Raw genomic sequence first — 86,186 nt, 5'->3', positions numbered from 1 at the left:
CTGCTTCTGCTTCTGCTTCTGCTTCTGCTTCTGCTTCTGCTTCTGCTTCTGCTTCTGCTTCTGCTTCTGCTTCTGCTGGGAAAGTATAATTGCATTCGATTAGTCGTTGACGAGCTATGTCCCGTTCTTCATCAGTAAATAAATCTTTATACTCACTATCTAAAATAAGAGCTTCCATTGACAAATCCAAACGCCCTTCTTCCCATAATCTACTCAAGCCGGATTGGTCCTTACCTCTGAGTAAATTCTTTGCTACAACCACACCATTTTGACGTGAGAGCATTTGGTAAAATCCTGTAGGATTGTACTTAGTCTCTCGTTTAGTTTTCAGACATGTATCAAGTAAGGCTTTATGAAATTTAAAGCTAAGGTCCATTATGACAGCCCCTTGGTATATAAGAGTGAATGTATATATTCCGGCAAATAGTCCCAATTACCTACAACATTCGTACGAGTTAATCCGACACAAAACGACAAAACCTCCTGATCAGTGTTCAAGAGGCATAGTAGTAATTTTGAAAAAGACTGTTTATAAAAATGGAATCTAACATCCAGCTACCTTTAGTGTTGTTTTAGATATTCGCAGAGTAATGCTTCATCGATTACTACGCACTTTCTTCCCAAATATAGTTGGTCTATTAATTTCAAACTGATGAATCAGTTCTTCTCCAAAAATGCTTATTGATTGTTCCCAGGGATGCCCTAAGTATCCCCACTTAAAATCTATATTCAAAAAGAAGTAATAGTCACCATCTGGGAAAAACCCTATCCTTCCACTTGCATTACCCTTCTCTAAATGCGGATTGTAGAGGTAGGATTCGTGTTGCCAATCAAGTGCGTAGATATATTCATCAGCCCCAGTCACCGCTCTAAGGCATTTAATACAATTCTCCTCAAGATCATCAATATTGTCATCCGTATATTCAGTAATATCAAAAGTAACAAAAGGAATCGGTAAACGATAGGAAGGCCAATCATTGCTATGGATACTTGGTTTGAATTTGAAATCCCTATAAAATTTATCCCAAACCATTCGATATTGCTCATCCGACAATGAAATCCAATTGTCCATTTTACATCTCCTTTGGATTAAGTCTTGATCCATTCATCTATTCCTGCTAGAACGTCTTTCAAGGTCCAATTAATTTCAGTCGAAGTTGATCTTCAAAATTATACATTGTTTTCTGAATGGAAAAAAGTCTCAGCATTTGGTAAAATACCACAAAAGAACGCATGTTCCTACGAGGTGATCTGATGAAATTGTCCTACTCTCCTACCCCGCTTGAAACCTGGATAAGTCACTTTTACAAACAGCTAGGGATTAATACACCTGAGGAACTAGACGAACAACGCATAGCGCGTTCTTTAAACATCCATCTTTTATATAAAGAAATCCCATCAATGGCATATGAACTCGGCCGTTTCAAGAGTATCACCATAGACAAAAGGCTCCCCTCTTCAATTCAAAGGGAGCATTTTTATCATGAGCTATGCCATATCCTTCGTCATGCTGGCCGACAAATTATTATGCCTGCGGCATTTCGTGAGCTACAGGAATGGGATGCAACCAATTTCACGAGGTATGCTGCATTGCCCATACATATGCTTTCTAGTATTGAATTTAGTCATCCAGGTATCATTGACTATCTATCTTCGCAGTTTGGTGTAACTCCTGAATTATGCGAAATCCGATTGTACAGGATTCGTGAAAGAATTCTAAACTCTGCTGTGTAAATTAATAAACGAAGAAACTATATACTATATTCAACAAGACATTTTACCTTCTTTCGACATAATGTGACTGCTTTTGCAATGGTTCTATATTACCATTTACATATGTTTACATTATCGTTTGAAAGGATTGTTTCTGAATGACAATATTTCAGGCAGTAACTCCTTTTATTAAAGGAAACAATAGTAACTTGCTTCCCCCTCAAATAGCAGCTTACGAAGCAGTCCACTCCCACTACCAAGAGTTCTCTGATCATAAATATCGAGAAGTTCTCGTAGTAATGCCAACCGGCTCAGGAAAAACAGGTCTCATGTCATTACTCCCGTTTCAAATAAGCAAAGGAAGAGTCCTAATAATTGCTCCTGGTAAAATCGTTAGAAAAACGATATTTCAAGAGTTTGATTCAATTAGTAATCCTGAAAAAACTTTTTGGTATAAACGGAAGGTGATTTTTGACAGAAAATTATTCCCAAAAAGTTACCTATATAGAGGATTTAACCCTAAGAATGACGGAGAAAAAGAGCAAACCCTTCAAAAACTAAAGATGTCTGACATCGTTATTACAAACGTTCAAAAGATTACAGGTAGTAGTGAAAATGTGTCCTTAATCAATCTTTTGGATAGGGATTTCTTTGACATGATAATAATCGATGAAGCTCACCATTCGGCAGCCCCTATGTGGCAAGAGACTTTATCCCATTTCAATGCAACTAAGATTGTAAAACTAACGGCCACACCTTTTAGAGGAGATGGTTTAGATATTACCGAAAATCCTCGAAATCCGATCTTTGAATATTCACTAGGAGAGGCTATTCTAGATGGACTAGTAAAGGATGTTGTAAAGGAAGAAGAAGTACCGGGCACTGTCGAATTCGTAGACAATGAATCCGGACAAACGTATAGTCTGAAGCAGGCACGTGCTATTTTAGGTGACGATTGGGTTAACAGAAGTGTAGCAATGTCTGAAAGTTGCTCTAAAGCAGTTATAAAATTAACTAAAGAAATTTTACTTGAGAAGAGGAATAGCTACCCTGCTCATCAAGTATTAGCAGTTGCCTGCCACGATCAGCACGCGAAAGATCTAACAAAGTGGTTCAATGAAGAAGGCCTAACTGCTACATATGTTAGTAGTCATTTATCTGATAAAGAAAATGAAATACGAATTAATGATTATTGTAATGGGGCATATGATGTCATAATTAATATTCAAATGCTCGGTGAGGGTTTTGACAACCCGAATACTTCCATAATATCGATATTCAGACCTTTTAAAACACTATCTCCATATGCCCAAGTTATTGGTCGAGGTTTAAGGAAAATAAGAGAGGAAAATACAACTGAACTTGAGAATTACTGTAATGTAGTTTATCATCAGGAACTCGACTTACAACGACTATGGCATTACTACAAAACTCAAAAGCGATACGCCGAATTAAAACGTGAGCAGTATGAACAAATAGAACTATTTGATTTCAGTGAATTGGGTATGATCGAAAAAACACCTGACAGATTTGTTCCAGATCGTACCGAGGAACCAGAACCTAAATTAGAACTACAAGTCGTTGGAAGTGTTAGCACATACCACTCTGGAGGTACTGGGAACCAAGATTCATTTTCTCAAAGCGGCTATAGTTCATACCAAGAAGCACGTGCCAGAATTATTAAAGATGAAGAAGAGAAATTGTTAAATGAATTAGATAAGTATCAAAAGTTATTTGATAATAAGTTGATTGATGAAGAAGAATATAACATCCTGAAAGAAAAAGCTGAATCGACTCGTCAAAATAAGTGGAATAAATTTAATGATGACTATAAAATGTACATTTTTTCAGAAAAGCTTCGTGACGAGTTTAAAATTTGGTTTAACAACGAACTTGAGAAATTCTTCAGAGCATCTAAATTACAAAAGGTTGGTTTTGAGCTTTTTCTCGACAGTGGTCAATTTCAGGAAAAAGTAAACAATGTAGGATATATTGTGAAAAATCTTTATAAATCGTTATACGATCAAACTAGAAAGCATAATAGTTTATACACCCCGAACGACTTTCGAATAGCTAAAGATTCTACAATTCAAAAATTCAATTTTTACTTAGAGCAATACGGCGTTGATGAGGAGGAACTATAGTGATAACCAAAGTAAGAAACGATTTTATTTATGTTGGGAACCATTATCTTGACATTTTCAGTTCAAATATTCAACAAGGAGGAGCTATCGAATCAATGTGTGTCTCTGAAGATGCTGATAATAGAACAAGATATGTTGAGATTGTAACCACATATTCAGATGACATACGCACGATAGAGAATTTGACCTACATAAATGAGATGCTAGATAAGTGGGTAATTAGTATCAATAATTCAAATGCTGAAACAGTATTCGATCGTGAGAACTTTTATTCATTGTATACAAGAATTTAAAAGCCCGGATGGGCTTTTATTTCCCCCTTCAACACGAACGTATATTCTTGTTTAATAATCCCTAATGAGGTGACCTTTCTTGACTCGACTCGCTATTTATGCTCGTACAAGTTCAGACGATCAAGCTGAAAGAGGTACCATCGAGAATCAACTAGAGTTTGCCCGCAAATATGCCGATCTCCACCAGCTTGAGGTAGTCAAATGGTACAAAGATGATGGAGTAACCGGTACCTTGCCCTTAGATGCACGCCCTGCTGGCCGTGAACTCTTACAAGATGCTAAAAACGGAGAGATTGATCTTCTTCTCATCTACCGCTTAGACCGTCTTGGACGATCGGCCAGAATCATCCTGAATTCCGTTCACGAGCTGGAAAGTGACGGTGTGAAAATCCGATCAATGACAGAGCCGTTTGATACAGGTGACCCATCCGGACGCTTCCTACTAACCATTCTAGCTGGTGTGGCAGACTTAGAGCGTGAGACTATCATAGAACGTCTCTGGTACGGCGCAAACCGGGCTGCACGCGCTGGCAAATGGCTCGGTGGTATCATCCCATATGGATATCGTGTCAATAGTGAAAGCTATCTAGAAGTATGCGACGATTTACTCCCTAACACGGATATGACCGAATCCGGTGTAGTACGATTGATTTTTCACATGCTTGCGAATAAGGGCCACTCTTGCATTAAAGTGGCGGATTACTTGAATGCTCTTGGGGTCCCTCCCTCTTACGTAAAGGATGATCGGAAAATAACTCGAGGGAAACGAAAAGAGAATACAGCGGGAATATGGCGCCCTGCTCGGATTCGAGGAATTATTACGAATCCAACCTACAAAGGCATACACGAATATGGCAAACGGAGTACTAGACAGCGTGAAGTAATCGAGCGTGAAGTCCCTGCCATCGTGGATGTAGAAACCTGGGAGAAAGCACAACAAGTGCTTAGAGACAACCAATTAGAAGCTGTACGCAATACCAAAAATAGTTATCTACTCCGCAGTTTGATGAAATGCCAATGTTGTGGATTAACATATGTAGGTATTCACTACTACCGTAGCAACCGTACGTTGAAAGGCTACTATGTATGTACGGGAAAACAGTCATACAAAGGTCCGATGCAGGGAAAGTGTAAGTCAAAAAATTTACCCCAGGATTGGATCGAGGATCTCGTATGGCAAGATTGTCTGGCCTTTATTAACCAACCTGGAGAAGCACTACAAGAGATTGCTGCTGCGATGGAAGTTAAGGAATCTGAAAAGAGTGATCTAGAATCGGAAGCCACCCTAATCCAGAATAGTATTGACGACAAAGATGTCGAGCGTCAGAGCATCCTAGACCTCTTCCGAAAAAACATTATTACCTTTACTGATTTAGAGAAGCAAATCCAAAAGATTAACTATGAGAAGGATGTTCTTGAGCAGCGTTTAAAAGAAATCCGAAGCTCTCTAAAAGTTGACCGTGATTTTTCGACCAAGATCACGAATGCATTTCAATTGCTAACCACACTTAGAAACAAGCTAGATGACAATCCTTCATTTGAAACGAGGCGTGAAATTGTTAAGGCATTGGTTGAGCGCATTCAAGTTCATTCCTTTCAAGACGAATACAGGAAACGGCCGCGCGCTACAATCACCGTGAAGTACAGTTTTTCCAAGGATATTATCTACAGGGACAGGGATTGCACGATCCAATGAGCAGAAAGCGAGAGGGAAACGTAAACACTTGCTTCGCTCGCCCAATCGTAACGATCCCTGCCTCGATCGGCTGACGCAATACCTCGAGCACATGACGCGAAAACTCTGGCATCTCGTCCAAAAAGAGAATTCCGCCGTGGGACAAGCTGCACTCCCCTGGTCGCGGGATTTGAGGGCCACCGCCGATCAGTGCCGTCGCTGTTATCGTGTGGTGTGGAGAGCGGAATGGGCGTTCCTCGATGAGTCCGCCCGCTCTTGTTAAGTGTCCGGCAATGCTGTATATTTTCGTCACTTCATAGGACTCTTCTGTTGTCATCTGTGGCATGATGCCCGGTAAGCATGTGGCCAGCAGCGTTTTTCCAGAGCCTGGAGGACCGACTAAGATAACGTTGTGAAAGCCGGCGGCAGCAATTTCTAACCCGCGTTTTACAAAATGCTGTCCGTATACATCCGCGAAATCTGCGGTGTTGCTTTGTTTGTCGGATCGGTGCAGGTTTACCGCGCTAGGTTCATCCTCATTGTGAGGCACTAGTCCGTTTGTCCAATATTGAACCGCTTCTTTCACGGAAGTGGCTGGCAACACAAGTAAGTCCACGAGTCTAGCTTCGGCAGCGTTTTGCTCAGGAAGGATCACATGAGTAAAGCCCCCAGCTTTTGCTTCCAGCAGGATTGGTAGCACGCCGGTAACTGGTCGTAGGCTGCCATCCAATGCGAGTTCACCTAAGATGAGTACTCTTTCTGATCGCGGGGAAAGTTGCTTGGATGCGAGGAGAATGCCAAAAGCAATTGCGAGGTCAAAGCCTGAGCCTTCCTTGCGTTGATCTGCGGGAGCCAGGTTTACCGTGATGCGTTGCATGGGGTAATCAAAGCCTGCATTGCGCAGGGCTGCACGGACACGGTCTCTCGCTTCTTTTACTGCAGAACCACCGAGACCGACCAAATCGAACTGAGGCAGTCCGTTTGCGATATCTGTTTCTACGGTAACGACCATGCCATCTATACCAAATACCGTGCCAGAGTAGCTGGATGCGTACATATCTCTTCCCCCTTTTTTCATAGGGTAGGATAAGATAGTGGGGGTGGGCAAGTTTTGTTGGGGGAGGTTAGCGTGAAGAAATTTAGATGAAAGAAACGATACTTCAAAAAATTACTTGCACGTGCTGCTAATTATCGTTTAGAACTTACAGAAGACTCCTGGTTTGACATGTGGCATACGCACCTAGATTGGTCTGGTATTGGAAATCAGGGGATAAAGTCAAGAAAACAGCATATATCTGCCCTTTTTAAACTGCATCACAATTTTCTTAGTCAGCTTCAAATGTTCTCAAAGCCATATCAAATTTGGATAACGATTCATGAAAAAGATTCAGGTCAGGATGCAGTCTATATTCATACACCAAATGAAAATCGAGATAATTTCCCATTCAATTTCGTTCAAATAGCGTGGAACTGTGCGGTTCCTAAAATACTCGAAGGAATGTTTCATATAGACGAGTATAAAATAGGATCTTATCTTTCCGTAGACAATGATGAAAAAATTTATTTTCTTTGTCTGAAGACCGCGATACACTAAATGCGTTTAACTTCTTTAATAGAGAAAAAATGCAATAATGTTGATTCCTAAAATGATCTTATTTTAATTCATTAAGGCATTACGACACGATCTTCCTGTTAATCCTGATGAATGGGAAAACCAAACACTAGACGGTTTTCTGGAGGCAATTGAATCATGGATGGAAGATACTATGGATGAAAAGGTATATCCAGACATCATAGCCCTTTGCTTCTAAAAATGTCACGGTCTCAGTGACATCAATGTTCCTTCCCTCATACCAGCCGGCGTCGGCTAAAATCGTTTGTGCTTGCTCAGACAAAACGAACACGAAAGACCCTCCTATTCACACTTTTTTTGACCATTACCCTATCGTATCCATAGTAGAATAGGTAGAATAAGGAAGGAAGAAGAAAAAAATCGTAGGAAGTGTTTTTATGATCCTTTCCATATTCAGAGATCATTTAGCAGTACGACATAACAATGAAGAGGACATCGTAATCGAATGGGAAGACATACATACTGTCTACTATTATCAAATCGATTGTATTGAGTCCGTACTCGGATATCTGGCTTTTGACCTCACTTACGGGGAGACGATAGAAATCAACGACAACGTAGAGTACTGGGAGCAAATCCTAGATGATCTTGAGAAATATTTGCCGAACCAAACCATGAACTGGAGATCTGCTCTTCACAATTGGACCATTAATGACAACGAACTGCTTATTTATCAACAGGAGTGAGGGTTTCTTCATGCGAATCTTTGAGAAAATTTCCTTTTACAGTGATCTAGAACTGATCCCCTTCTCGCAAAAATTAAAACAACTTATGTCCCTACCACCATTTGACTCTATTACGAAAGATCGCTGACGAGGTACATTACCATTCTGGAAATCATCACGAGAAGTACATAACTGGTCGAACCAATGAAAGTAAGGACAGCCAGTAATAATACGGGCTGACCTTTTTCAGTTAGTTAGACTCTGAAAATATAGCCCTAGACAGAAAAGTAGATTTATACTTATCTCGGGTAATTAAATTCCCTTGAAAATTAATCTCTCTGTATAGGCAGGTTAAAAGAAAGACACTGGGGAAAGACACTGCTTTGCTAACCGGGTACTGTGGCTCGCTTTACCAGAACTACCCTAATCAAAAAACTGATAAAAAAGAGGAAGATTGATCGTGTATACACAAAACCGAATGGAAGCTATCGGACGACTCCTATGAACACATGTAACGAGCGTTCTGCGTGTCGATGGAGAGTCAGAGTCGCCTATATCATGGCCGTTTTTGCTGCCATGGCTCTGGGTTTAGGGTCCAGAGCGTTCGCCGATATGTTGCCTATCTTTGTAGCTGAGCATTTTGGCGATGCATTATGGGCGTGCATGATCTACTTTGGCTTTCGCACTTGTTTTGCACATAAAAAGATTTCTTTCTCGATGTGGTGCAGCCTAGTGTTTTGCTTTGCGATCGAAGGTAGCCAATTGTATCAGGCCGATTGGATCCATTCCATCCGGGAGACAGCCCTTGGGGCGTTGGTTTTAGGAAAAGGCTTTTTGACGGCGGACCTACTGCGCTATACAGCGGGAATTGTCGTCTCTTCCCTGCTCGACCTAGCTTGGCCTTGGCGTATTCGTTCCGATCTCCAAAAGAATAAAGTAGGAAAAAGTTTAAGCCCTAGATAATAGCTGTTCATTCCGCTAACGGACAGAATTGCTCAAAATTATCCGGATTTAATGAAGGGGACTTATTGTTTTGAAATCAAAATGTGTTACATTCTATGAGTTTGGTAGCCCTAAAGACGTATTAAAAATTGAATATACAAAAATAGAACCACCTAAAGATAATGAAGTCCTTGTTCGTATGCTAGCACGCCCTATAAACCCTTCTGACTTAATACCGATAAGAGGGTCTTATTCTCATCGTATTTCTTTACCCAATATCCCCGGTTATGAAGGGGTAGGTATTGTAGAAAATGTAGGACGTTTAGCTCCTCCAAATCTAATCGGTAAACGCGTTTTGCCTTTGCGTGGGGAAGGTACATGGCAAGAATTTGTTAGGACATCTGCTGAATTTGCAGTTCCTATACCTGATTTTATTGATGATTATACAGCTTCGCAGATGTATATAAATCCAATTACGGCTTTAGTGGTTTGTACAGAGGTTTTAAAATTAAGTCCGAACGATGTTTTATTGGTCAATGCGTGTGGTTCTTCTATAGGACATATTTTAGCTCAGTTATCGAGAATTTTTAACTTTCGATTGATTGCAGTTACTAGAAATAACCAATACACAGATGATTTACTTAAATTGGGTGCTTGGTATGTAATCGATACATCTAAAGACCCACTATATGAAACCGTTATGGAATTAACTAATGGAATTGGTGCTGATGCTGCTATTGATTCTGTTGGAGGTTCATCTGGAACCAATTTAGCTTTTTGTGTACACCCAAATGGGAACTTTTTAACGATTGGACTTTTATCAGGAATACAAGTTAACTGGACAGAAATTATAAATAAGGCAAAAGTAAATGCTAATATGTTTCATTTACGGAACTGGAACGCACAAGTATCAACGGATAAATGGCAAGAAACATTTAGTAATTTGCTAACGTTGTTAAGCGATAAAAGATTGAGTTTGATGATGGTGGATTCTATCTACGACTTGTCAGACGTAGAAAAGGCTATTCATGTTGTCGAATATGCTAAAAAAACCAAAGGGAAAGTCTTTTTGACAAGCTAATAGGTGCATCGGATTTATACAAAATAATACAGACTACTCGGAGGCTTACCTTCCAAGAATCATACCTTAGCTCGCTTATTCTTAAACCGTTTTACAAAACCAACACCAGCGTCCAAAAACATGAGCACAATACCAATATTAATCGCATGATCCGCAATGTTCAGGATGCCATTGCCGGAGGATGACACTAAAAAATCGGTAACTCGTCCAAATAAAATCCGATCGATCGCATTCCCTACTGCACCTCCTACCAGAAAACCAAGACCCAATTCCATTAAGAAACGTTTCTCTTCTGTCTTCTTCCGATAATAAAAAACGGCTATTACAAAAAGCACAGCCGCTACAGCGAACAAACGAGCATAACCCTGGAACAAACTGAATGCCATCCCTGCATTTTCGTAATGCTCAAGCAAAATGCCCCATACATACATGGTCTCTCCAACAGGGAGGTATAGACGGATCAAGTATTTAGATAGCTGGTCTACGATGCTCACCAAAATGGAGATGAGATAAAAAACCATAAGCTGCCCTTCTTCCTTGCGAGGATTCACCTTTACCTACCCCTACTTTACCGTGAAGCTCTCTTTTTTACCATCTCGTAACTCTCTGGACAACATCATGAAAAAAAAAGCCCATAGAATCAATTGGACATGATCCGATGGGCTTCTTGCTCTTGTAGTATTTATTTTACAGTTACTTTGATTCTGACTTTTTCACCGTTGTACTCAGCGGTGATTGTCGCGGTGCCTTTAGCTTTTCCAGTCACACGCCCACTACTGTTAACTGTCGCTACAGATGATTTCGATGTGCTCCAATCAGCCTTGATTCCTGCGAGGGATTTGTTGTTGTAAAGAAGCCCGATCGTTTCTGCATCACCCTTTCGTAAAGTCAGGCTGGTCTCTTCCGCTTCCAACGAATCAGAACTAGAGCCTTTGGAATCTACATTAATTTCAATCTCTACTTCTTCACCTTTATATTTGGCTGTAATCGTTGCTGTTCCTTTTGCTTTCGCTGTAACGGCTCCACTGTTACTAACTGTTGCAACAGACGATTTGGAAGTGCTCCAGCTGGCTTTTGACCCTGTAAGGCTGCTTCCATCATAAGTCAGTTTTATCGTTTCTTTATCACCTTTACTCATGGTTATCTTGCTTTTTGATGCTTCTAGTGAATCTGAGCCTGTCGTATCTACCTTAACCTCAATCTTAACTTCCTCAGACTTATATCCAGCAGTTATAGTTGCTGTACCCTTTCCTTTTGCTGTAATTACACCGTCATCATCCACAGTTGCTACAGATGATCTGGAAGTCTTCCATGTCGCCTTCGATCCAGAAAGCTTACTGCCATCATACGTTAGTCTAATTGTTTCCTTCTTGCCTTTTTTCAGCTTAATGGTTGTTTCATCAACCTCTAATAATTTTCCGGAACTTTTACCATCAACCTTAACCTCTATTTCAACCTCGTATCCTTTGTACTCAGCTGTAATCGTTGCTGTACCTTTCCCCTTGGCAGTAATCATGCCGGAGCTGCTAACTGTAGCTACAGAAGATTTAGATGTTTTCCAGGTTGCTTTTGAACCAGGCAACTTATCATCGTTGTACGTTAGAGAAATCGTCTCTCTTTCTCCTGTTTTCAAAGCGAGCTCGTAATCGCTTGTTTCCAACTTGCCAGACGAATTTGAATTAACTTTAACGGTTACTTCGACGGATTTTCCATTATATTTTGCTGTAACTACTGAAGTTCCGTTACCCTTTGCCGTTACTACGCCGTCTTTAACAGTAGCTACGGAGCTATTTGACGTGCTCCATGTTGCGCTTGAGCCTGAAATGCTTTTGTTATTGTACTTTAGTTCAATAGTAGAAGTCTTACCTTTTTTTAAACTGAGGCTTCTTGTATCTGCTTCAAGACTTCCTCCACTTGCAACTGTGACAGGAATACTGATTTCCTCACCTTTGTAAGTCGCAATAATGGTTGTCGAACCGCTTTTAACTCCAGTTACCACACCATTTTTGACAGTAACTATTGAAGTATTTGAACTCTCCCAACGTACCTTAGTATTGTCTACACCTTTTCTATCATAAGAAAGAGTAACCGTAGTTGTACCTCCTACTGATACATCTAGCCAGGTCTTACTACTCTTAAAGATTGCTTTAGAAGCCTTTGCCGTACTCGCGTATGACACAGCATTAGTTTGTGAGATCGCATGCGCGGACGTAATCCCTGCTAAAGAAACCTGCACTGTAAAAATGGTAGCAATTGCAAGTCCAACATTTCTCATTATTATTTTTTTTGATAACATCATCGTGGTTACCTCCAAATGGATTCCTATACTTACTTTGACGAACGAAATGGAAAAATGTCACATGAAAATCCAAGTTTTTTTGAAAAACATTTGTTTTGTGTATCGGCAAATGTTTTGAATAAGGTTAGCGATAAGAAAACCTCTATCGAGGCATTCTCAAGGAGAGCGACCGCGTTTTAGCGGAAAGTTTCCATGCGCTCCGGAATTCATAAGCGACACTCATATAAATTCCTATACGTAAACAAAAAAAAGCCTCCTGGCAACTGCCAGAAGGCGAATGTTGATGCTTGGAGGAGTTTCATCGCGTCGAGTACAGTACATCATACGCCGCTTGCAAGGCGGTTGCTGTAGACATATCCCCAATAAACAAATACTCCTGCGCCCTTTTTTCAAGGAAAGTGTTTTTTGTAATGCATAGAAAAGGCTGGCTAAAAAGCATGTTCAACATGCTGGATGTGAAACACTGCCTCGCTTTTGCCTCGATCCGCGCGCTCGACAGCAATGACATCAAAGCGAAAGGAAGGTACATACCCTTCCCATGACTGCAAATATTCCATGGCGAGCTCACGCAATTTTTGCCTCTTTCGCCAAGTCACTGATTCAAGCGCAGTTCCAAATACATGACTCGCTCTAGTCCGAACCTCTACAAATACAAGTGTGGAGCCATCCATCGCAATCAAATCGATTTCTCCTCGCCTCGTGCGAACATTGCGACTGATGATTTCATAACCCTTTTGCTCCAAGAATTCTTCAGCCATTTGCTCGCCCTTTTGTCCGAGAGCGCGTCGTTGATCAGTCACCCTTTGCCGCCTCCTTTGTCCAAACGATACACAAAGGCAAGAATCTCGGCGACTACCTGATAGAGCTCTGGTGGAATTTGCTGGTCCAAATCGAGCTTACCCAGTACTTCCACCAGCGATGGATCTTCCTGGATCGGAATTGCATGTTCCTTCGCAGTTTTGAGCATATTTTCAGCAACGTACCCTTTGCCTTTTGCTACAACCTTTGGAGCATCCATCGTACCAGCCTGATACTTGAGGGCAACAGCCTGTATTCGCTTCCCTTCTGGAGTGGTTGAGTGACTCATACGCGCAGGTCCACTCCCTTATAATCGGTGAGTGCTGTCCGTTTCGCCCCAGACTGACCGGCGATTCGGCTGCGCTCATCCGGGACAGGCTGCACGCGCATGGCAGACAGATGATATCCTGCGTCCTGTAGCTGCAGCGCAAAGCTGTCCTTCATCCCCGAGATCATAGGCTCTACCCACGGAGCATCATTGAAAATCTGGAGATTGACAATCCGATTGACGATGCTTACATCAATCATCGTTGTCCCCATCGATTCCAGCTCCAGATGGAAAAACAAGCGACAATTCTCAGCGTCTACTTGGCCGCCATCTTTTTTCTTGGATTCAATCTGTACAAAGGCTGTATCATCGCCTTGATCTGTGCGTATTGGGATTTGCAAAACGATTTGAGACAGGGCCTGGTTTGATGGTTGAAGCATCATGAGCTGCTGTCCAGTGACCTGCTGCAGCAATTGATCCGCTGCTTCTCTCAATGCATGCGGGACACTTTGAGGTGGTGACTGGGAGATTTGCAGCAATAACGATTTCACTGATTCCAGCTGCTTGTGAACTCCAGCTTCTAGAGTCCCTCCAGAAAGTGATTGTCCCATGATACCTCGCTCATGTCCCAAACCCAGCTGGCGAAACAGCTCGGCAATCGGATTTGAGGACGTCCCTGCCACAGGAGCTGGTGGCGCTGCTGGTTGACCATTTCCTTGAACAGGCACATTTGCTTTTACCGTTTCATTGATAACTGGCTTTATCGATTCAGCATTCCCCATACCTAACGCCTGCTGCAGCTCCTGGCTCGGACGCGTACCGCTAACATTTGTCATTGGTTGATTCGCCTGTTCAGACCCTGTTGGCCCTCTCCCTGCCATCCCTTGGCCAAGCGCACTTCCAGGAGCAGGAGTACTGGCAGAAGCTCCAGCTTGGTTTGCATTATTTTGTAGGTTCACATTTTGCTGCAGTGTATCATTTGCTTTCGCCTGGATTTGTTGATTGCCAGCTGCTGGCTCCTTCGCTACCCCTGACGCTGGATTTTCTGTAGCAACCCCAGCTGTCGCTTGATTGCTCGTAGCAGGCAGCGTGTTTCCCGTACCCGTTGTGACTGCGTTCTGACCAGGAGGGGTCGGCGCATTCGGCCGGTTGATCAGCTGCGTTTGCTCTGTTTCATTGGTCTCACTCTGTCCTGAAACCAGTACCGGGAGCGCAGCCAGCCTCTCTTTTAACTGACTAACGACCTGCCGAAGATCATTGTTTGTGTCCGTTGCCTGATCATTTCGGATAGATCCACCAGCGAGTGGCGTAGCTGGAGCGTCATTATCCAAAAAGAGAGAGGCTTGCTGCTGAAAATGTTGAATCACCTGGTCGATGGGCTTCGCAGACATAAATGTTTTGAGTCCTGCCACTGTATCTGGCGTTAGAGGAAGATTTCGCTTTGCAGCGAGCATGAATGCCTCTACCGTAGCATCGTCCATCCCCAGACGCTGCGCTACCGCCGTAAATGCTTGTACCGTTTCCTTGTTTACAGGCAAATTGGCATTCAATAGAGCAGAAACGATTGCTCTGCTCTCTTTTGTCTCAGGAAGCCCTAATGACCGCATTAAGCCCTCCAGCGTTGCCTCTTTGCCAGCCCCTTCTGGTGTTGTTTCCAAAACCTTTAAGGTCACGACATCAGTCGAAGGCTGAACCTGCAACCACGCTTTTTGTCCAGGCTCAAGCTTTGCTTCCATTTTTGCCTGAACCTGCAGCCCGCCAATTTGCACAAGAGCCATATTGTCTGGATACTGCTTAATGACAGTCCCTTTAAATACTTGTCCCGGGGTAAGCTCTACTGGCTTTGGCGTTTGTATAGCAGATCGCTGCATGACGGATTGAATCAATTGCGAAGGGGAAAACATGGGAAACCTCCTCCTTTACGACGTGAAAATCGCATTTAGCATTATGCCTGTTCCTTTACACCTGTAAATGTTCTTCGATGAATCGGCGTTGGTCCAAATCGTGCGATCGCTGACAAATGCTCTGCAGTGCCATAGCCTGCGTGTTTCTCGAAGCCATACTCTGGATACTCCTTGGCGTAATTTGCCATCATGCGGTCTCTTGTGACCTTTGCTACAATCGATGCGGCTGCAATCGAGACGCTTTTAGCATCGCCACCTATGATGGGTACTTGCACACAGCTAAGGCCAGTGAGCTGCACAGCGTCAATCAAACAAGCATCCGGGTTCAAGCCAGAATTATCGATTGCATTTTTCATCGCTTCTTTTGTTGCTTGCAAAATGTTAATTTCATCAATTCGTGCAGCATCAACAATTCCGATTCCAACAGCCAGTGCATCACGCACAATTACCTCGTAAAACGCCTCGCGAGTCGCCACCGGAATTTTTTTGGAATCATTTAAGCCTGGCAAATAAAAATCCTCAGGAAGGCATACGGCGCACGCTACAACTGGTCCAGCCAAAGGGCCTCTGCCGACCTCATCTACACCAATCAAATGGACATGGCCCTTCTCACGTAACCCTCTCTCATAGAGAGTCATTTCCTTCCACATGGCTTCCAGCTTTTCTTGGCGAGCGATTGCCGCTTCCTGCTGACGAGCCATTGCCTGTACGCCAGACCTTTGATCCTCTTTTAACAATTGTAAAAAATCTTTGGGTACTTCGTCCATTTTTTCGATTGTTAACCGTATTTCTTTTATCGACATGTCAGCCAGATTCATTGACATCTTTCTCCTTTGCTATGTAAAAAAACTCTACCGAGGCCTCCTCAAGGAGGAGCGACCACGTTTTAGCGGAAAGTTTCACCGAAGCAATGCCGGGAGCGGACGCTGATGTACCTTGCTATGCGCTCCGGAATTCATAAACGTCACGCTTATAAATTCCTATACGTTAAAAAAACCCGCCTACCGGATTGTCGATAGACAGGTTTTTCACTGACTTACTTCATCTCATTCAGGAAAGGATACCGGCTTACCAATCGGCTCATCCGTCTCCCAATCGATTGGACGTTCCACGGAAACTGTCCCCAGCTTTCCAGAGCGCAGTTCACGCAGGAATATTTCTGCTGCCTTATCGTAATCGATATTTCCGCCTGAAACGAGGCATCCTCGCTTCTTGCCAATTTCTTCAAGCATCTCGACGCGATCTTCAGGAAGTGCTTTGAGCTTGAAGCGATCCAGCAAGCGTTCTGGGTAGTAATGCATCATATAAGTAATCACAAACAAGGCTACCTCGGTGAAATCGATTAGCTCGTCCTTGATCGCTCCACTCGCGGCAAGTCTGAGTCCCACCATTTGATCTTCAAATTTGGGCCATAGAATACCTGGTGTATCCAGAAGCTCAAGTGTATCGCCCATCTTCACCCATTGCTGGGCCTTCGTCACTGCCGGTCTGTCTCCCGTCTGTGCTACAGCACGTTTGGAAAGTCTGTTAATCAATGAGGATTTCCCTACGTTTGGAATACCCAAAATCATGATGCGAATGGCTCGGCCTTGCATGCCTTTTTCACTGCGCTTTGCCAGCATCTCAGCAGCCAGCTCGCGGCACAGCTCTGGAAGCTTGCCTACGCCCTTGCCACTGAGAGCATCAATCGGCAACGTACGAATTCCAAGCTTGCGGAAATACGCAATCCACTCTTCTGTCGCTTTTTCATCAGCCAAGTCGGCTTTGTTTAACAAGATCAATCTCGGTTTTTCGCTGACAATCTCATCAATCATTGGATTTCGGCTGGACAACGGTAGACGTGCATCCAAAAGCTCGATGACCACGTCGATCAGTTTCAGCTTCTCCGTTACTTGTCGGCGCGCCTTTGCCATATGGCCAGGAAACCATTGGATCGCCATGATGTCTCACCTACCTTGAAGCAATGCTTTGCTATTTATTTTGTCATGCGGATATCACCCAGAGGCCAAAATGTAAATTCAGCCCGCCCAACAACCGTACTGACCGCAACTGGCCCGATGGCACGGCTGTCATGACTGTTTAGGCGATTATCCCCCATGACGAAGATGTGTTCTGCCGGAATTTGAACCGGCGGAAAATCATTGGTGAAAAAAGGCTCACCCTGTGCTTTCGCTTGTTCTTTATGTTGTGCAAGATAAGGCTCTTCTACCAGTTTGCCGTTCACATACAGCTCGTCGTTCTTTACTTCCACTGTATCTCCAGCAACAGCGATTACTCTTTTAATATAATCGCGTTTTTGTTCGGCATGAAAAACGATGATATCCCCTGGCTTCGGATCTTGCAAATAATAAATCGCTTTATTCACGACTAATTTTTCACTGTTATGTAATGTCGTTTCCATGGATTCGCCCTCGACGATAAAAGGAGCGAATAGGAAGGTACGGATGAGAAACGCTAGTATAATCGCTATTCCGAGCGCCTTTAACCATTCCCAATGCTCTTTCTTCTTGGCGCGGCTGGAGGTTACTTCTTCGCTCATGTTTCCGATCCTCCTAATGCAAGCTCGTCCATCCTGTATTGATACTATCTGCTATTCTTGTCATTTTATAAAACGGGGGAAAATGGAAAAAAGAGGCCTGGCTAGCAGACCAGTCCCCTTTCTCATGCGTTATGAAACGCTTATCGACGAATTTCTTTAATGCGAGCAGCTTTACCTACGCGATCGCGCAGATAGTACAGTTTCGCACGACGTACTTTACCATGACGCACGATTTCGATCTTGTCGATCTTAGGCGTGTGCACTGGGAATGTACGCTCAACACCTACGCCGTAAGAAATCTTACGAGCAGTAAATGTTTCGCTAACACCTGTACCGCGACGGCGAATAACAACGCCTTCGAACAGCTGAATACGCTCGCGCTGACCCTCGATAACTTTTACGTGTACACGTACAGTGTCACCAGGTCGGAACGCAGGAATGTCCTGTTTCAATTGCTCTTTTTCCAATTCACGGATTACTTGGTTCATTTGAATTTCCTCCTTCCGATCAGACGTTCTTACTCGTCTATCCAATAGGCTCAGTGCAAGTGACTGAGATACGAGTAGCGGACCGCCTTAGTCAGCGGGCAAAATTGCCACAAGAAACATATTAACACAGTAGGCGAAAAACTACAAGGAGGTATTATGATTTGTCCTCCATTTTTTTCTCCTGCTCAATTTCCGCCAACAGCTTTTTCATTTCTGGCGTCAGCTCCAGCTTGTCCAATAGATCTGGCCTGCGCATGCTCGTACGTCTCAGCGATTCTTTCAGGCGCCATTTCTCAATGTTCGCATGATGTCCAGAGAGCAATATATCTGGTACCTTCCATCCGCGAAATTCAGCTGGCCTCGTGTAGTGCGGGTATTCCAAGAGTCCGGTTGAGAAGGAATCCTCCACAGCTGATGTCTGGTTTCCGAGTGCTCCCGGCTGTAAACGGACGACACTGTCGATTACCACCATCGCCGCTAGCTCACCACCTGTCAGCACGTAATCTCCGATGGAAATTTCATCGGTGACGAGATGTTCACGAATTCGCTCATCATATCCCTCATAGTGTCCACAAATAAAGACCAGATGCTCTTCTTGCGCCAGCTCTTCTGCCAGCTTTTGATGATATGGCACACCCTGTGGACACATAAGGATAACACGAGGCTTTTTATCTGGTGACATAGCTTCAACGGCACGAAACAAAGGTTCTGGCTTGAGCACCATCCCTCCGCCACCACCATATGGCGTATCATCTACCGTTCCATGCTTGCTTTCGGAGAAATCCCGGAAGTTGCCGACGTGAAACTCCACAATCTCCTTTTCACTCGCTTTTCCCAAAATACTGCTGGATAAGACACCGGTAAACATCTCGGGGAAAAGCGTGAGAATATCAATCCGCATCCGATAAAATCCTCCCTACAACAAGCCTTCCATCAGATGGCAGACGACACGCTTGTTTTCGATATCTACTTCTTTAATACACTCATCAATGTACGGCAGCAAAATTTCGCCGCGCTTTCCTTTGACGACCCAAACATCGTTTGCACCCGGTTGCATCACATCTGTGATCTTGCCCAGCTCTTCTCCTTCGTCTGTTACAACCAGACAACCTACCAGCTGATGGATGTAGAACTCATCCTCTTCCAGCTCCATCAGTGCTTCTTCCGGAATTTTCAGCTCGCCGCCCTTATACTTTTCGATGTCATTAATATTGCTGTATCCATGAAAGCTCAAAATCTCAAAGCCTTTGTGTGCGCGGCGTGTTGCGATTTTCAGCTTAAGTGGCTCTGCAAGCGTTGGATGAAACAATAACAGCTCATTTCCTTTGCGAAAGCGTTGGTCAGGGAAATCCGTTGTTGGAGTAACTCGAACTTCTCCGCGCAAACCATGAGTGTTTACAAGTCTACCCACACCAAAGTAATTTTTCTGTTCCAAGGAATCATACCTCCTTATTTCTTGCCATCCTAGTGCTAGGTCTTCTGACGTATCTCGTGCACATAGCCATCTTTTATCATGATTTCCGTTCCTGCTATGATTTCATCCCAAACATCGCCGACTTTCACTGTTACTGGGCTTTGTACGGTCTGATAATCCAGCTCACTGCCAACTGGCAGGTTTGCAGCCTGTTCCAGCTGCCACGTCAGATGCTCTATTTTTTCTTTGCGCAAGCGTTCTTCCCGAGCAATTTTTTCTTGCGCCAGTGTATATGTATCCGCAGATTTTTTCTTCGCATCCGCTAGTATTTTCTTTGCTTGAAACTGCCATTGTTGCCATTCCTCATTGCGCATGTTCAGCTGTGTTCGATACTGCTCGACGAGAACGGCCCTAGACGCTTCAGTGATGATGATTTTTACCTGTACCGTACGAAAAATAGTGACCATGGTCAAAGCACTCCCTCCGACGCAAGAGCTATCCTAAACAGGCAAAACAGCATGTACGTCTTGATAGTAGAAAAAAGACTGGGAAAGCTCCCAGCCTTTTCTCAAACAATCTCAACCGTGACACGCTTGTCCGTTTCCACGGAAGCAGCCATCACGACCGTGCGCAGTGCTTTGGCGATTCGTCCTTGCTTGCCGATAATCTTCCCCATATCATCAGGATGAACCGACAATTCAAAGACGAGAATGCGTTCTTTATCCACTGCGTTAACACGAACCTCATTCGGATGATCGACGAGAGCTTTAGCGATCGTTTCAACTAGCGCTTTCATCATCAGACCTCCAGATGATCGACTTATTTGCCGTATTTGGTTTCGTGTACTTTTGCGAGTACGCCTTCTTTGGAGAGAAGGTTACGAACGGTATCAGTTGGAGCTGCACCATTCAGGATCCATTGTACCGCTTTGTCGGTATCAATTTTCACCACTGCCGGTTGTGCAACCGGATTGTAGTAACCGATTTCTTCAATGAAACGGCCATCGCGAGGGGAACGAGAGTCAGCTACTACTACACGGTAGAAAGGAGCTTTCTTAGAACCCATACGCTTCAGACGGATTTTAACTGCCATGTTGTGTCACCTCCTGTATGGATCAACGCAAGTTACACTCGCGTTGGTGCTACTATATCTGAACCATCGCGTCAGCTGACAAGTCAGTGTCGCGAAGAGATCATGCCTATTTTACTTGAACGGTGGTTTGAAGTTAAAGGGGAAGTTCATACCGCCTTGGTTGTTTCCTCCGCCTTTACCCATGAATGGTAATCCAGCAAAGCCCTTTTTCTTGGACTTCTTGACCATCTTGTCTGCAGCGCCAGAGAATTGCTTCATCATCTTCTTCATTTCCTCGAATTGCTTGAGGAAACGATTCACTTCCTGAATGCTCGTTCCGCTACCATTTGCAATGCGCTTGCGACGGTTTGCGTTTAGAAGATCAGGATTGGCGCGCTCCGCTTTGGTCATGGATTTCGCGATTGCTTCTACACGGGCAATCTGCTTCTCGTCCACGTTCATTTTGCCCTTCATCTTGTTCATTCCTGGCAGCATGCCGAGAATGTCTTCAAAGGGACCCAGGTTGCGAAGCTGCTGCATGGAATCCAGGAACATGTCGAAGGTAAACTCACCTTGACGCATTTGTCGTTCCATATCACGTGCTTTGTCTTCATCAACAGATGCCTGTGCTTTCTCAATCAGGCTAAGCACGTCACCCATACCGAGAATACGGGAGGCCATGCGATCCGGATGAAACGGTTCTAACGCATCCAGCTTTTCACCCATCGCCGCAAATTTGATCGGCTTGCCAGTGACTGCTTTTACGGAAAGCGCTGCACCGCCTCGGGTATCACCGTCGAGCTTGGTAAGAACGACCCCAGTCAGCTCCAGCTGACTATTGAAGCTCTCTGCTACGTTGACGGCATCTTGACCTGTCATCGCATCAACGACCAGCAAAATCTCATCTGGCTTTGTCACTTCGCGAATCTGCTTCAACTCGTCCATCAAAGCTTCATCAATATGCAGGCGACCTGCCGTATCGATCAAAACGACATCGAGATGGTTTGTTTTCGCATGTTCAATCGCTTGGCGCGCGATGTCTACCGGACTGACTTGATCTCCGAGTGTAAATACGGGAACACCGAGCTGCTCCCCCAAAACCTGCAGCTGCTTGATCGCAGCCGGACGATAAATGTCCCCCGCCACTAACAGCGGTTTGCGGTTTTGCTTTTGCAAAAACTTGGCTAGTTTACCGGTCGTGGTCGTCTTACCTGCCCCTTGCAAACCTGCCATCATAATGACTGTCGGAGGCCGGTGTGCCATCGTGAGTCCGACTGCGTTGCCGCCCATGAGAGCGACGAGCTCTTCATTCACGATTTTGATCACCATTTGACCAGGCGTCAGGCTTTTCATGACTTCCTGACCAACTGCGCGCTCTTTGACACGAGCTACGAAGTCTTTTACTACTTTAAAGTTAACATCTGCTTCGAGCAGAGCCAGACGAACCTCACGCATCGCTTCATTCACGATGGTCTCGTCTATCTTTCCTCTGCCGCGCAGTTTGTCAAACGCGTTTTGCAGCCGATTGGCTAAGCTCTCAAACGCCATGCGAGCCCTCCTAATCCATCTCTGACAGTTGGTGGAGCAAAGTATTCAGCTCGTCTCTTGTCTTGCTCTCCGCAAGCTCACTTACAAGCTCGCTCATTCGATTCAGCACAGTCATCCGCTTTTCATGACGATCTGCAAGAAGAAGCTTTTGATCATATTCAAACAGCTGCTTCTCAGCCCGCTTAATGTGATCATAAACGGCTTGACGACTGACCTCGTGCATCTCGGCTATTTCTCCCAAGGACAGATCGTCGAGATAGTATAGCTCCAGATATTCGCGTTGCTTGCCTTTTAGTAGAGGCGCGTAGAAGTCAAATAAGAGATTGACTTGATTGGTCTTTTCTAACATGGAACCAATCCTTTGCTATGAGGTACTCGTTTCAAACTGTAAAGACTTTTTCTTTACAGCACGTAGATTATAGTACCTAATTCCACACCTAGTGTCAAGGTTTTTTATTGACATCATTTTTGTTTCGCAGTTTCTACTAGATTTTATGCGTTTTCCTGGGCTTCTGCCTCTTCTTTTTGAATCAATCCAGCAAACAATGCATGCACAAATTGCTCCGGATCGAACTGTTGCAAATCATCCATACCCTCGCCCAGTCCTACATATTTTACAGGGATGTTTAGCTCATTGCGAATCGCGATGACAATACCACCTTTGGCCGTACCGTCCAGCTTGGTCAATACAAGACCACTGACACCCGCTGATTGCCCAAACGTTTTCGCCTGGGACAGCGCGTTCTGTCCTGTCGTGGCATCTAGCACAAGCAGCACCTCATGTGGGGCGCCCGGAAGTTCACGCTGCAGTACGCGATGAACCTTTGCCAGCTCTTCCATGAGATTTACCTTGTTTTGCAGGCGGCCTGCCGTATCACACAGCAAAACATCTACCTGTCTGGACTTCGCTGCCTGAATGGCATCGTAGATGACGGCTGCCGGATCGGAGCCTTGCTGCTGCTTGATGACTTCGACGCCTACACGGCCACCCCAAACCTCGAGCTGCTCAATCGCTGCTGCACGGAATGTATCGCCTGCTGCCAAGAGCACTTTTTTTCCTTGCCGCTTGAACATATGCGCCATTTTTCCGATCGTAGTGGTTTTACCTACACCATTTACCCCAACGAACAAAATGACGTTTACACGACCATCCTGTACATTGAGGGAAGTATCGGCTGCCTCATCATTTTTCAAAAGAGCAACCAGCTTTTCTGAAAGGATTGGCTGCAAATCAATCGCATTCTCGATTTTTTGCTTGCGGACTTCTGAACGCAAATCGTCAATCAATTCCATAACGGTGTTGACGCCAACGTCAGAAGTAATCAGGATTTCTTCCAGTTCATCAAAGAAATCATCATCGATTTTTTTATAGCGACGAACCAGGTCCTCTACCTTTTCAACCAAAAGGTCTCTCGTCTTGGACAATCCGTCCGTAAACTTCTGTGTGACTTCCTCCGATTTTTGTACAATGGTGTCACGAAGGCGCTTGAAAAAGCTCATATCCATCTTCCTTTGCGGGTATTGTCATATGATTTGAAGAGCTCGTTAGGATGCTGATTCAATAAACTTGTCACTGTCCTCCAGCTTTACGGACACCAGCTTGGAGACACCGCCTTCTTGCATCGTAATCCCGTATAATACATCGGCGCTCTCCATTGTTCCTTTGCGATGGGTTACACAAATAAACTGTGTCTGATTGCTGAAATGGTGCATGTACTCAGCAAAACGGTTGACGTTCGCCTCGTCCAAAGCGGCTTCAACCTCATCCAGCACGCAGAAAGGAACCGGTTTGACTCGCAGAATGGCAAACAGCAAAGCCATAGCAGTAAGGGCCCGCTCACCGCCAGAGAGCAGTGCCAGATTTTGCAGCTTTTTCCCTGGAGGCTGAGCCACGATATCAATCCCGGTTTCGAGCAAATTATCCGGGTTAGAGAGAACCAGATCGGCACGTCCCCCACCAAACAACTGCACAAACACATCTCGGAATTGCAGGGAAATCGCGTCAAACGTCTCTTTGAAGCGGCGTGACATCTCCTGGTCCATTTCTTGAATCACTTGATAGAGCATGTCCTTCGCTTCGTTCAAGTCCGCTTCCTGTGAGCTGAGGAACTGCTGACGCTCTGACAAGCGCTCGAACTCCTCGATTGCACCAAGATTCACGGTTCCAAGTGCACTGATTTGCTTTTTGAGACGATTAACGATTTGGATCTCCTCAGCGATTTCTCCGCGTGGTGGATATTTTTGCTTGGCGAGATCGTAGCTCATTTCGTATTCTTCCGAGAGTTTGTTCAACAGATGATCCAGTTCAACCTCATTGCGGTTTACCTTCACTTCCTCCTGATGAAGCTTCTCCTCAAGATTTTTGACCTCTCGGCGAATTTCTTTGACCTGCTGCTCAAGCTGCTCCTGTTTATAGAAGAGTGTAGCTCGTTCATTACGACGCTCTGCGATCAATCCAGCTACTCGATCCTTGTCCTGGCGCAGCTCGGTAATCCGCTGGTCTAGCTCAGCTCCCGACGATTCATTCGTACGCTCCAGCTCATCATAGGATGCCAAATTTTCATTTTGCTCTTCCCATTCACGCTGCAGCAAGCTTTTTTGCTCGACCAAACGCTCCGTCTGCTCCAGGCGGGATTGGTACTCCTGCTTGATCTGTGCATTCAGCACCTTGAGACTCGTGATCTTTTCATTCATCTCTTCTTTGGATTCCAGCTGCTCCTGGCGCTTGGCTTCGGCAGCAGCGACAAGGGAAGACAGCTCCTTTTCCTCCGCCTCCATCGTCGCGAGCGATTCCTGAAGCTTTTCTTGCTTGCGGATCGCCTCTTCCATTTCCCGACGATAGCCCTCAATATCCTGCTCGACCAGCTTTGCACGTTCGCCCAGTGAGCGTCCTTCTGCTTCCGTTTGCTGAAAAAGACCTTTGACTTCCTGCTCCTTCAGGCGCAAGTTTTCGCCTTCTGTACGGAGTGTTTCCTGCTCCTGCTCCAACTGTTGCAGCTCATTTGTGAGCTGCTCAATACGGGTAGTATGCCCAGAAATTGTCTGGTCGATATCGCCCATTTGCGCTTCCAGTTCTTCTGCTTGACGGTTTCTTCCCAACAGGTTGGTGCTGTTTTTCTTGAGCGCTCCACCTGTCATCGATCCGCCTGCATTTACGATATCGCCTTCAAGTGTTACCACGCGATAGCGATAACCCAGTGTCCGAGCGACTTTATTAGCCTGCTCCAGCGTCTCTGTCACGATCACATTTCCAAGCAGGGCTTCCAGAATGGGACGGTAGGTCGCTTCATATGATACGAGCTCGCTGGCAATCCCGATCACGCCGGACTCTTTTGCCAGCTGCCTTTTATCATCAGCTGCCAAGCTGCGAGGCCGTATGACATCAAGTGGTAAAAAGGTAGCGCGACCCGCATTATGCTGCTTCAGGTGGGTAATCGCCGCGCGACCTGCTGCTTCGTTTTCCACGACGACGTTTTGCAGAGCACCACCAAGTGCGACCTCCAAGGCAGTTTCATATTGCTGCGGCACAACTACCAGCTCTGCTACGGCTCCATGAATGCCTTTAAAGCCACGCTCCCGCGCCTTAAGAATCTCTTTAACGCCTTGTTGGAAACCGGCAAACTCGGACTGCATCTCTTTGAGCAAGTCTAAGCGAGATTTGGCTGCTTCCCTTTTTTGCTCCCACTGTCGCAGGTCTCGGCGCTCTGACTCCAAGTGAGCTTGTCCGTTGCGCAAGCCCTCCATCAGCTCTTTATAGCGAGTAACCGTCTCCTGAATTTTTTGATCTATGCTCTCCAGCTGCTCTTGTAGGCTAGCAAGCTTAGCTTGACGCTGTGCTTCTTCCAAATCGAGCTGCTCTTTTCCCGATTGCTGACGATTCAAGCGAGCCTGACTCGTCTGCAAGAGCTGCTCTTGATGGCGAATATCATTTCGCTGGTTTGCCATCTCGTTCAGCTTTTCGAAGTAATCGCTCTTCAGTCGTTCTACATCATCTGTCAGTGATTGCACCATGGAGAAAAACTGACCTTCTGCTGCTTGCAACGACTCATGTGCTTCCTTCATCCGACGATTTGCTTCCTCTGCACGCTCTTGCTCATTCGCAAGCTCAGTCTCGATGGTATGCTGCTTTTCCGTGATACGATGCATTTGCTCCATCGTCTGCTGGCGATTGGCATGGAGATTTCGCATGCGCTCGCGCAATACTTCCCGTTGCCCCTCCACCTTTTCCGTCTCCTCACTGACTGTAAGGAGGACGTGCTGGAGCTCTTCGATGGACTGATCGATTTGCGTCACATGAAAACGCGCCTGTTCCAGGTCTGCTTCCTGCTTGGATGCTTGTGTCGATTGGGCAACAAGCTGCTCCTGTAGCTCCACGACCCGTTTAGATGCAGCCTCCCATTTCATGTGGGCTGCTTCAATTTGCTGAACATAGAGTGCTACCTCATGCTCTACCAGCTTGCGATGCAGCTCCTTGTATGTTTTCGCTGTTTGTGCTTGCTCCTCTAACGGGCCCATCTGTTCTGTAATTTCACTGACGATATCATGAATTCGAACAAGATTTTGCTCCGTGTCGTCCAGCTTCTTTTCCGCTTCGCGCTTGCGTGTCTTGTATTTCACGATACCAGCGGCTTCTTCAAAGATGCCACGACGATCTTCGGATTTGGTGCTGAGGATTTCCTCAATTTTCCCTTGGCCGATAATGGAATACGCTTCTTTTCCGAGGCCCGTATCCATAAACAGCTCCATAATATCTTTTAGACGGCATGATCGATTGTTTATGTAGTACTCACTATCCCCGGAACGATAAACACGTCGCGTCACAGAGACTTCCGAATATTCCATGTCGAGAGAGCGGTCCGTATTATCCAAGGTAAGCGTGACTTCCGCAAAATTAACCGGCTTGCGTGTATCGCTTCCTGCAAAAATGATATCTTCCATTTTCGCCCCACGGAGCGATTTGGCGCTTTGTTCACCCAGGACCCAGCGGATTGAATCGGAGACATTGCTTTTTCCGCTTCCATTTGGACCAACAACCGCTGTTACTCCTGGCACAAACTCCAGCTCCGTCCGGTCGGCAAAGGACTTGAATCCTGCCAGTTCCAGGCGTTTTAAATACATACTGACGGTCCTCCTTAACAACACATCCGCTTTATCAAAGAGCAGATGTCACCCGAAAAGAAGCCCCTGCATCGAACAGGAGCTACTCCACTACGAGCTTACTTGATCTTATCCAAATAAGTGTAACATAGAAGGCTTGCTCACGCAGTAATTTCCCTATGTTTACAGGAAGAAAACCTTTATCGACGCAGGTTTCACGGATGAGCAGGATGAGCAAAAAAACCTCTATCGGGCTTGCTCACATGAGCTGCCACCTAATAGAGGTAAGGTTAGAGAAAGCTGCATCATCTATTCACAGACGATGCAGCCCCCATCCTTTCTAGCTATGCTTTATCTCCTAAAATCACCAATGCCCGCGCTGCTGCTTGCTGTTCCGCTTCTTTTTTGGAGCGACCTGAACCAACACCTAGGGAACGATTATTTAAAAGAACCTCGGACACGAATTCTCTGTTATGAGCCGGTCCTTTTTCTTCTACAATTCGATACTGGATGTCTCCCAGATTGTCCTGTTGAACAAATTCCTGCAACTGGCTCTTGAAGTCGGTTACCTGGGCAAACTCTCCCTTATCTACACGAGGATAGACGTATTTTTCCATGAAGGAGAAAACAGCGTCCACCCCTTGGTCTAAATAGAGTGCACCTACAAATGCTTCAAAAACGTCCGCTAGCAAGGCTGGTCGCTGTCGGCCACCCGTCAGCTCTTCCCCTTTTCCCAGCAAAACGAGATCGCCAAAATTCAGCAGTTCGGCAAACTTGACTAAAGACGGTTCACAGACGATTGCCGCACGCAGCTTTGTCATTTCCCCTTCACTCATCTTAGGGAAGGTTTTGTACAAAAACTGTGAAACGGTCAGCTCCAGTACGGCATCGCCCAAAAACTCCAGCCGCTCGTTGTCGGAAATCCGTTTGCCTCGTTGCTCGTTCACGTAGGAAGAATGGGTGAATGCTTGCCGCAAAACGCTCTCATCGTGAAAGCGTACTCCAATCTTTTCTTGCAGCTGTGCAAAACTCATCACCCTCACCACCGTTCCAGGAGACTGCCTACTTTTTCTCGCAGTAGGACTCATTTATGCTTCGTAACGCTTGAGGACCACCGTTGCATTATGACCGCCGAATCCAAACGTATTGGAGACAGCTACATTGACGGTCGCCTTCCGCGCATGGTTAGGTACATAGTCCAGATCACATTCTGGATCAGGGTTCTCCAGATTGATTGTTGGTGGCAAAATTTGATCACGCAGTGCATAAGCAGATGCGATTGCCTCAATTCCACCTGTTGCTCCCAGCAGGTGACCTGTCATCGATTTAGTGGAGCTGACAGCCAGCTTGTATGCATGCTCACCAAATACTGATTTAATGGCTTGCGTCTCAGCGATGTCACCTTGATCCGTAGAAGTACCGTGAGCGTTGATGTAATCAACCGCGTCCGGCTGGATTCCCGCGTCTTTTAGTGCGTTTGTCATGCAGCGAGCTGCACCCTCTCCACCTGGTGATGGTGAGGTAATATGATGCGCATCTGCGCTCATTCCGTAACCAATCACTTCTGCAATGATGGTGGCTCCACGCTTTTTCGCATGCTCCAGCTCTTCCAAAATGACTACGCCAGCTCCCTCACCCATCACGAATCCGTCACGATCTTTGTCAAACGGACGGCTCGCTTTTTGCGGTTCGTCATTGCGTGTAGACATCGCCTTGGCTGAGCAAAATCCTGCAAATGCCATTGGACGAACAGTCGCTTCTGCACCACCAGCGATCATGACATCTGCATGATCAAACTGAATCAAGCGAAGTGCGTCACCAATCGCGTTTGTTCCAGTGGCACATGCTGTAATCGCACTGGAGGTAGGTCCTTTTGCACCGTACTGGATGGAAACGGCACCAGATGCCATGTTCGCAATCAGCATCGGAATAAAGAACGGACTCACGCGGCGTGGACCTTTTTCCAAAAGTACGGAATGCTGATCTTCCCATGTAGACAGACCGCCAATTCCGGACCCGATGTATACACCCACTCGTTCCGCATTTTCTGGCGTGATTTCCAGTTTCGCATCTTCGACTGCCATTTTAGCAGCTGCCAAACCAAACTGAACGAATCGGTCTGTACGTCGAATTTCTTTTTTGTCCATATACAGCTCGGGATTGAAATCTTTTACTTCTCCCGCAATCTGTGTCGGATAATCAGAGGCGTCAAATGCAGTCAGACGATCAACGCCTGATTTGCCTTCCAGAAGGCTGTTCCAGAAGGTCTGCGCGTCATTTCCAACAGGGGAAACCACACCAACGCCAGTAATCACCACTCTTCGTTTCATTACGATCACCTCTATATGAAAGTCAGCAGTTCGCTTCTTACTTCACATGTCAATCAAAAAGTAAAAGTGGATGGTATGTACTAAGCGGTAATTGAAGGAGAAGTCCCGTAAGGTACGGGACTTCCAACTGATTTCTCTACTTCTGAGATTCTATGTATTTTACAACCTCACCAACAGAAGTGATCTTTTCAGCATCTTCGTCTGAAATCTCCAAATCAAACTCGTCTTCGAGTTCCATTACGAGTTCTACTACATCCAGGGAGTCAGCGCCCAGGTCTTCTTTGAAAGAAGCTTCCAAAGTAATCTTGGACTCATCTACACCCAGTCGATCGACGATGATTTTCTTCACACGCTCCAATGTATCTGCCATCTTGCTTCACCCCCTCTCCCGTATTATAGTGGATGAGCTTTCAAAAAACCAGTTTGTATGAAACAAGTCTTAGAGAAGCTATTACATGTACATGCCGCCGTCTACGTGGAGGGTTTGACCAGTCATGTAGTTAGCTGCATCAGATGCGAGGAACAATACAACAGAAGCGATATCTTCGGTCTGTCCCAGACGCGCCAACGGAATTTGACCTACCAGGCCTGCTTTTACATCCTCAGGCAAAACGGCAGTCATTTCTGTATCGATAAAGCCAGGTGCTACCGCATTCACTGTGATTCCGCGAGAAGCGAGCTCACGTGCTGCTGTTTTCGTTAGGCCGATTACGCCAGCTTTGGCAGCTACGTAGTTTGCCTGTCCAGCATTGCCCAGCACACCAACAACAGATGTAATATTAATAATTTTGCCTGAACGCTGCTTCATCATCGGACGAGTAGCTGCTTTTACGCAATTGAATACACCTTTGAGATTCGTAGCAATCACATCATCCCACTCGTCTTCTTTCATACGCATGAGCAAATTGTCACGGGTAATACCCGCATTGTTTACGAGGATGTCAATCGCTCCAAAATGATCGAGGGCTGCCTTGAACATTTCAGTTACATCTTCAGTGGAAGATACGTTTGCGCGAACCGCGATCGCATCACGTCCCATCTCTTTGATGAGCGCTACTGTTTCACCCGCTGCCGCTTCACTACCTGCGTAGTTCACCACGACATTCGCGCCTGCTTCTGCCAGTTTCAGCGCAATCGCACGACCGATCCCGCGCGATGCACCCGTTACCAGTGCTGTTTTTCCTGCTAGCATAGTACCCCTCCATCCAAAAGCTCGCTTAGCGAATCCATATCTTGTACAGAAAGAATGGTTGTTTCTGCAGGAGCAATCTTTTTGATCAAACCAGCCAATACTTTTCCTGGTCCAATTTCAACAAAAGTCGTCACACCTTGTTCTACCATCCACTGCACAGAGTCCTCCCACAAAACAGGAGCACTAACCTGTTGAATCAGGCTGTCTACAATCGTTGCTGATTCTGTTACCGGTCTTGCCGTTACGTTGGCAACTACCTGAACAGCTGCGTCTTGTACCGAAACATTTGCCAGAACCGCTTTCAGCTTGTCAGCTGCCGGCTGCATAAGAGAAGAGTGGAAAGGACCGCTCACATTGAGAGGAAGCACTCTTTTCGCACCCGCTGCTTTTGCCTGTTCGCCAGCCAGCTTTACTCCCTCGGCAGATCCAGAAATGACGATTTGACCAGGAGAGTTAAGGTTAGCGAGTTGAACCGGATGACCCGATACCGTCACTTCTTCACACACGGCATGGAGTGCAGCGCGATCTATATTCAGAACCGCAGCCATCGCACCCTGTCCTGCTGGCACTGCTTCCTCCATGAATTGGCCACGGGAACGTACCGTTTTCACTGCATCAGCAAAAGACAAAGCTCCTGCTGCTACCAATGCGGAGTATTCACCCAGACTGTGCCCTGCAACAAACGCAGGAGAGAAACCCGGCTGTTTTTCCTTCAAGGCTGCAAGCACAGCAATGCTCGCTGTCAAAATTGCCGGCTGTGTGTTTGCTGTCAGCTTTAGCTCTTCTTCCGGACCCTCGAAGCAAAGCTGCGAAAGCGAAAAGCCGAGCGCAGCATCTGCTTCTTCAAAAACCTGGCGGGCTGCTGGTGACTGCTCAGCAAGCGCTTGACCCATGCCTACAAATTGTGAGCCTTGGCCTGGGAACACAAAAGCGATTTTACCCATTATTGCTCGCTCCCTTCTACAGGAGTAGTCGACCATTTCAAAAGAGATGCTCCCCAAGTCAGTCCGCCACCAAAGCCGACGAGGACGATATGATCGCCTTCTTTTACTCGGCCAGCTTGCACTGCTTCATCTAACGCTACTGGAATAGAGGCAGAGGACATGTTGCCATAGCGATCCAGATTGATCGCTACCTTCTCTTCTGACAATCCGAAGCGTTGAACGGCAGCGTCAATAATGCGCTTATTCGCTTGATGAGGTACCAACAGATCGATCTCCTCTTTCGTGATACCTGCTTTGGTCAATACCGCTTCCGTCGCGGAGTTCATGACGCGAACGGCAAATTTAAAGACCTCTCCGCCTGCCATCGAAAGATAATGCAGGTCGTTTTCAACTGACTCGCTCGATGCCGGAATTCTTGAACCACCTGCTGGCTGGCAAAGTAGAGGACCGCCTGAACCATCTGCGCCCAATTCAAACGACTGGAAGCCGAAGCCCTCATTCACTTCACCGATCAGAGCCGCTCCTGCACCATCACCGAACAGTACGCATGTATTGCGATCTTTGTAGTTTGTGATTTTGGAGAGGGTTTCTACACCGACAACCAAAACGTATTTGTAGAAGCCATTTGCGATAAACTGAGTCGCTGTCGTGATTCCATACAAGAAGCCGGTACATGCTGCCGACACGTCCAATGCGGCCGCGCGCTTCGCCCCTAGTTTTTCCTGCAAAATGCAGGCAGTCGAAGGAAACATCATGTCTGGTGTCACGGTTGCGACAATAATCATATCCAGTTGTTCTGCACTAATATTTGCTTTTTCCAGCGCTCTTTTGGCTGCCTCGAAAGCAAGGTCAGAAGAAGCTTGTTCTGATGAACTGATCCGTCTTTCCCGAATACCGGTACGTGAGACAATCCACTCATCCGAGGTATCCACTATTTTTTCCAGATCAAAGTTAGTCAACACCCGGTCAGGTGTGTAGGAGCCTGTAGCCAAAATTCCTACTGAACGTTTTGCATTCATCTGCTTCACTCGCTCTCTGTACGATTTTTTTGTAGCTCTTCTTGAATAATGTCGTTCACGTCCTGCTTTACGAAACGAGCTGCGCTGGCAATCGCATTTTTAATGGCCTTTTCATCTGAAGACCCGTGGGCTTTGATCACCGGACTACGCAAGCCGAGCAGTGGAGCTCCACCGTACTCCGCATAATCCATCCGTTTTTTGAAACGCATCAATCCGGGTTTTAAAATGGCCGCTCCTACCTTATTAATCAGGCTAGAAGTAAACTCCTGCTTGAGTAGAGAAAAGATTGTAGATGCTGCTCCCTCCACTGATTTGAGCAAAACATTCCCGACGAATCCATCGCAGACGAGTACATCACACTCACCTTGCATGACATCACGTGCCTCGACATTGCCGACAAAATTCAAGTCAGCTTCGGCTAACAGCGGAAAGACGGCCTTCGTCAACTCATTGCCCTTTCCTTCCTCTGTCCCTACGTTGAGCAAGCCTACTTTTGGCTTTTCAAATCCAAGCACCTTTTCTGCATACAAGCTTCCCATCACTGCGTATTGAACGAGGTGATGCGGTTTGGCATCCATATTCGCACCGACATCCAGCGTGAGTGTGACTCTCCCTTTTACGTTCGGGATGTACGCAGCCAGCGCCGGTCGTTCGATCCCTTCCATGCGCCCTGCGTACAACAATCCAGCCGTCATCAGTGCTCCAGTATTTCCTGCCGAGATGGCAGCATCGACAATTTTCTCGCGCGCCATCTCCACTGCTACAACAAGCGACGAATTTTTCTTCCGACGCACTGCTCGCACAGGCTCATCATCTGTTTGAATGACTTCTGTTGTAGGTACAATTTCAATGTTTGCCGGCCTATCCTGCGGCAAATGGCTCCGAATAGCTTGTTCATCCCCCACCAACACCACTGTGATTGACGGGTTTTCCTTAACGGCAGCTAACGCGCCCAGCACTGTGCTGCGCGGTGCATTATCTCCGCCCATCGCATCAATTGCAATTCGCAACCGTAATTCCTCCTTACTTTCAACCATGCCGAGTTTGTGCACCCGACATCCCGACTACACGGAAAGTAGCAGTAAAGACCAGTTCTCCTTGTACCTTTGTCTCTACACGCACTTTGCATTCATCGCCGCTGCGGCTCCTGACCAGTGCTTTTGCTACGAGTTTTTCTCCAGCACGTACCGGACGAACAAAGCGAATCCGAGCTGTAGCGGTCAGAGCCACATCAGCATTGATTACTGCCACCGCAAGCGAATTGGCTTGGGCAAATATGTAATGACCACGAGCAATTTGCGTTCGTGAAAAAACGTGCTCTTCTTTAATTTCCAAAACAGAGATCGCCTGTGAATCCAGCTGCAGGTCAATGATTTCACCAATGACTTCATCGATACCCAATGACTTTACTGGGTCCAGACTTTTTTCCGCTACAGACTTGATCCGTTCTCTAAGCTCCGGAATACCTAGCTCCAAACGGTCTAATCGTATTGTTTGAATACTGACTTTAAATAACTCTGCAAGATCCTCGTCCGTCGCAAATGGGTTATCCGCCAGCGACTGTACTAAACGGGACTGGCGATCTTTTTTCGGCAAGCGGGCGATGCTCGACACCCCCTGGCAATGTCATGGTAGGTAACGCTTTTCATATGTATGATTGCGATCAGTTTTTAATACCTGGTACCAAAAATCAGTATAAGGGAGAAGGCTCTGAATTACAAGTAAAGTTGGTGAAAATGGGCATCCGTCCCTAGCGATACAAGCGTTTGATGATCTCCTCAATTCCTGGTTCCTTCATCCTGATGTCTAAAGGCTCACCCCATTGTGCCACTTCTGCCAGAATCCGCGGCGAAGGAATTTTCCCTTTGTCATAGTAAATCGTCAACTCGCTACCTGTAAGCTCTATTCGTTCTATTCCCTCGATAGCTTGAACATCAGGGTGCTTCGGGGGCTTTTGATAGTCAATTTGAATCATACTCGGAAGCCCTATACGATTACGGAGGTCTTGGATACTCGTATCAATCATTTTTTTCCCGTGATTGATCACAATGATTCGACTGCACAGCTGTTCGATATCATCCATGTCGTGTGTCGTCAAAAGAATCGTCTTTTTTTGCGTCCTGTTCACTTCCCTGAGAAATGCCCGTATTCGTGTTTTGGCGACTACATCCAGCCCAATCGTCGGTTCATCCAAGAATAAAATCGGTGGATTGTGCAAAAGAGCTGCAGCGAGGTCAGCTCTCATCCGTTGTCCGAGCGACAGCTTGCGAACGGGAGTATCCAGAAAATCATGCAGATCCAAAAGCTCCTTGTACATCTCCATCGCTCGCACATATGATTGGCGATCGATTTTGTACATCGCTTGCAATATCTCCAATGAATCGCGCACAGGCAAGTCCCACCATAGCTGAGTTCTTTGTCCAAATACGACACCGATCTGGGAAGCTACCCGAGCACGATCTTTTTGCGGGCTAAACCCTCCTACTACTATTTCTCCTTCAGTTGGGTGGAGAATTCCAGAAAGCATTTTGATTGTCGTCGACTTCCCCGCTCCATTCGGCCCTATATAGCCAACGAATTCTCCTTCTTCGATCGAGAAGGAAACATCCTCAACCGCCTTTACTTCTCGTTTTTCGCGGGAAAACAGCGTGCGCAAGGAGGAGAAACTCCCCTCTTTTGCTTGTGTCAGAAAAAATGTTTTCCCGACCTGGTCCGCTATTATCATCGCAATCCCTCCCTAGCTCCCTGTACTGTGATAATGTCGTATTCCATAGGCCCAAAACCGCAAGGATAACAACAAAGCGAGCGACGCCACCACTGGAGTCAGCAAAGGCAAGTACCAGTTCTCGGCTTTCCCGAGCAGCGTGAGCATCGGCACATAATTCATAAAAGCAATTGGCAGCACCGTGTAAAACATCCATTTTAACCAGCCTGGATAGAGACTGATAGGATAGTTCGATGCGTTGGCTGGTGCATAAATTGTAAAGGTTTGCAGGTCCTTGACTTGATGCGTCCAAAAGCCAAGAGTTGCCGTGGTAAGAGCGATAGAGAAGTAAATGACACCACCCGATACAATCGCTACAGGAGTGAATAACAGCAGAAGTCCGATTTCCTTCCCTTGGGCATACAATCCGGTCATGGACAAGATCAAAATGGAGATGCCCTGCATCATACCACCTACTCGCGACAGGTCGAGATTCCGCGTTAAAAGCAGAAGCAACGGCGAAACAGGGCGAATCAACAGTTGATCCAGCTCACCATGGATAATGTATTTCTCAAAGTCGTTGATTTCAGGTGCAAAAAATCGGTAGACAGAAACAGCAACAGAGGAAATGCCATACAAGAGTCCAACCTCGTAAATAGTCCAGCCATTGACATCATGAAACCGATAGAGAATGGCAGACAAAATCAAAAAGTCCAGAACCATGATCATCCCTGTAGTCGCAGCACTTGTAATAAAATTCAGCTTGTACTGCATTTGTGCACGTATGCTTGCGACGAGCAGCTTTCGATAAAGTGCGAGCATTCCTCTATCCCCCTTGAATCTCAACCTTACGCCTTGCTAGCGCAGTAACTGCAAGAGCGATCCCCGTCAGTACGAGTGCCCAGCTGCCCTGAACCATAAGAGCCTCAGGACCTGCCAGCTCCAGGAAAGTCATGACCGGATAATAAATCATGCAGGAAAACGGCAAATAAGGCGCGATCTGCCCCATCACACCCGGCAATAAATCTAAAGGAATCATTTGACCTCCGAGACCAAACACAAGTGACAGCAAAATGTAGTGAACCCAGCGGATTTCCGTCGTCCAAAAGGAGACAAGCCCTGCGAGGTAAAATAGCAAAAGACCCGTATACGTCCCAAGCAGCAAGGAGAGGAGAAACAAGAGGCAGGCAAGGAAGTTGGATGGCAAATGGAAGCCTACGGCAAGACCTAGTAGCAAACCGATGGGCAAGCTGCGATAGCAAGCATTGTAGAGAATCCGGCCAAATTCTTGGCAGAGCACATACCACAGGTAGTGAACAGGCTTGATCAAATCCAGACTCACCGCTCCGCTTCTCACTCCAACCGGAATTGCAAGTCCAGGTGACAGAAAGGTTGTCATCCATAAAACACTTTGGCATACGGCGATGTACTGTCCCATTGTTTGCAGATCGTAAGGGCCGTGCACTTCTTTGCCTTTAAGCACCCCAGCCCAAATGGCAATAAAAACAAGCCCAAAAATCGAGCTTGCGAGGTTATTGATCAAATGTGACAGACGATACTGAAGATTACGACGATAGCTTTTGCGGATAATCCGCCAGTAGACCATATGATCCTCCTTTTGGAAAAAGTCAGGAATCATAGAATAGCAGATACCGGATGGCATTGCAATTCCTTCCTGTTTGGAGCTGAAAAAAAGAAAGCCCCTCTCTGCGAAGGGCCTTCCCTGATAAATTCAGGCTGCTGTCACGCTGCTACAAACGATCACGCCAGCCAGCTGAAATCTATCCTTTTTCAATGTTTACGTCGTTTCACCAGTTGCCACCATCACTTCGACTTCGTTTTCTCGAAGCGCCTTAGCCATTTCTTCACTAGGCTCCTGGTCGGTAACGATGATATCAATTTTATTGAGACTGGCAACCCGATATAGCATGCTTTTCCCAAACTTGGACTGATCAGCCAAAATAATCACTTGATCCGCTTTTTTCATCATTTCTCTGATCAAATGCCCATGCTCCTCAGAGGGAGAAACCAAGCCATCAGCAGTCAATCCACAAGCACCTACAAGCACTTTGTCAACGTGATAATCCACCAAATTCTCCAGGGCACGGGTACCATGCACACACTGATCTTCTCCATGCACGTCTCCACCCAAAAGCTTTACGAGCACACCTTGTTTACGTGCCATACTAGATGCCGTCCCGAGTGAGTTGGTAATAATCACAAGATCGGTCGTCTCCACAGCCTCTACTGCCATTTGGACTGTCGTCGATGCATCCAGCAGGAGATAATCCCCGTTTTTGATCAAACGGGCTGCTGCTTGTGCAATCCTGCGCTTGCCAGTCAGGTCCAGCTGCATGCGCTCTTGATACGAATAGCTTTTCTTGTTAAGGCTAGGAAGGATAGCTCCTCCTCGTGTACGAAGGATCTCACCCGACTCCTCCAGCTTGACGATATCCCGTCTAGCTGTATCCCGCGAAACGCCAAACTTCTCAACGACATCTTGGACACTAATGCGTTGATGTTTTTGCAAGTATTGCAGGATAGCGGCCAACCGCTCCTCTTGGTACATAACGATTCAACCCCATCCTTATCTTTCTCCTTGATCGTAAGTGATTTGCACCATTTTTGCAAGCGAAAATAAGTATTAATAAGTAATTACAAGCTGAAGAAAAACACAAAAAAAGTAAGGTGATTGCTCACCTTACTTTTAGCAGCGGATCTTACTTCGCTACTTTCACGCCTTTGTAGTGACCGCAGCTTGGGCAAACACGATGCGCAAGCTTGTATTCGCTGCAATTATCGCATTTGATCATGCCTGGAATCTCTAATTTGAAGTGCGTACGACGCATTCTTTTACGGGTTTTGGAAGTTCTCCGTTGAGGTACTGCCATCTTCCTTACACCTCCTTCAACTGACAAATGCTAAGATGCTCTATAGGGTGGATAGTATAGGCGATATGCTTATGCCATCCTTCAAAAATGAGACGCAGCCATTTAAGGAAAGGCGCCTCATCTTGAAAACGTAAGAAACTACTTGCTGTCTTTGAAGAAATCAGCCAACCCTGCCAGGCGGGGGTCGATTCGTTCATTCTTGCAGCTGCAAGCTACTTCATTGCGGTTTACACCGCATGTTGGGCACAGGCCTTTGCAATCATCCTCGCAAAGCGGGAATGTCGGCATCGCCAGAAGGAAATCCTCCTGCAACAGCGCGTCCAACTCGATTTCATCGCCTTCAAGCGGCAGAATGTCGCTGTCTTCGTCCTCACCTAACACCGGATCATCTTCCGGAGCGAATGTTTCGGAAAACGAAACAGCCGCATGGTGAGTATACGGATTCAGGCATCTTGCACAAATGAAATTGACGTCGGCTTTCATCTTGCCGGTTACGTAGTAAAGATTACCGAGCTGCACTGCCTCGCCTTCAGCCTCTACAGGCGTCATACTGCGAATCTCATGATGACGGCTTTTCAGATCCACCTCGTCTAAAGTGGCTTTGAACGGCAACGGCTCTCCATTTCTACGTTCCAAATCTGCTAGCTTAATATTCATTGTCATTTCACCTCATGCACAACAAAGATGATTATAGACCCTGCCCAAAGCTTTGTCAACCATTTTTCCTTGACAGCTAATTCACTCAGGAATTTTTTGGTTTTTGGCCGTTCAGGTAGGTAACAGCGTCTCCCACAGTTTTGATAGGAACCACTTTCATATTGGTTTTGATGCGTTTAGCCGTAGCGAGCGCCTCCTCGTAATTGGAGTTCGCATCTGGCGTATCCTGGGGAGCAAAGAATATTTCTGCCCCAGCCTTATCGGCTGCAATTACCTTATGATTGATTCCACCAATCCTGCCAACCGTTCCGTCCAGCGAAATGGTGCCTGTCCCCGCTATTTTGTAGCCCTTCGTCAAATCGAGGCTGGTGTTTAGCTGATCATAAATCTCCAGCGTCATCATAAGACCGGCAGATGGTCCTCCAATCCCTTGGGACGCGATGCTTACTGTTTTCGGAATACGAATACTCTGCTTGTTGTCAGGGCGCACTCCGATGCCAACAGCCTTTGACTCGGGTAGTGGTACCAAGGTTAACATCGTTTTTGCTTCTTGTCCATCTCTGACGTATGTAATTTCAACCTTTTCTCCTGCACTTTTCTTTGCGAGAGCCTGGAGTAAGTCTTTTGCTTCTGCTGTGCGTACTCCATCTACGGATGTAATGACATCACCGATCTTCAAGACCTGCTTTGCTGGCAGCCCCTCAAGTGTTCCCATTACCCACACACCCTGCTTCTCTACCTTGACATCATAGCCGGCAAGGCGAAAAGCTACAGCTTCGGCGATTTTTTGCGAGTTGTCCATAACAGCCTGTTCCCGTCGAACAAAATCTTCGCTATTCTCCCCCTTACTGACAACCAGCTCTTTCGGCATTAATTCCGCATCAGATGCAACTTGTGCATAGACGTACCACGCCAGATTTGCTTCACCCATCCGCACGGTTGTCAGCATGAATGAACCTGTCTCGTCCTTTTTCCCGCCCTCAACCTCTATCATCGGCCCAAGCTCAATCGCTGAGCCAGGGCGTGTTACATAATAATTTGTGGGTATAAAAAAAGAAAGTCCGAGCACTACCGAAATCAGAGCAAGCGTCCAGCTAAAGCCTCTTCTACTCTTTGGCCTCCGATTCGTAGCGTACAGCTGATCCTCACTCATGTTCTACCTCCCAATTCGCAATCAATTCCTGAATTTGCTCTGCATGCGCTTCGCCGGCACGTTCTCCCAGTTCCATAATCTCCTCCACACCAGTGTATGCGATACTGCTATAGTGTCCAACATCTGGCCTAATTACGAGATCGGCCGCAATGATCCTGTGTCGCAGTATCTCTCGTTCCATCACATCAATTGTTTGGGCAATGACATCAAAGATAGAGCTCACCTTCATCGGCGTATCCACTTGGGCAACATCAACAGCAATCACGATATCCGCTCCCATTTCACGAATAACCGTAACAGGGACCCTGTCGATTACCCCTCCATCGACAAGCAAACGGTTTCCGACTTTTTCCGGCACAAAAATACCTGGGATGGAAATGCTCGCTCGCACGGCTTGATCCACAGGTCCTTCACGAAACACTACTCGCTCTCCCGATTCGATATCGGTAGCAACAATGGCAAGTGGCCTTTTGAGCTCCTCTATTCGCTTGCCATGCGTGAGAAGACGGATCAGCTGCTTGATCTTTTCCCCTGCCACAAAACCAAGTGTCGGTACAGTAAGGTCAAGCCAATGCTTCCGCTTCAAATTGAGAGCCAGTTTCCCCATCATATGAGGTTCGATCCCATTGGCGTAAACAGCTGCAATCAGACTGCCCATACTGCTCCCTGCGAGCATATCGATCTCGATTCCTTTTGCTTCTAATGCTTTGAGCACACCGATATGAGCAAACCCGCGAGCACCACCCGAGCCAAGGGCAACTCCCACGATTGGCTTACGTTTCACTGCCATGGTAACATCCCCCCTGTAACTAGCGTATGTGAAGAATTACGAATCCTTTCACAAGAACAAGATACAAGCTCACGCATAGTTTCCTCGTCCGTTACGTAGACATGTACTATCTATCTTGTCGTTCGTTCAGGAGGAGTCCATGTCACGCCACTCTCCGATTCTTACCCTGTTGTTTGCCTTTTCAGCCATTGCTCTCGTCTTTTCGCTGGTTGTCTTTTCGCAATTGTCATTTGAAGCAGCGGTCCGAGGCTTAAAAATTTGGTGGGAGGTCGTGTTTCCCTCTACCCTCCCGTTTATCGTCCTCTCTGAAGTTTTAATGGGCCTCGGCGTTGTTCACTTTATGGGGGTCTTGCTAGAGCCATTTATGCGACCACTTTTTAACGTCCCTGGAACAGGCGGATTCGTGCTTGCAATGGGCTTTTCCTCAGGGTATCCTGTTGCTGCCAAACTGACTACTCGCCTCAGACAACAAGGAAACATAACGAAGGCAGAAGGTGAACGTCTCGTCTCCTTCACAACCACTGGCGATCCCTTGTTCGTAATTGGCGCGGTTGCTATCGGCTTTTTTCACAGCGAGCAAATGGGCGTCGTACTAGCTACTACCCATTATCTCTCCGCGATTATCATGGGCCTCTTGTATCGTTTTCACGCACCGTTTGCCACCGTAACTAAGCCTTTGGACAAAACGAGCCTTCCTTTACCGCTTCGCGCACTGCAAGCGATGCACCGCGCTCGATTACGTGATGGCCGTGCCTTTGGCAAGCTTATGGGGGACGCAGTACAATCGGCATTAAACACGCTTTTTATGATCGGCGGCTTCATCATTGTTTTTTCGGTTTTAATCCAGATTTTCGCTGCCATTCAACTGACACCTTTTATCAGTTCCATTTTGACTATTTTTCTTGGTCCCTTGGGCTTTCCGCCCGCTTTTTCCCAAGCCATTATCTCCGGCTTGTTTGAGGTAACCTTGGGAGCTCAAGCCGCCAGTGTCGTTCCAGACAGCTTTTCTCTCGTGTGGAAAGCGGCTATCGCAAGTGCAATCCTCTCCTGGGGTGGGCTCAGCGTACATGCTCAGGTCGCCAGCATTTTGAGTGAAACAGATATACGAGTAGCCCCTTATTTGATTGCCCGCTCTGTACACGCTGTTATTGCAGCGATTCTCACCTTTGTTGTCTGGGAACCACTTTCCAGCGCTAGCAGCTGGTTTACTGAAAAAAGCGTCCCTGTTTTTATTCCTGTTACATCAGGCATCCCGCAAACAAGCTGGTGGGAAACCTTTGCTTTTTCAGGTGTTATCGCTGTTGGTATTGCTGCCCTGCTCTTTGTTGCCAGCTTTTTGACACGACAGCTAATTAGCCGCCGTTCCTGATGGCCTGCTCGCTTACTTTCTTTTTCAAGGCTTCCTCAACAACTGGTGGTACCAAATCGGTCACGCTCGCCTTGTATTTCGCTACTTCTTTTACAATACTCGAGCTCAAATACGAATATTGGTTATTGGTCATCATGAAGAAGGTTTCGATCTTTTCATCGAGTTTCTTGTTGATCGACGCAACCTGCATTTCGTATTCGAAATCGGAAACAGCCCGCAAACCGCGAACGATTACTTGTGCCCCACGTTTATTCATGTAATCAATCAATAACCCATCAAATGAGTCAATTTCTACATTATCCATGTCAGCTGTAGCTTGGCGCAAAAGCTCCACGCGCTCCTCCACGCTGAACATGGAATTTTTTTTGGAATTAATAAGTACCGCGACAATCACTTTGTCAAACACTTTCGAACTACGGGAAATAATATCGAGATGCCCGTAAGTAACTGGATCAAAACTTCCTGAGCAAACAGCAATAGCCATCGTTCATCCTCCGCTCGTTCGTTCCTTGTGAATTGCGTCCTACATTTCAGGATTAGCCTCGTGATCAGCTTCGAGTTCCGTTTCATAATAGTACAAGGTAACGGCAGTGTCCCCGTAGGTCGCTTCACGCGTTTTCACGCATTTCCCGATTTCATCTGGGAACTTGTCACCGACATCATGCTCAGCCACTATCCAGGCTCCATCAGTGAGCATCCCAAATTCTTGCAGCAAACTGATTTCTTCCACAATCCTCTGATTGGCGTAAGGCGGGTCAAGAAATACTAAATCAAACGTTTGATTACGCTTGGCGAGTGTGCGAATAGCTCTATCAGCGTCCATACGGTAGAGCTCTGCATAGGCATCCAATCTGCACATCGCCACATTTTGCTTCACCACAGCAAAAGCCTTCGTATCTCTTTCAACGAAAACAGCGCACTCTGCACCCCGGCTTAGTGCTTCAATACCAAGACTGCCCGTTCCCGCGTACAAATCCAGTGCCCAGCCACCGTCAAAATACGGACCGATCATGTTAAATATCGACTCTTTTACTTTATCTGTCGTGGGACGGGTCCCCTTACCTGGGACAGCCGTCAGTTTTCTTCCTCTGTGTTCTCCAGCGATGACTCGCATACATTCTCACCTGTCAATTCATTTATGTATGATGCGTTTTTTCTCTTCGGATAAAGAATGATTTCATACTATCACAACTGCATAGAGCCGTAAAATTGTCGGATGGAAATTTTTTGTGCAAACTCCGTATACCTGACCAAAAAATTGGAAAGGATGATGGATAGCGACGTAACGGTGTCGCTGACAACCGCGGAGAAGACTTACGTTTCCCCATAAGCTCTTCCTCCGGTTTCTCCTCTCCCATAATTGAAAGGCAGTTCACTTTTCGCGCACGGCGTGTCTGATAGGAGCATTCCGTGCCACCGCTCCCATTGCCGGGAGGAGTTGAACCGCTGCCCCTTCGTCTTTTGGCGATGGGGTATTTTTTTGCGATTTTTTCCGCTAAAACGAAGCATACTACCTACACATTGCGTAAAGGGGGAAGCTACGATTATGGCTGAAAAACGACCATCCGAGCAAAAACTGAAAGCAGCAAAAGCCCAATCTATCGCTGATCGCACAGGTTCAGAGGTAGAGATGGCGAGAGAAATGCAATCACGGGCTGACCAGTCTGACATCGTCAAGCACGGTCAATAGCCGTTACTGTTAAAAACCCTGGCTGGCTATGGATTGGCAAAGCCGCGGTTGGCCGAAAATAAGTTACCGGTTGGCTTTTTAATGTCCTTCTGTAATGACCTTCATTTCCCTCGCCTTTTTGTAGGGAGATGGCAGATACTAAGGCAAAACAGGAGGGATCACATGCACACAGTTTGGAAAGGCTCAATTAGCTTTGGGCTTGTGAACATTCCTATACGGATGTTTACGGCAACGGAAGAGCGAGACATTCGTTTTCGCCAGTTGCATAAGGAATGCCATACCCCGATTAAATACACCAAGATGTGTCCGCATTGCGAGCGTGAAGTGGATGCGAGCGAAATTGTTCGTGGATACGAATACGAAAAAGGGCACTTCGTTATGATCGATGACTCTGATTTGGAAGCGATAACGCCAGAAACCCGCAGAGCCATCGAAATTCTAGATTTCGTCGATTTGAAGGAAATTGATCCGATTTACTTTGACAAAAGCTATTTCCTCTCTCCTCAAGAAACAGGAGAAAAAGCATATGCATTGCTTCGAGCAGCGATGGAGCAGTCTGGAAAAATAGCCGTTGCCCAAGTGACGATGCGGAATCGGCAAAGTCTGGCGGTCATAAGGCTGTATGAGCATTGCATCATGCTGGAAACCATTTATTATCCTGACGAGGTTCGACCTGTCAGCCAAGTACCTGCCCTGCCAGAAGCAACGATTCCCCTGTCCGAAAATGAGTTAAAAATGGCGACAGAGCTCATTGGGAATATGACGGTCGCTTTTGATCCGGCAAAATATACGGACGAATATCGTGCACAGCTACAAAGCTTGATTGAGAAAAAGCTGGAAGGTCAAGAAATCACTACAGCTCCGACCGTGGCACGTGCCAACGTCATTGATTTGATGCAAGCCTTGAAGGAAAGTCTGGCAACTACTGCTGGACAGGCAGCCGGTCCAATAAAAATAGAGCCGGAGCCAACACCAACACCTGCAAAAACAAAGCCAAGCAAAAAACGGGCTGCTTCCGCGAAAAAAGAAGCCTCCCCGCAAGAGGCTCCCAGAGCAAGTACATCGACCTCCACAACGAAAACCTTGCGCCGCAAAAAAGCAACGCCTGTCTAGGAACAAGCTATGAAAATGCAAAGAAACCTGTCCCCTTCTGGACAGGTTTTCGCATTTTATCTTTCAGCGATTCTCTGCTCTGGTTCAATGTGGATATGAACCACGCTTATTTTATGCACCTTTCTCATTCGAGCTTCAATTTTCTCGGTGATGGTGTGGCTTTCGACTACATTCAGCTTTGGGTCTACATGAATGACGACATCCACCAATACACTGCTGCCATGATAGCGAGCTTTGATATCACTAATGTCCTTCACCCCTGCAATATCCCCTATGGTTGCTCGCAAATCCTGCAATTGTGTCTGGTCAAAACCATCTGTCAATTGATGCGTGGCGTCGCGGAAAATATCCCATGCTGTCTTCAAAATAATGAAACCCACGACAAATGCAGCCAACGGGTCAAGCCAGTACATTTGAAATTGTGCTCCTGCTACCCCTACAAACGCACCGATACTGACGAGAGCATCTGAGCGATTATCTGCAGCTGCAGCCATCAGCGCCTGGCTATTCGTTCTCTTTGCGAGGTCCCGGTTGTAACGATAGACAAAAATCATAACGACTGCTGTAGCAAGCGCTGTCCACCCTGCAAGCATTCCAGGTGCAGACTGCTTTGAATGAAATAAGGATGATACCGCATCTGTGACAACCTGTATTCCCACAAAAAGCATGATAAAGGACGCAACCAGCGAAGAAATCGTTTCTGCACGAAAATGACCGTAGGGATGGTCTTGATCGGGCGGCTTTCTTGCGATTCGTAGCCCAATTAATACAGCGATTGACGCTACTACGTCTGTTGAGTTGTTTAAACCATCTGCCATCAATGCTTCAGAACTTGCTAGTAGGGCGACTCCTATCTTTACAGCAGCACAGAAAATATAGGCAATAATACTTACCCATGCTCCTCTTTCTCCTTGCTTAAGATTGGAATAAACATCCACACCACATCACCTCAAAAAAATCTCTATATCCTTTTGATAGGAGCGGAAATGAACCGTTTCTTGCTGGTTTTCATTTTCCGAACTTCATCGTAACAGACCCAATTCGTGTGGGTCTACAGAAACAGTTTTAGTCCGAGTCATGACTATAGATGGGAGGAAAATGTGTTGCACACCGGCAAGTTTTATTTTAAAAATTGCTTGAAATTGGAAAAGTAAATCGGTATGCTATTCATGCAAGACATAATCATAAAAAGCACGGGAGCTTGGGAGTCACCAGGCTGAGAGGATGACTACGTTGTCATCGACCGTTGAACCTGAACTGGGTAATGCCAGCGGAGGAATTGTCATTTACGACACGAAAAGAGGCGCGTATTCTTTTGAATACCCGTTTTCTTCTCCACTCTCGCGTCTGGCGTCGCATGCCCCCATGCGGCGTTTTTTAATGGCGCGATAGATTCTTTCGCCTCCCCAAAAGGTTCTCGCTACGTGCAACCATTCCAAGGAGGTTTTTTGATGTTCTCGATTCCAGCGTTTCCAGGTAGCAGCAAAGTTTATGAAACAGGCAGTCGTCCAGACATTCGAGTACCTTTGCGAGAAATCAGCCTTCATCCCTCAGAAGGTCCTTATGGCACAACCCCTAATCCTCCGCTACGTGTCTATGACACAAGTGGCGAATACACCTCTACTGACTACTCTATAAACATCGAAACCGGCCTTCCTCTTCTCCGAAAGCAATGGATTGCAGAACGAGATGATACAAAAAGCTACAGCGGACGGGAGCCTCAGCTCCGAGACGATGGATTTCATACGGAAGACAGCCGGGCTGTACCTGCATTCGATCGCACTGGATATCAGCCACTTCGGGCGAAACAAGGTAAAAACGTCACCCAGCTCCACTATGCCAGACAGAATATCATTACCCCTGAAATGGAGTTCATCGCTATTCGAGAAGGCGTGTCTGCTGAATTCGTCAGATCAGAGGTAGCAAGCGGACGTGCAATAATACCTGCAAGCATCAATCATCCTGAGAGTGAGCCGATGATTATCGGACGTCATTTTCATGTCAAAATCAACGCCAACATCGGTACTTCTGCTGTCAGCTCTTCTATGGAGGAAGAGGTAGAAAAAATGATGTGGTCTGTCCGCTGGGGGGCAGATACGATCATGGATTTGTCGACTGGAAAACATATTCATACTACCCGCGAGTGGATCATTCGCAATAGTCCTGTACCAGTCGGAACTGTCCCTATTTATCAGGCATTGGAGAAAGTGAATGGCAAAGCAGAGGATTTGACATGGGAGGTTTACCGAGACACCTTGATCGAACAAGCAGAGCAGGGAGTAGATTATTTCACGATTCACGCAGGCGTATTGCTTCGCTACATCCCAATGACAGCCACGCGTGTTACAGGGATCGTTTCACGGGGGGGCTCTATTTTAGCTGCCTGGTGCCTGGCTCATCATGAGGAGAACTTTCTTTACACGCACTTTGAAGATATATGTGAAATCCTCAAAGCCTACGATATTTGTGTCTCCCTAGGGGATGGACTGCGTCCTGGCTCGATTGCGGACGCAAATGACGAAGCACAATTTGCAGAGTTGGAAACATTGGGGGAATTGACTCGAATCGCCTGGAAGCACGATGTCCAAGTAATGATCGAAGGACCTGGTCATGTACCAATGCACCTCATTCGCGAAAATATGGATAAGCAGCTGGAGATTTGTCACGAGGCTCCTTTTTATACGTTAGGACCGTTGACCACAGATATCGCTCCCGGCTACGACCATATCACCTCTGCGATTGGTGCGGCAATGATTGGCTGGTTTGGCACAGCAATGCTTTGCTACGTGACACCCAAGGAGCACTTAGGGCTGCCGAATAAAGAGGACGTGCGCAATGGCTTGATCGCCTATAAAATCGCAGCACACGCTGCCGATCTGGCAAAAGGACATCCTCGTGCAAAAGAGCGTGACAACGCACTGTCCAAAGCAAGATTCGAATTTCGCTGGAAGGATCAATTCAATCTGTCTCTGGATCCCGAGCGAGCGCGTGAATACCATGATGAGACGCTGCCTGCTGAAGGCTCCAAATCAGCTCACTTCTGCTCAATGTGCGGTCCCAAATTTTGCAGTATGAAAATCACACAGGATATTCGTAACTACGCTCAGGAAAAGCAAGTTAGCCCGGATGCCTCGATTAAGACAGGACTACAAGAAAAAGCTCAGGAATTTCGTGAACAAGGCAGCAAACTATATTCATAGCATGACTGGAGGAATAAGATGAGCGAGTCGAGTCGATTGCGCGAAGAAATCATCCGTTTGCAGTCAGAGCTGGAAAAGCGTCAAAAGCAATTAAGTCAATTGCAAAAGCATTGTACGCATGACTTCCAAGAGACATCGCTTACCCGTACATGCATAAAGTGCTCGCTAACCGAAAGCCTCTATTATTAGTGAAGAAAAGATAAACATATGCACACATTAAAAATGGTCGGTATCCTCATACAGAGGACTCGACCATTTTATTATAGAAGAAAAAAATTTTTACCGAACCAACTCGACCTGTCCCCGTTTCAATGGAACCCCTTCTTTATAGTACAGAGTCGGTGATAATAGCACAAAGAAAATATGAACCTGTCCATAGCCGTGCTCTTCTAGGATGGCATTCATCGTAGCGGCAATGGCATCGTGCTTCTCCTGCTTTCGTTCAAACATGAGAATTTCCAAGGAAGATGGACTGTTCGTAATTTGCTCCACAACCAAAAGCTCAATTTTTACTTTCTCGTCCGAAACCTCCGCAATCCTCGCAAACTGCTCGACCACGAGGGGAGACATTGCTTTTACTTTATCTTTATCAAAACCTTTAAATCGTAGAAAAGGCAAGGTGATCCCTACTTTCCAGTTCCAATGATCTGAAAATGCTTGAGGGCAAACCAATACAACACTCAAACATTAGTTACCCTAGTAATTATAATCACAAAAATATTTATAGATCAATTGAAATAATAAGTAATGATCGTGAACAAAGTCAGAATTGTCTTCAAAAAAAGGGCCATATCCGAGAATCGAGCCCGACTTCTGAGGTGTGGTGGACGTACCACTCCAGACGGGAACTCATTCAACCAGATATAGCCCATGAGATATCAAGAAGTATGCCTTATACTTCCTATGAAAATCCATGTATAGTAAGTAACAATTTTAGTATATAACGGTTATTGATACATTTGCAACAAAAAAGTTTCTAATAATCTCAAAACTGTTCTCTCCCCCTTTACTCTTGTCCAAGCATGATCGTTATTTCGTTCAGGACAGGGTACCCTATTGTTACACTGAAATTTTGTCGCTATTAAATGCGGAGGTGAACGAAGACTATGCAACCCATTTTTCCAATGGAACCGATTTCATGTGACATCATTCCACAAGGCCCTGATTGGATCGCTCAGGTAAAATGGGACGGTGTTCGCGTCCTTACTTACTCCGATGACCTTGGGGTTCGACTCTATAATCGTAAATTAAATGAACGAACGCTCCACTACCCTGAAATTACAGCGATTGATAGCTACTGTAGAGCCCATTCCGTTATTTTAGACGGCGAAGTCATTGCGTTTGGACCCGATGGCAAGCCTTCTTTTTATGAAGTCATGCGCAGAGACGGTTTACGGCGAATGGAAAAGGTTCCCCAGCTTCAAAAAGTCGTCGCAATCACCTACATGATCTTTGACGTTCTATACCTGAATGGTGAGTGGGTAACCAGCTCTTCCCTGTCAGAGAGACAAAATATGCTGAGTACCATCATTAAGCCCAATCCACACATTCAGCTCGTTGAAAATTTTACAGATACAAAAGCGTTATTTGATGTCGTCCAAGCACAAAAAATGGAGGGCATCGTCATTAAAGATCTGAATAGTCGTTACGTCATGAACAAAAAAGATCCCGCATGGCAAAAGAAAAAGTATTATCGCGATTTAATTGCTGTAATTGGCGGAGTTACCGTTAAGAACGGTATCGTAAATTCACTTTTGCTCGGGCTCTACGACAAAGACGGTGCCTTTTGGTTCATCGGTCATGCCGGGACAGGAAAATTAACGCAGCAAGATTGGCGTACCTTAACAGAGCAGATACAATCATTGATTCGGCCAGTTCGTCCTTTTGCAAACCAGCCACCGCGTACAGCCGACACCATATGGCTACAGCCTAAGCTCACCGCCAAAATCCACTACGCGGAATGGGTCCCCGGGCATTCCCTCAGACAACCAAGCATCCAAGCGATCGTGAACATCCCACACCACCAATGCACCCTAGAGTGAGCTTTCACATCTGCCTAGGTCCTCGCATATTTTTGGGTAGAGCAGGATTTCACTAAAGCGAACCATGTATGGCTGCTGTGGAGGTTATCAACTTGATGATTATTGATGACGATAGCGATGTCGTCGCCATTGCATTATGGATTATTGCCATTGGATTCGTGATTTTGGCGATTGAAAAGACAACCAAACTGAGCAACAAGCCGAGCTGTGAACCGAAGCCCTGCATGAATATCGAAATCAATCAATCAAAAACGCTGCAAAACGGTGATAATTCCTCTACAGATGAGCAGCAGTACAAAGATATTTTGTCACAGCTGGAGCAGCTTCGTACTGGAATTCATGATATGCAAAAGGATTTGCAAAAAAACGATAAAAAGTGATTTCAAGATGCCATAGTAGGGTGATCTCTATGATAGATAAAAATCTTGCAAACGAATTGGTAGCAGTAGGTGGATGGATTGCCGTTCTCGGTGCATTTTTGGCAGCAATCGGCTCTACAGGACAAGTAGAACCTGATCCTGACAATTTATCCTCCTCTGCAAAAAACGGCTCTGATGATCTGAGCAAGCAGCTTTCTGTGCAAAAAAAACTTCTACAAAAACAACAGATTCAAATTCAATTGATTCAAATGCAGCAGGAGCTTGCTCAGCTAAATACGCTTTTGGACAAACAAAAAAAGTAAAGCCGCGCTCCGGTCTTTTTACTGGCGAAACGATCCTGCCCGCTTGCCTTGCCCCAGCTTTTGTTTCCCGTGGTTCAAAGCCTGCATTTCCCCGTAGCTGGCAATGAGCGCTATAAAAAAGAACACGAGATACATGCCGGCAGTAAAAAACCCGGCAAATACTGATTTATCCACTAATAAATCTCCAGCTATGAGCGTCACGAAACAGCCAGCCAAAGCACTTCCCCCCATCCAAACCATGAACCGATAAAAACGATACAGCTTCGTCCCTTTCGGAATACTTACTTCTGTATCCATCGTGCGGTTCATTCGTGCGTGAATATACAAAAACAAGAGTAGTGGAATCTGTATGACTACGACTATGACTGGCAGCGTGTAACTGATGAACGTGTCAAAATCATAGACGCGCGGGAACGCAAGCAATGAGGTAACCACCAAAAACCACCCACTCGGCAAATTGAACGCATTATAATGCTGCTGACCGCCAAATGAGCCAAGACATACAAGAAATGCAAGGTACGCTACAATTACCTTAATCGTAAAAGCGGGGAACCATAAACTGAACATTATGATCTCGATTCGATCTAAAAAATCCGTGACATGAATCTGTTGAACCAAAATAAAGATCGGGAAATTAAGCCTGCTTGCAATCGTAAATCCCATAACACCGAGCAAAATCAACAGCAGCATGGAAACGGTAAAACCGACGATTATGATTCCGTGCTTCATGGCGGCAAAAAATAACCGTGGGTGTGTGGAGGCATGCAAGAAGGCTCCAAACAACAAGATGTCTCCATAAATACCGATCGGCAAAAGATTGCTAGCAAATATTCTCTCCAGATCGGTACTTAAAATTGGCTCGAGCCGTTCCACGTTGTATTCATTTCCTAACAAAAAATAAAGCATCATCGACAAGACAAAGTAAGCGGGAAAGTATATTTCATTTACCCGTGCAGCTACCTCCAGGCTCGTCCTGCCGTAATACATCATCAAGAGGACAAACACAATCAGAATGATTTCGACCGGAGTTCGAGGCAATAGTGTCTGTCGAAAAAACTCAGATGCCCCCTTGATATCTAATGTGAGAATGATCCATATATAGCCCAGCAAAATGAGGTTGATGAATCCACCAATCCACTTGCCACACACGATAAACAATATTTCAAACAAATTTTTGCCCGGATAGGCTCTAGACAATTCAGCCAGTACAAAAGCAACTACGATCGCATAGCCAACAGGCAAAATTTGCGAGAACCACGCGTCCATCTTGCTTATCGCTACAATTTTGTGCAAGGCAGAAATCATCATGGCCGTCATCAGAACACTTCCTACCAACCAGGCAGTCTGACGATGGTTGATGACCTGTTTATGAATCATTCCTTTCCCTCCTCTACATCCACCGTTCGATCCAGTTTTTTAAAGGGGCTATATACGTCGTCAGAAGACCGAACGGCAAAATTTGATTGTACTGAAGCTGTAGACACACCATAAGTCCGATCGTTAATCCGTATAGCGTGAAAATGATCCCCTGCTGCTTTGGCAGCATGCTTTTTCGTTTCACCAAAAATGTGATGATGGATATGCCAAGCATCACACAAAAAAACAGCATAAAAATCCGATTCATAAACGCTCTTCCTTCATAATGTTTTTCGTTGTCTGGCCGATGTCGACGACTTGGACCTTGCTTTTTATTTGATAAGTAATTCTGGGTATTTCCTTGTCCCACGTATTGCGATACTTGTCTCTCCACTCCTTCGGAAAGTTGCGCGCCAGTACAATTCCTAGCCCTATCGTATCTGAGCGGGTTTGCTTGATTTGCTCCAACACTTTTTTTACATCATCCGTAACCTTTTGATTCAGCTTGTCTTCAACAATCTTGCAGCTCTTCTTCAGAGTGAGGTCCAGCGAACTATGATTTTCCGTAACGTAAGCAGAGCCGTACAGCTCGATATTGAAATGAACACGTCCGCCTTTAATGCTAGGCTGAATATTGGCCTTCGCATTTTGGAAGGCAATACTCAGCGTTTCCTTTTGTCCCAAGCTCACGTTTAGATTGAGAGGTGTCGCTCGGTGAAACCATCGAAGGCCTGCTATTTCATAGTTTGTATAGGTAGCAACTAGCCTGTCACCCCGAAACGTTCCTATTCCAACCGCCTGAATTTCTTTGGACTTTCCCTTTGGATGCGAATCAACATCTTCAAAAATTGGCAAAAACGCATCCACGCCAGGAGTATTTAGCATCTGCGAAATATCCTTGATGGTGACCGGGATGGCCTCTGCTTTCACCAATTCACGTATGGCTTCGCCGGAAAAACGCTCAAACTGCGGCTGGGCAATCAGCAAATCCATTCCTTTCCCCTTTGTCATTATGATGAAGGCGGTCAAGCGATTCTCTGGGAAGCGGGAAACGATATCGAGAGCATCGCTGAAGCCCTCTTTCGCCAGCCGTTCCCCTATCACGACAATCCGATGGTGGGCATAGTAGAGGTGCCTGGACATTCTCGACTGAATGGTACTGTTTGCTTCACGGATGGTTTTCCCAACGGCTGAATCAACATAATAGCTTTTATCCCCACTGGTTCCGCCTCCTCCGCCAGAAGGTCCACCCAAATTGCTGACCAGTGGCACCTGAACGGATAATCGGTAAAGCCCGCCTGGCTCTTTATCCATCGCCATCGCAATGACAAACGCCATGTCATTGACTTCTCGGCGATCCCAACAGCCTGTAACGACTACCAGACTAAGTGCCAAGCCAATCTTCCAGAGAGTACGTATCACGTCTTCCCCTCCTCGTTCGTGCTGCTGCGACCTGTTTCTCCTTTTCCCCCTCCCCTGCTCTGGATCTGATCGGCAAACCCCGAATCCATTCGCCTTGCATTTTGTACTCCCAAAAAGCTTGGCCGCTTTTCGTTATTGGACCACGGAGCTCGAATCAGCGTGTCTTTCAAGTCGCCAACAGACATCGGTGCCAACGGGGAGAGATAAGGCACTCCAAAGGAGCGAAGATTGGCCATATGTCCCAAAATGATCAAAGCCATGACTAAAATCCCGTAAACACCGAGAACCGAAGCAATAATCATCAACGGAAATCGAAGCATGCGCAAGGCAATCGCCGCATTAAAATGAGGAATCGTAAAAGAGGCAATCCCTGTGATGGATACCACGATGACCATAGGCGCGGAAACGATCCCAGCTTGGACAGCAGCCTGTCCTACTACGAGCGCTCCCAAAATACTGACAGCTTGACCAACCGTTTTCGGAAGACGTATCCCTGCTTCGCGCAACGCTTCAAACGCTATCTCCATGATCAACGCCTCCACAATCGCCGGAAATGGAATGGCTTCCCTCGCAGCAGCAATACTCAGCAGCAGCGTTGTTGGCAGCATCTGCTGATGATAAGTCGTAATCGCAACATAAATCGCTGGCGTCACCAATGAAATGATCAGGAACAAATATCGCAGCCATCGTACCAGCGTAGCCATTTGAAATCGCTCAAAATAATCTTCATTGGCTTGCATCAGCATCCAGAAGGTGGTAGGAACAATCAGCACCATTGGCGTCCCATCCACAAAAATCGCGACTCTCCCTTCGAGAAGTGCACCCGCGACGGTATCGGGGCGCTCCGAATACATGACTTGCGGAAAAGGAGAATACGTACTGTCTTGGATCAGCTCCTCGATATAGCCACTTTCCAGTACCGCGTCAATATCTATTCTGTCGATGCGTCTGGATACTTCTTCGACGACTTGAGGATCAGCTATCCCGTCTAGATAGGAAATAACCAGATTGGTATTCGTCTCACGCCCAACCACAGCCGACTTCATTTTTAAGCGCGGCGTTTTCAGCTTGCGTCGCAGCATGGAGGTGTTCGTGCGGATGTTCTCAATAAAACCCTCACGCGGTCCACGAACTACGGCCTCACCCTCTGGCTCATTGACAGATCGTTTTTCCGCTCCGCGTATCCCGAGAGTTAGCGCCTCTTGATTTCCCTCAACGATGAGCGCAGTATCACCAGAGAGTACAGCCTGCAGAAGTTGCTTATAATCATTGACTCTCGTAATTTGGGAGACTGGCAAAAGCACTTCTTCAATAACCCGAACATGCTCATCGCCATCCTCGAGCACCATTAGAGTCTTTAATGCTAGATTTACCTCATGGGTATCGATCAACCCATCAACAAATACAGCGATTGCGATCACACTGTTTTTTTGCTTGAATTCCCGAATGACAAAATCCGAGCAATCACCAAACAGTTTTTTCAAAAGGGCGATGTTATCTGCGAGTTTAGAAAAGACCGGAATGCCCTCCAGATCCATTAAGCTACAGGCATTTATAGACTCGATCAGCTCTTTTGTTTTGTCTTTACGCTTAAAATCCATGTCTTCACCTGCCACTGGAAAGCTATACGTATTATGGATGATTAAGGTAAGGGCTATGCAAGAAAGCTCAATCTTACATAATCTTCACTTGTCTGGACAAAGTAGGGACAAGTCAATTAGAAAGAAGGGGCTTGTTTTGGCAGCACCGACAAAAGAGTACGAGCTAAACATAGGCGGGCACACCTTGTCGATTACAAATCCATATAAACCGCTATGGCCAGAGGCAGAAGTAACAAAACTGGACTATATCCGCTACTTGTTGATCGTGGCTAAACCGATGCTCGCTTACGCAAAAGACCGCCTCTTGACCGTTATTCGTTATCCACACGGGATAAACGACAAGCATTTTTATCAAAAAAATACGCCCGATTATGCCCCAGTCTGGATCCAAACCCATATCTGGGAAAATGTTCGCTATGCTTTATGCAATGATGAGGCGACCCTCATCTGGATGGCAAATCAAGCTGCACTGGAGTGGCATGTCTCGTTTCATCTGGCGAAAAATGAGATACCGACCGAGCTGGTTTTTGATTTGGACCCATCTACGGATGACTTCTCGGTAGTGATCCGAAGCGCTATGCTTGTAAAAGAATTGTTGGATGAGCTCCACCTCCCCTCGTACGTCAAAACATCAGGCTCAAGTGGCTTGCAAATCTATGTACCAATCGAGCTTCGATATACGTTTGAGCAAACCCGTCAGGTAGGCTATTTTTTGGCTTCTTATTTAGTGAGCAAGCATCCTGAGCTGCTCACTATCGAAAGAATCGTTAAAAATAGAGGGAGTAAGCTCTATATCGATTATTTACAGCATTGGCGCGGCAAAACACTGCCTGCTCCCTACTCCCCCCGTGCAAAAGAGAAAGCGACTGTCTCGACACCACTGAAATGGGAAGAGGTGCCGCATATTCACCCTACTGCCTTTACGATTCATACTGTACCCGAACGTCTGCAAACACTGGGTGACCTCTTTTCCCCAGTCTCTACTCCAGATAGCAGAGCTTCCCTTGATTCCGTTCTTTCCTTTTTGCAGTCATGCTAAAGTGTGTAATTGGAATCCCCCTACCTGTTTGTGCTATACTGTGCACAGACGTTTTCTGGCAAGGAGGCATTTTTCATGATCGATCCAATTGCAATTGCAATCGGACCTTTAAAGATTCACTGGTACGGCATCATTATGGGGCTCGCTTTTTTTCTTGGGACCTATTTAGCACGGTACAATTCCAAACGTTCTGGCATTGATCCTGATCACGTCCTGAATATGGTTGTACTGATCATTCCGGCAGCGATCATCTGCGCTCGTTTGTACTACGTGGTGTTTGAATGGGGTCAGTACAAAGACAACCCGATCGACATCATTAAGGTGTGGAATGGAGGGCTCGCGATTCACGGAGGGCTTATCGGTGGGGTGTTAGCGGGAACGTGGTATATCCGCAAGCACAAGCTGCCATTCCTTCGATTGGCCGACATCTTTATGCCAAGCGTGATTCTCGGGCAAGCAATTGGCCGTTGGGGCAATTTCATCAACCAGGAAGCACATGGGGACGTGGCCTCGGCCGAATTCATGGAGAAATTCCCAGCTTTCATCCGTGATCAGATGTATATTGGGGGCCAATACTACCACCCCACATTCCTCTATGAGTCGATGTGGAACCTCGTAGTCTTTGCAATACTTATCTTCATGCTGTATCGCTTCAAAAAGTTCGATGGACAAATACTGTTCAGCTACATGATTCTTTATTCAATCGGTCGCTTCTTCATTGAAGGAATGCGTACGGACAGCCTACTCATCGCGGACACGCTCCGAGTTGCGCAGCTGGTCAGTTTAAGCCTCATTGCCGTCGGAGTCATTTTGATGCTCGTGTTTGCCCGCAAAAGTAAACAGTCAGGACATTCTCAAAACTCCATGGAGTAAATGTCACTCACAGCTTCCAAACCACCCCTTCCATAGCGGAACCGGGTGGTTTTTTTGTTTGTCCTGTCTGAATAATCATAAACGAGGGAATAACTGGTAGATAAAAGATGCGTGATGGGGTGGCAAGCATGGATGATGGTATTTTAGAAGACTATCTAGACCGTAATGTTCGCGTGCATTTTGCTCCCGCTATGATCGGTTCTGGATTATCTCCATTTACCGAAGGCAAGCTGTACGATTACAGCGCGAACGGTATCCTGCTGCAGGAGAGTGACGGGTCACTTGATTATATTCCCTTTGCCTCGGTCAGACTCATTCAGATTCGGCCAAAGGCTGGGCTATGGGAGCGACTAACAGGATCTGGATAGAAAAAAGACACCTTTTCCGGGTATACAATCTTCCGGTACGAAGGTGTCTTTTTTTCACTACGTTAGAAAGAATAATTCTGAACTTATTTTATAGAAACACATCGAAAACGACATAACAGGCAGCGGCAAGCAAAGCAGATACAGGGAGTGTAATTACCCAAGTAATTAAAATCCGTCCTGCCAACCCCCATTTTACTGCATTGAGCTTTTGAGATGCCCCTACCCCTAAAATAGAAGAAGTAATGACATGAGTCGTACTTACAGGCAGCTTCAGCATTGTAAAGATGGTAATGATCAGTGCAGAAGACAGGTCTGCCGAGAATCCGCTGATGGGCTTGATCTTCATGATCTTTCCACCCATCGTTTTAATAATTCTCCAACCGCCTACGGATGTCCCTAATGCCATGGCAATCGCGGCAGAAAGCTTCACCCACAGAGGGATCGAAAACTCACCAGGTTCTTGTACCAAAAATCCGCCAGAAAGAAGCGCAAGGGTAATGACCCCCATCGTTTTCTGCGCATCATTAGCACCGTGACTGAATGACTGCCAGGACGCAGATAACACCTGCAGGACACGGAAGCTCCGATTAGTCTTGTGGTAAGCTTTGTTGGCGACGATTTTGGAGACGACTTTGATGACAATAAAACCAATAACAAAGGCCACAATCGGCGAAATAATTAGAGCCTTTACAATCTCAATAAATCCTTCCATGTTGATTGCGCCTAACCCTGCTGCTCCGACAGCTGCACCAGCAACACCACCGATGATCGCGTGTGAAGAAGAGCTCGGAATTCCGAACCACCATGTAATGAGGTTCCACAAGATCGCTGCAGTCAAAGCTGCAAGAACAACCAGTAGTCCATTTGGCAGCTTAAACGGATCCGTAATTTGTCCACCGATGGTTTTTGCTACGCCCGTATAGGTCAGCGCACCAACGAGGTTAAAAACAGAAGCGATTAAGATAGCAGTACGTGGACTTAGCGCCCGCGTGGATACCGATGTGGCAATCGCGTTTGCTGTGTCATGAAAGCCGTTAATAAAGTCAAAGCTAAGCGCCATGATGACGACGAGTACGAGAATAATCACCTCTGGCGATAGATCAGGCATTCTTTAACACGATCCCTTCTACCAGGTTGGAAACATCCTCCGCAAAGTCAGCACAGTCCTCAAGCTTGTCATAGATTTCTTTGAGCTTGATCGCTTCGATCGGGTTGGCGTCAGGTGCGTTAAGCAGGTCTGATACCATTTTGCGGTAGTTGGAATCGGATTCATGTTCGAGATCTTTAATCTCTCTAGCAATCTTAGAAACTACCTGATGATCCAGCTTGCGAAGTGTGCGAATTAACTCAATAAGCTTTGCCGAGCATTTAACCAAAATGTTGGCCTGAGCAAGAACTCGCGGGTCTGGCTGGCGTACTTGATACAGATACATACGATCCGCTACGCCGTCGATGTAGTCAATCATCGAGTCCATAGTATGCGCGAGTTGGTGAATATCTTCACGCTCAAGTGGAGTGATAAAGGTAGAGTTCAATTCGTTCATAATGCGGCGAACGATTTCATCCCCTTCTTTTTCAACAGCTTTGATTGCTTTTACTTTCGCCTCTAAATCGTGATAGTTCCCTATCATTTCATAAAAGAGATGAGTCCCTTTGTGCACTGTAGCAATTTGCTGTTCGAACAGATCAAAGAAGATATACTTGTTTGATTTCAACATATGTTCCTTCTTCACTCCTTAGGAAAAATCACACTAGACGATTATATCGAACATTAATGTTGACGTAAATTTAAAAACAAGGTCAAGTATGTGTATTTTTTTTAAATAATTTATTAAGTTTTTGTAAATCACCTTTACAATAGACAAAATAACACTCATTCCTACCAGGGTATGAGTGTTATTCTACCAGCCAATCCCATATTTAATTCGTAGCTGCCAGCATACAATCCTTCTTTTTCTTGGCTTCGTACATCAAGGTATCTGCTTTTTCTGTCAATTCCTTGGCACTTACGGCATGGAGTGGATAAGAAGCTACGCCGATACTGACAGTCACACCGGAAAGCAAGCTACGGACCTGCTTCTGGATGCGTTCGCCTACACCAAGACCTACTCTCGTCTCTGTCTGTGGCAGCAGCACGACAAATTCTTCACCGCCCCAGCGTCCTACTATATCCTGCCTGCGGACATTGACCTGGAGCAAATCGGCAAACTGGCACAAAAGCTGGTCGCCTCTGATGTGTCCATGTCGGTCATTAAAATCCTTAAAGTTATCCAAATCAATAAACAGTAAGGTGACAGGATATTGATTGCGCTTTGCCAGCTGCACCTCTTGCTCAAGTTTGTCGATAAAGCGTCGGTTGACCAATACGCCCGTTAGTGAATCGTGATAAGCCATCCGCCGCAATTTATTTACATAGGTTCCGAGCATGTATCCTGCGACTGTCTGGATCATGGCTACAGCAGCAACCAGCGCTGCCATTGTTCCATCCTCAGGGAATCCATACACCCCAAGCCAAATCAAAATCATTAGACAGGAAGCCCCCATGCCAATCCAGCGCGAGTCCACAACAAATTCCCTCCGGTCCATGCTAGTAGCACCTCAAATTCCACTGATTCATAAGACCTAATTCACATAAGAAAAATAGGACTTTAATCGTAATGTTAGGAATATTTTACCTATCTTTTGACCCAAGATCAATAACTAAAACTATACATAACTCGCGGAGCCATCTATTCTTCATCAAATCGATATTATTTATTGAATTTTTCAGATTAATGGCAACCCTCTTTCTTATCTTGATACTCTCGGATATAATTACAAAATATTCTTTATCGATAGGGAGGAATTGTCCTTCATGGCCTGGTTGCAAAATATCATCTCCCGCTATGACAGTACGATTTGGATTCGTGTCATTGGGACCATTCTTACAACATTTGCTGGCTTTATGCTTCGACCCTTCCTTGCTTTTTATCTGTACGACAAAATGGATGGAAATCTGTTGGTGGCTGCCATGGTCACGAGCCTTCAACCACTGACAAGTATCGTCTCCGGGTATTTTGCAGGAAGTCTATCTGATCGCTACGGACGCAAGCCTTTGATGGTAGCTGCTCTCTTCATTGAAGCCATATCCATGGCAGGCTACATCTGGGCGGAATCTCTTTTGGCCTTTGCTGCACTAACTGTCTTGAACGGGATCGGTGCTTCTCTGTTCTGGCCAGCTGCAAGCGCACAGGTAACAGATGTGGTTCCTGAGGAAAAGCGTAGTGAGGTTTTTGCCCTGCTTCATACTGCATTGAATCTGGGTGCTGCCGCAGGTCCATTAATCGGCGTTGCGCTTTACAAAATTAATCCTGCAATCGCCTTTGCTATCTGTTCTTGTATGCTGTTCGTTTACTGTTTACTCATTATTTGGAAGGTACCAGAAACTTTGCCGGTAGAAATGCGCGAGCGAGCCAAACAAACAACCGATAAGCAGGCCATCACCCGTATGAAGCTTACCGACCACACTACTTTGATCTGGATCACTTTGGCGGCAGTTCCTGTGTCGCTTTTGTACTCTCAAGTAGAAATCATCCTGCCTCAACATTTGCGAGCACAATACAATGATTTTCTGACCGTATTCGCCACACTCTTAACGATTAATGGAATTCTCGTGGTCTGCTGTCAAATAGCAATCGCCAAATTTGCAGAGCGCTTTGCCGCCCATCGTGTGATTTTGCTTGCCTATCTGTTTCTCGCCTTTGTCGGCTTTGGCTACGGATGGGCGCCGAGTTTCTTCTTATTAATTCTCGCAGAAATCTTGTTTACCATCGGAGAGATGCTCTACGGTCCGCAAATTCAAAAAGCTATTTCTGTCATGGCTCCAGAAGAGTATCGCGGTCGTTACTTCGCCATCTTTGGAGCTAACTGGGGAATTACGGGTACGATCGGACCGTCAGTCGGTGCAGTAGCATTCCGCGGTATCGGTGGGGCATTCTGGTTTTCGATCGTGGGTCTGCTATTGCTCGTAGGAGGACTCCTCCAAACACAGCTAGTGAAACGTGCCATGCAGCACTCTCAACTACCTACTGTGCTGCCTCCAGAAGCTCAATCTGAGCCATCTCATGCTGTTCAATCGTAAATGCTTAACCTATGAACTGGCTGCTCGCTTCGCGACGGTCAGTTTTTTTATGCGCTAATTCCTTTGAATTGGAATCAACTGGAAAGGGAAAGCTAGCCATATCTATTATAAAACGGGAGTGATGCTTGTATGCCCCGGATTGAAGCTGTTGCTACTGCCGTGCCCTCTCATCAAGTTACACAAGAAGATTCCGTTAGGCTCGCCCGCCACTTTTTTCAGGACGCTTTTCCTGATATCGATCGCCTACTGCATGTTTTTGCCCACAGCAAGATCAGGAAACGTCATTTTTGCATGCCAATGGACTGGTTTTCGGACAATCGTCTTTTTACCGAAAAGAACCGGCTTTATATCGAGCATGCTGAGACGCTAGCCACAGAAGCAGCACTTCGCTGCCTGGAAAAGGCGGGGATTTCCGCTGGGGCGCTCGATTGTCTGATTTTTGTCTCCAGTACAGGAATTGCTACACCCAGTTTGGACTCGCGGCTTGTGAACCGCCTCGGTCTGCGTACAGATATTACGCGCTTGCCCTTATGGGGGCTCGGCTGTGCAGGAGGGGCTATGGGTCTGTCACGCGCTTGTGAATATACGGCAGCCTACCCTTCGAAGCGAGTACTGCTGGTCAGCGTGGAGTTATGCGGATTGACGTTTATCCGTCAAGACATGTCCAAAAGCAATCTGGTTGCTACCTGCCTCTTTGGTGATGGCGCGGCTGCTGTCCTCGTAGAAGGAGATCAGGTAGAAGCTCTTCGCACTTCCGGGGCACCTAGACTTCAGTTTTGCGGTGCACGCACGACGACATGGCCAGACACCCTCGATGTGATGGGATGGGAAGTGACCGAGCCAGGACTAAAGGTCATTTTTTCACGAGATATTCCAACCATCATCCATCAAGCGATGAAAGATAATGTAGAGAGCTTCTTGTCACCCTATGACACTACGGTCGAGAGACTCCGTCACTTTATTCTTCATCCTGGTGGAACAAAAGTGTTATCTGCTTACCAGGAGTCGCTCGGTATCTCCTCCGATGCCACTCGTCTATCAGAAGAAGTACTGCATGACTTTGGCAACATGTCATCGCCCACCGTCTTATTCGTGCTTGAAAAAAGTATGGAGCAAACGTGGGAGACAGGGGAACGCGGGCTTTTGGCTGCACTAGGCCCGGGCTTTAGCTCAGAGCTACTATTATTAGAGGCGAGGTAGGAATGCGTGATGTTCTTTGCAGTCGTGATTGGTGTGGTGCTCCTGCAACGAGTCTTTGAGCTCTATTTAGCAGCTCGTAACGCAAAATACATCCGGGCACGTGGCGGCTATGAGATTGGAGAGAAACACTATAAATACATCGTGGGGCTTCACTTCTTATTTTTTATCAGCCTGGTGCTTGAGGTGAGCACCGATGCCTCTCCATTCGCCCCGCCTTTCTGGTGGATGTATCCGTTTTGCTTTTTCCTTATTGCCCAGCTTCTTCGTTACTGGTGCATACGGAGTCTCGGCAAGCATTGGAATACGCGAATTTTGATTGTCCCTGGCATAGCGCCAGTCATTCGCGGGCCGTATCGTTTTTTGCGTCATCCGAATTATCTGGTCGTGGCGATCGAGCTTTGCTGCCTGCCGCTGACATTTTCCGCGTACGTAACCGCTATCCTTTTTACCTTCCTCAACGCATGGCTACTTTTGCACATACGAATTCCATTGGAAGAGAAAAGCGTGTATGAAGCAAACAAGCAGCAGTAACCACACGAAATCTCCGCAAATCAATGCAAAAAGTCTCTGACATCACAGGATATCAGAGACTTTTTTTCAAAATTCATGTTTATTCTCGGCCATTTGGAGGAAAAGAAGATAGTACTCTATTTTTTCCCGTGAGGTGGAACTAGTGAATCGAACAAGCATACGTGAGCCTCTGGATGCCAAAAAGATGATCATCCGCGATTTTAGTAATTTGCTAGACACGATTCCTAATCAAGATGATCAGGTAACTATTCAAAAATTTCTCCGATATTTACAAAGTCTGATCAGGATCAAGCAAGTCGTGCCACCAGTCGTAGAAATCATGACGGTTATCAAGCATAACAAGCCCTTGCTCTACCATGCTGCTCGCCGGGCTGTCATGACCTCAAGCAACCTGCATATGCTCTTCCAGCTCGACATGGACTTGCAATTGGCACAAGAGAGGCTGAAGCAATTTGATCAATAACTTTTTCGATTAGGCTTTCAGTTGCTCGGGATTGAGGCACGCAAGCTCTGGAATGACAAAACGGCCATCCTTGCGAATCAACACGCCGTCAAACCAGATTTCTCCTCCGCCCCAATCTGGACGTTGAATCGATACCATGTCCCAGTGTACAGACGATTTGTTGCCATTGTACGCTTCGTCATAGCACTGACCAGGTGTAAAGTGAAAACTGCCATCAATTTTCTCGTCAAACAAAATGTCTTTCATTGGATTGCGGATGAAAGGATTTACCCCGATCGCAAATTCTCCAATAAAACGTGCTCCCTCGTCTGTATCAAGAATTTCGTTTAGTCGTTTCGTATCATTCGCGATTGCCTCTACAATTTTACCGTCTTTAAATGTCAGACGTACATTTTCAAAGGTAAAGCCATGGTAAGGTGTAGGGGCATTATGCGTAATGGTACCGTTTACCGAATCCTTTACAGGCGCCGTGTATACTTCTCCATCAGGGATATTGCGAAGTCCTGCACATTTCACAGCCGGAATATCCTTAATAGAGAACGTCAAGTCGGTTTCAGGACCAACCAGGCGTACTTCATCTGTCCGATTCATCAAATCCACTAGACTATCCATCGCTTTGTCCATTTTTGCATAATCGAGATTGCAGACCTGGAAGTAAAAATCTTCAAAGGCTGCAGTTGACATGTTTGCCAATTGTGCCATCGATGGGTTCGGATAGCGCAGCACGACCCATTTTGTATGTGGTACGCGAACATTCATGACAGGCAGCTCGTACAGACGTGAGTAAATTCCCAGCCTGTCAGCAGGTACATCCGCCATTTCATTGATATTGTTTGCTGCACGGATTCCGATATAGCCATCCATTTGTTCCATGAGTGCTACCTCGTTCTCCGCCATTACCTTCAATTGCTCTTCATTGCAATTCATCGCCAGCTCGCGACTCAGCGTTGGATTAATCACCTGTACAAAAGGGCTGCCTCCAGCTTTGTAAATTTCGCGAACCAGGGCTGCTACCAATTCCGGTGTTTCCCCTTTCGCGTTAATCAAAACTTTTTCTCCCGGTTGTACTCTTACAGAATAGTTAACCAGGTTATATGCCAGTTGCTCCAAACGAGAATCTCTCATCCATGACACACCCTTTTTAAATTTTCTGATTTCCTTATGTATTTTTACCGATAAACGTTAAAAAGTCAATAAAATATATTTTATCGATTTTTCATTATCAAAGCTGTCCCCATGTGAAATACTCCGATTGAAACAAAAAACGCTTTGTCCTTCAAAAGGAGCAAAGCGTTTTTATTCGTCGTAACTTATTTGTCGTTATCAGCTGCTGGAGGCATCAATGACCAACCAGTGCGATTTGCAATATCTTGTGTTGCATTGCGGCCAATTGTAACGGTTTCATCTTCGCCTGGCATAGCATTCCAGCCAGATGCTGGTGCTACTACTGGCGTTGAGTTTGGTGCTACAACAACGAATTCGTCCTCACCTGGCATAGCATTCCAGCCAGTTGCCGGTGCAAATACAGGAGTTTTGTCTCCGAGTACAACGAATTGATCTTCAGTTGGCATGAAAATCCAGCCACTTCCTGGTGCATAAACATATTGATATCCATTTACACTTACGAATTGATCTTCGCCTGGCATTGCTACCCAACCTGATGCTGGAGCTACGACATTCCCTTGTTTGTCACCGATGATCACATACTCGTCTTTACCTGGCATCACGAACCCGCCAGCTGCTTGGCTGGTTGGCTGATTTACAGGCGCAACGGTTGTGGTAGGTGCTGCAGTCGTAGTGGAAGCTTCTGTAGTAGGAACAGTCGCTTCCTCTGCAAAGGCTGCTTGTGCAAACAATGCTCCGCTCAAAATCAAAGTTCCCATCATCAATGTGCTGCTCTTTCTCATATGTGTACACTCCCATTCTCGTAGTACACACATCGTCTGCTGAAATGTCCCCCACCTGCTAACCTGACGGCATCGCTACATGCATTGCTTCATTTTCTTAAGAAAATGAGTAAACTGTTCCAACTCGTCATCGCTTAGGTTTTCCATCAGCTTTCCAATAAGTGCTCTTCTCTGGCACAATAGACCCTCCAGCAACGGAAGTCCTTTTTGTGACAGATTGACCCACACTACGCGCCGATCCTCCTCATCACGCACCCGGTCAACATAACCAGCCTTGACGAGTCGATTTAGCGCAATCGTGGTTGCACTGTTGGATTGCTTCAGAATAGTCGCCAGCTCAGATACTGTACTTCGGCCTTTATGGTGAAGCACACGTAGCAAAATAAATTGCTTCGGACTGATCTGCTCTTCTTCTTCCAGCCAATGGCTGATAAAAAAGCGAGCCATCTCGACAAATACTCGATCCAGTTCCTCAATTTTACTGGCGCGGGACATGTCGCTCACATCATCACCTATTTTCAGAAAGTAAATAATAGAAGTACTTTTACTATAAAACTATATAACCTAAGCACATGAAGAGCAATAGAACTCTTCAAATTATTTACTAAATTTATAGGTATGTATGAACTGAGACAAAGTGTTTACTACTTAATATTTTTACTGTAAAACCTCTTAGCAACATCATCTTACCTCAAACAGGAAAAACTGACAATAGCCGATGATGGCAAATTCGTGACCAAACTTTTTTAGAACTTTGTTCAAAAAGTTGGCTCTTTAGCACTGAGAAAAAATCAATTCCATCTATTTCCTTGAATCTTCTTTCGTATCCATTCGTAAAGCATGTATAATAAAAGGGCAGTTTCGGACGTTGATACCTTTGTCCAAGCGTGAATCCCAGAAACTAGATACATAGGAGAACAAGTCTATGGAACAAACCAAAAGTACGACGAAATGGAAAAGTGAATTGCTTGATTGGTTAAAATCGTTCGTCTTGATTGGCGGTTTGACTGCCTTTATCTACGTGTTCGTGATGGCTCCATACGTCGTTCAGGGACGTTCGATGGAGAGCACGTTGCATGACCGCGAGCGTGTCATTGTCAACAAAGCCATTTATTATTTGAAAGATCCAAAGCCTGGCGACATTGTGATTATTCATCCTGATGCCAGCGGTGACAACTGGATCAAACGAGTCGTTGCCGTAGCGGGTGATACGGTAGAGGCAAAGGATGATCAGCTATACGTGAACGGAAAGCCACTGGGCGAGGAATACTTGACTGCCAACAAGCTGAAAGCTTCCACAGCCGGTGTAACGCTAACCGAAGACTTTGATCCGATCACCATTCCGGAAGGCAGTGTTTTTGTAATGGGTGACAACCGAAACAACAGCATGGACAGCCGTGTAATCGGCCCTGTGAAGCTGGATCATGTCGTTGGTCGCGCTGAAGTCGTTTATTGGCCTTTAACAGATATTCGCCTTCCTCATTAAGAAAATAACAATCAAGCAAAAAAGCCGCTCCTCGTGAGCGGCTTTTGATTGTGTAACAGCAGTTTTACTGTTTTTGGGCGGTGCCATCCTCAGACAAATAATCCTCAAGTGTGATACCTTTCGCCATGATTTCTTGCGCCATCTCTTTACCGACATATCGCAAATGCCATGGTTCATAGGAATAGCCCGTGATGTCTTCTTTCCCCTTTAAATAGCGAATAATGAAGCCGCATTCGGCGCTGTGAGCTGTCAGCCACTGCCCTTCCGGGGTTTCACCAAATGGCTCCTCTAAGCGTGTTTTTGCATCCGCTCCAGACACGTCCATCGCCAGACCTGTCTGATGCTCGCTTTTGCCTGGGACCGCGCTATATGCTGCGGCGTGCTCAGCTCCTTGCGTTTTCACATACGTTTCATAGAGCGATCGTTGCGTTTTGTAGGATCGGTATCCAGATACAGCATAAAGTTCAATTCCATCCAGCTTTGCTTTGGCAAATAACTCCTCCAGCGCTTTTGCTGCTTCAGCTCGCATAAAGCGCTTCTCTACCTTTTCATCAAAAGGAAAGGGGACATTTGGCTCAACCAGATCTGGCGGAATATAATCAGCCGGCAAGGCTCTTTGCTTGTTCACTACCACGGACAACTCAGTCGGGTTTGTAACCGTCGGAACACCCTCCACCATCGTGATCGTCTCTTGTAGTGACGGAGGCTTTGGTTTACCCGGCTCCTCTTGTTGTGAAGAAGGCGTCGAATTCTCCGTGCCTTCTGATGACGCGCCGCTTGCTGGAGTTGACGGTTGAGCTTGCTGATCCCCGCTAGAGAGCAATTTTGTTAAAGACGGGGCTTCACAACCACTAAGTAGGGCTACGGATAGTACGGCTGCGACAGCAAGTCCGGTAGTGCGATTCTTGTTCATGCTTTTATCCTCCTGGTTCCATACAGACACATATGTTCTGCTATACCTTACCACGGAGTCGACCAAAAAAACAGCATGGATTGTTGATCATTTTGCTCAGTTGCTTTGTAAGGCAAGAGTCCTGATCAGCTGTGGAAGCCAGGAATCTAAGGTTCTGAAAGCAAATCCTGCCTTGCTAGCTTTCGTGTTATCCATATAAAATGATTCGGGAAAACCATACGGAGAAGCATCGTCTTCAGCCGTCTTTGCCTGTATGATCGCTTGGTTTCCCACAGCATCCGCAATCTCATCCATCAGGGCATTTAGCCGGATCGTACCGTGTGAGCATGCGTTCACAGGCCCTTCCCGCTCGACTGTCCCAGCCCATTGCAAAAATTCAGCAGCTTCCTGTGCATGTATAAAGCACATGATCGCCTCGGGATTCACCATACCAATCGGCTGCTCTTCTCTCACGTGCTCAACGTGAAAATGAAGCCTTCTTGTGTAATCATCCTCCGCAAGTACGATAGGGAAGCGAGCAGCAATGACTGGAAATGCTTGCTGTTGGAAAAATACCGCTTCTGCCTGGCGCTTGCCCTCTTGATACGACACCTCTTCTTTCGGTGCAGGGACAATGGGATACGTGTACGGATCAAACTCCTCTTCCTTCAGACGCTCTGGCGAGAAATCATATACAGACAAAGTAGAAGTCAGTACATAACGTCCTACGCGCCCTCGGAACGCTTCACACGCATCGAGAGCATTTTGGGAGGAGTAGCAAATATTATCGTAGATGACGTCCCAGTCTTCAGAGCCGAGCGTTGCCAAGGAATGCACATCATCCCGATCCACGGTCACTCTCTTTACCTGCGGTGGAAGTTCGGCTTCGGTCATTCCTCGCGTCGCAACCGTTACCTCCATACCTGATTCTGCCAAAAGCTGGACAAGTCTTTTCCCGAAAAATCGAGTTCCTCCAAGAACAAGAGCTTTTTTCATGCCGTCAGTCCCCCTCCATTTTTTCCCTTTCTATTATACTTCTTCCACGCTTTAAGATGACCTGCATTTTTCAGAGCTTTCCATTGATTTCGCGCACACAAAAAAACTCTTCTAGCAAAAGCCAGAAGAGTTTATGCGGCCATTCTATTTCGATTCTTTACGGCATGATAACCAGATTGCTTACAACTGGACGCTCACTGCCACCTGAAGGCTTATTCATCAGCTTACCGTTATAGTAAAAAGCACTGGAACCTCCACCATCGAGATTAAACGCATCGACAACATGAAATTCCTGCAATTTTTTCTGCGCTTCTTCCAGGGTTACCCCTTTACTCCAGCCATCTCGTCTGCCATCGATCACAATCAGCAGCAAGTCGCCATTGTCGAAGTGACCGATTAGCGTCCGTGGATGGCGCGTATTTGCCCAGTCACGTGGAATCGGGAGACGCTTGCCATCCTGCAAAAGTCGCGGCAAGAAGCTGGCTCCTTGTAAAATGCCCTGTTGCTTGATTTGCGCTTCGGTTGTGATATTGGCCCCAACCAGATGACCCTTGTTGTTGAAGCCGACAAAGCTCAATTTTTTATCGGTTGAAAAGTTGCGAATCTTCCCATCGACAACGGTAATACCGAGGGGTGTCACATTGCCCTGCTTGTCCGTCATGAAACCACCGGCATTAATGGCGAGGATGGCTCCAGTCCGTTTCCCTGCATGACTTGTCTTTTCACCCTTGCTTTTCACCGAATTGTTTGCCAGGACCATTTTTAGCGCATTCGGGTCCTTCAGACGTACCTTTGCCATGTAGCCACGGTATCCCGCTTCTTCCAGGGAGTACACTTTTACAGTGGATTTGTTCCCAAAGGATTGACCGATCGGATTTCCCAGCATTTTGGAAAGAATCGAATCCAGCACATCCGCAGACTTTTGTGTTTGCGATTTACTGTCAGCTAACAAATTACCGATGTTGTTATTTTGCTGCTCGTAATCCTTCTTTTCTTTTTCGGATTCGGCACGGATGTCTTCAATGAGAAATTCGACACTTCTCATCTGCGTTTTGGTCGCGTAGATTTGCTCTCCAATCGCATCCGCCTGCTCTTTTGTTTGCTGGGTAGGCAGCTTTAAGCTTTCCAGCTGGAGCTTGTCTACTGGATTCGCTTGCGAAAAAGCTACCAGAAACCCGACAGCGGGTGCCAATAAAAAAGCGAAAAAACGATTTATGTTACCAAGCACGGGCAGCATCCTCCAGTTTTTTCAAAGATGCTTTCAAATCCACCAGTTGCTTGTTCAACTGATCAATTCGATCCTGAAGGGCCTCCTTGGTCTTATTCGTTCCTCCAATTGTCGCTCCAGTCAATTCCAAATCTTCTTCCAAATTTGTAAGTCCAGATTGCACATTTTTCATTTCATCCTGAACCATTGTCAATTGTTCGCCTAGCACTCGCACCTGTTTTTGGTTCTCTTCATGCACCTGTTGAATTTGCTGGTTCACAAATTGCTGCTGCTTGTCCAACGTATGAACGGCAAAAGCATAACCAGCATATGCGAGTCCTCCCCAGAGCAGAATAGCCAAAATCATAGGCAGCGGGGACCGCTTTCCTTCTGTCCGGGAGGGAAGCAACGCATTTAGCAACCCAGAACGCTTGCGTCTGCCTTCTTGTTTTCCATTCCCTGGGAGTGGCAAGCTGGTTGCCTGTGACGATGAAGCGGACATATATTTATCGCTCATCGGCTCCCTCCTCCTTTCTGTGACATAGAGTAAGGTCTTATTATAACATACATCATATTTCGCCAAGCTTTTTGCGGAATATTGGAAAAATGACGCGAAAAATGTAAAAACCGCCTTACTATGGCGGTTTTCGTGACATTGCTTATTTTCCTAATTTCCATTCATCACGTAATTGGTTATAAAGTCCTTGCAAAAATAAGAGCGGATTTTCTCTTACCATTGCCATTTCCTCCATGCCCAGCTTTTTGGACAATGTAGCAGCGATTTGCAGCCCTAGCTCTTGTTTCTTATTTTTGGAGAGAGAAGAAAGCCTGGAAATGAACGTAGAGAGAAGCTGCCAGTCCTCACGGGTAATCGCTTGTTTCTGTACTTCACTAAGAGATAACGGCTCCATGCTCACTTGTTCTTGCAGCTTTTTCATTGTTCTTTTTTGAAAGAACGATGGTGTTTGTCCGCTTTCCATGACGACAATCGTTCCTGCTACCAAGTCCCCGATACGCTTATCCCGTGGATGAAATAAAGAAACGATCGCCCCAAGAAAATAGCCCGTGGGCAGCATATCTACTATACGAAACAAATTGCGAATCGCTGAGGACAAAAATGTAATGGGTTGACCATTGTCACGAATAACCCGAATCCCCAGCCATCGTTTCCCGACCGTCTGTCCCCCCCAAAAAGCTTCTAAAAACAAGTAGTAGCCAAAATTGAGTACGAAAACAAAGATTATGGCGATGGCGATCGCATAATTTTCCGTTTCGAGGAAAAAAAGATCATTTTTCCCAAAGAAAACTATACTGAACAAAATAAATACAGTAAGATTAACCAAGAGCAGCAGTACCGTGTCGATGAGAAGTGCTACTGCGCGACTCCCTACACCAGCCGTCTGAAATCGCAGCATGACATGCTCTGGTGTAACGACAGAAGCTTCTCTCGTACTCTGATTCATCGGTGTCCAATCATTCATCCCTTTTTCCTTCACCCTCTCGTTCCCTGTCTATAAAGGAGGAATTTTCTTGGATATAACGTCTTTCTGGCACAAACACAAAACCTCATGGGCCAAATTGGAGCAGCTTGTCGAGCGTTTTGACCGACACCCTCGCAAAATTGAGGCAAGTGACATCGATCAGCTGACCATTTTGTACAAAAAGGCCTCTGCCCATCTGGCCTATATTCGTACCTATCATCCGTCTAATGAAATTACGCTCTACCTGAACCAGCTCGTTTCGCGGGCGCATAACATAGCCTACAAGCAGCATTCGGGTAGTTGGCAGCAGATGACCCATTTCTTCGGGCGCCATTTGATGCGGTTGATTGACAAACGATTAAGCTTTATCGGGATGGCTACCCTCTTGTTTATCATTGGCGGTATCTCTGGCTTTGCCGCAGTTATGGTTGATCCGCTGAATCTGTACTACGTACTGCCACAAGGGATGGCTGAGCAAATCGATCCCTCCCGTTTGGGGGAAGGTCATGCCTCCATTAATAGCCCTGTCATCTCTACGATGATCATGACGAATAACATGAAGGTCGCGATGCTTGCATTTGTCAGCGGCATAACTCTTGGGATATTCCCGATATATTTGCTGCTGTTCAACGGACTGTTAGTTGGTGCCCTTGCAGCCGTGTACTATCAAGCTGGCAGCAGCTACGCTTTCTGGGCCTATATTTTGCCGCATGGCGTCATAGAACTGACTGCTATTTTTATCGCTGGCGGTGCTGGACTGCACATGGGCTATCGCTTGCTTGTTCCCGGTCGCTTTGCCCGAAAATATCAATTTTTGGAGGCCGCAAAAGAATCAGCGCAGTTATTACTAGCCACACTTCCCCTGTTTGTCATCGCTGGCATCATCGAGGGTTTTATCACACCGTCTTCCCTCTCGCTTGAGGTAAAATACGCTGTCGCTTTGCTAACGTTGCTGATTCTGATCGGCTGGTACTTAATCGCACGGAAGCGGCGAACCTATAGCGCTTCTCTCGATTTCATTTCTAAATAAGTATTCACCACTGTCAATGTCATCTGATCGGCCGGAATGTCCAGTACCTGGATCCCCGCGCCGGTCATTTTTTGTTGAAAGGCTCTGCGGTCCAGCTGGAAGCGCTGGGCTACTGATTTGACGAACGCCAATCGGCTGTTTGCTGATTCTATGTGACTCCAGCCGTGCAAGAGAGGATCAGCCAGTGAAAGAAGCAAAAGCAAATGAGTACGTCGCATCCTCCACAAGTAGCTTCCAAGCTGATCCTCTACCAGATAGTTTTCCATATCGGAGAAAAGGACGATCAGGCTCCTTCTTTTCTGCTGACGATGCAAAAATTCTAACGCCTTGGCTGGATCCGCCTCAACGAAGTCGCTTTTTAGATCATACGTCGCAGAAACGAGCGTGTGCAGATGGCGAAGTCCTTTTCCAGGCGGTATGTACACCTTGATCTCATGAGAATAAGCGAGGAGTCCAACCTGATCACCTTGGCGAAGCGCTACGGCCGCCACGGTTAATGCCGCTTCGATGGAGATGTCCAGCCTCGTCTTGTTATCCAGCTCTACTCCCATCAGCCTGCCGCAATCAATCACGATCATAATCACCTTACCATGCTCAGGACGGTACTGATTTGTCATGAGTTTTCGTGAGCGTGCGGACGCAGACCAGTTGATGAAGCGCGGATCATCATCAGGAACGTACTCGCGAATCGCATGGAATTCCGACCCTGATTTCGCCCTGCGCATAATTTTTTTGCCATCGACAATCAAGCTCTCCTGCATAGATGCCAAATATCCGCGAACCGCAGACAAATCAGGAAACACCTTGAGAGATTGTTCGCACGAAAAACGACTCTGTCTGTACCAAAGTCCTATTCTCCCATGCCAGCGCAAATAGAGCCAGCGAAAGGAATACTCGCCTCTTTCGTTAGCACGAGTGGTGTACGCGATCCTCGTCTCCCCCGAGTCCAGCTTCCCTGCAATCGGCGCTGTTTCCTCAAAGGAGAGCGGCAAATCATCCACTAGCAAATACCCAACCGACTGTCCACTGCGATTATCCAACTCGATTTGTATGGAAAACCTTTGGCCAAGGTCGATCTGCTCAGGCAAAATGCGCTTTATGGTCAAATCACTTCGCCTGGTCAAAGTTACCCAGTCAATCACGCTGGCAAGCAAAATCAAGCCATTGTACAACCAAAACATCGTGTAACCTATGTCCAGCCAAAACCCAGTCGCTGCAAGCGGGGTTCCGAGCAAAACCAAAATAATGAGTCGCTTTGTCGGCAGAACAAAGCGATCAGCTAGTATTTCAGCGAGGAACTGGAATAGCCGCCAACGTCTCGTCGATGATGTGGTCACTTGTACCCCCCTCCAATTCTACCTGCGGTGAAAGAATAAGACGGTGACGCAGTGCAGGACGAGCTACCATTTTGACATCGTCAGGCGTCACATAAAGACGGTTGTCAAGCAGGGCCCATGCCTTGCTCGCCATGAGAACGGCTATCCCAGCCCGGGAGCTCGCTCCCAATTGCAATCGCTTCGTCTCTCTCGTGTTTCGAATCAAGGTTGTGATGTATTCCAGGATGGAGTCATCCACCACGACTTCCTGAAGCTTTTGCCGCTGTGCCAAGATTTCTTCGAGTGTGCATATTGGCTCGACTGTGCTAGTATGCTTTTTCTCCCACGGTACGTGCTGCTTTAAGATTTGCTTTTCATGCTCATGACTCGGGTATTGCATCGTCAGCTTGAACAAAAAGCGATCAAGCTGTGCTTCTGGCAGGACATACGTCCCCTCATATTCAACAGGGTTCTGGGTAGCTACCACAAAAAATGGATCAGGCAATTCATAGGTAACTCCGTGAATCGTTACCTGTCCTTCCTCCATCGCTTCTAGTAGTGCTGCTTGTGTCTTGGGTGGTGTCCGATTAATCTCATCCGCGAGCAGCAAATTGGCAAAAACCGGACCTATTATCGTTTCAAATTGGTTGGTTTGCATGTTATAGACGACATGACCGATGATGTCAGACGGCATCATGTCAGGCGTGAATTGGACGCGCTTGCTTTCTCCGCCAATCAGCTTCGACAACGTCTTGACCATTTTCGTTTTCCCGATACCAGGGACACCCTCAAGTAATACGTGTCCGCCGGCAAGTAAGGCAGTGATCAGCAATCGAATATTTTGACGTTGACCTACCAACTCTTTTTCCATTTGCAGCACTAATTGCTCCATCTTGTGGTCACTCCTTCTCAAGACGCTTACTCATTTCGTCCAGCAATTGACTGTCCGCGAGCAGCATTTTCGTCGTATATCTCTCTCCAGCTTTTGTTTGCTCCAGCCGCTGCAGCAGATGAGACAATTTGTTTGCGTCTCTCTCAGTCCATTTGGTATTCGCTATCCGTAGAATTTCAGAGCGGTCCGCCCGCTGATGTAAACCCCAGCGATCATGAATGAGCTGACGCAAATACGTCTCTCTATGTAGCAGTGCATCTCGTGCCAGACCTCTTTGTTCATACCATCTAGCTATCGCGAGAAGCGTTTCATCTCCGCGGCGAACGGTCCACTCGCGCAGCGTATAGACCGGACCAAAACGCTTGCCTTGCCACCACACATAAAGCAGCAGTGCAGCTGCCAGTTGGAGGCAGATCGCAATCAGCCAGCCAGGATAAATTGCCAGAAGTCCCGGTTTTTGCTGCAAGCCATGATGGTATTCGTCCACCCAAACGACAGACCAATCCCCTTGGAGATAGGGCCAAATGGCTTCAAAATGAGACCATTTTTGAATCTGGGCATTTGTCATCCATTCAGGCACTAGAAAGAGCGTCATACTCCCTTCGCCAATTTGGGTTCGACCAGCTAAAATTCCTTGGTCGTCGTAAACCAGCGCCTCCATCGATCCATTTTCACTTAATCTTACGAGTGATTTTGCCAGCCCGAAATAGCCCTCACCAAGTAGCGCTCCTCTAATGTTTCGTACTTTGGTGCTTTCATCTTCTATGTCCTGCGTAGAGAATGGCAAGCTTCCCCATTCCTGAGTGCTTTTATCAAACAAAATCAGGTGATTCCCCTGCTCTACCCAGCTGCTGATTTCCTCGAGCTCACTTGGCTGCAGATTGCTTGGTGCCACGGACAAGAGAAGCTGTCCTTTCTTATTGGGCAAAAACCTCATCGGTTGGCGCCATTCCTTGACGCTTTTCCCTTTTTCCTCAAGCAGCACCATGAGTGCTTTGGTTCCGTCTGGCTGAGCTGATACAGCCAAAAAAGGCGGATAATTCGTTGCTGCCGGCTTGATCGCAAACCAGCCAACAATGATAAAGAGCACAATCGCTACCACAATTCCCACGCGATAGGTTCGCAAGTTAGCCATGCTGTCCCTCCTCGCGGCAAAATACCTCAAGCTCCTTTAATCGCTCCCAGAACAGGGTTTCATCGATAACCGCTTGACCGTACCAAACTTGATCAAATGTTCTGGCGTGCCGTCTGAACAGCTCCTCTGCCCGCGGCTGATTCAATTGGAGCTCGTCAGCGTATTCCCAGTTGGTTTTCCACTTTTCGATTCGAATCCATGCTTTTGTCTGCATGTAAACGAGCAGGGCCAAAAATAGTGACCGCTCTCCCTCGCGCCACTTTCCCTCTTTCCCCTGCTCTCTTGCATCTTGTAAGTAATTCGTATACGCACGAATCTTTTCTCCATGCACAAATAAAGCCTGCTGGTGCTTCTGCTCCCACACAATCCTTTTCGTTAGCCAATAAATGACGAACACGAGCCCCAGCGCTGCCAGAATAAGGAACGATGTGGAAATTGTACTGGAAGCACCTGCGGGTATTTCCGTCCATTCGAACAGTTTGGCGATCCATTCAATCAAATACCTGATTCCTTTTTGCAGCAGATTTTCACCCTCTGATTGATGGCGCGTGAATTCATCCTGGGACAAAATTTCTTGTAAGCGTTCCTTGTCCTGCACAAGCGACATGACCCTATTCATCTGGAGCTCCCGGTTCACTTGGTTGAGGTTGAGATTTAGATTGAGGTGTCGCGATATCCTCGACTGCTTGTTTGCTGAGCATGAATTGTAAATCGGTTCCCTCTTTACGTACAACCAAATCAAAATACGCGAGCGCATACACAATCGACATCCACGGCATCAATAGGCACGCAAGCAGAACAAGAATAAGCTGTGCAACGATTGACATCCCCATCGTTCCTGTTACCAAAGCTTGCACGCCGCCAGAGAAAATGGAGTAGAGCAAGCTTACTACAAGGAAAAGACCAAGCAATCTCCAAAAATTTCCCTTTGTCAAACTCCAGCTTTCCCCAATCCCTATCCCGTCTCCTTCAAACAATACGACCGGCATATAAAAGCTCCAGCGCAAGAGGAAATATCCCGGGAAAAGGATCGAACCGATAATAAATGCAAAGTAGCCAAAGATGAACAGTATGACCATAAATACCGGGTTCGAATCTTTGCCAACTAACAAAAATGGGTCAAAAGCTCCGCCAACGGCAAAGGCCAGCAAAAAGAAAAGCAGCATGCACAGCAAAAAGAACGCGATCATGACCCCGATGGCGATAAGTCCGTAAACCACGGTACTTCCTACCAATGGCCAGAACCGACCCAAAGCTTGCTTCATGGCGTCCTTTAGGCGCAACGGTTCTCCTTTTATCGCTCTTTGTGTCAACAATGTTGCAACCGAAAGAAGCTGCGGATATCCAACCAAGGTCATCAACGGGACGACCAGAACTAAATACGTTACAAGCAAAGCAATGTTGTCCGTCACCATTTCTTCTTGACCAATAAACCGATTTCCGAGCGCTTCCCAAAAATCTGAACCCTCTGAATCTTGCATAAGAAATGGCATGCTGCCTATATCGACCATCATAAATTGCTGCAGTAATAAAAAGGGGCCGAACCAAATTAAGGCCAACAGGAAAAAAGCAGAAAAGTGTTGCCTGTAAACTGAGAAACTGCGATCAAGCAGCTTTCCTACTCCCATGGGAGCAAGTGTTGATTGATTCATTGCGAAACCTCCATCATCCTTTTTGGGATTACCTGAATAGTATACACGATTTTCCTCTCCTTTTAAGAATTTCCTCTAAAAATGCTAAAGATTTCCTGCCTTTTTTTCCACTCTAGGGTATTTGTCCATAACCGCCCTTCTTTTACTGAATATGATGAACCATGTACAAAAGGAGGTGTATACATTGAAAGCTGCGAGGAAAAAAGGAAGAAGGTATTCGACTGGAAAAAGACATGCACATCGCATGCTTCGCGTCAATGTTCGTGCTCCCAACGTACGCGTCACTACTCCAGCACCTCATGTATCCGTCAATACACCGATTCCAACTGTTCAAGTAGAAGCTCCTACTGTCCAAATAGAAGCGCCCAAGCCTCTCATTATTCCCGCTCCCATCGTTCAGGTAGATGTTGAAAAGGAAGAGAGTGCAGAAGATGCAAGTCTGTATGCGCTGCGCAAGGAATTACGCAAATGCAAGAAAGAAAATCAAATCGTAGAATTGATCTTAACTACGGACTTAGGACCAGAGGGACGCGATTATCGAAGAGGAACTTTGGTGCGAGTTGATGAAGGGATGATTGAGCTGCATTCCTGTGCCTCTCTGCCAAACAATGGCCGAAGCATTTTGATTCCACTGAATCGAATCGTGGCGATCATTCCGAATCTCCAGTTACCTGCCATGGAAACCGCACCTGAACAGCCAACAATGGGGGAAGCCGTCCCATTTTCCTTAGTGGAACGCACAGGCGAACGACATGATCGCCATCTGGCATCAGGGTAGTTTTGTTTCAATCTCACATCGAAAATCAATGATGTCAGATCAACCGTTGCGGCGGGGGAGCGAAATTGCTCAGTCTCCCCCGGCCAGCTCTTCCCATTCTCATTTTTACGGACAAGCATCAGCTTCATTGTCCACTCTATACAAAAAAATCAGGAAAAATGGGTTCTACGCCCATCTTCCTGATTTTATTTGCTTTTTGTGGGCACTTGTCCCACACGCATTACCTTGACCGTCTGGATTCCCATACATTAAGAACTTCACGTGCTACGCGTTCCCACGTAAAACGCTCCTCTGCCAATCGTCTTCCGCTGCTTCCCATACTCCGCTGCAAGTCACGGCTGGCGAGTAATTTACTCAGCTGCGTTGAGAACGAAAGTGGATTTTCTGGCTCTTCTACGAGCAAGCCATTTCCTCCGATGATGACCTCCGCATTTCCACCACGCTTTGTTGTGACGAAAGGCAACCCTGCCGCCATCGCTTCGTAGTGGACACGTGCCAACGGCTCCTCCCATTGCGACGGACAAACAAAGATATCTCCAGCCCAAAACCAATGGTGAATATCCTCTGCTGCAACAAAACCGGTTGTAATGACCGGTATCGGAGATCGATCCGCCAATGAGCGTACATAAGCAACATAGTCACTGACTTTATCTACCCCGTACCATGAGCCCCCGACCAATACAAGCGCAATATTGGAGTGCTGACGATGCAGATCGTTCATCGCCCTCACCAAAATATCCGCTCCTTTTTTCGGCGTAAGTCTACCAACAAACAGGATGACCTGTTTGTTTCCAAGATTATGCAACGCTCGCAGCTCTTGTCTGATTTGTCGTGCAGCCTGAGATTTCTCCCAAGGGACAAACGTTTGCAAATCCACTCCAGAATAGATGGTACGCAGCTTCCCTGCAGATTCTGGATAGAGAGAGCCGATTACTCGCCCTACGTAATCACTGATCGTAATTATCGTTTCCGTTTCGGCAATTGTCTTTACCGCAATTTCTGGGTCAATTTTCGCCAGATCAAACATATCATTGTGCATGCTCAGCATAATCCGAGCATTCGGACAGACTTCTCGAATCATTGGCACCAAGCGTGGTCGATTGAAAACATGAATCACATCATACGTATTCGCTTGTAAAAATTTGATCACTTCTTCGGCATAGGCTTCAAATAACCCCATACCATTTACCCGTGCATAACGGACATTGCCAACCTGCTCATCCAGAGGTAAGGAAGGATCTGTTGTCCCTAGTACCGTCAAATTGTGACGTTGCCCTAGAAAATCTGCTATTCCAGCAATATAGGTTTGAATCGCACCCCCTCGTACTGGAGGCACGGGCAACTTTTCCGTGCATATCATAACTACTTTCATCGAAATTCTCCTTTCCTCATACGGCTTATTACCTGCCTCTAGCCACTTTCAATCCTTTTTGGGCACGCGGCTTCTGTGCCCGTGCATTTGCCATTTTCCGGCTGGGAGCAGCCACTTTTGAATAGGCGAGTGCTTTTGAGACTGGTGCACGCTGAGTCTTTGCAGGAGAAACGGCCCGCTTGGCAGAGCTTGCAGATTTCTTGCGGTATTGACTGAGTTTCGCCACTTCTTGTTTTCCGGCCTTTGCTTTGCGCAGTGGCTCAGAAGCACTTTTTACTTGTGAAGCTTTGGCTTGAACAGCCTTTGTTTTGGGTTTAATCACTGGCTTTTGTGCACTGGCAGTAAAGGATACTTTTTTCTGCGCAGCTTGCTTGGCACTTGTATCTGCTTTTTTGCCAACAGCTTTTTTGGTCTTCGTGTTTTTCAAATTGCGCTTTGCCAAGTGTGGTGTGAGATCGATGACTTTGGATGTAGTAGACGGTTTCGCAGAAGGCTTTTGGAGTCTCGCTGCTGGCGCAGTTTCCGTACCTTCTTGTGGTTGGACTTGCGCTTCGGTAGCCATTTGTTCCTGTGCGACGCCAGCTTTCCGTTTGTTTCGTGAACGCCCTCTAGGTTTCGCTTTTGATTCTTGGGCCGTGAACGCTTGCACTTGTTCTTCGATCGCAGCAACCGGTTCAGCGCTCACTTCCTCTACACTTTCAGCAGAGATTTTTTCGCTCTTTTTCTTCTTGCTGCTGGCTGTCGATTTTTTATCACTAGCCTTTTCCTTTTTACTTGATGCCACTTTGCTATCTTTACTTGCAGATTTTTTCTTGCTGACCTTGATCGTTGTCTTGGTTTTCGTATCCATTTCTGCGGCAGGTGCGGTAGAAGCAGCAGTATCGCTTTGCTCTTGTGGCTGCAGCACCCAGCTCTGCTGATCCCAGCTAACATCCGATGCCTGCATTTGTGATTCACGCGCTGCCAGCAATTCCTCGTAGTTTCCGGACGGGTAATTCGTTACGTCTTTTGCCAGCTCTGCCAGAGCCTGACTCTTGGTTTGGTCTGTTGCCAGTACACGCTGCAAGATCGAATCTGCCTCTGTATTCAAGAAAGTTACCGGGTCGAAGAACATTTCTTTCAAATGCTTGTAAAATTCATTGGGCATTGCCATATCTATTAACAAAACTTCAAATGACTCTTTGTCCAGAGGATTTGCTTTATGATAGGCTTCGATCATACCCCTCATCCAGCCTACATCCCAAGTACCCATATCATCCATCGTGCTTGTGATGAGCTTGCGCAGGTCCCGGAAAGGCAAATCGTACGAAACCCCATCCAGGTCGATTACCCATAAGCCTCCTGGGCCATTTTGCCCGTTTGACCAACCATAATCCTGGTGAACGAGTCCCCAATGCGGCTCGCCCATCGCAACCATTTTAGGATAAGCGGATGTTTTTAACCGTTCCAATGTTTCTTTTGCCTGTTGTTCGTACTGATCGGCCACGGCTAAAATGGACTTACTTGCAACTGTTTCCGGGTAGGCCTTTGCCATCTCGCGCATCCAGCCAATTTTCTTCGCAATTTTTTGATAGTAGTTCGGCCAGCGATACAGGCGAGAAGAGTTTTTCGCACCGAGTGGTGGTACGTAGCCTTTCGTATGACGGTGAAATTCACCGAGTCCATAACAGAGCTCTTGTGCACCTGCCAAATCTACCTTGTTCGCGGGTTGCAGTGGAATCCAGTCAGTGACAATCCACAGCTTTCCACCCATTTCTACAAATAGCTTCCCATCTTTTGCTGGTATAAGTGCTGCGACCCTTGCTCCTTGCTTGACGACATAATCTTGTAATCCTACACTGTACAAGCTGCGTTCTGGTGTACGATGCAAGACTTTCAAGCTGCGAGGACCCTTGTCTGTCTCAATGCGCCAAATAGCCCCACCCTTATCCGGCTTTGATGTGATCAGAGTCCTACTATGAACGGTCATATCGTATTGCTGGCTGACCAAATCCGCCAGTTGGTCTACTTCTGGAGGCACTTGCATATCCCAGTCGACAGGAGTTGCTTGGGTTCCATCCCGGGTATCCCATGGCTTAATCATGTACTGTTCCATACCATTCCCCCCCGTATTCCTTTTCTAAAAGCACGGTTCATTCTTAATAAGCTATTCGCTGAATTTTGAACCCGAAACGGACAAATATCTAAGTATTCCTGTCCCCAGTAAATTCCATATTGCAGACAAAAAAAGCCTTGACCCGCTGAAACAGACAGGTCAAGGCATCCACCCTAAATCATTAGTAATTCTCGAATTTCTTGCTCCGTTAATGCAGACAAAGCTTCTTGTCCTGGTTGAATAACCTCTTCAATGAGATTTTTCTTTTTCTGTTGAAGCTGATACATCTTTTCTTCCATCGTATCCTGTGCAACCAGGCGAATGACTTGTACGATTTTCTTTTGGCCAATTCGGTGGGCTCGATCTGCTGCCTGCTGCTCTACGGCCGGGTTCCACCAGAGGTCGTACAAAATAACCGTATCTGCCCCCGTTAGATTCAGCCCGGTCCCCCCAGCCTTCAATGACATGAGAAACAAATCTCGCTCTCCATTGTTAAATCTATTGCATAGCTCAACCCTCTCTGCCGTTGGCGTATTGCCATCGAGATAGAAAAACGGCACTCCTGTATACCCTAGCTCTCTCCCGATCATCCCGAGCATCTGAGTGAACTGGGAGAATACGAGCACTCGCTTCCCTGCGCTTCTGCACTCCTCCACAATCTCAAGCAGCTGCTCGAATTTGGCAGAACTCCCCTCGTAGTTATCAACAAACAATGCAGGATGACAACAAATCTGGCGCAGCCGCGTTAAGCCAGCCAAAATTTTTATGCGATTTTTTTGGAAGCTGTTATCTTGGAGATGCAGCAAGGTTTCTTGTTGCAGCTGTGCCAAATAGGCCACATACAGCTTCTTTTGATCAGGCAGAAGCTCAGACGCTTGTAGAGTCTCGATTTTTTCTGGCAGCTCTTTTAGCACATCACTTTTCACCCGCCGCAGCAAAAAAGGACGCGCTCGTTTCGCCACGACTTCCCTGGGCAAATCATGAAATGCTTTTCTGCTCGGAAAAAGCTCTGGAAACACCGCATCATAGATTGACCACAGCTCCTCCAGTCTATTTTCGATCGGGGTTCCCGTGAGCGCAAAGCGATACTGAGCCTGTAGACTTTTCACAGCATTGGCGGTTTGGGTCGTGTGATTTTTGAATGCTTGTGCCTCGTCCAGGATCAGGGTATGAAAAGGCTGCTCCACATATTGCTCACTGTCGCGGCGAAGCAGTGGGTAGGAAGTAATAATCACATCTGCTTCGGATACATCCTGAAGCAATTGATTGCGCTGGGTTTTGTTTCCGTCGATGATGACTGTGCGTATCTCTGGTGCAAACTTTTTTAATTCATTTCGCCAGTTGTATACGAGAGAGGCAGGAGAGACAACCAATGCAGGCCGCTCCTCGCTTCTTATTTCTGGCAGTACAGAGAGGAGGAAAGCGATGCTTTGCAATGTCTTGCCCAGCCCCATATCGTCTGCCAGAATCCCACCAAATCGATAGTGTGCCAAAGTCTTTAACCATTGAAACCCGAATTTTTGGTAATCACGCAGAATCGGTTCCAGCAAATCCGGTAGTGGAAAGTCGAGATGATCGGGATTTCGCATATGATCCAGCATTTGACGAAAGGATTTTCCCAGTTGAATTGCTTTGCCATGTCCGGGCGCATCCATGACATGAAGCCCACGAACAACAGGAATGCGGGCATATGCCCCTTGCACATCACGGCTCTCGATACCCATTCCATCAATAAAATCGGACATTTCCTGAAATGCCTCTGATTCCAATGGGAGGAGCGCTCCATTTGGCAGCTTATGATATTTTCGTTTTTCTTCCAATGATTGTATTAAATGGCGGATCTCTGATGCCGGGACGCCATCCAGTTCAAAAGAAAGCTCCAACCAATTGGTGCGTGCTTTCACATCAACGACTACCTTTGGTATGGCATGTCCCGTGTGCAATCGAACTTTTACAGCAGTCGTCGCATACACACTCACAAGCTTTTCCAGCTGCGGAACGACATGATATAAAAAATCGTACTCTGCCTCTTCATCTTGTAAAAAGAAGCCGCCTTCCGTTCTGGAAAAAGCGCTTCTCTCCATGATATCCAGAATTTGTCTTTCCCCTTCCCCATCTCTCATCAGGATCAGGTCAGTACCGCGTTGCTGTTGCCCCAGCTCCAGAGGATTTATGACAATATCACCATACTGAAATTCGAGCCCCGCCAGCAGGCGATCTCTCACTCGATCCAGGAACAGCTTGGCTTTTAGCTTGGTTTGCACGATTCGATCTGAGACAGAGCGGGCGATGTGGACACTCCCAAGGTTCATCAGTCCCGGAACTACCTGGACCATGAAAGCTTCCATTTGCTCAGAGGAAATAGGAATGCTCTCTCTTCTATGCTTCTCCAGCAATTGCTTCAGTCCGGCAAGACGGCTACACTGCTCTGCTGCGACGGTCAGCAGCTTGCCATCGATCAAGAGGGCACGATACGATTCCATGACCGTAATATTGTCCAATCCATGCACTTCCAGCTGGTAATCCTCTTCTGCCGATTGGTCAAAGGTATACTGAATCGGAATAGGACCTTCAAACATCTCTAAGGGAACAAACACACCGTCTCCCCTCTCGATTTGTATGGCTTTTGCAGCCACAAGTGCGGGAAGAAGCGGCTCCCAGGAGTTAGGTGGGACAAGCAACATCCGCTCGCCACTTATGCTATTCGCTGTTGGCAGGCTGGTCGTTGTTTCCCGATACACATTTTCATGTTGGTATATCCTGATTAACTGCTGCAATATCGCATCATCTTCCTTTTGAAAACGATGCAGCTGTGGGTCGTACGTGAAATGATTGGAGAAAACAAACGCCTCTCGCTTGTGCAGGCGCTCCAAAAACTCTCGAATTTTTTTCACAATGTACAGCCTCGTGGCTCCGACCTTCAGCTCGATACCAAACATGAGCTTGCGATAGCCGTAGGTGAAAATTTTACATGAGAATTCTACGTCTAGGCATATTCTCGTATCACGCAAAGCACTGGGCGAGCTACTCGGTCGAGGTCGTTTGGCTTCAAAAAGACTAAGCACCCCACTCGTTAGTTGCTCCTGTTTGGACAAGCTACTAGTTGAAGCCATTTCATCGTTCACATACTGTCTTGAAGCTAGAGCAGAGTTTGTGGGACGATCACGAACCATATCCTTTATTTGCAGCAGCACGCCAGCCACATGCTGACAGTACTGATCATAAGAGCGGAGTCTGGGACAGGTGCAGGAAGCCTCCATGACACTCCCATCCATCTCTAAATGAACCTCATAATTGATGTTTCCTACTATTACAGTCGCTTCAACAGCAAGCGGTTGCGGATCGTAGTGGTTAATCGTGACTCTTCTTGCGCGATAGTAGGCTTTTCCTTTTTCATAGGAAATCCGCCCACATAATGCTTTGATGACTTGATCACTTAGTGTAAAGCTCATCGTCCTTACCCTTTCTTTTCAAACGGTGTATCTAAATGATAACAGATCGAGAAAAAAAACGCTTGAACCGAAGCATATTCGCGTCAACTCGTATAGTAATCGAGTAGGAGGGGGTGGCTAGCCCCCGTCCTCTCACACCACCGTACGTACCGTTCGGTATACGGCGGTTCATCT

The 86,186-nt window shown here is 46.4% G+C and carries 91 protein-coding genes and 1 pseudogene; 27 read left to right on the top strand and 65 right to left on the bottom strand.

Annotation, left to right across the window (positions count from 1 at the left end):
- Positions 1-376 (bottom strand): hypothetical protein (locus tag SB752_RS29340; RefSeq protein ID WP_410718993.1); only part of this gene is annotated, 376 nt, incomplete at its 3' end.
- A gap of 219 nt (positions 377-595) precedes the next feature.
- Positions 596-1,072 carry a DUF2716 domain-containing protein gene (locus tag SB752_RS29335; protein WP_410718992.1) on the bottom strand — a complete coding sequence of 159 codons (477 nt, stop codon included), beginning with the start codon at positions 1,070-1,072 and terminating at the stop codon, positions 596-598.
- Positions 1,073-1,254: 182 nt separating this feature from the next.
- Between SB752_RS29335 and SB752_RS29330 the strand changes: the two genes are divergently transcribed.
- The 4 genes from SB752_RS29330 (at position 1,255) to SB752_RS29315 (ending at position 5,846) form a co-directional block, all read left to right on the top strand.
- Entirely contained in the window at positions 1,255-1,734 is a 480-nt protein-coding gene (locus SB752_RS29330) for an ImmA/IrrE family metallo-endopeptidase (protein WP_410718991.1), read from the top strand.
- A 137-nt stretch (positions 1,735-1,871) separates the two neighbouring features.
- Entirely contained in the window at positions 1,872-3,857 is a 1,986-nt protein-coding gene (locus SB752_RS29325; protein ID WP_410718990.1) for a DEAD/DEAH box helicase, read from the top strand.
- Positions 3,857-4,150 carry a hypothetical protein gene (locus SB752_RS29320; protein ID WP_410718989.1) on the top strand — a complete coding sequence of 98 codons (294 nt, stop codon included), beginning with the start codon at positions 3,857-3,859 and terminating at the stop codon, positions 4,148-4,150. The genes SB752_RS29325 and SB752_RS29320 overlap by 1 nt, the downstream gene beginning before the upstream one ends.
- A gap of 79 nt (positions 4,151-4,229) precedes the next feature.
- A complete protein-coding gene (locus SB752_RS29315; RefSeq protein ID WP_410718988.1) occupies positions 4,230-5,846 on the top strand; it encodes a recombinase family protein in 1,617 nt (538 codons plus the stop codon).
- On the opposite strand, the pseudogene SB752_RS29310 reads toward SB752_RS29315, so the two are convergent.
- Positions 5,818-6,882: pseudogene (locus SB752_RS29310) on the bottom strand (YifB family Mg chelatase-like AAA ATPase); the annotation flags it as partial. The gene SB752_RS29315 and the pseudogene SB752_RS29310 sit on opposite strands and share 29 nt — an antisense overlap.
- A gap of 607 nt (positions 6,883-7,489) precedes the next feature.
- Here SB752_RS29310 and SB752_RS33545 point away from each other — a divergent pair.
- The gene (locus SB752_RS33545; RefSeq protein ID WP_486304124.1) at positions 7,490-7,636 is read left to right on the top strand and encodes a DUF7660 family protein; all 147 of its coding nucleotides are present in this window, start codon (positions 7,490-7,492) and stop codon (positions 7,634-7,636) included.
- On the opposite strand, the gene SB752_RS29305 is transcribed toward SB752_RS33545, so the two are convergent.
- A complete protein-coding gene (locus tag SB752_RS29305; RefSeq protein ID WP_410718987.1) occupies positions 7,574-7,729 on the bottom strand; it encodes a hypothetical protein in 156 nt (51 codons plus the stop codon). The genes SB752_RS33545 and SB752_RS29305 overlap by 63 nt on opposite strands.
- 106 nt (positions 7,730-7,835) lie before the next feature.
- Between SB752_RS29305 and SB752_RS29300 the strand changes: the two genes are divergently transcribed.
- The 3 genes from SB752_RS29300 to SB752_RS29290 all read left to right on the top strand — a co-directional run bounded on the left by SB752_RS29300 (position 7,836) and on the right by SB752_RS29290 (position 10,146).
- On the top strand, positions 7,836-8,144 hold the full coding sequence (locus tag SB752_RS29300) for a hypothetical protein (RefSeq protein ID WP_410718986.1): 309 nt from the start codon (positions 7,836-7,838) through the stop codon (positions 8,142-8,144).
- A gap of 480 nt (positions 8,145-8,624) precedes the next feature.
- A complete protein-coding gene (locus SB752_RS29295; RefSeq protein ID WP_410718985.1) occupies positions 8,625-9,086 on the top strand; it encodes a ribosomal maturation YjgA family protein in 462 nt (153 codons plus the stop codon).
- Between the two features lie 70 nt (positions 9,087-9,156).
- The gene (locus SB752_RS29290) at positions 9,157-10,146 is read left to right on the top strand and encodes a zinc-dependent alcohol dehydrogenase family protein (protein ID WP_410718984.1); all 990 of its coding nucleotides are present in this window, start codon (positions 9,157-9,159) and stop codon (positions 10,144-10,146) included.
- A gap of 59 nt (positions 10,147-10,205) precedes the next feature.
- Here SB752_RS29290 and lspA read toward each other — a convergent pair whose 3' ends face one another.
- The 34 genes from lspA to SB752_RS29120 all read right to left on the bottom strand — a co-directional run bounded on the left by lspA (position 10,206) and on the right by SB752_RS29120 (position 41,252).
- Positions 10,206-10,697, bottom strand: a complete 492-nt coding sequence (lspA, locus tag SB752_RS29285) for a signal peptidase II (RefSeq protein ID WP_410718983.1) — start codon at positions 10,695-10,697, stop codon at positions 10,206-10,208.
- A 131-nt stretch (positions 10,698-10,828) separates the two neighbouring features.
- A complete protein-coding gene (locus SB752_RS29280; protein ID WP_410718982.1) occupies positions 10,829-12,445 on the bottom strand; it encodes an Ig-like domain-containing protein in 1,617 nt (538 codons plus the stop codon).
- 428 nt (positions 12,446-12,873) lie between these two features.
- Positions 12,874-13,245, bottom strand: coding sequence for a YraN family protein (locus tag SB752_RS29275; RefSeq protein ID WP_410718981.1), 372 nt, complete (start codon positions 13,243-13,245; stop codon positions 12,874-12,876).
- Complete coding sequence (locus tag SB752_RS29270; protein ID WP_103105918.1) at positions 13,242-13,532, bottom strand: EscU/YscU/HrcU family type III secretion system export apparatus switch protein; 291 nt, start codon at positions 13,530-13,532, stop codon at positions 13,242-13,244. Before SB752_RS29270 ends, SB752_RS29275 begins: the two co-directional genes overlap by 4 nt.
- Positions 13,529-15,415, bottom strand: coding sequence for a hypothetical protein (locus SB752_RS29265; RefSeq protein ID WP_410718980.1), 1,887 nt, complete (start codon positions 15,413-15,415; stop codon positions 13,529-13,531). Before SB752_RS29265 ends, SB752_RS29270 begins: the two co-directional genes overlap by 4 nt.
- Positions 15,416-15,456: 41 nt before the next feature.
- Positions 15,457-16,233 (bottom strand): ribonuclease HII, encoded by a 777-nt coding sequence (locus SB752_RS29260; RefSeq protein WP_410718979.1) that lies wholly within the window; start codon positions 16,231-16,233, stop codon positions 15,457-15,459.
- Between the two features lie 228 nt (positions 16,234-16,461).
- Positions 16,462-17,355 (bottom strand): ribosome biogenesis GTPase YlqF, encoded by an 894-nt coding sequence (ylqF, locus tag SB752_RS29255; protein WP_410718978.1) that lies wholly within the window; start codon positions 17,353-17,355, stop codon positions 16,462-16,464.
- A gap of 35 nt (positions 17,356-17,390) precedes the next feature.
- Positions 17,391-17,954 (bottom strand): signal peptidase I, encoded by a 564-nt coding sequence (lepB, locus tag SB752_RS29250; protein ID WP_410718977.1) that lies wholly within the window; start codon positions 17,952-17,954, stop codon positions 17,391-17,393.
- 140 nt (positions 17,955-18,094) lie between these two features.
- The gene (gene rplS / locus SB752_RS29245; protein WP_049738740.1) at positions 18,095-18,442 is read right to left on the bottom strand and encodes a 50S ribosomal protein L19; all 348 of its coding nucleotides are present in this window, start codon (positions 18,440-18,442) and stop codon (positions 18,095-18,097) included.
- 154 nt (positions 18,443-18,596) lie between these two features.
- Complete coding sequence (gene trmD / locus SB752_RS29240; RefSeq protein WP_410718976.1) at positions 18,597-19,343, bottom strand: tRNA (guanosine(37)-N1)-methyltransferase TrmD; 747 nt, start codon at positions 19,341-19,343, stop codon at positions 18,597-18,599.
- 15 nt (positions 19,344-19,358) lie between these two features.
- Positions 19,359-19,877: a ribosome maturation factor RimM gene (rimM, locus tag SB752_RS29235; RefSeq protein WP_410718975.1), complete on the bottom strand. Its 519-nt coding sequence runs from the start codon at positions 19,875-19,877 to the stop codon at positions 19,359-19,361.
- 35 nt (positions 19,878-19,912) lie between these two features.
- Positions 19,913-20,323, bottom strand: coding sequence for a YlqD family protein (locus SB752_RS29230; RefSeq protein WP_410718974.1), 411 nt, complete (start codon positions 20,321-20,323; stop codon positions 19,913-19,915).
- Between the two features lie 101 nt (positions 20,324-20,424).
- Positions 20,425-20,652: a KH domain-containing protein gene (locus SB752_RS29225; RefSeq protein ID WP_049738737.1), complete on the bottom strand. Its 228-nt coding sequence runs from the start codon at positions 20,650-20,652 to the stop codon at positions 20,425-20,427.
- Positions 20,653-20,675: 23 nt separating this feature from the next.
- Complete coding sequence (gene rpsP, locus SB752_RS29220; protein ID WP_047067992.1) at positions 20,676-20,948, bottom strand: 30S ribosomal protein S16; 273 nt, start codon at positions 20,946-20,948, stop codon at positions 20,676-20,678.
- Between the two features lie 111 nt (positions 20,949-21,059).
- Positions 21,060-22,475, bottom strand: a complete 1,416-nt coding sequence (gene ffh, locus SB752_RS29215) for a signal recognition particle protein (protein WP_410718973.1) — start codon at positions 22,473-22,475, stop codon at positions 21,060-21,062.
- A gap of 10 nt (positions 22,476-22,485) precedes the next feature.
- Entirely contained in the window at positions 22,486-22,824 is a 339-nt protein-coding gene (locus SB752_RS29210) for a putative DNA-binding protein (protein ID WP_410718972.1), read from the bottom strand.
- Positions 22,825-22,967: 143 nt separating this feature from the next.
- Complete coding sequence (gene ftsY, locus SB752_RS29205) at positions 22,968-23,975, bottom strand: signal recognition particle-docking protein FtsY (protein WP_410718971.1); 1,008 nt, start codon at positions 23,973-23,975, stop codon at positions 22,968-22,970.
- Positions 23,976-24,020: 45 nt separating this feature from the next.
- Positions 24,021-27,593, bottom strand: coding sequence for a chromosome segregation protein SMC (gene smc, locus SB752_RS29200; RefSeq protein ID WP_410718970.1), 3,573 nt, complete (start codon positions 27,591-27,593; stop codon positions 24,021-24,023).
- Between the two features lie 323 nt (positions 27,594-27,916).
- The gene (gene rnc, locus SB752_RS29195) at positions 27,917-28,606 is read right to left on the bottom strand and encodes a ribonuclease III (RefSeq protein ID WP_235615656.1); all 690 of its coding nucleotides are present in this window, start codon (positions 28,604-28,606) and stop codon (positions 27,917-27,919) included.
- A 54-nt stretch (positions 28,607-28,660) separates the two neighbouring features.
- Positions 28,661-29,902, bottom strand: coding sequence for a beta-ketoacyl-ACP synthase II (fabF, locus tag SB752_RS29190; RefSeq protein WP_410718969.1), 1,242 nt, complete (start codon positions 29,900-29,902; stop codon positions 28,661-28,663).
- Between the two features lie 136 nt (positions 29,903-30,038).
- Positions 30,039-30,272 carry an acyl carrier protein gene (acpP, locus tag SB752_RS29185; RefSeq protein WP_049738730.1) on the bottom strand — a complete coding sequence of 78 codons (234 nt, stop codon included), beginning with the start codon at positions 30,270-30,272 and terminating at the stop codon, positions 30,039-30,041.
- An 81-nt stretch (positions 30,273-30,353) separates the two neighbouring features.
- Positions 30,354-31,094, bottom strand: coding sequence for a 3-oxoacyl-[acyl-carrier-protein] reductase (gene fabG / locus SB752_RS29180; RefSeq protein WP_410718968.1), 741 nt, complete (start codon positions 31,092-31,094; stop codon positions 30,354-30,356).
- Positions 31,088-32,038, bottom strand: coding sequence for an ACP S-malonyltransferase (fabD, locus tag SB752_RS29175; RefSeq protein WP_410718967.1), 951 nt, complete (start codon positions 32,036-32,038; stop codon positions 31,088-31,090). The genes fabG and fabD overlap by 7 nt, the downstream gene beginning before the upstream one ends.
- Positions 32,038-33,057 carry a beta-ketoacyl-ACP synthase III gene (locus SB752_RS29170; protein ID WP_410718966.1) on the bottom strand — a complete coding sequence of 340 codons (1,020 nt, stop codon included), beginning with the start codon at positions 33,055-33,057 and terminating at the stop codon, positions 32,038-32,040. Before SB752_RS29170 ends, fabD begins: the two co-directional genes overlap by 1 nt.
- 5 nt (positions 33,058-33,062) lie before the next feature.
- A complete protein-coding gene (gene plsX, locus SB752_RS29165; RefSeq protein ID WP_410718965.1) occupies positions 33,063-34,067 on the bottom strand; it encodes a phosphate acyltransferase PlsX in 1,005 nt (334 codons plus the stop codon).
- 19 nt (positions 34,068-34,086) lie between these two features.
- Positions 34,087-34,671, bottom strand: coding sequence for a transcription factor FapR (gene fapR / locus SB752_RS29160; protein WP_410718964.1), 585 nt, complete (start codon positions 34,669-34,671; stop codon positions 34,087-34,089).
- Positions 34,672-34,807: 136 nt separating this feature from the next.
- Complete coding sequence (locus SB752_RS29155; RefSeq protein WP_410718963.1) at positions 34,808-35,782, bottom strand: ABC transporter ATP-binding protein; 975 nt, start codon at positions 35,780-35,782, stop codon at positions 34,808-34,810.
- A gap of 12 nt (positions 35,783-35,794) precedes the next feature.
- Positions 35,795-36,583, bottom strand: a complete 789-nt coding sequence (locus tag SB752_RS29150; RefSeq protein ID WP_410718962.1) for an ABC transporter permease — start codon at positions 36,581-36,583, stop codon at positions 35,795-35,797.
- Between the two features lie 4 nt (positions 36,584-36,587).
- On the bottom strand, positions 36,588-37,367 hold the full coding sequence (locus SB752_RS29145) for an ABC transporter permease (protein ID WP_410718961.1): 780 nt from the start codon (positions 37,365-37,367) through the stop codon (positions 36,588-36,590).
- A gap of 192 nt (positions 37,368-37,559) precedes the next feature.
- Positions 37,560-38,330 (bottom strand): DeoR/GlpR family DNA-binding transcription regulator, encoded by a 771-nt coding sequence (locus SB752_RS29140; protein ID WP_410718960.1) that lies wholly within the window; start codon positions 38,328-38,330, stop codon positions 37,560-37,562.
- A gap of 151 nt (positions 38,331-38,481) precedes the next feature.
- Positions 38,482-38,652, bottom strand: coding sequence for a 50S ribosomal protein L32 (gene rpmF, locus SB752_RS29135; protein ID WP_005834357.1), 171 nt, complete (start codon positions 38,650-38,652; stop codon positions 38,482-38,484).
- A 138-nt stretch (positions 38,653-38,790) separates the two neighbouring features.
- Positions 38,791-39,309, bottom strand: a complete 519-nt coding sequence (locus tag SB752_RS29130; RefSeq protein ID WP_410718959.1) for a YceD family protein — start codon at positions 39,307-39,309, stop codon at positions 38,791-38,793.
- A gap of 85 nt (positions 39,310-39,394) precedes the next feature.
- Entirely contained in the window at positions 39,395-40,462 is a 1,068-nt protein-coding gene (locus tag SB752_RS29125) for a SepM family pheromone-processing serine protease (RefSeq protein WP_410718958.1), read from the bottom strand.
- On the bottom strand, positions 40,455-41,252 hold the full coding sequence (locus tag SB752_RS29120; RefSeq protein ID WP_410718957.1) for a patatin-like phospholipase family protein: 798 nt from the start codon (positions 41,250-41,252) through the stop codon (positions 40,455-40,457). The genes SB752_RS29125 and SB752_RS29120 overlap by 8 nt, the downstream gene beginning before the upstream one ends.
- Positions 41,253-41,391: 139 nt before the next feature.
- Here SB752_RS29120 and ylbJ point away from each other — a divergent pair, with 139 nt between their 5' ends.
- The gene (gene ylbJ / locus SB752_RS29115; protein ID WP_410718956.1) at positions 41,392-42,621 is read left to right on the top strand and encodes a sporulation integral membrane protein YlbJ; all 1,230 of its coding nucleotides are present in this window, start codon (positions 41,392-41,394) and stop codon (positions 42,619-42,621) included.
- On the opposite strand, the gene coaD is transcribed toward ylbJ, so the two are convergent.
- Complete coding sequence (gene coaD / locus SB752_RS29110; RefSeq protein ID WP_410718955.1) at positions 42,605-43,105, bottom strand: pantetheine-phosphate adenylyltransferase; 501 nt, start codon at positions 43,103-43,105, stop codon at positions 42,605-42,607. The genes ylbJ and coaD overlap by 17 nt on opposite strands.
- Before the next feature lie 39 nt (positions 43,106-43,144).
- Entirely contained in the window at positions 43,145-43,735 is a 591-nt protein-coding gene (rsmD, locus tag SB752_RS29105) for a 16S rRNA (guanine(966)-N(2))-methyltransferase RsmD (RefSeq protein WP_410718954.1), read from the bottom strand.
- A 296-nt stretch (positions 43,736-44,031) separates the two neighbouring features.
- Between rsmD and SB752_RS29100 the strand changes: the two genes are divergently transcribed.
- The 3 genes from SB752_RS29100 to ku all read left to right on the top strand — a co-directional run bounded on the left by SB752_RS29100 (position 44,032) and on the right by ku (position 45,424).
- Positions 44,032-44,175 (top strand): hypothetical protein, encoded by a 144-nt coding sequence (locus SB752_RS29100; protein WP_410718953.1) that lies wholly within the window; start codon positions 44,032-44,034, stop codon positions 44,173-44,175.
- Positions 44,168-44,311: a hypothetical protein gene (locus tag SB752_RS29095; protein WP_410718952.1), complete on the top strand. Its 144-nt coding sequence runs from the start codon at positions 44,168-44,170 to the stop codon at positions 44,309-44,311. Before SB752_RS29100 ends, SB752_RS29095 begins: the two co-directional genes overlap by 8 nt.
- A gap of 162 nt (positions 44,312-44,473) precedes the next feature.
- Positions 44,474-45,424, top strand: a complete 951-nt coding sequence (ku, locus tag SB752_RS29090) for a non-homologous end joining protein Ku (protein WP_410718951.1) — start codon at positions 44,474-44,476, stop codon at positions 45,422-45,424.
- A gap of 56 nt (positions 45,425-45,480) precedes the next feature.
- Here the strand turns inward: ku and SB752_RS29085 are convergent, their stop codons facing one another.
- Complete coding sequence (locus tag SB752_RS29085) at positions 45,481-46,362, bottom strand: cation diffusion facilitator family transporter (RefSeq protein ID WP_410718950.1); 882 nt, start codon at positions 46,360-46,362, stop codon at positions 45,481-45,483.
- Between the two features lie 513 nt (positions 46,363-46,875).
- Between SB752_RS29085 and thiC the strand changes: the two genes are divergently transcribed.
- Positions 46,876-48,624 carry a phosphomethylpyrimidine synthase ThiC gene (gene thiC, locus SB752_RS29080; RefSeq protein ID WP_410718949.1) on the top strand — a complete coding sequence of 583 codons (1,749 nt, stop codon included), beginning with the start codon at positions 46,876-46,878 and terminating at the stop codon, positions 48,622-48,624.
- Positions 48,625-48,642: 18 nt separating this feature from the next.
- Positions 48,643-48,813, top strand: a complete 171-nt coding sequence (locus SB752_RS29075; protein ID WP_410718948.1) for a hypothetical protein — start codon at positions 48,643-48,645, stop codon at positions 48,811-48,813.
- A 90-nt stretch (positions 48,814-48,903) separates the two neighbouring features.
- Here the strand turns inward: SB752_RS29075 and SB752_RS29070 are convergent, their stop codons facing one another.
- Positions 48,904-49,242 carry a DUF1904 family protein gene (locus SB752_RS29070; protein WP_410718995.1) on the bottom strand — a complete coding sequence of 113 codons (339 nt, stop codon included), beginning with the start codon at positions 49,240-49,242 and terminating at the stop codon, positions 48,904-48,906.
- Positions 49,243-49,730: 488 nt separating this feature from the next.
- Between SB752_RS29070 and SB752_RS29065 the strand changes: the two genes are divergently transcribed.
- The 3 genes from SB752_RS29065 to SB752_RS29055 all read left to right on the top strand — a co-directional run bounded on the left by SB752_RS29065 (position 49,731) and on the right by SB752_RS29055 (position 51,348).
- The gene (locus SB752_RS29065; protein WP_410718947.1) at positions 49,731-50,666 is read left to right on the top strand and encodes an ATP-dependent DNA ligase; all 936 of its coding nucleotides are present in this window, start codon (positions 49,731-49,733) and stop codon (positions 50,664-50,666) included.
- A 92-nt stretch (positions 50,667-50,758) separates the two neighbouring features.
- Positions 50,759-51,046 (top strand): hypothetical protein, encoded by a 288-nt coding sequence (locus tag SB752_RS29060; protein WP_410718946.1) that lies wholly within the window; start codon positions 50,759-50,761, stop codon positions 51,044-51,046.
- A 29-nt stretch (positions 51,047-51,075) separates the two neighbouring features.
- The gene (locus SB752_RS29055; protein WP_410718945.1) at positions 51,076-51,348 is read left to right on the top strand and encodes a hypothetical protein; all 273 of its coding nucleotides are present in this window, start codon (positions 51,076-51,078) and stop codon (positions 51,346-51,348) included.
- Positions 51,349-51,366: 18 nt separating this feature from the next.
- Here SB752_RS29055 and SB752_RS29050 read toward each other — a convergent pair whose 3' ends face one another.
- From SB752_RS29050 to SB752_RS29035, 4 genes are read right to left on the bottom strand one after another with little or no spacing between them, the layout of a single operon-like run.
- Entirely contained in the window at positions 51,367-52,725 is a 1,359-nt protein-coding gene (locus SB752_RS29050) for a GerAB/ArcD/ProY family transporter (RefSeq protein ID WP_410718944.1), read from the bottom strand.
- Positions 52,726-52,738: 13 nt separating this feature from the next.
- Positions 52,739-52,972 carry a hypothetical protein gene (locus SB752_RS29045; RefSeq protein WP_410718943.1) on the bottom strand — a complete coding sequence of 78 codons (234 nt, stop codon included), beginning with the start codon at positions 52,970-52,972 and terminating at the stop codon, positions 52,739-52,741.
- Positions 52,969-54,126: a Ger(x)C family spore germination protein gene (locus SB752_RS29040; protein WP_410718942.1), complete on the bottom strand. Its 1,158-nt coding sequence runs from the start codon at positions 54,124-54,126 to the stop codon at positions 52,969-52,971. The genes SB752_RS29045 and SB752_RS29040 overlap by 4 nt, the downstream gene beginning before the upstream one ends.
- Positions 54,123-55,727: a spore germination protein gene (locus SB752_RS29035; RefSeq protein WP_410718941.1), complete on the bottom strand. Its 1,605-nt coding sequence runs from the start codon at positions 55,725-55,727 to the stop codon at positions 54,123-54,125. The genes SB752_RS29040 and SB752_RS29035 overlap by 4 nt, the downstream gene beginning before the upstream one ends.
- Before the next feature lie 136 nt (positions 55,728-55,863).
- On the opposite strand from SB752_RS29035, the gene ligD reads away from it, so the two are divergent.
- From ligD to SB752_RS29020, 3 genes are all read left to right on the top strand, one after another.
- Complete coding sequence (gene ligD / locus SB752_RS29030) at positions 55,864-56,766, top strand: non-homologous end-joining DNA ligase (protein WP_410718940.1); 903 nt, start codon at positions 55,864-55,866, stop codon at positions 56,764-56,766.
- 75 nt (positions 56,767-56,841) lie between these two features.
- Positions 56,842-57,639, top strand: a complete 798-nt coding sequence (gene lgt / locus SB752_RS29025) for a prolipoprotein diacylglyceryl transferase (protein WP_410718939.1) — start codon at positions 56,842-56,844, stop codon at positions 57,637-57,639.
- 128 nt (positions 57,640-57,767) lie between these two features.
- Entirely contained in the window at positions 57,768-58,007 is a 240-nt protein-coding gene (locus tag SB752_RS29020; RefSeq protein WP_410718938.1) for a hypothetical protein, read from the top strand.
- An 88-nt stretch (positions 58,008-58,095) separates the two neighbouring features.
- Here SB752_RS29020 and SB752_RS29015 read toward each other — a convergent pair whose 3' ends face one another.
- From SB752_RS29015 to SB752_RS29005, 3 genes are all read right to left on the bottom strand, one after another.
- Positions 58,096-59,115 carry an inorganic phosphate transporter gene (locus tag SB752_RS29015; protein ID WP_410718937.1) on the bottom strand — a complete coding sequence of 340 codons (1,020 nt, stop codon included), beginning with the start codon at positions 59,113-59,115 and terminating at the stop codon, positions 58,096-58,098.
- Positions 59,108-59,725, bottom strand: coding sequence for a DUF47 domain-containing protein (locus tag SB752_RS29010; RefSeq protein WP_049738702.1), 618 nt, complete (start codon positions 59,723-59,725; stop codon positions 59,108-59,110). The genes SB752_RS29015 and SB752_RS29010 overlap by 8 nt, the downstream gene beginning before the upstream one ends.
- Before the next feature lie 202 nt (positions 59,726-59,927).
- Positions 59,928-60,593, bottom strand: a complete 666-nt coding sequence (locus SB752_RS29005; RefSeq protein WP_410718936.1) for a GGDEF domain-containing protein — start codon at positions 60,591-60,593, stop codon at positions 59,928-59,930.
- 268 nt (positions 60,594-60,861) lie between these two features.
- Here SB752_RS29005 and SB752_RS29000 point away from each other — a divergent pair, with 268 nt between their 5' ends.
- The 4 genes from SB752_RS29000 (at position 60,862) to SB752_RS28985 (ending at position 64,321) form a co-directional block, all read left to right on the top strand.
- Positions 60,862-62,127, top strand: coding sequence for an MDR family MFS transporter (locus SB752_RS29000; RefSeq protein WP_410718935.1), 1,266 nt, complete (start codon positions 60,862-60,864; stop codon positions 62,125-62,127).
- Positions 62,128-62,256: 129 nt separating this feature from the next.
- Positions 62,257-63,327: a type III polyketide synthase gene (locus SB752_RS28995; protein WP_410718934.1), complete on the top strand. Its 1,071-nt coding sequence runs from the start codon at positions 62,257-62,259 to the stop codon at positions 63,325-63,327.
- 9 nt (positions 63,328-63,336) lie between these two features.
- Positions 63,337-63,858, top strand: a complete 522-nt coding sequence (locus SB752_RS28990; RefSeq protein WP_410718994.1) for an isoprenylcysteine carboxyl methyltransferase family protein — start codon at positions 63,337-63,339, stop codon at positions 63,856-63,858.
- A 142-nt stretch (positions 63,859-64,000) separates the two neighbouring features.
- Complete coding sequence (locus SB752_RS28985) at positions 64,001-64,321, top strand: hypothetical protein (protein ID WP_213022574.1); 321 nt, start codon at positions 64,001-64,003, stop codon at positions 64,319-64,321.
- Positions 64,322-64,330: 9 nt separating this feature from the next.
- Here SB752_RS28985 and SB752_RS28980 read toward each other — a convergent pair whose 3' ends face one another.
- From SB752_RS28980 to SB752_RS28970, 3 genes are all read right to left on the bottom strand, one after another.
- Positions 64,331-65,446, bottom strand: coding sequence for an aminopeptidase (locus SB752_RS28980; RefSeq protein ID WP_410718933.1), 1,116 nt, complete (start codon positions 65,444-65,446; stop codon positions 64,331-64,333).
- 185 nt (positions 65,447-65,631) lie between these two features.
- Complete coding sequence (locus tag SB752_RS28975) at positions 65,632-66,228, bottom strand: hypothetical protein (protein WP_410718932.1); 597 nt, start codon at positions 66,226-66,228, stop codon at positions 65,632-65,634.
- 75 nt (positions 66,229-66,303) lie between these two features.
- On the bottom strand, positions 66,304-66,732 hold the full coding sequence (locus SB752_RS28970) for a MarR family winged helix-turn-helix transcriptional regulator (protein WP_410718931.1): 429 nt from the start codon (positions 66,730-66,732) through the stop codon (positions 66,304-66,306).
- Between the two features lie 421 nt (positions 66,733-67,153).
- Here SB752_RS28970 and lepB (SB752_RS28965) point away from each other — a divergent pair, with 421 nt between their 5' ends.
- The gene (gene lepB, locus SB752_RS28965; RefSeq protein WP_410718930.1) at positions 67,154-67,714 is read left to right on the top strand and encodes a signal peptidase I; all 561 of its coding nucleotides are present in this window, start codon (positions 67,154-67,156) and stop codon (positions 67,712-67,714) included.
- 64 nt (positions 67,715-67,778) lie between these two features.
- Here the strand turns inward: lepB (SB752_RS28965) and SB752_RS28960 are convergent, their stop codons facing one another.
- The 5 genes from SB752_RS28960 to SB752_RS28940 all read right to left on the bottom strand — a co-directional run bounded on the left by SB752_RS28960 (position 67,779) and on the right by SB752_RS28940 (position 72,290).
- Complete coding sequence (locus SB752_RS28960) at positions 67,779-68,627, bottom strand: M15 family metallopeptidase (protein WP_410718929.1); 849 nt, start codon at positions 68,625-68,627, stop codon at positions 67,779-67,781.
- A 96-nt stretch (positions 68,628-68,723) separates the two neighbouring features.
- The gene (locus SB752_RS28955; protein WP_410718928.1) at positions 68,724-69,602 is read right to left on the bottom strand and encodes an NAD-dependent epimerase/dehydratase family protein; all 879 of its coding nucleotides are present in this window, start codon (positions 69,600-69,602) and stop codon (positions 68,724-68,726) included.
- Between the two features lie 157 nt (positions 69,603-69,759).
- Entirely contained in the window at positions 69,760-70,839 is a 1,080-nt protein-coding gene (locus SB752_RS28950) for a phosphodiester glycosidase family protein (RefSeq protein ID WP_410718927.1), read from the bottom strand.
- Complete coding sequence (locus SB752_RS28945; RefSeq protein ID WP_410718926.1) at positions 70,820-71,326, bottom strand: hypothetical protein; 507 nt, start codon at positions 71,324-71,326, stop codon at positions 70,820-70,822. Before SB752_RS28945 ends, SB752_RS28950 begins: the two co-directional genes overlap by 20 nt.
- Positions 71,327-71,468: 142 nt before the next feature.
- On the bottom strand, positions 71,469-72,290 hold the full coding sequence (locus SB752_RS28940) for an RDD family protein (protein WP_410718925.1): 822 nt from the start codon (positions 72,288-72,290) through the stop codon (positions 71,469-71,471).
- A 49-nt stretch (positions 72,291-72,339) separates the two neighbouring features.
- Here SB752_RS28940 and SB752_RS28935 point away from each other — a divergent pair, with 49 nt between their 5' ends.
- The gene (locus SB752_RS28935) at positions 72,340-73,320 is read left to right on the top strand and encodes a stage II sporulation protein M (protein ID WP_410718924.1); all 981 of its coding nucleotides are present in this window, start codon (positions 72,340-72,342) and stop codon (positions 73,318-73,320) included.
- On the opposite strand, the gene SB752_RS28930 is transcribed toward SB752_RS28935, so the two are convergent.
- From SB752_RS28930 to SB752_RS28910, 5 genes are read right to left on the bottom strand one after another with little or no spacing between them, the layout of a single operon-like run.
- A complete protein-coding gene (locus SB752_RS28930) occupies positions 73,287-74,657 on the bottom strand; it encodes a DUF58 domain-containing protein (protein ID WP_410718923.1) in 1,371 nt (456 codons plus the stop codon). The two genes, SB752_RS28935 and SB752_RS28930, sit on opposite strands and share 34 nt — an antisense overlap.
- Positions 74,608-75,528 (bottom strand): AAA family ATPase, encoded by a 921-nt coding sequence (locus tag SB752_RS28925; protein WP_410718922.1) that lies wholly within the window; start codon positions 75,526-75,528, stop codon positions 74,608-74,610. The genes SB752_RS28930 and SB752_RS28925 overlap by 50 nt, the downstream gene beginning before the upstream one ends.
- 7 nt (positions 75,529-75,535) lie before the next feature.
- The gene (locus tag SB752_RS28920; protein WP_410718921.1) at positions 75,536-76,663 is read right to left on the bottom strand and encodes a DUF4350 domain-containing protein; all 1,128 of its coding nucleotides are present in this window, start codon (positions 76,661-76,663) and stop codon (positions 75,536-75,538) included.
- Positions 76,656-77,282 (bottom strand): DUF4129 domain-containing protein, encoded by a 627-nt coding sequence (locus SB752_RS28915; RefSeq protein WP_410718920.1) that lies wholly within the window; start codon positions 77,280-77,282, stop codon positions 76,656-76,658. Before SB752_RS28915 ends, SB752_RS28920 begins: the two co-directional genes overlap by 8 nt.
- Positions 77,275-78,315, bottom strand: coding sequence for an ABC transporter ATP-binding protein (locus tag SB752_RS28910; RefSeq protein WP_410718919.1), 1,041 nt, complete (start codon positions 78,313-78,315; stop codon positions 77,275-77,277). Before SB752_RS28910 ends, SB752_RS28915 begins: the two co-directional genes overlap by 8 nt.
- Before the next feature lie 184 nt (positions 78,316-78,499).
- Between SB752_RS28910 and SB752_RS28905 the strand changes: the two genes are divergently transcribed.
- On the top strand, positions 78,500-79,093 hold the full coding sequence (locus SB752_RS28905) for a hypothetical protein (protein WP_410718918.1): 594 nt from the start codon (positions 78,500-78,502) through the stop codon (positions 79,091-79,093).
- 220 nt (positions 79,094-79,313) lie between these two features.
- Here SB752_RS28905 and SB752_RS28900 read toward each other — a convergent pair whose 3' ends face one another.
- The 3 genes from SB752_RS28900 to SB752_RS28890 form a co-directional block, all read right to left on the bottom strand.
- Entirely contained in the window at positions 79,314-80,465 is a 1,152-nt protein-coding gene (locus SB752_RS28900; RefSeq protein WP_410718917.1) for a glycosyltransferase family 4 protein, read from the bottom strand.
- 28 nt (positions 80,466-80,493) lie between these two features.
- The gene (locus SB752_RS28895; RefSeq protein WP_410718916.1) at positions 80,494-82,560 is read right to left on the bottom strand and encodes a CotS family spore coat protein; all 2,067 of its coding nucleotides are present in this window, start codon (positions 82,558-82,560) and stop codon (positions 80,494-80,496) included.
- Positions 82,561-82,733: 173 nt separating this feature from the next.
- Positions 82,734-86,012 (bottom strand): DEAD/DEAH box helicase, encoded by a 3,279-nt coding sequence (locus SB752_RS28890; RefSeq protein ID WP_410718915.1) that lies wholly within the window; start codon positions 86,010-86,012, stop codon positions 82,734-82,736.
- Positions 86,013-86,186 lie beyond the last annotated feature (174 nt).

This window comes from Brevibacillus sp. SIMBA_040 (assembly GCF_046535075.1).
GTDB lineage: Bacteria > Bacillota > Bacilli > Brevibacillales > Brevibacillaceae > Brevibacillus.
The sequence above is the reverse complement of the archived record's forward strand: the minus strand, read 5'-3'. Positions and strand labels throughout refer to the sequence as shown.

What these genes read in the sequence shown, in the direction of transcription:
- SB752_RS29335 (WP_410718992.1), bottom strand. Translation starts at nt 1,072, where the DNA reads ATGGACAATTGGATTTCATTGTCGGATGAGCAATATCGAATGGTTTGG.
- SB752_RS29330 (WP_410718991.1), top strand. Translation starts at nt 1,255, where the DNA reads ATGAAATTGTCCTACTCTCCTACCCCGCTTGAAACCTGGATAAGTCAC.
- SB752_RS29325 (WP_410718990.1), top strand. Translation starts at nt 1,872, where the DNA reads ATGACAATATTTCAGGCAGTAACTCCTTTTATTAAAGGAAACAATAGT.
- SB752_RS29300 (WP_410718986.1), top strand. Translation starts at nt 7,836, where the DNA reads ATGATCCTTTCCATATTCAGAGATCATTTAGCAGTACGACATAACAAT.
- SB752_RS29295 (WP_410718985.1), top strand. Translation starts at nt 8,625, where the DNA reads ATGAACACATGTAACGAGCGTTCTGCGTGTCGATGGAGAGTCAGAGTC.
- SB752_RS29280 (WP_410718982.1), bottom strand. Translation starts at nt 12,445, where the DNA reads ATGATGTTATCAAAAAAAATAATAATGAGAAATGTTGGACTTGCAATT.
- SB752_RS29270 (WP_103105918.1), bottom strand. Translation starts at nt 13,532, where the DNA reads ATGAGTCACTCAACCACTCCAGAAGGGAAGCGAATACAGGCTGTTGCC.
- SB752_RS29265 (WP_410718980.1), bottom strand. Translation starts at nt 15,415, where the DNA reads ATGTTTTCCCCTTCGCAATTGATTCAATCCGTCATGCAGCGATCTGCT.
- SB752_RS29260 (WP_410718979.1), bottom strand. Translation starts at nt 16,233, where the DNA reads ATGAATCTGGCTGACATGTCGATAAAAGAAATACGGTTAACAATCGAA.
- ylqF (WP_410718978.1), bottom strand. Translation starts at nt 17,355, where the DNA reads ATGGCGATCCAATGGTTTCCTGGCCATATGGCAAAGGCGCGCCGACAA.
- lepB (WP_410718977.1), bottom strand. Translation starts at nt 17,954, where the DNA reads ATGAGCGAAGAAGTAACCTCCAGCCGCGCCAAGAAGAAAGAGCATTGG.
- rplS (WP_049738740.1), bottom strand. Translation starts at nt 18,442, where the DNA reads ATGAACCAAGTAATCCGTGAATTGGAAAAAGAGCAATTGAAACAGGAC.
- trmD (WP_410718976.1), bottom strand. Translation starts at nt 19,343, where the DNA reads ATGCGGATTGATATTCTCACGCTTTTCCCCGAGATGTTTACCGGTGTC.
- SB752_RS29230 (WP_410718974.1), bottom strand. Translation starts at nt 20,323, where the DNA reads ATGGTCACTATTTTTCGTACGGTACAGGTAAAAATCATCATCACTGAA.
- SB752_RS29225 (WP_049738737.1), bottom strand. Translation starts at nt 20,652, where the DNA reads ATGAAAGCGCTAGTTGAAACGATCGCTAAAGCTCTCGTCGATCATCCG.
- rpsP (WP_047067992.1), bottom strand. Translation starts at nt 20,948, where the DNA reads ATGGCAGTTAAAATCCGTCTGAAGCGTATGGGTTCTAAGAAAGCTCCT.
- ffh (WP_410718973.1), bottom strand. Translation starts at nt 22,475, where the DNA reads ATGGCGTTTGAGAGCTTAGCCAATCGGCTGCAAAACGCGTTTGACAAA.
- SB752_RS29210 (WP_410718972.1), bottom strand. Translation starts at nt 22,824, where the DNA reads ATGTTAGAAAAGACCAATCAAGTCAATCTCTTATTTGACTTCTACGCG.
- ftsY (WP_410718971.1), bottom strand. Translation starts at nt 23,975, where the DNA reads ATGAGCTTTTTCAAGCGCCTTCGTGACACCATTGTACAAAAATCGGAG.
- smc (WP_410718970.1), bottom strand. Translation starts at nt 27,593, where the DNA reads ATGTATTTAAAACGCCTGGAACTGGCAGGATTCAAGTCCTTTGCCGAC.
- rnc (WP_235615656.1), bottom strand. Translation starts at nt 28,606, where the DNA reads ATGAGTTTTGCACAGCTGCAAGAAAAGATTGGAGTACGCTTTCACGAT.
- fabF (WP_410718969.1), bottom strand. Translation starts at nt 29,902, where the DNA reads ATGAAACGAAGAGTGGTGATTACTGGCGTTGGTGTGGTTTCCCCTGTT.
- acpP (WP_049738730.1), bottom strand. Translation starts at nt 30,272, where the DNA reads ATGGCAGATACATTGGAGCGTGTGAAGAAAATCATCGTCGATCGACTG.
- fabG (WP_410718968.1), bottom strand. Translation starts at nt 31,094, where the DNA reads ATGCTAGCAGGAAAAACAGCACTGGTAACGGGTGCATCGCGCGGGATC.
- fabD (WP_410718967.1), bottom strand. Translation starts at nt 32,038, where the DNA reads ATGGGTAAAATCGCTTTTGTGTTCCCAGGCCAAGGCTCACAATTTGTA.
- SB752_RS29170 (WP_410718966.1), bottom strand. Translation starts at nt 33,057, where the DNA reads ATGAATGCAAAACGTTCAGTAGGAATTTTGGCTACAGGCTCCTACACA.
- SB752_RS29155 (WP_410718963.1), bottom strand. Translation starts at nt 35,782, where the DNA reads ATGATAATAGCGGACCAGGTCGGGAAAACATTTTTTCTGACACAAGCA.
- SB752_RS29150 (WP_410718962.1), bottom strand. Translation starts at nt 36,583, where the DNA reads ATGCTCGCACTTTATCGAAAGCTGCTCGTCGCAAGCATACGTGCACAA.
- SB752_RS29145 (WP_410718961.1), bottom strand. Translation starts at nt 37,367, where the DNA reads ATGGTCTACTGGCGGATTATCCGCAAAAGCTATCGTCGTAATCTTCAG.
- SB752_RS29140 (WP_410718960.1), bottom strand. Translation starts at nt 38,330, where the DNA reads ATGTACCAAGAGGAGCGGTTGGCCGCTATCCTGCAATACTTGCAAAAA.
- rpmF (WP_005834357.1), bottom strand. Translation starts at nt 38,652, where the DNA reads ATGGCAGTACCTCAACGGAGAACTTCCAAAACCCGTAAAAGAATGCGT.
- SB752_RS29130 (WP_410718959.1), bottom strand. Translation starts at nt 39,309, where the DNA reads ATGAATATTAAGCTAGCAGATTTGGAACGTAGAAATGGAGAGCCGTTG.
- SB752_RS29125 (WP_410718958.1), bottom strand. Translation starts at nt 40,462, where the DNA reads ATGAGTGAGGATCAGCTGTACGCTACGAATCGGAGGCCAAAGAGTAGA.
- SB752_RS29120 (WP_410718957.1), bottom strand. Translation starts at nt 41,252, where the DNA reads ATGGCAGTGAAACGTAAGCCAATCGTGGGAGTTGCCCTTGGCTCGGGT.
- ylbJ (WP_410718956.1), top strand. Translation starts at nt 41,392, where the DNA reads ATGTCACGCCACTCTCCGATTCTTACCCTGTTGTTTGCCTTTTCAGCC.
- coaD (WP_410718955.1), bottom strand. Translation starts at nt 43,105, where the DNA reads ATGGCTATTGCTGTTTGCTCAGGAAGTTTTGATCCAGTTACTTACGGG.
- rsmD (WP_410718954.1), bottom strand. Translation starts at nt 43,735, where the DNA reads ATGCGAGTCATCGCTGGAGAACACAGAGGAAGAAAACTGACGGCTGTC.
- SB752_RS29095 (WP_410718952.1), top strand. Translation starts at nt 44,168, where the DNA reads ATGGCTGAAAAACGACCATCCGAGCAAAAACTGAAAGCAGCAAAAGCC.
- ku (WP_410718951.1), top strand. Translation starts at nt 44,474, where the DNA reads ATGCACACAGTTTGGAAAGGCTCAATTAGCTTTGGGCTTGTGAACATT.
- thiC (WP_410718949.1), top strand. Translation starts at nt 46,876, where the DNA reads ATGTTCTCGATTCCAGCGTTTCCAGGTAGCAGCAAAGTTTATGAAACA.
- SB752_RS29075 (WP_410718948.1), top strand. Translation starts at nt 48,643, where the DNA reads ATGAGCGAGTCGAGTCGATTGCGCGAAGAAATCATCCGTTTGCAGTCA.
- SB752_RS29065 (WP_410718947.1), top strand. Translation starts at nt 49,731, where the DNA reads ATGCAACCCATTTTTCCAATGGAACCGATTTCATGTGACATCATTCCA.
- SB752_RS29055 (WP_410718945.1), top strand. Translation starts at nt 51,076, where the DNA reads ATGATAGATAAAAATCTTGCAAACGAATTGGTAGCAGTAGGTGGATGG.
- SB752_RS29050 (WP_410718944.1), bottom strand. Translation starts at nt 52,725, where the DNA reads ATGATTCATAAACAGGTCATCAACCATCGTCAGACTGCCTGGTTGGTA.
- SB752_RS29045 (WP_410718943.1), bottom strand. Translation starts at nt 52,972, where the DNA reads ATGAATCGGATTTTTATGCTGTTTTTTTGTGTGATGCTTGGCATATCC.
- SB752_RS29035 (WP_410718941.1), bottom strand. Translation starts at nt 55,727, where the DNA reads ATGGATTTTAAGCGTAAAGACAAAACAAAAGAGCTGATCGAGTCTATA.
- lgt (WP_410718939.1), top strand. Translation starts at nt 56,842, where the DNA reads ATGATCGATCCAATTGCAATTGCAATCGGACCTTTAAAGATTCACTGG.
- SB752_RS29020 (WP_410718938.1), top strand. Translation starts at nt 57,768, where the DNA reads ATGGATGATGGTATTTTAGAAGACTATCTAGACCGTAATGTTCGCGTG.
- SB752_RS29015 (WP_410718937.1), bottom strand. Translation starts at nt 59,115, where the DNA reads ATGCCTGATCTATCGCCAGAGGTGATTATTCTCGTACTCGTCGTCATC.
- SB752_RS29010 (WP_049738702.1), bottom strand. Translation starts at nt 59,725, where the DNA reads ATGTTGAAATCAAACAAGTATATCTTCTTTGATCTGTTCGAACAGCAA.
- SB752_RS29005 (WP_410718936.1), bottom strand. Translation starts at nt 60,593, where the DNA reads ATGGACCGGAGGGAATTTGTTGTGGACTCGCGCTGGATTGGCATGGGG.
- SB752_RS29000 (WP_410718935.1), top strand. Translation starts at nt 60,862, where the DNA reads ATGGCCTGGTTGCAAAATATCATCTCCCGCTATGACAGTACGATTTGG.
- SB752_RS28995 (WP_410718934.1), top strand. Translation starts at nt 62,257, where the DNA reads ATGCCCCGGATTGAAGCTGTTGCTACTGCCGTGCCCTCTCATCAAGTT.
- SB752_RS28990 (WP_410718994.1), top strand. Translation starts at nt 63,337, where the DNA reads ATGTTCTTTGCAGTCGTGATTGGTGTGGTGCTCCTGCAACGAGTCTTT.
- SB752_RS28980 (WP_410718933.1), bottom strand. Translation starts at nt 65,446, where the DNA reads ATGAGAGATTCTCGTTTGGAGCAACTGGCATATAACCTGGTTAACTAT.
- SB752_RS28975 (WP_410718932.1), bottom strand. Translation starts at nt 66,228, where the DNA reads ATGAGAAAGAGCAGCACATTGATGATGGGAACTTTGATTTTGAGCGGA.
- lepB (WP_410718930.1), top strand. Translation starts at nt 67,154, where the DNA reads ATGGAACAAACCAAAAGTACGACGAAATGGAAAAGTGAATTGCTTGAT.
- SB752_RS28960 (WP_410718929.1), bottom strand. Translation starts at nt 68,627, where the DNA reads ATGAACAAGAATCGCACTACCGGACTTGCTGTCGCAGCCGTACTATCC.
- SB752_RS28955 (WP_410718928.1), bottom strand. Translation starts at nt 69,602, where the DNA reads ATGAAAAAAGCTCTTGTTCTTGGAGGAACTCGATTTTTCGGGAAAAGA.
- SB752_RS28950 (WP_410718927.1), bottom strand. Translation starts at nt 70,839, where the DNA reads ATGCTGCCCGTGCTTGGTAACATAAATCGTTTTTTCGCTTTTTTATTG.
- SB752_RS28945 (WP_410718926.1), bottom strand. Translation starts at nt 71,326, where the DNA reads ATGAGCGATAAATATATGTCCGCTTCATCGTCACAGGCAACCAGCTTG.
- SB752_RS28940 (WP_410718925.1), bottom strand. Translation starts at nt 72,290, where the DNA reads ATGAATGATTGGACACCGATGAATCAGAGTACGAGAGAAGCTTCTGTC.
- SB752_RS28925 (WP_410718922.1), bottom strand. Translation starts at nt 75,528, where the DNA reads ATGGAGCAATTAGTGCTGCAAATGGAAAAAGAGTTGGTAGGTCAACGT.
- SB752_RS28920 (WP_410718921.1), bottom strand. Translation starts at nt 76,663, where the DNA reads ATGGCTAACTTGCGAACCTATCGCGTGGGAATTGTGGTAGCGATTGTG.
- SB752_RS28915 (WP_410718920.1), bottom strand. Translation starts at nt 77,282, where the DNA reads ATGAATAGGGTCATGTCGCTTGTGCAGGACAAGGAACGCTTACAAGAA.
- SB752_RS28910 (WP_410718919.1), bottom strand. Translation starts at nt 78,315, where the DNA reads ATGAATCAATCAACACTTGCTCCCATGGGAGTAGGAAAGCTGCTTGAT.
- SB752_RS28900 (WP_410718917.1), bottom strand. Translation starts at nt 80,465, where the DNA reads ATGAAAGTAGTTATGATATGCACGGAAAAGTTGCCCGTGCCTCCAGTA.
- SB752_RS28895 (WP_410718916.1), bottom strand. Translation starts at nt 82,560, where the DNA reads ATGGAACAGTACATGATTAAGCCATGGGATACCCGGGATGGAACCCAA.
- SB752_RS28890 (WP_410718915.1), bottom strand. Translation starts at nt 86,012, where the DNA reads ATGAGCTTTACACTAAGTGATCAAGTCATCAAAGCATTATGTGGGCGG.